Source organism: Burkholderia sp. MSMB1072 (genome assembly GCF_001524725.1).
GTDB lineage: Bacteria > Pseudomonadota > Gammaproteobacteria > Burkholderiales > Burkholderiaceae > Burkholderia.
Genome location: NZ_LOYC01000017.1, coordinates 167,865 through 281,301 on the forward strand (window position 1 = coordinate 167,865; position 113,437 = coordinate 281,301).

At 67.4% G+C, this 113,437-nt stretch carries 103 protein-coding genes and 3 tRNA genes (1 of these 106 running past the window's edge); 62 read left to right on the top strand and 44 right to left on the bottom strand.

Annotation, left to right across the window (positions count from 1 at the left end; all coding sequences use genetic code 11):
• The 12 genes from WS89_RS09355 to WS89_RS09410 all read left to right on the top strand — a co-directional run.
• On the top strand, nt 1-163 hold the final stretch of the coding sequence (locus tag WS89_RS09355; RefSeq protein WP_059790603.1) for an MFS transporter. It extends 1,073 nt beyond the left edge of the window; the window shows 163 of its 1,236 coding nt (coding positions 1,074-1,236); its start codon lies beyond the left edge, outside the window; the stop codon is at nt 161-163.
• Nucleotides 164-454: 291 nt separating this feature from the next.
• Nucleotides 455-856, top strand: a complete 402-nt coding sequence (locus WS89_RS09360; protein WP_027784729.1) for a DnaJ family domain-containing protein — start codon at nt 455-457, stop codon at nt 854-856.
• Nucleotides 853-1,446, top strand: coding sequence for a tRNA adenosine(34) deaminase TadA (gene tadA, locus WS89_RS09365; protein WP_059790605.1), 594 nt, complete (start codon nt 853-855; stop codon nt 1,444-1,446). The genes WS89_RS09360 and tadA overlap by 4 nt, the downstream gene beginning before the upstream one ends.
• A gap of 101 nt (nt 1,447-1,547) precedes the next feature.
• A complete protein-coding gene (gene ldcA, locus WS89_RS09370; protein WP_059505946.1) occupies nt 1,548-2,486 on the top strand; it encodes a muramoyltetrapeptide carboxypeptidase in 939 nt (312 codons plus the stop codon).
• A gap of 308 nt (nt 2,487-2,794) precedes the next feature.
• Complete coding sequence (locus WS89_RS09375) at nt 2,795-3,499, top strand: GntR family transcriptional regulator (protein ID WP_059790607.1); 705 nt, start codon at nt 2,795-2,797, stop codon at nt 3,497-3,499.
• Nucleotides 3,500-3,646: 147 nt separating this feature from the next.
• Nucleotides 3,647-5,131 (top strand): NCS1 family nucleobase:cation symporter-1, encoded by a 1,485-nt coding sequence (locus tag WS89_RS09380; protein ID WP_059505951.1) that lies wholly within the window; start codon nt 3,647-3,649, stop codon nt 5,129-5,131.
• 10 nt (nt 5,132-5,141) lie between these two features.
• The gene (locus WS89_RS09385; protein WP_059790609.1) at nt 5,142-5,933 is read left to right on the top strand and encodes an aspartate/glutamate racemase family protein; all 792 of its coding nucleotides are present in this window, start codon (nt 5,142-5,144) and stop codon (nt 5,931-5,933) included.
• A 161-nt stretch (nt 5,934-6,094) separates the two neighbouring features.
• Nucleotides 6,095-7,048 carry an allantoinase PuuE gene (gene puuE, locus WS89_RS09390; protein WP_034207577.1) on the top strand — a complete coding sequence of 318 codons (954 nt, stop codon included), beginning with the start codon at nt 6,095-6,097 and terminating at the stop codon, nt 7,046-7,048.
• Nucleotides 7,045-7,566 carry a 2-oxo-4-hydroxy-4-carboxy-5-ureidoimidazoline decarboxylase gene (gene uraD, locus WS89_RS09395; protein WP_059790611.1) on the top strand — a complete coding sequence of 174 codons (522 nt, stop codon included), beginning with the start codon at nt 7,045-7,047 and terminating at the stop codon, nt 7,564-7,566. The genes puuE and uraD overlap by 4 nt, the downstream gene beginning before the upstream one ends.
• A gap of 75 nt (nt 7,567-7,641) precedes the next feature.
• Nucleotides 7,642-8,655, top strand: coding sequence for an allantoicase (alc, locus tag WS89_RS09400; protein WP_059505956.1), 1,014 nt, complete (start codon nt 7,642-7,644; stop codon nt 8,653-8,655).
• Nucleotides 8,652-9,164, top strand: coding sequence for an ureidoglycolate lyase (locus WS89_RS09405; protein ID WP_059505958.1), 513 nt, complete (start codon nt 8,652-8,654; stop codon nt 9,162-9,164). The genes alc and WS89_RS09405 overlap by 4 nt, the downstream gene beginning before the upstream one ends.
• A 201-nt stretch (nt 9,165-9,365) precedes the next feature.
• A complete protein-coding gene (locus tag WS89_RS09410) occupies nt 9,366-10,730 on the top strand; it encodes a hypothetical protein (protein WP_059790613.1) in 1,365 nt (454 codons plus the stop codon).
• 100 nt (nt 10,731-10,830) lie between these two features.
• Here WS89_RS09410 and WS89_RS09415 read toward each other — a convergent pair whose 3' ends face one another.
• A complete protein-coding gene (locus WS89_RS09415; RefSeq protein ID WP_059790615.1) occupies nt 10,831-12,024 on the bottom strand; it encodes a urate hydroxylase PuuD in 1,194 nt (397 codons plus the stop codon).
• Nucleotides 12,025-12,077: 53 nt separating this feature from the next.
• Nucleotides 12,078-12,431 carry a hydroxyisourate hydrolase gene (gene uraH, locus WS89_RS09420; protein WP_027784716.1) on the bottom strand — a complete coding sequence of 118 codons (354 nt, stop codon included), beginning with the start codon at nt 12,429-12,431 and terminating at the stop codon, nt 12,078-12,080.
• 530 nt (nt 12,432-12,961) lie between these two features.
• On the opposite strand from uraH, the gene WS89_RS09425 reads away from it, so the two are divergent.
• Nucleotides 12,962-14,374 (top strand): 8-oxoguanine deaminase, encoded by a 1,413-nt coding sequence (locus WS89_RS09425; RefSeq protein WP_059790617.1) that lies wholly within the window; start codon nt 12,962-12,964, stop codon nt 14,372-14,374.
• 129 nt (nt 14,375-14,503) lie between these two features.
• Here WS89_RS09425 and WS89_RS09430 read toward each other — a convergent pair whose 3' ends face one another.
• Both WS89_RS09430 and WS89_RS09435 read right to left on the bottom strand, forming a co-directional pair.
• On the bottom strand, nt 14,504-15,433 hold the full coding sequence (locus WS89_RS09430) for a LysR substrate-binding domain-containing protein (protein WP_006762467.1): 930 nt from the start codon (nt 15,431-15,433) through the stop codon (nt 14,504-14,506).
• Nucleotides 15,434-15,650: 217 nt separating this feature from the next.
• A complete protein-coding gene (locus WS89_RS09435; RefSeq protein ID WP_059505968.1) occupies nt 15,651-15,860 on the bottom strand; it encodes a dodecin in 210 nt (69 codons plus the stop codon).
• 179 nt (nt 15,861-16,039) lie between these two features.
• Here WS89_RS09435 and WS89_RS09440 point away from each other — a divergent pair, with 179 nt between their 5' ends.
• On the top strand, nt 16,040-16,933 hold the full coding sequence (locus WS89_RS09440) for an NAD(P)-dependent oxidoreductase (protein ID WP_059790619.1): 894 nt from the start codon (nt 16,040-16,042) through the stop codon (nt 16,931-16,933).
• Between the two features lie 66 nt (nt 16,934-16,999).
• Here the strand turns inward: WS89_RS09440 and WS89_RS09445 are convergent, their stop codons facing one another.
• The 4 genes from WS89_RS09445 to WS89_RS09460 all read right to left on the bottom strand — a co-directional run bounded on the left by WS89_RS09445 (nt 17,000) and on the right by WS89_RS09460 (nt 20,391).
• Complete coding sequence (locus tag WS89_RS09445; RefSeq protein WP_006488003.1) at nt 17,000-17,446, bottom strand: hypothetical protein; 447 nt, start codon at nt 17,444-17,446, stop codon at nt 17,000-17,002.
• Nucleotides 17,447-17,777: 331 nt separating this feature from the next.
• Nucleotides 17,778-18,209, bottom strand: coding sequence for a large conductance mechanosensitive channel protein MscL (mscL, locus tag WS89_RS09450; protein WP_059505972.1), 432 nt, complete (start codon nt 18,207-18,209; stop codon nt 17,778-17,780).
• Nucleotides 18,210-18,445: 236 nt separating this feature from the next.
• Nucleotides 18,446-19,621, bottom strand: a complete 1,176-nt coding sequence (locus tag WS89_RS09455) for a tetratricopeptide repeat protein (protein WP_059790621.1) — start codon at nt 19,619-19,621, stop codon at nt 18,446-18,448.
• Between the two features lie 89 nt (nt 19,622-19,710).
• Nucleotides 19,711-20,391: a PspA/IM30 family protein gene (locus WS89_RS09460; protein ID WP_059505976.1), complete on the bottom strand. Its 681-nt coding sequence runs from the start codon at nt 20,389-20,391 to the stop codon at nt 19,711-19,713.
• Nucleotides 20,392-20,834: 443 nt separating this feature from the next.
• Here WS89_RS09460 and WS89_RS09465 point away from each other — a divergent pair, with 443 nt between their 5' ends.
• Nucleotides 20,835-23,357, top strand: a complete 2,523-nt coding sequence (locus WS89_RS09465) for a penicillin-binding protein 1A (protein ID WP_059506105.1) — start codon at nt 20,835-20,837, stop codon at nt 23,355-23,357.
• An 81-nt stretch (nt 23,358-23,438) separates the two neighbouring features.
• Here the strand turns inward: WS89_RS09465 and WS89_RS09470 are convergent, their stop codons facing one another.
• The 4 genes from WS89_RS09470 to mfd all read right to left on the bottom strand — a co-directional run bounded on the left by WS89_RS09470 (nt 23,439) and on the right by mfd (nt 29,883).
• Nucleotides 23,439-23,873 (bottom strand): DUF3574 domain-containing protein, encoded by a 435-nt coding sequence (locus tag WS89_RS09470; protein ID WP_059790623.1) that lies wholly within the window; start codon nt 23,871-23,873, stop codon nt 23,439-23,441.
• A gap of 134 nt (nt 23,874-24,007) precedes the next feature.
• Nucleotides 24,008-25,027, bottom strand: a complete 1,020-nt coding sequence (locus tag WS89_RS09475) for a threonine/serine dehydratase (protein WP_059505980.1) — start codon at nt 25,025-25,027, stop codon at nt 24,008-24,010.
• Between the two features lie 60 nt (nt 25,028-25,087).
• Nucleotides 25,088-26,308, bottom strand: coding sequence for an acetylornithine deacetylase (gene argE, locus WS89_RS09480; RefSeq protein WP_059505983.1), 1,221 nt, complete (start codon nt 26,306-26,308; stop codon nt 25,088-25,090).
• Nucleotides 26,309-26,412: 104 nt separating this feature from the next.
• Entirely contained in the window at nt 26,413-29,883 is a 3,471-nt protein-coding gene (gene mfd / locus WS89_RS09485; protein ID WP_059790626.1) for a transcription-repair coupling factor, read from the bottom strand.
• A gap of 107 nt (nt 29,884-29,990) precedes the next feature.
• Here mfd and ispD point away from each other — a divergent pair, with 107 nt between their 5' ends.
• Both ispD and ispF read left to right on the top strand, forming a co-directional pair.
• The gene (gene ispD, locus WS89_RS09490; RefSeq protein WP_059505987.1) at nt 29,991-30,701 is read left to right on the top strand and encodes a 2-C-methyl-D-erythritol 4-phosphate cytidylyltransferase; all 711 of its coding nucleotides are present in this window, start codon (nt 29,991-29,993) and stop codon (nt 30,699-30,701) included.
• Between the two features lie 29 nt (nt 30,702-30,730).
• A complete protein-coding gene (gene ispF, locus WS89_RS09495; RefSeq protein WP_059790628.1) occupies nt 30,731-31,216 on the top strand; it encodes a 2-C-methyl-D-erythritol 2,4-cyclodiphosphate synthase in 486 nt (161 codons plus the stop codon).
• 121 nt (nt 31,217-31,337) lie between these two features.
• Here ispF and WS89_RS09500 read toward each other — a convergent pair whose 3' ends face one another.
• The 4 genes from WS89_RS09500 to ompR all read right to left on the bottom strand — a co-directional run bounded on the left by WS89_RS09500 (nt 31,338) and on the right by ompR (nt 34,817).
• Complete coding sequence (locus WS89_RS09500; protein ID WP_006478562.1) at nt 31,338-31,865, bottom strand: carboxymuconolactone decarboxylase family protein; 528 nt, start codon at nt 31,863-31,865, stop codon at nt 31,338-31,340.
• A 76-nt stretch (nt 31,866-31,941) separates the two neighbouring features.
• The gene (locus WS89_RS09505; protein ID WP_006478563.1) at nt 31,942-32,490 is read right to left on the bottom strand and encodes a peroxiredoxin; all 549 of its coding nucleotides are present in this window, start codon (nt 32,488-32,490) and stop codon (nt 31,942-31,944) included.
• Between the two features lie 189 nt (nt 32,491-32,679).
• Nucleotides 32,680-34,041, bottom strand: a complete 1,362-nt coding sequence (locus tag WS89_RS09510) for an ATP-binding protein (RefSeq protein WP_059505991.1) — start codon at nt 34,039-34,041, stop codon at nt 32,680-32,682.
• A gap of 41 nt (nt 34,042-34,082) precedes the next feature.
• Entirely contained in the window at nt 34,083-34,817 is a 735-nt protein-coding gene (gene ompR, locus WS89_RS09515) for an osmolarity response regulator transcription factor OmpR (protein WP_006478565.1), read from the bottom strand.
• A gap of 258 nt (nt 34,818-35,075) precedes the next feature.
• Here ompR and WS89_RS09520 point away from each other — a divergent pair, with 258 nt between their 5' ends.
• The 3 genes from WS89_RS09520 to WS89_RS09530 all read left to right on the top strand — a co-directional run bounded on the left by WS89_RS09520 (nt 35,076) and on the right by WS89_RS09530 (nt 38,273).
• Nucleotides 35,076-35,354 carry a hypothetical protein gene (locus WS89_RS09520; protein WP_034207558.1) on the top strand — a complete coding sequence of 93 codons (279 nt, stop codon included), beginning with the start codon at nt 35,076-35,078 and terminating at the stop codon, nt 35,352-35,354.
• A 134-nt stretch (nt 35,355-35,488) separates the two neighbouring features.
• The gene (locus WS89_RS09525; protein WP_059790792.1) at nt 35,489-36,985 is read left to right on the top strand and encodes a DUF1800 domain-containing protein; all 1,497 of its coding nucleotides are present in this window, start codon (nt 35,489-35,491) and stop codon (nt 36,983-36,985) included.
• 67 nt (nt 36,986-37,052) lie between these two features.
• Nucleotides 37,053-38,273, top strand: coding sequence for a DUF1501 domain-containing protein (locus WS89_RS09530; protein ID WP_059790630.1), 1,221 nt, complete (start codon nt 37,053-37,055; stop codon nt 38,271-38,273).
• 10 nt (nt 38,274-38,283) lie between these two features.
• On the opposite strand, the gene hpnD is transcribed toward WS89_RS09530, so the two are convergent.
• A complete protein-coding gene (hpnD, locus tag WS89_RS09535) occupies nt 38,284-39,117 on the bottom strand; it encodes a presqualene diphosphate synthase HpnD (protein WP_059790633.1) in 834 nt (277 codons plus the stop codon).
• Between the two features lie 247 nt (nt 39,118-39,364).
• Between hpnD and WS89_RS09540 the strand changes: the two genes are divergently transcribed.
• A tRNA-Leu gene (locus WS89_RS09540) sits at nt 39,365-39,451 on the top strand.
• A 183-nt stretch (nt 39,452-39,634) separates the two neighbouring features.
• Nucleotides 39,635-39,928, top strand: coding sequence for a hypothetical protein (locus WS89_RS09545; RefSeq protein ID WP_059505996.1), 294 nt, complete (start codon nt 39,635-39,637; stop codon nt 39,926-39,928).
• Between the two features lie 104 nt (nt 39,929-40,032).
• Here WS89_RS09545 and WS89_RS09550 read toward each other — a convergent pair whose 3' ends face one another.
• The 5 genes from WS89_RS09550 to WS89_RS34195 all read right to left on the bottom strand — a co-directional run bounded on the left by WS89_RS09550 (nt 40,033) and on the right by WS89_RS34195 (nt 43,946).
• On the bottom strand, nt 40,033-40,263 hold the full coding sequence (locus tag WS89_RS09550) for a hypothetical protein (protein WP_059505998.1): 231 nt from the start codon (nt 40,261-40,263) through the stop codon (nt 40,033-40,035).
• Between the two features lie 112 nt (nt 40,264-40,375).
• A complete protein-coding gene (locus tag WS89_RS09555; protein ID WP_059506000.1) occupies nt 40,376-41,485 on the bottom strand; it encodes a class II histone deacetylase in 1,110 nt (369 codons plus the stop codon).
• Nucleotides 41,486-41,499: 14 nt separating this feature from the next.
• Nucleotides 41,500-42,708: an MFS transporter gene (locus WS89_RS09560; protein WP_059790635.1), complete on the bottom strand. Its 1,209-nt coding sequence runs from the start codon at nt 42,706-42,708 to the stop codon at nt 41,500-41,502.
• Between the two features lie 21 nt (nt 42,709-42,729).
• Nucleotides 42,730-43,776: a porin gene (locus WS89_RS09565; RefSeq protein ID WP_059790637.1), complete on the bottom strand. Its 1,047-nt coding sequence runs from the start codon at nt 43,774-43,776 to the stop codon at nt 42,730-42,732.
• Nucleotides 43,773-43,946 (bottom strand): hypothetical protein, encoded by a 174-nt coding sequence (locus WS89_RS34195; protein WP_179949340.1) that lies wholly within the window; start codon nt 43,944-43,946, stop codon nt 43,773-43,775. Before WS89_RS34195 ends, WS89_RS09565 begins: the two co-directional genes overlap by 4 nt.
• A gap of 132 nt (nt 43,947-44,078) precedes the next feature.
• Here WS89_RS34195 and WS89_RS09570 point away from each other — a divergent pair, with 132 nt between their 5' ends.
• Both WS89_RS09570 and WS89_RS09575 read left to right on the top strand, forming a co-directional pair.
• Entirely contained in the window at nt 44,079-45,230 is a 1,152-nt protein-coding gene (locus WS89_RS09570) for a helix-turn-helix transcriptional regulator (RefSeq protein ID WP_059790639.1), read from the top strand.
• 105 nt (nt 45,231-45,335) lie between these two features.
• On the top strand, nt 45,336-46,334 hold the full coding sequence (locus tag WS89_RS09575) for a 2-dehydropantoate 2-reductase (protein ID WP_059790641.1): 999 nt from the start codon (nt 45,336-45,338) through the stop codon (nt 46,332-46,334).
• A gap of 264 nt (nt 46,335-46,598) precedes the next feature.
• On the opposite strand, the gene WS89_RS09580 is transcribed toward WS89_RS09575, so the two are convergent.
• Together WS89_RS09580 and WS89_RS09585 are read right to left on the bottom strand one after the other, a co-directional pair.
• Nucleotides 46,599-47,048 (bottom strand): MarR family winged helix-turn-helix transcriptional regulator, encoded by a 450-nt coding sequence (locus tag WS89_RS09580; RefSeq protein ID WP_059506008.1) that lies wholly within the window; start codon nt 47,046-47,048, stop codon nt 46,599-46,601.
• Nucleotides 47,049-47,110: 62 nt separating this feature from the next.
• Nucleotides 47,111-48,256 carry a glycerate kinase gene (locus WS89_RS09585; protein ID WP_059790643.1) on the bottom strand — a complete coding sequence of 382 codons (1,146 nt, stop codon included), beginning with the start codon at nt 48,254-48,256 and terminating at the stop codon, nt 47,111-47,113.
• 391 nt (nt 48,257-48,647) lie between these two features.
• On the opposite strand from WS89_RS09585, the gene tig reads away from it, so the two are divergent.
• The 6 genes from tig to WS89_RS09615 all read left to right on the top strand — a co-directional run bounded on the left by tig (nt 48,648) and on the right by WS89_RS09615 (nt 55,228).
• Nucleotides 48,648-49,994 (top strand): trigger factor, encoded by a 1,347-nt coding sequence (gene tig, locus WS89_RS09590; protein ID WP_059790645.1) that lies wholly within the window; start codon nt 48,648-48,650, stop codon nt 49,992-49,994.
• A gap of 140 nt (nt 49,995-50,134) precedes the next feature.
• Nucleotides 50,135-50,788: an ATP-dependent Clp endopeptidase proteolytic subunit ClpP gene (clpP, locus tag WS89_RS09595; RefSeq protein ID WP_006496351.1), complete on the top strand. Its 654-nt coding sequence runs from the start codon at nt 50,135-50,137 to the stop codon at nt 50,786-50,788.
• 164 nt (nt 50,789-50,952) lie between these two features.
• A complete protein-coding gene (gene clpX / locus WS89_RS09600) occupies nt 50,953-52,224 on the top strand; it encodes an ATP-dependent Clp protease ATP-binding subunit ClpX (RefSeq protein ID WP_006489345.1) in 1,272 nt (423 codons plus the stop codon).
• A 197-nt stretch (nt 52,225-52,421) separates the two neighbouring features.
• The gene (gene lon / locus WS89_RS09605; RefSeq protein WP_050013282.1) at nt 52,422-54,845 is read left to right on the top strand and encodes an endopeptidase La; all 2,424 of its coding nucleotides are present in this window, start codon (nt 52,422-52,424) and stop codon (nt 54,843-54,845) included.
• Nucleotides 54,846-55,052: 207 nt separating this feature from the next.
• A tRNA-Val gene (locus tag WS89_RS09610) sits at nt 55,053-55,128 on the top strand.
• A 23-nt stretch (nt 55,129-55,151) separates the two neighbouring features.
• A tRNA-Asp gene (locus tag WS89_RS09615) sits at nt 55,152-55,228 on the top strand.
• 406 nt (nt 55,229-55,634) lie between these two features.
• Here WS89_RS09615 and WS89_RS09620 read toward each other — a convergent pair.
• A complete protein-coding gene (locus tag WS89_RS09620; protein WP_179949856.1) occupies nt 55,635-57,026 on the bottom strand; it encodes a DUF1254 domain-containing protein in 1,392 nt (463 codons plus the stop codon).
• 495 nt (nt 57,027-57,521) lie between these two features.
• Between WS89_RS09620 and WS89_RS09625 the strand changes: the two genes are divergently transcribed.
• Entirely contained in the window at nt 57,522-59,459 is a 1,938-nt protein-coding gene (locus WS89_RS09625; protein WP_059790648.1) for a SurA N-terminal domain-containing protein, read from the top strand.
• A 74-nt stretch (nt 59,460-59,533) separates the two neighbouring features.
• Here the strand turns inward: WS89_RS09625 and WS89_RS09630 are convergent, their stop codons facing one another.
• Complete coding sequence (locus tag WS89_RS09630) at nt 59,534-60,202, bottom strand: arylesterase (protein WP_059790650.1); 669 nt, start codon at nt 60,200-60,202, stop codon at nt 59,534-59,536.
• Here WS89_RS09630 and WS89_RS09635 point away from each other — a divergent pair.
• Nucleotides 60,201-60,914, top strand: coding sequence for an ABC transporter ATP-binding protein (locus WS89_RS09635; RefSeq protein WP_059506022.1), 714 nt, complete (start codon nt 60,201-60,203; stop codon nt 60,912-60,914). The two genes, WS89_RS09630 and WS89_RS09635, sit on opposite strands and share 2 nt — an antisense overlap.
• Nucleotides 60,915-60,974: 60 nt before the next feature.
• Here WS89_RS09635 and pgi read toward each other — a convergent pair whose 3' ends face one another.
• The 3 genes from pgi to WS89_RS09650 form a co-directional block, all read right to left on the bottom strand.
• Entirely contained in the window at nt 60,975-62,597 is a 1,623-nt protein-coding gene (gene pgi, locus WS89_RS09640) for a glucose-6-phosphate isomerase (protein WP_059790653.1), read from the bottom strand.
• A 111-nt stretch (nt 62,598-62,708) separates the two neighbouring features.
• Nucleotides 62,709-64,244, bottom strand: a complete 1,536-nt coding sequence (locus WS89_RS09645) for an NAD(P)H-hydrate dehydratase (protein WP_059790656.1) — start codon at nt 64,242-64,244, stop codon at nt 62,709-62,711.
• Between the two features lie 55 nt (nt 64,245-64,299).
• A complete protein-coding gene (locus WS89_RS09650; RefSeq protein ID WP_059506029.1) occupies nt 64,300-65,601 on the bottom strand; it encodes an FAD-dependent oxidoreductase in 1,302 nt (433 codons plus the stop codon).
• A 327-nt stretch (nt 65,602-65,928) separates the two neighbouring features.
• Here WS89_RS09650 and purL point away from each other — a divergent pair, with 327 nt between their 5' ends.
• Both purL and WS89_RS09660 read left to right on the top strand, forming a co-directional pair.
• A complete protein-coding gene (gene purL, locus WS89_RS09655) occupies nt 65,929-69,993 on the top strand; it encodes a phosphoribosylformylglycinamidine synthase (RefSeq protein ID WP_059790658.1) in 4,065 nt (1,354 codons plus the stop codon).
• 5 nt (nt 69,994-69,998) lie between these two features.
• On the top strand, nt 69,999-70,544 hold the full coding sequence (locus tag WS89_RS09660) for a GNAT family N-acetyltransferase (RefSeq protein ID WP_059790661.1): 546 nt from the start codon (nt 69,999-70,001) through the stop codon (nt 70,542-70,544).
• 172 nt (nt 70,545-70,716) lie between these two features.
• On the opposite strand, the gene WS89_RS09665 is transcribed toward WS89_RS09660, so the two are convergent.
• The 5 genes from WS89_RS09665 to WS89_RS09685 all read right to left on the bottom strand — a co-directional run bounded on the left by WS89_RS09665 (nt 70,717) and on the right by WS89_RS09685 (nt 74,535).
• Entirely contained in the window at nt 70,717-71,499 is a 783-nt protein-coding gene (locus WS89_RS09665) for a peptidylprolyl isomerase (RefSeq protein ID WP_059506034.1), read from the bottom strand.
• Nucleotides 71,500-71,517: 18 nt separating this feature from the next.
• Entirely contained in the window at nt 71,518-71,826 is a 309-nt protein-coding gene (locus WS89_RS09670) for a BolA family protein (RefSeq protein WP_034207535.1), read from the bottom strand.
• 1 nt (nt 71,827) lies between these two features.
• Nucleotides 71,828-72,358 (bottom strand): septation protein A, encoded by a 531-nt coding sequence (locus WS89_RS09675; protein WP_059790662.1) that lies wholly within the window; start codon nt 72,356-72,358, stop codon nt 71,828-71,830.
• 130 nt (nt 72,359-72,488) lie between these two features.
• Nucleotides 72,489-72,920 (bottom strand): peptide-methionine (R)-S-oxide reductase MsrB, encoded by a 432-nt coding sequence (gene msrB, locus WS89_RS09680; RefSeq protein ID WP_059790665.1) that lies wholly within the window; start codon nt 72,918-72,920, stop codon nt 72,489-72,491.
• Between the two features lie 46 nt (nt 72,921-72,966).
• On the bottom strand, nt 72,967-74,535 hold the full coding sequence (locus WS89_RS09685; protein ID WP_059790667.1) for a protein adenylyltransferase SelO: 1,569 nt from the start codon (nt 74,533-74,535) through the stop codon (nt 72,967-72,969).
• Nucleotides 74,536-74,713: 178 nt separating this feature from the next.
• Here WS89_RS09685 and WS89_RS09690 point away from each other — a divergent pair, with 178 nt between their 5' ends.
• The 5 genes from WS89_RS09690 (at nt 74,714) to WS89_RS09710 (ending at nt 82,197) form a co-directional block, all read left to right on the top strand.
• On the top strand, nt 74,714-76,357 hold the full coding sequence (locus WS89_RS09690; protein ID WP_059790669.1) for a 3-(methylthio)propionyl-CoA ligase: 1,644 nt from the start codon (nt 74,714-74,716) through the stop codon (nt 76,355-76,357).
• A 189-nt stretch (nt 76,358-76,546) separates the two neighbouring features.
• Nucleotides 76,547-78,631 (top strand): 3-hydroxyacyl-CoA dehydrogenase NAD-binding domain-containing protein, encoded by a 2,085-nt coding sequence (locus tag WS89_RS09695; RefSeq protein WP_059506044.1) that lies wholly within the window; start codon nt 76,547-76,549, stop codon nt 78,629-78,631.
• Between the two features lie 44 nt (nt 78,632-78,675).
• On the top strand, nt 78,676-79,308 hold the full coding sequence (pncA, locus tag WS89_RS09700) for a bifunctional nicotinamidase/pyrazinamidase (RefSeq protein ID WP_059790672.1): 633 nt from the start codon (nt 78,676-78,678) through the stop codon (nt 79,306-79,308).
• A 50-nt stretch (nt 79,309-79,358) separates the two neighbouring features.
• The gene (locus tag WS89_RS09705; RefSeq protein ID WP_059790673.1) at nt 79,359-80,537 is read left to right on the top strand and encodes an acetyl-CoA C-acyltransferase; all 1,179 of its coding nucleotides are present in this window, start codon (nt 79,359-79,361) and stop codon (nt 80,535-80,537) included.
• A gap of 259 nt (nt 80,538-80,796) precedes the next feature.
• The gene (locus tag WS89_RS09710) at nt 80,797-82,197 is read left to right on the top strand and encodes a sensor domain-containing diguanylate cyclase (RefSeq protein ID WP_059790675.1); all 1,401 of its coding nucleotides are present in this window, start codon (nt 80,797-80,799) and stop codon (nt 82,195-82,197) included.
• Nucleotides 82,198-82,288: 91 nt separating this feature from the next.
• Here the strand turns inward: WS89_RS09710 and WS89_RS09715 are convergent, their stop codons facing one another.
• Nucleotides 82,289-84,430, bottom strand: a complete 2,142-nt coding sequence (locus WS89_RS09715; RefSeq protein ID WP_059790677.1) for a hypothetical protein — start codon at nt 84,428-84,430, stop codon at nt 82,289-82,291.
• Between the two features lie 703 nt (nt 84,431-85,133).
• Between WS89_RS09715 and WS89_RS09720 the strand changes: the two genes are divergently transcribed.
• From WS89_RS09720 to WS89_RS09760, 9 genes are all read left to right on the top strand, one after another.
• Nucleotides 85,134-85,469, top strand: coding sequence for an ArsR/SmtB family transcription factor (locus tag WS89_RS09720; protein ID WP_059790679.1), 336 nt, complete (start codon nt 85,134-85,136; stop codon nt 85,467-85,469).
• Between the two features lie 22 nt (nt 85,470-85,491).
• Nucleotides 85,492-85,986: an arsenate reductase ArsC gene (locus WS89_RS09725; RefSeq protein WP_059790681.1), complete on the top strand. Its 495-nt coding sequence runs from the start codon at nt 85,492-85,494 to the stop codon at nt 85,984-85,986.
• 64 nt (nt 85,987-86,050) lie between these two features.
• The gene (gene arsB / locus WS89_RS09730; protein ID WP_059790683.1) at nt 86,051-87,124 is read left to right on the top strand and encodes an ACR3 family arsenite efflux transporter; all 1,074 of its coding nucleotides are present in this window, start codon (nt 86,051-86,053) and stop codon (nt 87,122-87,124) included.
• A gap of 20 nt (nt 87,125-87,144) precedes the next feature.
• The gene (arsH, locus tag WS89_RS09735) at nt 87,145-87,867 is read left to right on the top strand and encodes an arsenical resistance protein ArsH (protein WP_059790685.1); all 723 of its coding nucleotides are present in this window, start codon (nt 87,145-87,147) and stop codon (nt 87,865-87,867) included.
• 21 nt (nt 87,868-87,888) lie between these two features.
• Nucleotides 87,889-88,317 (top strand): arsenic resistance N-acetyltransferase ArsN2, encoded by a 429-nt coding sequence (arsN2, locus tag WS89_RS09740; protein WP_059790687.1) that lies wholly within the window; start codon nt 87,889-87,891, stop codon nt 88,315-88,317.
• A gap of 740 nt (nt 88,318-89,057) precedes the next feature.
• Nucleotides 89,058-89,372 (top strand): Dabb family protein, encoded by a 315-nt coding sequence (locus tag WS89_RS09745; protein ID WP_006483902.1) that lies wholly within the window; start codon nt 89,058-89,060, stop codon nt 89,370-89,372.
• Nucleotides 89,369-89,848 (top strand): PaaI family thioesterase, encoded by a 480-nt coding sequence (locus WS89_RS09750; protein ID WP_006483907.1) that lies wholly within the window; start codon nt 89,369-89,371, stop codon nt 89,846-89,848. Before WS89_RS09745 ends, WS89_RS09750 begins: the two co-directional genes overlap by 4 nt.
• Before the next feature lie 159 nt (nt 89,849-90,007).
• A complete protein-coding gene (locus WS89_RS09755; protein WP_059790794.1) occupies nt 90,008-90,967 on the top strand; it encodes an alpha/beta hydrolase in 960 nt (319 codons plus the stop codon).
• A 41-nt stretch (nt 90,968-91,008) separates the two neighbouring features.
• Nucleotides 91,009-91,455: a GNAT family N-acetyltransferase gene (locus WS89_RS09760; protein WP_059506060.1), complete on the top strand. Its 447-nt coding sequence runs from the start codon at nt 91,009-91,011 to the stop codon at nt 91,453-91,455.
• 16 nt (nt 91,456-91,471) lie between these two features.
• Here the strand turns inward: WS89_RS09760 and WS89_RS09765 are convergent, their stop codons facing one another.
• Entirely contained in the window at nt 91,472-92,314 is an 843-nt protein-coding gene (locus WS89_RS09765) for an NRDE family protein (RefSeq protein WP_059790689.1), read from the bottom strand.
• A 76-nt stretch (nt 92,315-92,390) separates the two neighbouring features.
• A complete protein-coding gene (gene ygfZ, locus WS89_RS09770) occupies nt 92,391-93,425 on the bottom strand; it encodes a CAF17-like 4Fe-4S cluster assembly/insertion protein YgfZ (protein WP_059790691.1) in 1,035 nt (344 codons plus the stop codon).
• A gap of 77 nt (nt 93,426-93,502) precedes the next feature.
• Between ygfZ and mltG the strand changes: the two genes are divergently transcribed.
• The 9 genes from mltG (at nt 93,503) to WS89_RS09815 (ending at nt 102,168) form a co-directional block, all read left to right on the top strand.
• On the top strand, nt 93,503-94,522 hold the full coding sequence (gene mltG, locus WS89_RS09775) for an endolytic transglycosylase MltG (RefSeq protein ID WP_034207506.1): 1,020 nt from the start codon (nt 93,503-93,505) through the stop codon (nt 94,520-94,522).
• A complete protein-coding gene (gene tmk, locus WS89_RS09780; RefSeq protein ID WP_034207505.1) occupies nt 94,522-95,142 on the top strand; it encodes a dTMP kinase in 621 nt (206 codons plus the stop codon). Before mltG ends, tmk begins: the two co-directional genes overlap by 1 nt.
• 19 nt (nt 95,143-95,161) lie before the next feature.
• Nucleotides 95,162-96,190, top strand: a complete 1,029-nt coding sequence (locus WS89_RS09785) for a DNA polymerase III subunit delta' (protein ID WP_059790692.1) — start codon at nt 95,162-95,164, stop codon at nt 96,188-96,190.
• A gap of 141 nt (nt 96,191-96,331) precedes the next feature.
• Nucleotides 96,332-97,111: a TatD family hydrolase gene (locus tag WS89_RS09790; protein WP_059790694.1), complete on the top strand. Its 780-nt coding sequence runs from the start codon at nt 96,332-96,334 to the stop codon at nt 97,109-97,111.
• Nucleotides 97,112-97,154: 43 nt separating this feature from the next.
• Nucleotides 97,155-97,865, top strand: coding sequence for an ankyrin repeat domain-containing protein (locus tag WS89_RS09795; RefSeq protein WP_059506074.1), 711 nt, complete (start codon nt 97,155-97,157; stop codon nt 97,863-97,865).
• A 118-nt stretch (nt 97,866-97,983) separates the two neighbouring features.
• Nucleotides 97,984-98,340, top strand: a complete 357-nt coding sequence (locus WS89_RS09800; RefSeq protein ID WP_059506076.1) for a Rap1a/Tai family immunity protein — start codon at nt 97,984-97,986, stop codon at nt 98,338-98,340.
• A gap of 89 nt (nt 98,341-98,429) precedes the next feature.
• Nucleotides 98,430-99,602: a mechanosensitive ion channel family protein gene (locus tag WS89_RS09805; protein WP_059790696.1), complete on the top strand. Its 1,173-nt coding sequence runs from the start codon at nt 98,430-98,432 to the stop codon at nt 99,600-99,602.
• Between the two features lie 43 nt (nt 99,603-99,645).
• Nucleotides 99,646-100,821: an AAA family ATPase gene (locus WS89_RS09810; protein ID WP_059506080.1), complete on the top strand. Its 1,176-nt coding sequence runs from the start codon at nt 99,646-99,648 to the stop codon at nt 100,819-100,821.
• A gap of 282 nt (nt 100,822-101,103) precedes the next feature.
• Complete coding sequence (locus WS89_RS09815) at nt 101,104-102,168, top strand: glycosyltransferase family 4 protein (RefSeq protein WP_059505029.1); 1,065 nt, start codon at nt 101,104-101,106, stop codon at nt 102,166-102,168.
• Nucleotides 102,169-102,290: 122 nt separating this feature from the next.
• Here the strand turns inward: WS89_RS09815 and WS89_RS09820 are convergent, their stop codons facing one another.
• From WS89_RS09820 to WS89_RS09830, 3 genes are all read right to left on the bottom strand, one after another.
• A complete protein-coding gene (locus WS89_RS09820) occupies nt 102,291-102,878 on the bottom strand; it encodes a BPSL1445 family SYLF domain-containing lipoprotein (RefSeq protein WP_034207498.1) in 588 nt (195 codons plus the stop codon).
• A gap of 239 nt (nt 102,879-103,117) precedes the next feature.
• Complete coding sequence (locus WS89_RS09825) at nt 103,118-103,567, bottom strand: hypothetical protein (RefSeq protein ID WP_059790699.1); 450 nt, start codon at nt 103,565-103,567, stop codon at nt 103,118-103,120.
• Between the two features lie 271 nt (nt 103,568-103,838).
• Entirely contained in the window at nt 103,839-104,129 is a 291-nt protein-coding gene (locus WS89_RS09830) for a PsiF family protein (protein WP_011549641.1), read from the bottom strand.
• Between the two features lie 271 nt (nt 104,130-104,400).
• Between WS89_RS09830 and WS89_RS09835 the strand changes: the two genes are divergently transcribed.
• On the top strand, nt 104,401-105,423 hold the full coding sequence (locus tag WS89_RS09835) for an asparaginase (protein WP_059505024.1): 1,023 nt from the start codon (nt 104,401-104,403) through the stop codon (nt 105,421-105,423).
• A gap of 103 nt (nt 105,424-105,526) precedes the next feature.
• On the opposite strand, the gene lysM is transcribed toward WS89_RS09835, so the two are convergent.
• The 4 genes from lysM to gcl form a co-directional block, all read right to left on the bottom strand.
• Nucleotides 105,527-105,997, bottom strand: a complete 471-nt coding sequence (lysM, locus tag WS89_RS09840) for a peptidoglycan-binding protein LysM (RefSeq protein ID WP_059505022.1) — start codon at nt 105,995-105,997, stop codon at nt 105,527-105,529.
• 459 nt (nt 105,998-106,456) lie between these two features.
• On the bottom strand, nt 106,457-107,350 hold the full coding sequence (locus WS89_RS09845) for a 2-hydroxy-3-oxopropionate reductase (protein ID WP_059790701.1): 894 nt from the start codon (nt 107,348-107,350) through the stop codon (nt 106,457-106,459).
• 41 nt (nt 107,351-107,391) lie between these two features.
• The gene (hyi, locus tag WS89_RS09850) at nt 107,392-108,201 is read right to left on the bottom strand and encodes a hydroxypyruvate isomerase (RefSeq protein ID WP_059790703.1); all 810 of its coding nucleotides are present in this window, start codon (nt 108,199-108,201) and stop codon (nt 107,392-107,394) included.
• Between the two features lie 44 nt (nt 108,202-108,245).
• A complete protein-coding gene (gene gcl, locus WS89_RS09855) occupies nt 108,246-110,021 on the bottom strand; it encodes a glyoxylate carboligase (protein ID WP_059790705.1) in 1,776 nt (591 codons plus the stop codon).
• Nucleotides 110,022-110,187: 166 nt separating this feature from the next.
• Here gcl and WS89_RS09860 point away from each other — a divergent pair, with 166 nt between their 5' ends.
• The 4 genes from WS89_RS09860 (at nt 110,188) to rpsF (ending at nt 113,399) form a co-directional block, all read left to right on the top strand.
• A complete protein-coding gene (locus WS89_RS09860; RefSeq protein ID WP_059790707.1) occupies nt 110,188-111,099 on the top strand; it encodes a LysR family transcriptional regulator in 912 nt (303 codons plus the stop codon).
• 168 nt (nt 111,100-111,267) lie between these two features.
• Nucleotides 111,268-111,909 carry an RNA polymerase sigma factor gene (locus WS89_RS09865; protein ID WP_059505014.1) on the top strand — a complete coding sequence of 214 codons (642 nt, stop codon included), beginning with the start codon at nt 111,268-111,270 and terminating at the stop codon, nt 111,907-111,909.
• On the top strand, nt 111,899-112,792 hold the full coding sequence (locus tag WS89_RS09870; protein ID WP_059790709.1) for an anti-sigma factor family protein: 894 nt from the start codon (nt 111,899-111,901) through the stop codon (nt 112,790-112,792). Before WS89_RS09865 ends, WS89_RS09870 begins: the two co-directional genes overlap by 11 nt.
• Nucleotides 112,793-113,024: 232 nt before the next feature.
• Nucleotides 113,025-113,399 (top strand): 30S ribosomal protein S6, encoded by a 375-nt coding sequence (gene rpsF, locus WS89_RS09875; RefSeq protein ID WP_027784636.1) that lies wholly within the window; start codon nt 113,025-113,027, stop codon nt 113,397-113,399.
• Nucleotides 113,400-113,437 lie beyond the last annotated feature (38 nt).

The window sequence follows — 113,437 nt, forward strand, 5'->3', positions numbered from 1 at the left end:
CGGGATGGCCGCGGGCCCGGTCGCGGGCGGGCTGATCGTCGACGCGCTCGGCAGCTACGGCTGGCTGTACCTCGGATCGTTCGCGATCGGGGTCGGCGCGTTCCTGATCGCGACGATGTTCCGCCCGTTCGCGAAAGCGCGGCCGGAAACGGTAGCTGCGTAATCGGGCGGCGAAGGCGGGGAGGCAGGCAGGAGGCCGGCATTTTCGTCGGGTCGGCGGGGGCCTGCGGGATCGTCGTGGATAAAAAAATGGGGTAGGCCATCGCCCCCGTCCGGAAGCGTCGGGACGGCGCTCGGCCTGCTGCGGCGCAGCACAGCGGCAAGTGACGGCGATCGGCGCGCATGCGCTGCGATTCGGCCCCTAAAAACGCGATATCGAGCATATATTCGAAGGGCCTGTCATACCGGCGTCACCCTGCTAGAATTCGGCCTGCCGCATTGTTCCGATTGACTGATGAGATTGCTTGACGCCCTGGTCGAACAACGTATTGCCGCCGCCGCCGCGCGGGGCGAGTTCGACGATTTGCCGGGTACCGGCGCGCCGCAGGCGCTGGATGACGACCTCCTCGTGCCCGAGGAGGTGCGGGTGGCCAACCGTATCCTGAAGAACGCGGGCTTCGTGCCGCCGGCTGTCGAGCAACTGCGCGCGCTGCGCAACCTGCACGACGAAGTGCAGGCGGTCAGCGACCGCGCCGCGCGCTGCCGGCTGCAGGCGAAGATCCTCGCGCTCGACATGGCGCTCGAATCGCTGCGCGGCGGCCCGATGGTGATGCCGCGCGACTACTGCCGGCGCATCGCGGAACGCCTGTGCGAGCGCGGGCTCGACGACGCGCCCGCCGAAGCGGGGACGATGTGACGTCCGACGCGCTGCACGACGCAGCCCACGCGGCACCCGCGGCCGCTGACCCCGCCGCCGATTCTTCCGTTCACGAAGCCGCGCCCGTATCGGCGCGCGACCTGCATTTCATGCGTCTGGCGCAGGCCGCCGCCGAAGAGGCGCGCGCGGCCGGCGAAGTGCCGGTCGGCGCGGTGCTCGTGCGCGGCGACGAAGTGATCGCACGCGGCTTCAACCATCCGATCGGCGGGCACGATCCGTCCGCGCATGCCGAAATGGCCGCGCTGCGCATGGCCGCGCAGCAGCTGCGCAATTACCGGATGCCCGGCTGCGAGCTGTACGTGACGCTCGAACCGTGCCTGATGTGCGCAGGCGCGATCATGCATGCGCGCATCGCGCGGGTCGTCTATGGCGCGGCCGATCCGAAGACGGGCGCGTGCGGCAGCGTGATCGACGCATTCGCGAATCCGCAGCTCAACCACCACACCGAAGTGACCGGCGGCGTGCTCGCCGACGAGTGCGGCGCCGCGCTGAAGTCGTTCTTCGCCGAGCGCCGTCGCGCGCTGCGCGAAGCGCGGCTCGCCCGCGACGCCGAATCAGGCGCGTCATAGGCGCCGCTGTCGCGCCCGTCGTTACGGGCGTGCACGGTTTTCGTGAACCGGACACGGTTCGGACCCTCTAAGCAGGTTTGACGATCCCGACACCTTTCGCCATGTCCTTCCAGCCCGCCGCGTCCTACACCATCCGCCTGCTGGCGCCGTCCGGCTATCCGCACGACCCCGACGCGATCAACCGCGCGCTCGAGCGCCTCAGCACCGCGCAGCAGCGCATCGAGAACGTCGAGGCGACGCAGCGTCGCTTCCAGCGTTTCGGCGGCACCGACGGCGAGCGGGCGGGCGATCTGAACCGCCTCGCCGATCCCGAGCGGCCGCTGCCGGACATCGCGCTCGCGGTGCGCGGCGGCTACGGCGCCGCGCGCATCCTGCACGGGCTCGACTATCGCGGGCTCGAGCGCCGGCTGCGCGACCAGCCGATCGCACTCGTCGGTCACAGCGATTTCACGGCGATCCAGCTGGCGCTGTACGCGAAGGCGCGCATCAAGACGTTCGGCGGCCCGATGCTGTCGGCCGATTTCGGCGCGGAAACGCCGAGCGACTTCACGATGCAGCATTTCTGGCAGACGCTGACGCAGCCGAGCACGACGATCGTCGCCGACGCACCGCAGGTGCAGACGGTGAACGTGACGGGCACGCTGTGGGGCGGCAACCTCGCGATCCTCACGTCGCTGGTCGGCACGCCGTACATGCCCGACATCGAGGGCGGCATCCTGTTCATCGAAGACGTCAACGAGCAGCCGTTCCGGATCGAGCGGATGATCTATCAACTGCACCTGTCCGGGCTGCTCGCGCGCCAGCAGGCGCTCGTGCTCGGCCAGTTCACCGGCGCGCGGCCGTTCGAGTACGACAACGGCTACGACATGCAGGCAATGATCGACCAGGTGCGCGCGGTGGTCGGGATTCCGGTCGTCACGGGGCTCCAGTTCGGCCATGTGCCCGATCTGTTGACGCTGCCGTTCGGCGCCCAGGCGCAACTGGTCGCGAATGCGCACGGGTTCCGGCTGACGGTGTCGGACTATCCGCATCTCGGCTGATGCCGGCGCGATCGATCGAAAGGCGGGTTTCCCCGCCTTTTTCTTTATGCAGGTGCGCAACTAACGGTCAATATTTTTCGTCGACACCCATGCGATCTTCGCTCGGTTTTGCACCATTTTTGTCAACAAAATAGCCGGCAGGGTATACGACGAGAAGAGCCTCCGTCTTGCTTTGCAGGCTTGTGGTGCATGGATCTCGTGCGCGTTGCACCGAATGGGGACACGCCGACGCACGCCGATCGTGCGAAATCTCGCAAAAGAATTGTTGACAATCTTTATGTCCATCCTAGGATGAGGACCATCACACGATGCAGATCATGAACGAGCCCGATTCCCATCCGTCCGGCGCAGCCGGTCCCGAAGCGATCGCCGAGCGCATCCGCACCGCGATCCTCGAGCATCGGCTCGCGCCCGGCGCGAAGCTGACGGAGGCGCAGCTCTGCGAAGTGTTCGGCGTGAAGCGCGGGACGATCCGCCAGGCGCTCGCGCAGCTCGCGACCGACAAACTGGTCGACCTCGAGCCGAACCGCGGCGCGTTCGTCGCGAGCCCGTCGCTGCAGGACGTGCACGAAGTGTTCGAGATGCGCCGGATCATCGAGCTGGCCGTGGTCGAGCGGCTCGCGACCGGCCCCGGCGCCAGGCGGTTGAAGGGCGTCGCGGCGCTGATCGACAAGGAACGCAAGGCGTTCGAGCGGCACGACTTCGCGGCGTGGATCCGGCTGTCGGGCGAATTCCATACGGCGCTCGCGACGCTGATGGGCAATGCGACGCTCAGCGAGTGCCTCGAAGGGCTCGTCGCACGCTCGACGCTGATGTCGGCGCTGTACGAATCGCACGGGCGCAGCCCGTGTTCGTGCGACGACCACGACGAGATCCTCGCCGCACTGGAGGCGGGCGATCCGAAGCAGGCGGTGACGCTGATGGCGCGCCACCTGCAGCATGTCGAACTGAAGATGCTGGACCGGCCCGCGCAAGGGCAGGTCGATTTGCGCGAAGTGTTCGGCGGCGCCTGAGCGGCGACGCGAACCCGGCCGCGCCACACGACGAGAGCAATGCAGGCCTGCGGTGTTTGCCGAGGGCCGCAGGTCCGACTCCGGGCGACGATCCGGAGCGATATCGATGACGGTGGAGCGGCCTTCCGGCCGCGTCAAGGAGAAGTCATGGCTCAATTCAGTGTGGCGCACGACAGCGCCTATCCGGCGGAAGAAGGCGGCGAGGGCGGCGGTCCGGCATTGCCGGACGGTTACAGCGAACGTCTGTATAACGAAGATTTGGCACCCCTAAAAAATCAGACGTGGGGCGCGTACAACATCTTCGCGTTCTGGATGTCGGACGTGCACAGCGTCGGCGGCTACGTGTTCGCGGGCAGCCTGTTCGCGCTCGGGCTGACGAGCTGGCAGGTGCTGATCGCGCTGATCGTCGGCATCGGCCTCGTGAACGGGCTGTGCAACCTGATCGCGCGGCCGAGCCAGCAGATCGGCGTGCCGTATCCGGTCGCGTGCCGCGCGACCTTCGGTGTGCTCGGCGCGAACGTGCCGGCCGTGATCCGCGGGCTGATCGCGATCGCATGGTATGGAATCCAGACTTATCTCGCGTCGAGCGCGCTCGTGATCGTCGTGCTGAAATTCTTCCCGCAATGGCTGCCGTATGCGGACGTCCATCGCTACGGCTTTCTCGGGCTGTCGGCGGTCGGCTGGGCCGGCTTCATGCTGCTGTGGGTGCTCCAGGCGTTCGTGTTCTGGAACGGGATGGAGACGATCAAGAAGTTCATCGACTTCGCGGGCCCGGCCGTCTACGTCGTGATGTTCATCCTGGCCGGCTACATGGTGTGGCGCGCGGGCTGGCGCAACATCGGCATCAACCTCGGCGGCGTCAAGTATCACGGCGCGGAAGTGATTCCGGTGATGATCACCGCCGTGTCGCTCGTCGTGTCGTACTTCTCCGGGCCGATGCTCAACTTCGGCGACTTCTCGCGCTACTGCCGCTCGTTCGGCGACGTGAAGCGCGGCAATTTCTGGGGGCTGCCCGTCAACTTCCTCGCGTTCTCGCTCGTCACGGTGATCACTACCGCCGCGACGCTGCCGGTGTTCGGCGAACTGATCACCGACCCGGTCGAGACGGTCGGCCGCATCGACCATCCGACCGCGGTGATCCTCGGCGCGCTGACGTTCACGATCGCGACGATCGGCATCAACATCGTCGCGAACTTCGTGTCTCCCGCGTTCGATTTCTCGAACGTCGCGCCGCGCCTGATCAGCTGGCGCGCGGGCGGGATGCTCGCCGCCGTCGCGTCGATCTTCATCACGCCGTGGAACCTGTTCAACAACCCGGCGGTGATCCATTACACGCTCGACGTGCTCGGCGCGTTCATCGGCCCGCTGTACGGCGTGCTGATCGCCGACTTCTACCTCGTCAAGCGCGGCCGCCTCGTGCGCGACGACCTGTACACGATGTCGGAAAGCGGCGCCTACTGGTATACGGGCGGTGTGAACCGCCGCGCGCTCGCCGCGCTGCTGCCGGCTGCGGTGATCGCGGTCGTGTGCGTGATGGTGCCGGGCTGGCAGGGCGTCGCGAATTTCTCGTGGTTCATCGGCGCGGGGCTCGGCTTCGGGTTCTACCGGCTGCTGGCAGGCGCGAAGGCGTAAGGAGCCTGCGATGAAGATCCGACTGATCAATCCGAATACGACGCAGCGGATGACCGACGCGATGGGCCGCTGCGCGCGCGAGGTCGCGGCCGCCGGCACGGAGATCGTGGCCGTGAGCCCGCCGATGGGGCCGCCGTCGATCGAAGGGTATTACGACGAGGCGCTCGCGACGCCGGGGCTGCTCGCCGAGATCGCGCAGGGCGAGCGCGACGGCTGCGACGCATACGTGATCGCGTGTTTCGGCGATCCGGGCCTGTATGCGGCGCGGGAACTCGCGCGCGGGCCGGTGATCGGCATCGCCGAGGCCGCGATGCATGCAGCAAGCGTGCTCGCGCCGGGCTTCTCGGTCGTCACGACGCTCGCGCGTACCTGCGGGATGGCGTGGCACCTCGCGGAGCGCTACGGGATGAAGCGGTTCTGCCGCAACGTGCGCGCAACCGACGTCGCGGTGCTCGAACTCGACCGGCCCGGCTCGGCCGCGCGCCGGATCATCGTCGACGAATGCCGGCGCGCGCTCGACGAGGACGGCGCTGACGCGATCGTGCTCGGCTGCGCGGGGATGGCCGAATTCGCGCACGAGATCGAGCAGCAGATCGGTGCGCCGGTGGTCGAGGGCGTCACGGCGGCCGTCAAGTGGGCCGAGGCGCTCGTCGCGTTGCGCCTCGCGACCGCGAAGCGCGGCGACTACGCGCGGCCGCTGCCGAAGCGCTACGACGGTGCGTTCGCCCGCTTCAGCCCGCCGGACGGGGATACGGCGGAACCGGTCCCGGATTTGCCGCACCCGCACATACACACCGTCTGACACGCACTATCTGCGCCGCTGTATGGGCGCGTATGAACGTTTTCGCTACACTGGGCCGTCGTCGCATCGGCTGGTGCGGCCCGCTTCCGGGCGCCGCGCCGTCGATGCGAACCCATTATTTCAGCCCGCTCACTCAGCCCGCATTCGTTGCATTTCGAACCATGTCACTCGATCCCAACTATCCTCGCGACCTGATCGGCTACGGCCGCCATCCCGTTCAGGCGAACTGGCCGGGGCGCGCCCGCGTCGCCGTGCAATTCGTGCTGAATTACGAGGAGGGCGGCGAGAACTGCGTGCTGCACGGCGATCCGGGCTCCGAGCAGTTCCTGTCCGAAATCGTCGGCGCCGCCGCGTATCCGGACCGCCACATGAGCATGGAGTCGATCTACGAATACGGGTCGCGGGCCGGCGTGTGGCGCATCCTGCGCGAATTCGAGAAGCGCGGGCTGCCGCTGACGGTATTCGGCGTCGGCATGGCGATCGAGCGTCATCCGGAGCTTGCGCGCGCATTCGTCGAGCTCGGCCATGAAATCGCGTGCCACGGCTGGCGCTGGATTCACTACCAGAGCATGACGCCGGAACTCGAAGCCGAACACATGCGCCTCGGGATGGAAGCGATCGAGCGCGTGACGGGCGAGCGCCCGCTCGGCTGGTATACCGGCCGCGACAGCCCGAACACGCACCGCCTGGTCGCCGAATACGGCGGCTTCCTGTACGACTCCGACAACTACGGCGACGACCTGCCGTTCTGGATGGACGTCGAGGTGTCGGGCGGCCGCACGTCGCCGCAACTGATCGTGCCGTACACGCTCGACACGAACGACATGCGTTTCGCGACGCCGCAGGGCTTCAACACCGGCGATCACTTCTTCCACTACCTGCGCGACGCATTCGACGTGCTGTACGCGGAGGGCGACGAGGCGCCGAAGATGCTGTCGATCGGCATGCACTGCCGGCTGCTCGGCCGGCCGGGCCGGTTCCGCGGGCTGCAGCGTTTCCTCGATCACATCGAGAAGCACGATCGCGTATGGGTGACGCGCCGTGTCGATATCGCGCGTCACTGGCGTGAACATCATCCGTATCAGCCCAATCATCGAAACGAAGGGAAAGCATGAAGGCGATGCGCTACACGTTGGAACAACTGAACACGATGGCGCCGAGCGCATTCGTCGCGGCGTTGTCGGGGATTTTCGAGCATTCGCCGTGGGTGGCCGAGGTCGCTGCGGGCGAGCGGCCGTTCGCGAGTATCGACGCGCTGCACAAGACGATGTCGGATGCGGTGGAAACCAGCGGCGAAGCGCGCCAGCTCGCGCTGATCAACGCCCACCCGGAGCTGGCCGGCAAGGCCGCCGTGCGCGGCGAACTGACGGCCGAGTCGACCCGCGAGCAAAGCGGCGCGGGCCTCGACCAGTGCACGCAGGAAGAATTCGACAAGCTGCTGACGCTGAACCGCACGTATCGCGAGAAGTTCGGCTTCCCGTTCATCCTCGCGGTGCGCGGCTATGACCGCCACGGCATCATCGCGAACTTCGAGTCGCGCGTGAATCACTCGCGCGACGAGGAGCTGCGCGCGAGCCTCGACCAGATTTACCGGATCGCGCGCTTTCGCCTCGACGACCTGATCGACGCCTGACACCGCCGCCTGACACCGCAATACGGCCTGCTGCGTCGCAGCGGCCCGATCGCCTCACTGAAACAAGGAAACATCATGGCTGTTCCGCTTCTCGATCCGAACGCACCCGATTTCACGCGGCGCTACGTGAATCTTGCCGACCCGCGTCTCGGTGCGCAGGCGCTCGAGGCCAGCGACGATTTCTTCGCGCCGAAGGACCGGATGCTGAACCCCGAGCCCGCCGTCTTCATCCCCGGCAAGTACGACGACCACGGCAAGTGGATGGACGGCTGGGAGACGCGCCGCAAGCGCACGACCGGCTACGACTGGTGCATCGTCAAGCTCGCGCGCCCCGGCGTGATCAAGGGCTTCGACATCGACACGAGCCACTTCACCGGCAACTTCCCGCCGGCGGCGTCGATCGAGGCTGCGTTCGTGGCCGACGGCGCGCCGACGCAGGCCACCGAGTGGGTCGAGATCGTCGCGTCGACCACGCTGCAAGGCAACAGCCATCACTACGTCGAAGCGAGCGACGCGCGCGCGTTCACGCACCTGCGCATAAACATCTACCCGGACGGCGGCATCGCGCGCCTGCGCGTGTACGGCCAGCCGCAGCTCGACTGGGCCGGCGCGAGCGCGACCGAGCAGTTCGACCTCGCGGCGATGGAAAACGGCGGTTACGTGGTGGCGGCGAACAACCAGCACTTCGGCGTCGCGTCGAACCTGCTGCTGCCGGGCCGCGGCGTGAACATGGGCGACGGCTGGGAAACCCGCCGTCGCCGCGAACCGGGCAACGATTGGGCGATCATCGCGCTCGCGCACCCGGGCGTGATTCGCAAGATCGAAGTCGATACCGCGTTCTTCAAGGGCAATTACCCGGATCGCTGCTCGATCCAGGCTGCCTATGTGTCGGGCGGCACGGACAGCTCGTTGATCACGCAGTCGATGTTCTGGCCGGTGCTGCTCGGCGAACAGAAGCTGCAGATGGACAAGCAGCACTACTTCGAACACGACGTCGCATCGCTCGGCCCCGTCACGCACGTGCGGCTGAACATCATTCCGGACGGCGGCGTGTCGCGCCTGCGTCTGTGGGGGACGCTCGACAAATGAAGACGCTTGCCATCGAACCGCTGACCAAGGAAGCGTTTGCGCCGTTCGGCGACGTGATCGAAACGGAAGGGGCCAAGCAGATCCCGATCAACCTCGGCACGACGATCCGCTTTCACGATCTCGCGAAAGTCGACGTGACCGATGAAGGCGGCCGCACGCTCGTCAACCTGTTCCGCGGCCAGCCGCGCACGCTGCCGTTCGAGGTGAAGATGCTCGAGCGGCATCCGCTCGGCAGTCAGGCGTTCGTGCCGCTGAACGACCAGCCGTATCTCGTCGTCGTCGCGCCCGCGGGCGAACTCGATCCCGCGAAGATCCGCGCATTCGTGACGAGCGGCTGGCAGGGCGTCAACTACGCGAAGGGCGTATGGCATCACCCGCTGATCGCGTTGGGCGGCGTGAGCGACTTCATCGTCGTCGATCGCGGCGGCGATGGGCTGAACCTGAACGAGCAGGATCTGCAGGAGTCGCTGTGGCTCACCGAGGATGCACTGGACGCGGTGACGGCCTGAGCCGACGGCGGCGTTACCCGGGAAGCCCGCGCACGATGCGCGGGCTTTTTTCATTTCGCCGCACGGTTGTCGCGCAAGGACTTTGCATATTCCATATCGTTGGTTCGTCGCGGCACAGGAGCCCGGTATCTTGACCGCTTTGTCGGCCCGGCGGGCCGATGCGTTCCGAATCACCGAACCTCCTCCCGCGAACATCCCGATATGAACGGAAGACTCCCGATCGCCGCGGCAGTGGCGGCGGCCGTGCTGGCGCTCGCCGCATGCGACGGCAGCGACGGCGACATCGTCGCCAGTACCGGCACGAGCGCGGCCCGTAGCGCGAACCCGCTGGCCACGCCCGATCAGATCGCGGCGGAGAAACTCGCGCTCGAACTGGTGGCCGCGCCCGCGGTCGTGCAGGCGAAGGCTGCGCTGAAGGCGCAATGGCTGGCCGCGGCCCAGGCGGTGGGCGGCGTGCCGGACGAGTCGCTCGCTTATCTGCAGACGGCCGTCGACGAATCGGCGATGTCGAGCGCGCTCGCGATCACGAACCGTGATCCGAACGCGCCGAAAGTGATCTCCGGACTCGCCGCGCCGCATACGTGGTTCGGCATCGACGTGCCGGGCTCGCGCACGACGTTCGACAATCCGGACACGATTTATCGCAGCTTTCCGGTCGACCCGACGGCGCGTTACGTGATTCGCGGTAACGTGCATCGCGACGGCCCGGTCGACAGCAACGTCACCTTGTGGGACAGCCGTCACGCGACGCTGTCGAACCTGACCGGCGATCAGCTGCGGGTCGGTGCGGACGGCAGCTTCACGATTACCGCGGATTCCGGCGCGGGAGACGGTACCGGCAATCACGTCGTGTTGCCGGCGGTCGCCGCATCGTTCTTCATTCGCGATACCGTCGCCGAATGGGGCGTGCAGGAATTCGACGATCTGTCGGTCGAGCGCGTGTCCGGTGCTTCGTTGACGGCGGCGCCGACCAAGGCCGAGATGATCGCCGCGCTGGCCGCGCAGGTCGGCAACGGCGGCAGCACGTTCGCCAGCTACAACGCGCTCGCGAACGCGCAGCCGGTCAATACGATTCCGGCCGTATCGCTGGGTGGCTCGGCCGGGCGGCTGTCGACGCAGGCGGCCACCTACAGCGCGTTCCGGATCGCCGACGACGAAGCGTTGGTGGTGACGGTCAGCCTTGGCGGCGCGAAATACTTCATCGCGCCCGCCTATGGCCGCTGGCTGATCACGACCGACTACGTGAATCACACGCAGTCGCTGAACAACAGCCAGGCGGTCGCGAATCCGGACGGTACGCTCACGTTCGTCGTATCGCCGAGCGATCCGGGCGTCTACAACTGGGTGGATACGGTCGGCATCCACGAAGGCTTTCTGAATCTGCGCTGGCAAGGGCTACCCGCGACGTCGGCCGGCGCGGCGCCTGCCGCGCATGCGATGCTCGTGAAGCTGGCCGACCTGCGCTCGGTACTGCCGGCGACGACTCGCTACGTCACGCCGGCGGAGCGGGCGACGCAGCTTGTCGCGCGCAAGGCGAGCTACGCGCCGCGCTATTCGGCCGGCTGACCGGTGCGGCTCGACGTCGCCGTCGAGCGGTCCCGCGGCATACAAAAAAAACAGGCCCGCCGAAGCGGGCCAGTCGTTCAGGCGCGGTCGAACCGGGGGCTTACTTCGCGGCGCCGCCCTCGAACCACGCGGCGAGCTTTATCCGCTCGTCGTCGGTCATGTGCGTGACGTTGCCGATCGGCATCGCCTTCAGGCGTACGGCCTGGTCGTAGATGCGCTGCGCGTTCTTCGACACTTCTTCCGGCGTGTCGAACATCACGCCCGCGGGCGCGCTGCCCATCAGCGTCGGCTTGGCCGAGTGGCACTCGACGCAGCGCTGCTGCAGGATCGGCATGATGTCGTGGATCGCGACCTTCGGTGCGTTGGCCGCTTGCGCTTCCGGGGCAACCGGCTTCGGCATCGTCCACACCAGCGCGCCCGACAGCAGCGCGACACCGCCGATCGGCAGATACCACAGCTGCTTGCCGCGGTGACGCATCACGAAGAACTGACGAATCAGCGCGCCGGCCAGCATGATCAGCACGAGCACGACCCAGTTGAACTTGTTCGTGTACGTCATCGCATAGTGGTTCGACAGCATCGCGAACACGACCGGCAGCGTGAAGTACGTGTTGTGCACCGAACGCTGCTTGCCGCGCTTGCCGTAGATCGGGTTCGGCTCCTCGCCCTTGAGCATCTTGTCGACCATCTTGCGCTGGCCCGGGATGATCACGAAGAACACGTTCGCCGACATGATCGTCGCGAGCATCGCGCCGACGATCAGGTAGGCGGCACGGCCCGAGAAGATGTGGCATGCGAGGTACGCGGCGATCACGACGTACACGCCGACGCAGATGCCGAGCACGCGATCGTTGGTGCCGAGGATGCGGCACAGCGAGTCGTAGACGATCCAGCCGGCGGCGAGGAAGCCGAGTGCGGAAGCCACGGCGACCACCGGGCCCATGTCGAGCACGTTCTTGTCGATCAGGTACGTGTTCGGTGCGAGCAGGTACAGCACGAAGAACAGCGTGAAGCCCGACAGCCACGTCGTGTACGACGGCCACTTCGACCAGTGCAGGTCGTCGGGCATTTCCGGCGGGGCGACCGTGTACTTCTGCATGTTGTAGAAACCGCCGCCGTGGACGTGCCAGAGCTCGCCGAACACGCCGCGCTTGCGCTGGTTCGGGTCGGTCGGCGGTTTCAGGCTGTTGTCGAGCGCGACGAAATAGAACGACTCGCCGATCCACGCAATGGCGACGATGACGTGCAGCCATCGCAGCGCGAGGTTCAGCCAGTCGGTGATGAAGCCTTCCATAAAACTCCTCCAGACTCAGATCGTTTGTCTTGATGCAGGCGCCGATTCGTCTGTCAGCTGCCGCGATAGGTGCTGTACGACCACGGCGACACGAGCAGCGGCACGTGGTAGTGCGAGCCGGTGTCGGCGATGCCGAAGCGCAGGACGACGCGGTCGACGAAGCGGGGTTCGGGCACCTTCACGCCGAGCGCCGCGAAGTAGTCGCCGGCATGGAACACGAGTTCGTATTCGCCGGCGGCGAGCGCGGCGCCTTCGAGCAGCGGTTCGTCGCAGCGGCCGTCGCTATTGGTCAGCACGGTCTTGATCGCGCGGCGCGAATCGCCGTCCAGCGCGTAGAGGTCCACCTTGATGGCGGCGCCGGGGCGACCGTGCGCCGTATCGAGTACGTGGGTAGTGAGCTTTCCCATTCGTTGTTCCTTGTGTGAATGCGAGGTTCGGCGGCGACTCGATCCATTGACCGTGCGGCGGATCGAGGCTCCACGTCACGTGGCTACATACCCGTCGGCGAGATTGAAGCGAGCGCCGTGCAGGCATTGTAAAAAGGTTCCCCGCGCAAATACGGGCGCGATATCGAAGATAATGCGCCGCGCATGAGCGGCTGTCGACGGCACGCCGGAACGGCTTCGAGCGTGGATTTCGGGCACCCGTCGGGGCACCCCTCGGGGCGCCCGGCGGGGCGTCGGGCGGCGTACCATACCGAATCCCTGAAGGGCGGTATTCCGGATCGCGTATTGTGCTCGGCGCGCGCCTGGGCGATCCTCCCGCCGTGCGCGTCGGCCCGTGGCCGGCGCGTACCCCGAAGACGGCGAGCACGCCGGGTAACCGGGCCAGGGCGTTCGAACGGACGCAGGCACCGGGCGTGCCGCGATTCAGCGTTCGAACGGCTGTGTGACCGCCTCCAGGGCAGCCCCTGGAGGCAGACCGACGCGGAGAACGCATGAATCTCGAGCAGCACGCCGGCGCACGCGCGCCGAACCCCTCTTCATCCCGCCCGACGACCCTGCTGGTCAAGCACGCCGACGTGCTCGTGACCATGGACGACACGCGCCGCGAGCTGCGCGACGCGGGGCTCTACATCGAAGACAACCGGATCGTCGCGATCGGCCCGACCGCCGAGCTGCCCGACACGGCCGACGAAGTGCTCGACCTGCGCGGCCACCTCGTGATCCCGGGGCTCGTGAATACGCACCACCACATGTACCAGAGCCTCACGCGCGCGGTGCCGGCCGCGCAGAACGCCGAACTGTTCGGCTGGCTCACGAACCTGTACCGGATCTGGGCGCACCTGACGCCCGAGATGATCGAGGTGTCGACGCTCACCGCGATGGCCGAGCTGCTGCAGTCGGGCTGCACGACGTCGAGCGACCATCTGTACATCTACCCGAACGGTAGCCGGCTCGACGACAGCATCGGCGCCGCGCAGCGGATCGGCATGCGCTTTCATGCGAGCCGCGGCGCGATGAGCGTCGGCCAGCGCGACGGCGGATTGCCGCCCGATTCGGTCGTCGAGCGCGAACCCGACATCCTGCGCGACGCGCAGCGCCTGATCGAGACCTATCACGACGAAGGCCGCTACGCGATGCTGCGCGTGGTGGTCGCGCCGTGCTCGCCGTTCTCGGTGAGCCGCGAGCTGATGCGCGATGCGGCCGTGCTCGCGCGCGAGTACGGCGTGTCGCTGCACACGCACCTCGCGGAAAACGTCAACGACATCGCGTACAGCCGCGAGAAGTTCGGGATGACGCCCGCCGAATATGCGGAAGATCTCGGCTGGGTCGGCCATGACGTGTGGCATGCGCACTGCGTGCAGCTCGACGAGGCGGGCATCGGCCTGTTCGCGCGTACCGGCACGGGCGTCGCGCACTGCCCATGTTCGAACATGCGGCTGGCGTCCGGCATCGCGCCGGTGAAGAAGATGCGGCTCGCGGGCGTGCCGGTCGGCCTCGGCGTCGACGGTTCCGCATCGAACGACGGCGCGCAGATGGTGGCGGAAGTGCGCCAGGCACTGCTGCTGCAGCGGGTCGGCTTCGGGCCCGATGCGATGACCGCGCGCGAAGCGCTCGAGATCGCGACGCTCGGCGGCGCGAAGGTGTTGAACCGCGACGACATCGGCGCACTGAAACCCGGCATGGCCGCGGACTTCGCCGCGTTCGACCTGCGTCAGCCGCTGTTCGCGGGCGCGCTGCACGATCCGGTCGCGGCGCTCGTGTTCTGTGCGCCGTCGCAGACGGCGTACACGGTGGTGAACGGCAAGGTGGTGGTGCGGGAAGGGCGGCTCGCGACGCTCGATCTGCCGCCCGTGATCGAGCGTCACAACGTGCTTGCGCAGGCGCTGGTGGAAGCGTCGCGTTGACGCGTCGGCGGGGCGGTGGCGCCGCACGCTACGCAGCGGCCGCGCGGCCGTTGCGGCCGTGACCCGCCGCGCCGCGCACCGGGCCGCCGCGTAACGGTGCGACGGGCGCGCACTGCGCGCCGTATGCGATTACGCCTCGATCAGCGTGCGGGTGGCTTCTGCGACGAGGCTGCGCAGCCACCGCACTTCGTCGGAGTAATGGCAGCGCTCGTGCCACAGCTGGTAGTACTGCATCGGCGGGAAGTCGAGCGGCGCGGGCACGACCGACAGCGGCAGGAACTTCGCGTAGTGATCGGCGAACAGCCGCGTGGTCGTGAAGATCAGGTCCGACTTCACGAGCACGTAAGGCGCGAGGTTGAAGTACGGCAGCGTGACGACCACATGACGCTTGAGCCGTTCGCGCGCGAGATGCACGTCGATCGCGCCGCGCTGGCCGACCGAGTACGGCGTCGGCGCGAGATGCGGCGCGTTCAGGTACTGGTCGAGCGTGAGCCCGCCGCGCTTCGCGAACGGGTGCGTGTTGCTCATCAGGCAGACGATTTCGTCGACGAACAGGTTCGACAGGTGCAGTTGCTCGGGCGGCTCTGGCCAGTTGCCGACGACGATGTCGAGCTTGCCGTCCTCCAGCGCGAGCTCGTAGTCGAACGCGGGGCCGAGCGAGTGGAACTCGAGCGTCGCGTTCGGCGCGGCCTGACGGAAGCGTTCGACGACCGTCGGCACGAACAGCACGTTCAGGTAATCGGGACAGCCGATCCGGTAGCAGCGGATCGACGTGGCCGGGTCGAAATTGTGCTGCTGGAACTTGATGCGCTCGATTTCACGCAGCGCGTTCTGCACGGGCTCGAGCAGGCGCAGTCCGTATTCGGTCGGCACCATGCCGGATTTGCCGCGCACCAGCAGCGGATCGCCGGTGATGTCGCGCAGGCGCCGCAGCGCGGCGCTGATCGCCGGTTGCGACTGGTTCAGTTTGACGGCCGCGCGCGTGACGCTGCGCTCCATCAACAAGGTGTGCAAGACGCGCAAGAGGTACGTGTCGATCGCCTCGCGTTGCTGACTCATGTTATCTCCGGTTTATATGGCTGGGCTGATCGAGGGGGTGGTCGGGTATATCGTTTTTAATATGAACGAAAATCAGCGTCAAGAGATGGATACCCGCGGATGCCCGCCGGCCAGGCCGCGACGACGGACCTGAACGGGGTGGAACGCGGGGCGCGCGGCGCCGCGCGGATCCGGATTGCGCGGATCCGAAGCGCGGCGTGGGGAGGCGGCGGGTGCGTCAGTCGTCGAGGCGCATGCCGACCTTCAGCGTGACCTGCCAGTGCACGACCTGGTCGCCTTCGATGTGGCCGCGCGTTTCGGTCACCTGGAACCAGTGCAGGTTGTGCAACGTCTTGCCGGCTTTCGAGATCGCGTTGCGGATCGCGTCGTCGCTCGATTGCCGCGACGAACCGGTCAGCTCGATCATCTTGTATACGTGGTCGCTCATGATGCGCTCCCTGGGACGTTCGTATGGCGGGCCGGTGCAAGGCGCGGTCCCGAAGCGGTCCCGCTACGGTTCCGCTACGGTTCCGCTACGGTTCCGCAACGGTCCCATGCGTGCCCGGCTTCTTGAGTGATAGGTATGATGGGCGGCAAGTGCAACCCATATCGGAGACGAGGAACATCGTGGAAGTCGGATTTTGCGGACCGGGATTGATGGGCGCGCCGATGATTCGGCATCTGCTGGCGGCCGGGCATCGCGTCGGCGTGTGGAATCGCTCGCGCGACAAGGCCGACGCGCTGGTGAAGGACGGCGCGCAGGTGGTCGGCACGCCGCGCGAGCTGGCCGAACGCGTCGATACGGTATTCGTGTGCGTGCTCGACGGCCGGGCGGTCGGCGACGTCGTGTTCGGCGAGCACGGGCTGCTTTCCGGGGACGCGAGCACGCGCCGCCTGCAGCGCATCGTCGATCATTCGAGCATTCCGCCGGCCGCCACGCGCGACTACGCGGCGCGTGCGGCCGCGCTCGGGGTCGGCTGGGTCGATGCGCCGGTGTCCGGCGGCGTGCCGGGCGCGCAGGCCGGCACGCTCGCGGTGATGGCCGGCGGCCGCGCGGCCGATCTCGATGCGGTGCGCCCGCTGATCGATACGTATGCGTCGCGCATCACGCACATGGGCGACGCCGGCGCGGGCCAGACGGCGAAGCTGTGCAACCAGGCGATCGTCACCGCGACGGTCACCGCGATCGCCGAGGCGGTCGGCCTGGCGCAGGCGAGCGGCATCGACGCCGCGCGTCTGGCCGAGGCGCTGGCCGGCGGCTGGGCCGATTCGGTGCTGCTTCAGACGTTCGTGCCGCGCATGACGTCGGGCGGCCATCCTCCGATCGGCGCGCTGAGTACGTTTCAGAAGGATGTCGATGCCATCGCGGACGCCGCGCGCGACACGGGTGCGGTGATGCCCGTGTCGGCCACCGTGCAGCAGGTGCTGAGGCTCGGCGCCGCGCAGGGGCTCGCCGGCGCCGATTTCGCCGCGTTCATCGACATCGTGCGTCCGAACAACGGTCGCCGGCAGGCGTCGTGAAAGGCAAGCGGGGCGCGTGAATGGCAAATGGGCCGCCCGGAGGCGGCCCATCGAATGACTGGCGGCTCAGCCGAGCGAGCGGGGTGTCGTGTCGCCCGCGTTCTGGCGGCCGAGGCCGCCACGCAGGCTGGCTTTCGTGCCTGCACCAAACTCGGGCAGGATGCGCGCACGCGCACGGCTTGCAAAGACGAGGAAGCCGAAGCCGTTCGCTTCGTACCAGTATCCGCCGTTCTCGAGGCCGTCGAGCGGCTGCTCGAGCGCGTTGGCGATCGATTCGATGCAGCGCTTGCGCAGTTCGGCGATGGCCGGATAGGGCGGCTGCGCGCCGCGTACGCTGCACAGGAGCACGTCGAGGCCGGGCAGCACGTGCGCATAGAGGACGGGCTCGTCCTGCGCGCGGGCGCGGGCAATCTTGGTGTCGAGCTGGGCAAACGGTTTCGAGTGGCGCAAGACCGCGAGGAACGACTCCTGGCCATCCTGCGGCGCACGCCGACGTTTTTTCGGGAAGGACATAAACACTCGCCTCAAAAACAATTGCAAGAAATGCGGCACTTTCATGCGACCCACTCCCGGCTATGTACGCCGCATGTCGATCCTTTATAGCACACGAAAATGCTGCATTCGTGCAGTACGACGATCAATGTCTCCCGTCGACCTGCTCGCCATGATCGACACAGCCAGCGTCTTGGCGCCCGTACTGTCGTTTAGTCTCCATCATAGACCTGCTTTTCCCGCGCGTGCATTCGCTCGTCACAAAAAAATGAGATAGGCCGCATGCGGCGGTGCATCGCGTGCGCAATAAAAAGGCCCGCACGAGGCGGGCCTGGCTGGCGCAGTGCGGCGATCAGCGCTGCTTGAGCGAATCGCGGATCTCGCGCAGCAGCACGGTGTCTTCCGGCGTCTCGGCCGGCGCGGCTTCTTCCGGCTTGCGCAGCTTGTTGATGAATTTCACCATCAGGAAAATGATGAACGCAAGGATCACGAAATTGATCGCCACGGTAATGAACGAGCCGTAGCCGAATGCGGCGACGCCCGCGGCCTGCAGGTCCTTGAACGAATCGGGATTACCCTTGAACGACGGCGGGATGGTGCCGAGCAGAACGAACTTGTTCGAGAAATCCAGGCCGCCGGTCAGCACGCCGATGACCGGCATGATGAGGTCCTTCACGACCGAGTCGACGATCTTCGAGAACGCGCCGCCGATGATCACGCCGACGGCGAGATCCATCACGTTGCCCTTGACGGCGAACTCCTTGAATTCCTTGATGATGCTCATGAGCGGCTTTCTCCTGGTTGGGGGCGAGGGAGGCGTGCCGCGACGCGCTGGATTGCTTTGCGTCGAATGAGGGTCGGTGGCACGCCGATGGCCGCATGATAGCGAACGTGCCCCATTGCCGGTAGTCCATCTTGAAATGATTGACAAATCCGCGGGTCGGCGCGGCCGGTCATGCAGCGGGGCCTAGCGTGCGTGCCGGGTGTCGACACGCGAGTCGACGCCCGGTGCGCGGGTGCTCAGGTGTTGTCGTCGGTCCAGCCGTCGTCGTTGCTGCCGAGGTCCATCCCGCCGCCGCTGCCGTCGCTCCAGTTCGAATCGTCGCCGCGGCCGAGATCGAAGCCCGGGTCGGATTCGTGCCGGCGGTGCTCGCCGTCGACGATCACGTCGCGTTCGACCACGCGATCGCGGCCGCCGGACATCGCTTCGCCGAGCAGCACGCCGGTCAGCAGCCCGCCCATTCCACCGCCGAAACCGCCGCCTTGCTGGATCACGACGGGCGGCTGCTGTTGCGGATACGGTTGCTGCGGCGGGTAGGGCTGTTGCTGATACGGCTGGCCCTGGGCGCCCGTCATACGGTCGGCTTCTTGCGCGTACACGGAACCGCTGCCGTTCGTCGGCGCCGCGGGTTGCGCGGCCGGGTCGGGGCGGCCTTCGACGCGCGCCTTCACGCTGGCGTGACGCTGTTCGAGTTCGTCGACGCGATACGGCGGCACCGGATTCTTGCCGTTCGACAGCGTTTCGACGAGCGTGCGCGCGTCGTTCTCGATCGCTTCGAGTTCGCCGGTCAGCGCCGCGGCGCCGGGCGCCGTCGACAGTTTCGCATCGAGCTTCAGCGGCCGGATGTCGTTCAGCACGTCGGTCGCGCGCTTGAGCTGCGTGCGGCGTTCGTCGTCGGCGCGGCCGTTGTCGGCCGTGCGTGCGCGCCGCAGCGTCCAGCGCAGCACCAGCGCGATCACGGCGACGATCAGCCCGAGGCCGATCCACATGCCGGTCGACGGGCCGTGCTTGTCGGCCGGTGCGACGGCGGGGGCGAGCCCCGGCTGCAGCGTGCCGGCCTGCGTGGCCGACGGCGTGTTGCCGCTCACGCGCGCGGCGTCGGCGCGAATGCGCGACTCCGTCTGCGCGAAACGCGACGCGTCGGTGAAGCGCAACTGCGGATCGAGCGATTTCGCGCGCTGCAGTTGCGCGAGCGCGTCGGATGCGCGGCCTTCGCGGTCCAGCACCTGCGCATACAGGTAGCGCGCGTGCGCGTTGTTCGGATGGGCGTCGATGACTTGCGACAGCTGCGTGTCGGCGCGTTGCCAGTCGCGCTGCGCGATCGATTGCTCGACCTGCTGCAACGACGGGACCGCAAACGCGGCGGACGACAGCAACATCAGCGACAGGCCGAGTGCGGCGAGGGATTTCTTCATGGTCGAACCGGGCGCAGGCGCCCGTCTCCTGACGATCGGTGCGCGCCGCGCACCCGTGCCGGGGCGCGGCGCGGTTGCCCGCGCGGCGGTTACTGCGCGGGCGTATCGAGCTGCTTCTTCAGCGCGGCGAGGCGATCCTCGACCGACGGGCCCTTGTTCAACGCAGCGAGCTTGTCGTCGAGCGCCTTGCCGCTCGACGTGTCGGCCGAATTGAGGCGTGCATCCGAGCGTGCGTTCTGCAGTGCGACCTTGTCCTCGAGCTTCTGGAAGTCCTCGGACAGGTTCTTGCCGCCGATACCGCCCAGCGCGCTGGCGGCCACGTCCTTCGCCTGCGCGATTTCCTGCTTGGCCTGCAGGATGTTCGAGCGCGCATTCAGGTCGTTGCGGCGCTGACGCATGTCGGCGATCTGCCCCTTCAGCTTCTCGACCGACGGCTCGAGCGTCGTCAGCTCCGCCGCGAGCGCATCGCGCTCGGCTTCCGCATTCGACTGGGCGGCGAGCGCCTCGCGGGCGAGCGCTTCGTCGCCGCTCTGCAATGCACGCTTCGCGCCGTCCTCGTACTTCTTCACCTTGTCGTCGGCCGCATCGCGCTTGCTGCGTTGGGTCGCGACCTGTGCCTCGATCTCGATCAGCGAATTCTCGGCACGGCCGATGCTGTCGTCGAGCTCCCGCACGATCTGCCGTGCATCGCGCGACGGATCCTGTACCGAATCGGCCGCATCGTTCAGCAGACCTTTGATCGTGCGCGAAATAGAGTCGAAAAGCGACATGAAATCCTCCGTGGTTGAAAGGCGCCGCGCGACCGCGGCAGTGCCCGCGGCGAGCCGGTTCGGGCCCGCGTGAGCCGGCGGATATTACACCACCGGTTCACTTAAATACGGCTTAAACGCGCGAGTTCAAGCGGCTCGCGCATCGGGACGCCAAACCTTTCGCAACTGAAAGAAAATCGCCCGCGCATGCCGCATTGCGTGTCCATCATAGGCCGAGGATGCCGACAATACGTTCCGGAAATCACGGCATTGCGGGAATTTTTACAAAAAATCGCGAAGGCCCCCGGTCGATTTCATTAAAATGCGCTGTCACGTCGCGGGAACGGATCGCCGCGCGGCGGGGTCTGTCGACGTGACAGCCGCATCTCGATGCACCCACTCTGATTCATCCGCTTGCATTTCCGCATGCGTCCGAGGGCGCGATGTACGCCCGCCATTCCGACATGCCAATTATCAAACGACCGCCATCTTCTTCCGACAGGAACGAACCCCACTACACGCTGCGCCGTTCGCCGTCCGGAGCCTATTACCCCGATGACGACGATCGCGACGACGGCCGCCGCGCGCAGCAGCGCAGCGGAGGTGGCGCAGGGCGCCGCCGCACGTTCGGTTCGCGCGTCGCGCTGTGGTTCGTCGGCCTGTTCGCGACACTGGCGGTCGTCGGCGCGCTGATCGTCGGCTACGCGCTGGTCGTGATGGCGCCGCAACTGCCGTCGCTCGATGCGCTGACCAACTACCAGCCGAAGGTGCCGCTGCGCGTGTTCACCGCCGATCACGTGCTGATCGGCGAGTTCGGCGAGGAGCGCCGCAGCCTCGTGCGCTTCCAGGACATTCCTGACGTGATGAAGAAGGCCGTGCTCGCGATCGAGGACTACCGCTTCTACGAGCACGGCGGCGTTGACTTCCTCGGCATCCTGCGCGCGGGCGTGGCCGACCTGATGCACGGCGGCGCGCGCCAGGGCGCCAGCACGATCACGATGCAGGTCGCGCGCAACTTCTTCCTGTCGAGCGAGAAGACTTATACGCGCAAGATCTACGAAATGCTGCTCGCGTACAAGATCGAAAAGGCACTGACGAAGGACCAGATTCTCGAGCTGTACATGAACCAGATCTATCTCGGTCAGCGTTCGTACGGCTTCGCGGCCGCGGCGCGCGTGTACTTCGGCAAGGACCTGAAGGACATCACGCTCGCGGAAGCGGCGATGCTCGCGGGGCTGCCGAAGGCGCCGTCCGCGTACAACCCGGTCGTCAATCCGAAGCGCGCGAAGGTGCGTCAGGAATACATCCTGAAGCGTATGCTCGACATCGGCTACATCACGCAACCGCAGTACGACGAAGCGATCAAGGAAGAGATCCACGTGCGCACGCCGGGCAACCAGTACGCGGTGCACGGCGAGTACGTCGCCGAGATGGTGCGGCAGATGATGTACGAGCAATACAAGGACGAAACCTACACGCGCGGGCTGACCGTCACGACGACGATCAACTCGGCCGACCAGGAGGCCGCGTATCAGGCCGTGCGCCGCGGCATTCTCGACTACGAGCGCCGTCACGGCTATCGCGGCCCCGAAGCGTCGATCAATCTGCCGCCGGCCGGCGACGAGCGCGACGAGGCGATCGACGACGCGCTCGCCGATCACCCGGACAACGGCGACCTGCAGTCGGCGGTCGTGCTGTCCGCCTCGCCGAACGCGGTCGAGGTGCAGTTCGTCGGCGGAGCGACCACGACGATCGGACCGGCCGGGCTGCGCTTCGTAGCGGCCGCGCTCGGGGCCCGCGCGAACAACACGCTGCGCATCAAGCCGGGCTCGGTCGTGCGCGTGCTGAAGGACGGCAAGACGGGCTGGCAGGTCGTGCAGTTGCCGCAGGTCGAAGGCGCGCTCGTCGCGATCGCGCCGCAGGACGGCGCGATCCGCTCGCTCGTCGGCGGCTTCGACTTCAACAAGAGCAAGTTCAACCACGTGACGCAGGCATGGCGGCAGCCGGGCTCGTCGTTCAAGCCGTTCATCTATTCGGCGTCGCTGGACAAGGGGCTCGGGCCGGCGACGATGATCAACGACGCGCCGCTGTACTTCCCGCCGAGCGTGCCGGGCGGCACCGCATGGGAGCCGAAGGACGACGACCAGCCCGACGGCCCGATGACGATGCGCACCGGCCTGCAGCGTTCGAAGAACCTGGTGTCGATCCGGATCCTCGCGTCGATCGGCACGCAGTATGCGCAGCAGTACGTGACGCAGCGCTTCGGCTTCGATCCGGCGAAGACGCCGCCTTACCTGCCGATGGCGCTCGGCGCGGGCCTCGTGACGCCGCTGCAGCTCGCGACCGGCTACGCGGTGTTCGCGAACGGCGGTTACAAGGTCGATCCGTACCTGATCGCCGAAGTCGACGACGCGCGCGGCCAGCCGTTGCAGAAGTCGCAGCCGGTGGTCGCGGGCGGTACGGCGCCGCGCACGATCGAAGGCCGCAACGCGTACGTGATGAACAGCCTGCTGCATTCGGTCGCGACGGCCGGCACGGGCGCGGGTACCAACGCGCTGGGCCGCAACGACCTGCAGGGCAAGACGGGTACCACGAACGACGCGAAGGACGGCTGGTTCGCCGGCTATCAGCAGTCGCTCGTCGCGGTTGCGTGGATGGGCTTCGACCAGCCGAAGAGCCTCGGTAGCCGCGAATTCGGCGCGCAGCTCGCGTTGCCGATCTGGGTGAACTACATGCGCACCGCGCTGAACGGCGTGCCCGAGCAGCAGATGCCGATGCCGGACGGCCTGACCACGATCGACGGCGAGCTGTACTACGCCGATCGCACGCCGGGTAACGGCTTCGTCGCGAACGTCGACATCAACCCGGCCGAGAACGCGATCAGCGCGAACGACGCACTCGGTTCGGCCGGCGCGGCAGGGCTCGCGCCGCCGCCCGTCACGCCGCAGGAGAAGCAGCAGATCATGGACATGTTCGAGAACAAGTAAGCGGTACGCCGTTCTTCACCCATGCGACGGGCGCCTTCGGGCGCCCGTTTTTTTACGCGGCCGGCACCGGAAGACGGTGCATCAGAACGACGCGCAGGCCGGCACGACGGTCATGCCGACCGATTGCTGGTGAAATCGCCGGACGTACGCTTGCCGGATCGCGGCGAGCCGCGTACGCGTGTCGGGCGTATCGTCGGCGATGATACGGATCACGAAGCTGTCTTCGCGCGTGACCCCGCCGGTCGAGCGGTCGCGCCACTGGCCGTGCGTGTCCCAGTAGGTGAGGCCGTCGGGGAAGCGCGACGTGACCGTGTCGGCGAGGAATGCCGCACGTTCGGCATCGGTGACGGGGCCGCGCCCGGCAATGTCGCGTCCGAACAGCAGGTCGGCCTGCAGCATGCGGCTTTCGCCCGGTTGCGTGCAGGACGCGGGTTGCGCGCGGGAGGTGGACGAGGGCGGCGCCGCGCAACCGGCGAGCAGCGCGAGCGCCGCCGCGCATGCAGCCAGCCGCCGCATCTGCCCATTTCGTGACGATCGACCTTCGCGCGCGCAAAACGCTGCATGCTCAACCACTTGCGTGCGTGTCCGGCGGGTTATCAACAGGGCTGTCAACATAATCTGGGGATAACCCTGAGTTGGCCGGCGCGCGCTCAGTGTTGCAGTTGCGCGTGCGCGAGATGCATGCCGAGCGTGGCGGGATCGGTATTCGTGCCCGACAGCAGCACGCCGACGCGCTTGCCCTGCAGCGTTTCGCGCAGCGGGCCGAGCAGCGCGGCGAGGGCGGCCGCGCAGGCCGGCTCGACCGACAGTTTCAGGTGCGAGAACAGGAACAGCATCGCGGCTCGCAGCGCGTCGTCGGATACGGTGACGATGCGCTCGAGGTGGCGCCGGCACAACTGGTAGCTGTATTCCTCGGTATGCGGCGCCATCAGCGAATCGGCGATCGTCTGCATCGCGCTCATCTTGATCGTGTGATTGGCCGCGAAGCTGCGGCTCATCGCATCGGCGCCTTCCGGCTCGACGCCGTACACGTGCACGCGCGGATTCGCGAGCCGCAGCGCGGTCGCCGTGCCGGCCGCGAGACCGCCGCCGCCGATCGGCACGATCACCGCGTCGAGGTCCGGCGTTTGCGTCGCCCATTCGTAGCCGAGCGTCGCGGTGCCGAGGATCGTGTGATAGCCGTTGAACGGATGAATGAAGAAGCGCCCTTCCTCGGCCTCGATGCGCCGCACGAGATCGAACGCCTGCGACGCGCTGCCCGCCAGCACGACTTCCGCGCGGTACTGCTTGCATTGCGCGATGCGCGTCGGGCTCGCGGTATGGAACATCACGACCTTCGCGCTGCTGCCGAGCCGCATCGCCGCATATGCGACGGCCGCTGCATGATTGCCGGCCGACACGCAGGTGACGCCGGCGTTCTTGCGGCCTTCGTCGAGCGCGAGCAGGTGCGTGAACGCGCCGCGCGCCTTGAAGCTGCCGCTCGCCTGCAGCAGTTCGAACTTGAAGTTGACGTGCGTGCCTTCGAGGGAAGGCAGGTCGGCGCGTTCGAACACGGGCGTGCGCGCGACCCAGGGCGACAACGCGAAATGCTGCGCGGCGATTTCGTCGAGCGTCGGAATCGGCTCGCCGTCGATCGTCGTATGGGCGGTGCCTTGCTGTTCAGTCGACATGACGTGGCGGGTGGCGGAGTGGACCGGCCCGCACACGCGGGCCGGCGTGGCGGGAGGCAGTCAGTGCGCGTCGACCGACATGCTGCGGATGAACTTGCGCAGGAACTGCTCGCAGCCGGCGAGCTGCGCGAGCTCGACATATTCGTTCGGCTTGTGCGCCTGCTCGATGTTGCCGGGGCCGCACACGACGCTCGGGATGCCCGCGCGTTCGAACAGGCCGGCCTCGGTGCCGTACGCGACCTTGCGCTTGTCCTGGTCGGCCGTCAGCGCGCGCACGAGCTGCGTGATCGCGGCCTGTTCGGTCGCGTCGAGGCCGGGCGCCGCGGCGATCTTCGAGAACTCGATCGCGGCGTTCGGATGTTCGCGAAGCATCTGCGGCAACAGCGTTTCCTGCGCATACGTTTCGATGCGCGTGAAGATCTGCTCGGGATCGAGCGTCGGCAGGTTGCGGAATTCGAAGTCGAAGCGGCACTCGGCCGGCACCGTGTTGATCGCGTTGCCGCCCTGGATCGTGCTCGTCTGCGCGGTGGTGAACGGCACGTCGTACAGTTCGTCGAACGGGCCTTCGGCGCGAAAGCGCTCGGCGATGTCGCGGATGTGGCAGATGAGGCGCGCCGCATACTCGATCGCGTTGAGCCCCTTCGGCGTCAGCGACGAATGCGCCGCATGGCCGCGCACGCAGCAGCGGTATGCGTTGATGCCCTTGTGCGCGATGATCGGCCGCATGCTGGTCGGCTCGCCGACGATGCAGCCGGACGGCTGCACGCCACGCTTCACCAGATCGGCGATCATCAGCGGCGCGCCCGCACAGCCGATTTCCTCGTCGTAGGACAGCGCGAAATGGATCGGCTTCGCGAGCTTCGTCGCCTGCATCTCGGGCAGCAGCGCGAGCGCCGCGCCGATGAAGCCCTTCATGTCGCAGGTGCCGCGGCCGTACAGGCGGCCATCGCGGATTTCCGGCGCGAACGGGTTGCTGTCCCATTGCTGGCCGTCGACCGGCACGACGTCGGTGTGGCCCGACAGCACGATGCCGCCGTTGGTCGAGCCGTCGTGCGCGGGCACGGTGGCAAACAGGTTCGCCCAGCCTTCGCGCGGATCGTGCGTGATCGTCGACGCGATGCCCTTCGCGGCGAGCGCGTCGCGTACCGTTTCGATCAGGCCGAGGTTCGGCACGCGACTCGTCGTGTCCATCGACACGAGCTGCTTGACCCAGGGCAGGCTGACGAGCGATGCGTCGCCTTCGGTTGCGGCGGACGGTGCCGTCGCGTCGAGAGTGGACATGGCAAAACTCCGTCTGATGAATGGGAAATCATACTCAAAAACGCGCCGGCCCGCCTTCGTCGGGCGCGATGCGGTGCAGCAACGTCGCGCCCGTCGGGATCGCGTCAACGGGCCGCGACGGCCGCCCCCTGTTTCGGGCCGAGCGCGCGCAGCGTTTCCTTGATCGTCGACACGCGGATCGCGAGGTCGGGCGAGCGCGTCTCGATGCGCAGCTTGTCCTGGCCCGCGAGCTTGATGTGGCGATGCTTCTGCACCATCTCGATGATCCGCATCGGATCGATCGGCGGATTCGGCTCGAACTGCAGCCCGATCGCGGCCTCGCTCGCGTCGATCTTCACGATGCCGAGCGGCTTCGCGGCGATCCGCAGCCGGTGCGTCTCGACGAGCGCGTGCGCCTGCGGCGGCAGCTTGCCGAAGCGGTCGATCAGTTCCTCCTGGATGCCGTCGATCGCGTCGCCGTGCTCGCAGTTCGCGAGCCGCTTGTACAGCGACAGCCGCTCCTGTACGTCCGCGCAGTAGTCGGCCGGCAGGATCGCGGGCGCGTGCAGGTTGATTTCGGTCGTCGCGGCGAGCGGGGCGGTGAGGTCGGGTTCCTTGCCGTTCTTCAGCGCCTTCACCGCGTCGTTCAGCATGTCCGTATAGAGCTGGAAGCCGATCTCGTGGATTTCGCCCGACTGCTTGTCGCCGAGCACTTCGCCGGTGCCGCGGATTTCGAGGTCGTGCATCGCGAGATAGAAGCCCGAGCCCAGTTCCTCCATCTGCTGGATCGCTTCCAGCCGGCGCTGCGCCTGCTTGGTCAGCGCCTGCGGATCGTGGACCAGCAGGTACGCATACGCCTGATGGTGCGAACGGCCGACGCGGCCGCGCAGCTGGTGAAGCTGCGCGAGGCCGAACTTGTCCGCGCGGTGCATGATGATCGTGTTCGCGCTCGGCACGTCGATGCCGGTCTCGATGATGGTCGTGCACAGCAGCACGTTCGCGCGCTGCGCGACGAAGTCGCGCATCACGCGTTCGAGTTCGCGTTCGTGCATCTGGCCGTGCGCGATCACGATGCGCGCCTCGGGCACGAGCGCCTCGAGCATCGCCTTGCGGTTCTCGATCGTCTCGACTTCGTTGTGCAGGAAGTACACCTGGCCGCCGCGCTTCAGCTCGCGCAGCATCGCTTCGCGGATCACGCTTTCTTCCTCGCGACGCACGAAGGTCTTGATCGCGAGCCGCTTCTGCGGCGCGGTCGCGATCACCGAGAAATCGCGCAGCCCTTCGAGCGCCATCCCGAGCGTGCGCGGAATCGGCGTCGCGGTGAGCGTCAGCACGTCGACTTCCGCGCGCAGCGCCTTCAGCGCTTCCTTCTGGCGCACGCCGAAGCGGTGTTCCTCGTCGATGATCACGAGGCCGAGGCGCTTGAACTGCACGTCCGACGACAGCAGCTTGTGCGTGCCGATCACGATGTCCACGCTGCCTTCGTTGATCTGCGCGATCGCCGCGTTCACTTCCTTCGCGGTCTTGAAGCGCGACAGCTCGACGATCCGCACCGGCCAGTCCGCGAAGCGGTCGGCGAAGGTCTGCATGTGCTGCTCGGCGAGCAGCGTGGTCGGCGACAGCAGCGCGACCTGCTTGCCGCCCAGCACCGCGATGAACGCCGCACGCAGCGCGACCTCGGTCTTGCCGAAGCCGACGTCGCCGCACACGAGGCGATCCATCGGCTTGCCGCTCGTCATGTCGCCGATCACGGCCGCGATCGCCGCGGCCTGGTCGGGGGTTTCCTCGAAGCCGAAGCTTTCCGCGAATTTCACGTAGTCGCGCGGATCGAGCGAGAACGCGTGGCCTTCGCGGGCCGCGCGGCGCGCGTACAGGTTCAGCAGCTCGGCGGCCGTATCGCGGATCTGCTGCGCGGCCTTGCGTTTCGCGCGCTCCCACTGGCCGGAGCCGAGCGCGTGCAGCGGCGCGCTGTCGGGATCGGCGCCGCTGTAGCGCGAGATCACGTGCAGTTGCGCGACGGGCACGTAGAGCTTGCTGTCGCCCGAGTATTCGAGATGCAGGAATTCGGTCTCGCCTTCGCCGAGATCCATCGACACGAGGCCCATGTAGCGGCCGATGCCGTGCTGCGCGTGGACGACCGGGTCGCCGACCTTCAGTTCCGACAGGTCCCGCACCATCGCGTCGACGTTGCTCGCCTGTTCCTGCCGGCGGCGGCCCGCGCGGCGGCCGAGCGCGCCGTACAGCTCGGTTTCGGTGACGATCGCATAGCCTTCGGCGGGCACCGCGAAGCCGGTCGCGAGCGGCGCGACGCCGAGCGCGAAGCGTTCGTCGCTCGCGAGCCAGCCCGCGAAGTGGTCGTTCGACGCGGGGCGCAGGTGGTGCTCCGCGAGCAGTTGCAGGATCGTTTCGCGGCGGCCGGCCGATTCGACCGTCAGCAGCACGCGCTTGCCCGACGATTCGACGAACGTGCGCAGCGATGCGAGCGGATCGTCGGCATGGCGGTCGACGGTGAGTTCGGGCAGCGCGGTCGCCCAGCCGCCGGCCGGCTGCGCGGGCAGCACGATGCGCGCGAACGGCTTCGCGAACGCGAAGAAATCCTCGTCGGACAGGAACAGCCGCTGCGGCTCGAGGATCGGCCGCTCGCGATCGTGCGCGAGGAACGCGTGACGCTGCTTCGTATCGGCCGTGAAGCGGCGGATCGATGCGTCGAGATCGCCGGCGAACACGAGATGCGCGTCCTGCGGCAGGTAGTGGAACAGCGTGGCCGTCTCGTCGAAGAAGAGTGGCAGGTAATACTCGATGCCGGCCGACGGCACGCCGTTGCCGATGTCCTTGTAGATCGGCGCGCGGCTCGGGTCGCCTTCGAAGGTTTCGCGCCAGCGGCTGCGGAAGGCCGTGCGCGCGGCTTCGTCGAACGGGAACTCGCGGCCGGGCAGCAGGCGCACGTCGCGCACCGGGTAGAGGCTGCGCTGCGTGTCGGGATCGAACGCGCGGATCGAATCGACCTGGTCGTCGAACAGGTCGATCCGGTACGGCAGCGGCGAGCCCATCGGGAACAGGTCGATCAGCGAGCCGCGCACGCAGTATTCGCCGGGGCGCACGACCTGGCTCACGTGCTCGTAGCCGGCCAGCGTGAGCTGCGCCTTCAGCTTCGCCTCGTCGAGTCGCTCGCCCTGCGCGAACGCGAAGGTGTACGCGGCCATGAACGACGCCGGCGGCATCCGGTACAGCGCGGTCGTGGCGGGCACGAGCAGGATGTCGCAGCGGCCCTCGCCGAGGTCGTGCAGCGTCGCGAGCCGCTCGGACACGAGGTCCTGGTGCGGCGAGAAGGTGTCGTACGGCAGCGTTTCCCAGTCGGGCAGCAGGCGCACGCGCGCATCGGGCGAGAAGTAGGGGATTTCCTGCGACAGCCGCTGCGCGTCGACCGCGTTCGCGCAGATCACCGCGAGCAGCGGCACGTCCGGACGGTTGTCGGCGAGATAACGGGCGATGGCGAGCGCGTCGGCGGAGCCGTGCGCGCCGTCGAAGGCGAAACGCTGGCCGGGCTTGACGCGGGCAACGGGTGAAGCGGACGGGGTGGAAGCGTTATCTGGCATAGGGACGACAGGGGTGGCGTGCACGGGCGCATCGCGGTGCGCCGGTCGAGACGAAAGACCTATTATAAAATCCGCTTCTCGATTTCATCTTTCCGGCGTTTGCCTTCGTGACTCCCCGACTTTTCGCCCTGATTCCCTGTGCCGGCACGGGCAGCCGTTCCGGCTCGGCCGTGCCGAAGCAATATCGCACGCTGGCCGGCCGCGCGCTGCTGCACTACACGCTCGCCGCGTTCGACGCGTGCAGCGAGTTCGCGCAGACGCTCGTCGTGCTCGCGCCCGACGATTCCCATTTCGACGCACGCCGCTTCGCGGGCCTGCGCTTCGCGGTGCGCCGCTGCGGCGGCGGCTCGCGGCAGGCGTCGGTGCTCAACGGGCTGCTGGAGCTGGCCGAATTCGGCGCGACCGACCACGATTGGGTGCTCGTGCACGACGCCGCGCGCCCGGGCATCACACCGGCGCTGATCCGCACGCTCGTCGCGACGCTGAAGGACGACCCGGTCGGCGGCATCGTCGCGCTGCCGGTGGCGGACACGCTCAAGCGCGTGCCGGCCGGCGGCGACGCGATCGCGCGCACGGAGTCGCGCGACGCGCTGTGGCAGGCGCAGACCCCGCAGATGTTCCGCATCGGCATGCTGCGCGACGCGATCCTGCAGGCGCAGCGCGAAGGGCACGACCTGACCGACGAAGCGAGCGCGATCGAATGGGCCGGCCACACGCCGCGCGTCGTGCAGGGCAGCCTGCGCAACTTCAAGGTCACGTACCCGGAAGATTTCGCGCTCGCGGAAGCGATTCTCGCGCGCGCCGCGAACGCTTCCTGACTTTCCCCTCATCTCAAACCGGATTACGCATGGATTTCAGAATCGGACAAGGCTACGACGTGCACCAGCTCGTCGAAGGGCGCCCCCTCATCATCGGCGGCGTGACGATTCCGTACGCGCGCGGCCTGCTCGGCCACTCGGACGCGGACGTGCTGCTGCACGCGATCACCGACGCGCTGTTCGGCGCGGCCGCTCTCGGCGACATCGGCCGCCATTTCTCCGACACGGATGCGGCGTTCAAGGGCGCGGACAGCCGCGTGCTGCTGCGCGAGTGCGTCGCCCGCGTGAACGCGGCTGGCTTCGCGATTCAGAACGTCGACAGCACCGTGATCGCGCAGGCGCCGAAGCTCGCGCCGCATATCGACGGGATGCGCGCGAACATCGCGGCCGATCTCGGGCTGCCGCTCGAGCGCGTGAACGTGAAGGCGAAGACCAACGAGAAGCTCGGCTATCTCGGCCGCGGCGAGGGTATCGAGGCGCAGGCCGCCGCGCTGCTGGTGAAGCGGAGCGGCTGACGTCCGGCGTGGCGTGCGGTTCGCGCCGCACGCCACACCGCCGAAATGAAAAATGCCACGCGAATGCATGGCATTTTCGTTGGCAGCCGGCACGGCTCTCGCGGCCGCGCGACCGGATCGCTTATTCGCCTTCGGCGGCGATCACCTGCGCGGCGGCGTTGATCACCGACGCGATGCGGCCGACGTCGCGCAGCTGCGTGACGGTCATCCCTTGCTCGTTCTTCAGCAGCGCATAGTGCGACTTCACGCAGAAGTGGCACTTGCCGACGATCGACGCGGCGAGCGCGTACATCTCGAACTTGCGCTTGTCGACGCCACCGTGCGTTGCATACGCACCCATCCGCAATTCGGCGCGCTGCGTCTTCAGGTCGGCGTCGTCGGCCATCTCGACATACGGATACCAGGTGTTGTTCATCCCCATCAGCGCGGCCGCCGTCAGCACGGCGTTCGTCTCCTCGGGCGACAGCACGCCGGCTTCGCGAATCGTCTTGACGAGCACCGTGCTCTTCGCCGCGATGGCCGCCGCCAGCGCCACGCCGACCGCGTCGGTGCCTTCGAGCGACGAGCGCGAGATCGTGCCGTCGAGGTTCAGGCGAATGTCCTTCGCGTAGTCGGGAATACGTGCCTTAATCGAGTCGATGAATTCCATTGATATCTCCTATGGGTTGGCCGTTAAAAAAGCCCGCAGGCAGGACGTGCGCCGCGGGCTTCGTGCATCGATGCGCTTACAGCGTTGCGCCGCCGACTGCACGGTTGCACGGGCACAGTTCGTCCGTTTGCAGGCCGTCCAGAATGCGCAGGACTTCTTCCGGGCTGCGGCCGACGTTCAGGTTGTTCACCGAAACGTGCTGGATCGTGTTGTCCGGATCGACGATGAACGTCGCACGCAGGGCCACGCCGGCTTCCTTGTCGCGCACGCCGAGCTGGTCGATCAGTTCGCCCTTGACGTCGCCGAACGAGTAGTGGTTCAGCTTGTCGAGGTCCTTGTGCTCACGGCGCCATGCGAGCTTGACGAATTCGTTGTCCGAGCTGCCGCCGAGCAGGACGGCGTCGCGCTCTTCGAACTGCTTCGTGAGCTTCGCGAACTCGACGATTTCCGTCGGGCACACGAACGTAAAATCCTTCGGATAGAAGTAGATGATCTTCCACTTGCCCGGGAACGACGCTTCGGTGACGGTCTCGAACGCCGACTGGCCGTTTTCCTCGTGATTGTTGAAGCCCGGCTTCGCGGCTACGACGGTGAAAGCTTCGAGTTTATCGCCCACGGTTTTCATGCGGATACTCCTGTGTGAGTTGGGAAGAAGACTGAGTCAAGCTACCTCGGTGCTGCAACGATGATGTGACAGCATGAAAGGGACTATAACACTATTGATGTTTCGCTTCAATAGATTTTGACTAACGCCCTTCATAGCTTTTGTCAACCGGATCGATAGTGTGACGCGCAAGATGCGTGCGCGAACGTGTCATGCGGTCGCACGCGCCTTGCCGGCGCCGGGGAATTCGAGCGTGACTTCGAGGCCGGCGTCCGGGTGGCGGTTGCGCAGGCGCAGCGCGCCGCGGTAGCGGCCGACGAGCCGCAGCACGATCGCCATGCCGAGGCCGGTGCCGTCCGCCTTGGTGCGCGCGGTGTCGACGCGATAGAACGGCCGCATCACGAGCGGCAACTGATCCTCGGGAATGCCGGGGCCTTCGTCGCTCACCGACAGCTCGACGCGCGCATGCGACACGCGCGTCTCGAGCGTGATCCGCGAGATGCCGTCCTGCTTGCTCTGGCCGTACTTGCGCGCGTTCTCGACGAGGTTGCCGATCACGCGCCGCATGTCGGTCTCGTCGGCTTCGATGATCGCGCTCGGCGCGAGCCGCGTGCGGATTTCGACGCCGTCCTCGCCCGACACGCGCGCGGCGACGTCCTGCGCGACCGACGATAGATCGACGGGCTCGGGCTTGCGCTGCGACGGGCGCGCGTAGTCGATGAAGGCCGCGATGATGCGGTCCATCTGTTCGATGTCGTCGACCATCGCGTCCTTGGTCGCCTGGTCGGACGGGCTCATCTCGGTTTCGAGCCGCAGCCGCGCAAGCGGCGTGCGCAGGTCGTGCGAGATGCCCGCGAGCATCAGCGCGCGATCGGCCTCGAGCTGTTCGAGGTCGCGCACCATCTGGTTGAAGCTGCGGTTGGTCTCGGCCGCGACGCCCATCCCGCGCTCGGGCAGCGGCTCGGGCGCCTGGCCCGAACCGACCTGGCGCGCGGCGAGCGCGAGCCGCGAGAACGGCCGGTTCACGAGGCTGGTGATGAACGCGGAGCCGAACAGCGACAGCGCGAGCGCGAACAGCCCCCAGCCGGCCCACTGCAGGCCCGTGACGTTGTCGAGCTGGTCGCGATCGAGTGCGACCCAATAATCGTCGTCGTCGATCTTGAAGCTGATCCACACGCCAGGAATGTCGTTGACCGACTGCGCGATCACGGTATCGTCGCCGAGGCGGCTGCGGATGTCATGTTCGATCAGGCGGTTCAGCGATTCGTCGGGCTGCAGCTTGAACTTGTCGGTTTTTTCGCGCGGGTACACGCGCACGCCCTCGTTGCTCTCGAGATCCTGCAGCAGCGCGCGCCGCAAGTCGGGATCGGAATAGAGCAGGGCGGTGCGCGTGAGCTTCACGACCGCGACGAGCTGGAGCGCGACGCGTTGCGCACGCGGCTCGCGCTCGATCACGCGAAAGCTCTGGAACCACGCGGCGAGACTGACCGAGATCAGCAGCGCGATCAGCAGGAAGGTGCGCCAGAACAGCCCGCCGAACGCGAGCTGCAGAAGGCGCCGGTCGATACGCATGGGACGGGCCGTGGGCGGGGCGAAACCGGGAAGGAAAAAGCTCAGGCAGCGCCGTCCGGGATGAACACGTAGCCGAGGCCCCAGACGGTCTGGATGAAGCGCGGGCTGCCCGGATCCGGTTCGATCAGCTTGCGCAGGCGCGAGATCTGCACGTCGAGGCTGCGGTCGAACACTTCATATTCGCGGCCGCGTGCGAGCTCCATCAGCTTTTCACGCGACAGCGGCTGGCGCGGATGACGCGCGAACACTTTCAGCACCGAGAATTCGCCGGTGGTCAGCGGAATTTCCTGGCCGGACTTGGTCAGCGTGCGCGTGGCGAGATTCAGCGAGAATTCGCCGAACTCGAATACCTCGGTGGTTTCCGACGGTGCGCCCGGCAGTTCGGCCGGCGCCTGGCGGCGCAGCACCGCATGAATGCGCGCGACCAGTTCGCGCGGATTGAACGGCTTCGGCAGGTAATCGTCGGCGCCCATCTCGAGGCCGACGATGCGATCGACGTCCTCGCCCTTCGCGGTGAGCATGATGATCGGCGTGCGGTCGTTGCTGCCGCGCAACCGGCGGCAGATCGACAGGCCGTCTTCGCCGGGCAGCATCAGGTCGAGCACGAGCAGGTCGAAACGCTCGCGGACCCAGAGCTTGTTCATCGCGGTTGCGTTTTCCGCGACGTAGACGTTGAAACCCTGTTCGCCGAGATAGCGGCGCAGCAGATCGCGCAGGCGAGGGTCGTCGTCGACGACGAGAATCTTGGAGGGGTTTTTCGTTTCCATGATCGGCATCTTATCGCGAATGGGAATTGGCGCACGGCCGCGTATTTTCGTGCGTTACAGTCGGTTACAAAATTTACCCGTAGTGTCGCGCCGAGTAAAGGCACGCTATAGAGATTCCTTTACTCGAAGCCGAAATTCGGTAGATACTCCCCTGCACTCCATCTTTCATCTTTGTACACCCGAATTCCGCAGGGTTTTTCAAGTACCAGAGGTAGCCGGTTGCCGCGTGACGAAGGGAACAAATCGACCAAAGAAGCGAGGACGGTCATGCGATCTGCCCGGATTGCACTGATGCTGACGATCGCGCTTGCCGGTCCGTATGCGTCGAACCTCGCGTATGCGCAGCGCCCCGAGCAGGGCGCATCGTCGCGCAAGCTGCCGCGCGGCAAAGCGCCGCAGCCCGATCGCGCCGCCGATATGACGGCTCGTTCCGCCGTGCCTCCCGATCTCGAACAGCGCCGTCGCGACGGGCACATGACGCCCGAAGAGCGGCACCTGTTGCGCCAGCACATCGAAGACGCCGTGCGCGAGTTGTACAAGCGCTGATGCGTGCCGTCGTTCGCCTTGCGCGGAAATCCCCGCGCGGAAAGAATTCGTAGCATTTTTTCCGTCAACTTTCGGCTGCCGAATGCCGTTGTACGGGCATCCGCACCGCCGGTGCGTTCCGGGAGTCCATGACGATGAAAGCGAACGCTGCCGCACCGGCGTCGTCGCCTGCCATGCAGTCGCCGCTCGATGCCGACGACGCGGTGTTTTTTCTCGGCCGCACCGGTTTTTCTCCCGCTCCCGCCGAAGTCGCGCGCATCGTCGGCATGACGCGCGCGCAGGTCGTGGCCGATACGCTCGGCAATGCACGACGCGAACCCGTCACGACGTGGCCCGACTGGCTCGCCGAGCCGCCGCCGACACGCGCGCAGCGCCAGGCGCTGACGCCCGACATGCGGCGCGACGAGCAGCGCGAGCGCAATCGCCGCTACGATGCGTTGCGTGCGGCCTGGGTCAACGAGATGGTCGCGACGCCGTCGCCGCTCACCGAACGCATGACGCTGTTCTGGCACGGGCATTTCACGTCCGGGCAGGACAAGGTGCCTTACCCGCAGACGATGGCCGCACAGAACGCGCTGTTTCGCCGCGAGGCGCTCGGCAACTTCGGCTCGCTGCTGCACGCGGTCGCGAAGGATCCGGCGATGCTGCAGTATCTCGACGGCGCGAGCAATCGCAAGGGCCGTCCGAACGAGAATTTCGCGCGCGAGGTGATGGAGCTGTTCACGCTCGGCGAAGGGCATTACACGCAATACGACGTGACCGAGGCCGCGCGCGCGATGACGGGCTGGACGGTCGATCCCGACACGCTGCGCTTCGCGGTGCGGCCCGAATGGCACGATGCCGGCGACAAGACGATCCTCGGCGAAACCGGGCCGTTCGACGGCGACGGCTTTCTCGACATCCTGCTGAAGCGGCCGGACACCGCGCGCTTCATCGCCGGCAAGCTGTGGCGCGAGTTCGTGTCCGATACGCCGGAGCCGCGCGCGCTCGACGCGGTGGCCGAGCGGTTTCGCGCGAGCGGCTACGACATTCGCGCGGCGCTCGCCGCGCTGTGGTCGACCGACGCGTTCTGGGATCCGCGCAACCGCGGCGTGCTGGTCAAGTCGCCGGCGGAATTCGTGGTCGGCTCGGTGCGGCTGTTCGACGTGGCGTACGGCGATCCGCAGATGCTCGCGAACGCCGTGCGCACGCTCGGACAGAACCTGTTCTATCCGCCGAACGTGAAGGGCTGGCCAGGCGGCGCGCTGTGGATCAACAGCACGACGCTGCTGTCGCGCAAGCAGTTCGTCGAGCAGTTGTTCCGCGCGACCGAGACGGCCGGCATGCGGCCGCCGGCCCGTGCGATCGCGCCGTCGCCGAGCGCGCACGCGATGCCGGTGGCCGACGCGGCGTCCGCCGCCGGCCCGCGCGGCATGCCCGCCAAGCCCGCGCGCGGCGGCTTGCGTTTCGACCTCGAGCGCTGGCTCGCGCAGTATCGTGCGCGGCCTCAGGCGATCGCGGGATTGTCCACCGAGTTGCAATTGCAGCACGCGGTGCTGCAACTCTCGCCGGTCGCGGCGATCGACACGGATTCGACCGGCAGCGCGTATCTCGAGGCGCTGCTGATGGATCCGGCCTATCAACTGAAATGATGCGAACGACGATGAAGCGGGCGGCGGCCGCGGCCAAGGCGGCGGGCGGCGAACCAAAGGATGTGCGATGAACCGACGTGATTTTCTGACGCTGACGGGCGCCGCGGCGGCGGCCGGCGTGTCGATGTGGCAGGCGAGCGCGGTGGCGGCTGCCGCGCCGCAGGCCGGCCGAAAGCCTGCGGCCGGGTATGCGAACGTGCTGATCCTCGTCGAGCTCAAGGGCGGCAACGACGGCCTCAACACGGTGGTGCCGTACGCGGACCCGCTGTACTACTCGTTCCGGCGCGGCATCGGCATCAAGCGCGAGCAGGTGCTGCAGCTCGACGCGCAGACGGGGCTGCATCCGTCGCTCGCGCCGCTGATGCCGCTGTGGCGCGACGGGCAGGTCGCGGTCGTGCAGGGTGTCGGCTATCCGCAGCCGAACCTGTCGCATTTCCGCTCGATCGAGATCTGGGACACCGCGTCGCGCTCGGATCAGTACCTGCACGAAGGCTGGCTCACGCGCACGTTCGCGCAGGCGCCCGTGCCGCCCGGTTTCGCGGCGGACGGCGTCGTGCTCGGCAGCGCCGAGATGGGGCCGTTGTCGAACGGCGCGCGCGCGATCGCGCTCGTCAATCCCGCGCAGTTCATCCGTGCGGCCCGGCTTGCCGAGCCGTCGTCGCTGCGCGAGCAGAACCCGGCGCTCGCGCACATCATCGACGTCGAGAACGATATCGTGACGGCGGCCGACCGGCTGCGCCCGCGCGGCGGGATGCGCGAATTCAGGACGGCCTTTCCGGCCGGTGCGTTCGGCACGTCGGTGAAGACCGCGATGCAGGTGCTGGCCGCGTGCGAAGCGTCGGGGCCCGGCGCGCAGGACGGTGTCGCGGTGCTGCGCCTGACGCTCAACGGCTTCGACACGCACCAGAACCAGCCGGGGCAGCACGCCGCGCTGCTCAAGCAGTTCGCGGACGGGATGAGCGCGATGCGCGCGGCGCTGATCGAACTCGGGCGCTGGAACGAGACGCTCGTGATGACGTATGCGGAATTCGGCCGGCGCGTGCGCGAGAACCAGAGCAACGGCACCGATCACGGCACGGCCGCACCGCATTTCGTGATGGGCGGTCGCGTGGCGGGTGGGTTGTACGGTGCACCGCCCGCGCTCGGGCGGCTCGACGGCAACGGCAACCTGCCGGTCGCGGTCGATTTCCGCCAGCTTTACGCGACCGTGCTCGCGTCCTGGTGGGGGCTCGATGCAACGCGCGTGCTGCAGCAGCGTTTCGACACGCTGCCGCTGCTGAGGGCGTGAGGCGCGCCGCTCAACGGCGGCGCGCGGCGCGCCACGCGATCCACAGCTTGCGGATCGGCGTCAGCGCGATGCGCTGATGCAGCACCTGGTAGCCGTCGCGCGCGATTTCGTCGAGCAGCGCGCCGGCCAGCGCGATCTGCGCGCGCAGCGTGCGCTGCGCGCGGCGTTCGGCGGCGGGAATCGCCGCATCGGCAGCCGCGAGCGCTTCGCGCGCGCGGGTCGTCTGGAATTGCAGCAATTCGGTGAACGCAGGGCTGTAGCGGCGGTTCAGCAGATCGGCCGCGGTCACGTTGTAGCGCTGCAGTTCGTCGATCGGCAGATAGATGCGGCCGTGGCGTGCGTCGTTGCCGAGCTCCTGCACGAATTGCGCGAGCATCAGCGCGCGGCCGACGTCCGCGGCCCATGGCTGCGGGTCAGCCGGGTGCGTCGAGCTGGCGCGCGCCACCAGCGACGCGAAGGTGCCGCCGACCTGCGCGATATAGCGCTGCAGGTTCGCGAAATCGAGGTAGCGCGCCTGTTCGAGATCCATCCCGTAACCGTTGACGAGCGTGCGCAGCGCATCGGCCTCGGCGGCGATCGCCGGGTGATGCTGCGCGAGCGCCTTCGTGACGGGGTGCGACGGTTGCCCGTCGGCCAGCGCCGCGAGTTCCTTGTGCCACCACGCGAGCTTCGTGTGTCCGACGGTCGGATCGCTGGTTTCCTTGACGGTTTCCTCGAGTTCGCGGCGCAGCGCGAACAGCGCGGTCAGGCGCGGCTGCGTGGCGAGCGGCGCCTGACGCAGCGCGTAGTAGACGCTGGAGCCTGCGGGGGCGGCCTTTTGCTGACAGTAGTCGTCGAAGTTCACGGGCTCAATCGGATGGGGCGGGTTCGGGGGACGCGCGGCGGCGCGCTGCCGAAACGTCGAGCGCGGCATTCTAGCACCGCGGCGCGACAGGTGCCGGCGGGGCGAGACAACGCCGCACGGATCGGGTAGAATCTCGCGCTCGCCTGATCGGGCGTGCCGGTTTTCGGGCCGGCTGAAGTGTCCCGAGCGGTCCCGGGCGCGTGGAGCATGCATCTTGCGTCCCGGCGCGGTCAGGCGACGGAAATGCGCGTGAGTGGCGAAATTGGTAGACGCACCAGGTTTAGGTCCTGACGCCCGCAAGGGTGTGCCGGTTCGAGTCCGGCCTCACGCACCAGAAGTCGAACGTGCCCCCGGCAGGGGCCGTTCGCGAAAAAGCGCTGCCGGTCGACTGACCGCAGCGCTTTTTTATTGACGCCGATTTCGCCGCCCGGCATCGGACCTCGCTCGAAAAACCGGTCGCGTGTAATATCGTGCGCACTTTTCGCACAAGAAGTACAACGCACCGAGGGGCCCGCCGATGAAACACACCGTCCGTATCCCGATTTCCGTTCTGGCATTGATGCTGGCCGCGCCGGCCTTCGCCAACACGCCTGCCGACAATATCGCGTGGAGTGCCAGGCCCGTGAAGACGGTTGCATCGTCGTCCGCATGCTCCGCGTATTCGGGGCGTGTGATGTCGAGCGGCGAGCCGTTGTCGACGGAGGGGGTGTTGAAAGCGCTCGGCACGTCCCTGGCCGCCGCCGCGCTGGGCGCCGTCGCCGGCGGATATCAGGGCGCAGCCCCCAATCCGTGTCCGCGTCCCGGCCTGTGACTCGCTGGCAAGCGGATCGCGGAGCGCACCGCTTCAGTTGAAACGCGCACGATACGAGGCGCCGCGCGTCGCGTGACCGCGGCGCTTCGTCGTTTCCGGCGCGCCTATTCCCAGAAGCTGCGGATCGCGACGGCCACGATCACCGGCACCGAGAACACCAGCGGAATCGCGAAATACTGCGCTTCGCGATCGACGATCCAGCTATAGATCACCCACGCCGCGCCGATCGCGAACGTGATGAGGCCGACCGTCACGGCGGCGATGTTCAGGGCCAGCTTCGATGGCTGGCGGCGCGTTTTGGTGGTGTCGTTGTTATCGCGCGGGGACGATTTCATCGGAAGAGTGCGGCCTCCGGGCCGGAACAGGGGTAAAGCCACAGGAAACCCCATCCGTACCGATCGCGCAAGGGCCGGCGCATGCCGGCCCGGTATCGTTCGTCGGCGCGCGTTACAACCCGAACGACACGGCCAGTTCGTCGAGCAGTTCGCGCTGGAACGCGACGAACCGCTCGCCCGGCTGCTGCGCGATCGCCAGGTCGAGCATCGGATCGGCGACCTCGGTGCGCACGCCGGCCAGTTCCTCGACGATCGCCAGCCCGCAGAACGGGACGTACGCCTCCGAATAGCCGCCTTCGTGAACGATCACGAGCCGCCCGCCGCAATAGCGTTGCGCGGCGTCTTTCACCGCGCGGGTCATGAACCGGTAACTGTCGGTATGCAACTGCATGCGCGCGAGCGGATCGACCGCGCTCGCATCGAGGCCGCTCGCGATGACGATCAGCTCGGGGCGGAAACGCGCCAGCGCCGGCAGCACGATTCGCTCGAATGCATACCGGTAGGCATCGTCGCCGCTGCCCGCGAGCAGCGGCACGTTCAGGTTCGCGCCGACGCCCGCGCCTTCGCCGCGATCGCCCGCGCCGCTATAGCCGGGCGGGAAGCAGCGGTCCTGGTGCAGCGAGATCGTCAGCGTATCCGGATCGTCGTAGTAGATCGACTGTGTGCCGTTGCCGTGATGCACGTCCCAGTCGATCACCGCGACGCGCTCGATGCCGTGCTTCGCACGGGCAGCCTCGATCGCGATCGGGATGTTCGCGAGCATGCAGAAGCCCATCGGACGGTCGCGCAGGCAATGATGGCCGGGCGGCCGCGACAGCGAGAACGCATTCGCCGCGTGCTCGCCGACGACCGCATCGACTGCCGCGATCGCGAGACCGGCCGACAGCGCGGCGATCTCGTAGCTGCCCTTGCCGAATGGCGCGAGATCGCCGAGGTCGCCGCCGTTCGCGTCGCTCAGCGCGCGGAATGCGTCGAGATAGTGTGCCGGATGAATGCGCAGCAGGTCGACGGTGGTCGCGGGCTCGGCGCCGCGCAGGTCGAGCTGCGCGGCCAGGCCCGACGCCTGCACGAGCGACAGGAAGCGGCGCTTCGAATCGGGCGATTCCGCGTAGCCCGCGCTCGACGGTGGCTGGACCCAGCCGCCGACCGGAAAGAACAGCGCGTGCGTGCCGCCCGTATGCCAGAAAGTGCGTTCGTCGGTGAAGAAGGCAGTGCGATTCATGGATGCGTGACCTGTCACGGTTGGGAGGAAGCGGAGGGGCGCGCGCGGCGATCGATGTGGCGCAGCGCGGTGAACGACACGATCGCGACGGCCGTCGCGGCCGCGAACAGCGCGCGCATCGTGCCGCCGGCGTCGAGCATCAGGCCGGCCAGCAGCGGGCCGGCGGCGAGCCCCGCGCCGATCACGAAATTGAGTGTCGCGACGAGGCGGCCCGACGTGTCGATCTGCGCGACCGTCGCGAGAATGAACGGCAGCACGAAGGTCCACGCGAACTTGAACGCGAAGATCGCCGCGCCGTAGCCGCCGGTGTCACGCATCGCAGCGAGCGCGACGAGCGACGCCGCGAGCAGCGCATAGCCGGTCGCCAGCATCGCGCGCCGCGCGAGCCGGCCGCCCGCGCACGACGCGAGCGCCGCGCCGGCGATCCCCATCACGCTCGCGATCGCGAGCACGTTGCCGGTCGACTGCGGATCGAGCCCGGCCTCGGCCGCCGCACGGCTCGCGAACGTCCACACGCTGCCGATCGCGAGATAGAACGTCAGCACCGCGCCGATGGCGAGTACGACGAAGCGTCGCGGCGTCGGCGGCGCGTCGCCGCGCGCCGCGTACGCGGACGTCGCCCGTGCGCCGAGCGACGTCGGAAAGCCGCGCGACAGCGGCGCCGCTAGCAGCGCGAGCACGGCGAGCGCGACGTACAGCGCGCGTAGCCCGAACGCGGCGAATACGTGCGGCAGCACGAACAGGCCGATCGCGCCCGCGATTAACTGGCCAACGACCCACAGGCCGTACACGCGGTCGCTGTTCGTGCTCGTCGCCGCGCTCGTCATGCAGAGCACCATCAGCGAGCCGCCGCCGAGGGCGGTGACGGCGCGCAGCGCGAGCAGCGCAGCAAACCCCGGCATCCACAGCGCAGTCAGCAGGTTGCCCGCGCCGAACAGCGCGATGGCGAACGCCGCGACGCGACGCGCGTCGACACGTCCGAGCCACAGGTACGACGGCACGGTCGCGAGGCTGAACGCGCCGAGTTCGACGAAGAAGTAGGTGCCGATCTGCGACGCGGACAAGCCGAGCTGCGTGGCGAGCTGACCGGCGACGGCGGGCGCCACGAGCAGCAACAGCGGCGTGATGGCCGCGAACACGACGAGCGCGACGAGCGTCGAGCGCGCGAACGTCGACGCATGGCCGTCGCGCGAGAGGGCGACATCCGGGGGCAGGGTCTTCATGACAGGATCTCGTTGGGGGAATCAGAACAGGTGGTACATACCGACCATCGCGCCGAACTGCGACGCGCCGGCAAGCGGCGTCGGGTCGTATTCGTAGACGGTCTGCGAGCTCTGGCCGCTGTTGCGCGCATAGCCGAGGTTCACGTATGCGACGGTGCGTTTGGACAGCGCGTACGTAGTGCTCGCGATGAACAACGTCGGGTGGCCGATCGCCGGCGTGCGCGCATCGGTGTGGTAGACGCCCGCGTTCAGGCCGATCCCGTTCGACGTCAGGTAGCGCGCACCGCCCCAGACGATCGTGCGGGCCGCGTCGAGGTCGCCGGTCAGGCGTTCGACGCCCGCATACACGGTGAGCGGCAGCGTGGCGAACGCATAACGTGCGGTGAGCGTGCCGAGTTCGCGACGCCGCGCGGACGCGTCGGCCGCCGCCGATACGTCGCCGTGCGCCTGATGCAGCACCGCGCTTACCGACAGGCCGTTGCTCGCATACTGGCCGCCGAGCTCGAGCACGCGTCCGGCGCGCGTATTGCCCGCGACGCCGGAGGTCGCGGCGAGGGCTTCGACGTCGAAGCCGGCGAACGTCGGCGACTGGTATTTGACCGAGTGGTCGATGAAGTTCGCGTTCATCGGCACGAGCACACCCTGGCCGCTGTACGACCCGTACCAGAGCGGGTCGTAGAACAGTGTCTTGTCGAACAGCACGCTGAACTGGCGGCCGAGCGTGACGGTGCCGACCGGTCCGGCGATGCCCGCGTATGCCCCGCGGAAGAACGCGTAGTCGGGCGCGGTCGGGGTGCCGTCGTTGACGTTGAAGCCCTGTTCGAGCTTGAACAGCGCCCGCCAGCCGCCGCCGAGATCCTCGTGGCCCTTGATCCCGAACTGCGAAGGCAGGATGCCGTAGTTCTGCAACTGCACGGCCGAACGGTGCCCGTCGGCGTGCGTCAGATATTGCACGCCGACGTCGAGCGCGCCGTACAGCGTGAGGGCGGACTGCGCGTGCGCGGCGCCGCTGCATGCGGCAAGCGCCGCGGCGGCCGTGGCCGTGCGGATGAAGCGGGGTGTCGTCACGTGGGGTTCTCCATGCCTTCCTGCATCGGTTCGTCGTTGGTGTGGTCGCGACGCAGTGTCCGCAGCGGGAAAACCGTCGAACAGTCGTCCAGATGAACGGTGCGGAAAACCCGCGGTGCGCGGCGCGAACGCCGCGCGATGCCGTCGCGCGCCGTGCTGCGCAGCAGCAACGTGCGGTGTACCGTTCAAATGGATGGGATTGGCGAGCGTTTCGGCGCCGTGGCCCGCCAAAAAAGTCGCTCGCTATAATCGGCCGGTATCGTTGCGCACATCGGCGGCCCGACCGGACAGGAGAGCGGAAGGTGAGGATCACGACGGATATCGGGCAGGACCTCGACGCGCTGCGCGACGTGCCGGCCGCCATCGCGCTCGACGAATTCGCGTGGCCGCCGCTGCCGTCCCGGCGCGCCGATTTCGATGGCGTCACGCGTGGCGACGCAGCGCAGCGCGAACTCGGCCTGATGCTGCTCGACCTGTACGCGGTGGCCGCGCAGTCCGCCATCGGCGAATTCGAATACCGGTTCTTTTCACTGCTGCAGGCGCTCGTTCCGTTCGATGCCGCGTGGACGGGCGTCGCGACCCATGTGCCGACCGGCCCGGTGATGCACAACAGCTTTTTGTACCGGTTGCCGCACGCGTTCTTCATCGACTGGAAGCGCGTGCGCGATTGCGACCCGCTCGCGCGCCGCACGCTGCACGGCGCGCACGGCCGCGCGGTGCGGCTGTCGGTCGTCGAGCCGGGGCTCGATGCGCGGTTTCGCGACTGGTGCGTGAAGTACGGGCTCGCGCAACTGATGTTCGTATGTACGCTCGATCGCCGCTTCGGCCTGACGACGTTCGTGTCGATCTACCGGCAGGGCCTGAACCGGCCGTTCAGCGACGACGAAGCACATCGTTTCGAGGAGGTCATTCCGCATCTCGCGGCCGCATTGACGATCAACCGTGCCGCGCAGCTCACGCGCGAACGCGAGCGCGCCGACACGGTCGTGCCGGCGGCGCGTGCGCTGTGCGACAACTTCGGTGTGCTGCACCATGCCGATCACGATTTCGACGACGTGCTGCGCACCGAATGGCCGGCCTGGGCCGGTGCGCGCGTACCGGAGCCGCTTGTCGCGCATCTGCGGCGCCAGCCGGGCCGGCCGTTCGTCGGCGACGCGCTGCGCATCCAGTGCGTGCCCGTCGCGGGGCTGTTCCAGATCGAGGCGCGGCCGCGCTCGCTGCTCGACCGGCTGAGCCCGCGCGAGCTCGCGGCGATCCGTTATTACGGCGCCGGGCGTTCGCACAAGGAAGTCGCGCAGCAGATGGCGATCTCGCCGACGACCGTGCGCCACTACCTGCGCTGCGCGTACCGCAAGCTCGGCATGCACGACAAGAGCCAGATCGCCGGCGTGCTCGGCGCGACCAGCGGCGCGATCGACGACGAAGCGGTGGAGGCGGGCGGCATACCGCGCTGAGGTGCACGAACGCGTGCCGCCCGATGCACGGTATGCCGCGCAAATGGTTGTGCCCGCAACCATTGCGCGTTATGCTCGTCAGCTCCCGGGAGACGGAATTCCATCATGAACGACACGAATTCAGGGTCGGTGCGCGCGGCGGTGGTCGGGGTCGGCGCGATCGGCGGATTGCTCGCGGCCGCGTTGTCGAGAGCCGGCATGACCGTGAGCGCGTACGCACGCGGCGCGACGCTCGATGCGCTGAATGCCCACGGCGTGCGCGTGATCGACGAGGCGGGCGCAATCGCGTCGGTGCCGGTGCGCGCAAGCGACGATGCGGCCGCGCTCGGTGTGCAGGACTACGTGGTGATCGCGCTGAAGGCACAGGCGCTGCCGGCGCTGGCCGCGCGTATTGCGCCGCTGGTCGGATCGGATACGGTGATCGTCGCGGCGATGAACGGGCTGCCGTGGTGGTTCACGCACGGGCTCGAAGGGGCGATCGACGGCGTGCCGCTCGATGCGGTCGATCCGGCCGGCGCGGTATCGGCCGCGTTGCCGCCCGCGCAGGCGATCGGCTGCGTCGTGCATCTGTCGTCGAGTACCGACGCGCCGGGCGTCGTGCGGCGCGGGCGCGGCAACCGGCTGATCGTCGGCACGCCCGATCCGCGGCTCGACAGGGCTACGGCGCGGTTCGCCGCGGCGCTCGCGGCCGGCGGTTTCGACGTCGAGACGACGCCCGCGATCCGGACCGAGATCTGGACGAAGCTGTGGGGCAACATGAACATGAACCCGCTGAGCGCGTTGACCGGGTCGACGGCCGAGCAGTTGCTCGACGATCCGTTCACGCAGGATCTCGCGCTGCGGATGATGGAGGAAGCGGCTGCGATCGGCGCGAAGCTCGGCTTGTCCGCCGGGATGAGCGGCCCCGAGCGGATCGCGGTCACGCGCAAGCTCGGCGCGTTCAAGACGTCGATGCTGCAGGATTTCGAGGCGGGGCGCTCGCTCGAGATCGGGCCGATCCTCGGCGTGTTTCCGGAACTCGGCCGCAAGCTTGGCGTGCCGACGCCGTACTGCGACGCGGTCCTCGGATTGTTGCGTCAGCGCGCGATGAACAGCGGGTTGTAGTGCGCACGAGGCCGCCGGGCTCGCGGCCGTCGGCGACGCCGGCAACGCGACCGCGCGCGCTTCGCGCGATGCCGTCGCGGTGCAAGACGGGCCGCCCGGACGGTGCGCCCGGACAAGCCGCCCGGATCGTGCATGACGCAACGCGGACGGCCCGTCCGATTCGTCTGATTAATGCCGCCTGCTGCGCTTCGCGAACCGGCGACGGCGGGGCCGACACGCCTTGGGGCGATTCACTTCATCGCGCTTGACTTCGAAGCCGGTTACTCAGTCGTCGCGCTCGACTGCGTGCGCAACGATCTTGTCGAGCAGCCGCTCGAACGTCTGACGTTCGCTGTCGGACAGGCACGCGAGCAGGCCGTCGTTCCACTTGCGCACGATCGGCATGATCTTGCGATGCAGCGCTCGGCCGTCGGTGGTCAGCGCGATCAGCACGATCCGACCGTCTTCCTCGCTCGCGCTGCGCTCGAGCAGCCCCTGCCGCAGCAGCGCTTCGGCCGCGCGGCTTGCCTGGCTCTTGTCGAGATTGGTGTGGCGCGCGAGATCCATGATCGAGAACGGGCCGAACGCGCCGACGGCGGCGATCACGCGCGCCTCGGGTAGCGAGATGTCGAGCTTGTGCCGGTACACCTCGCCGATCCCGCGGTCGGAGCGCTTCGTGAGCGCATGGAGGCGATAGGTCAGAAACTGATCGAGCCCGGCTTGGCGGCCTTTCATGTCGAATCCTGAAGAAAAAGGGCGGGCCCGATTGTTCCTGTATCGCGCGCTCGGGTCAACGGTCAGTGTGCACCGTACTTCAGGCGTGTCAACTGTTCCGCTTCGTTCGCGAGCAGGTCGGCCGCGTCGCGGATCGCGACGTCGAGCGTGATCGGCCCGGGAGCCGGCGAAAAGCAGCCGGAGAAATACTCGGACAGGCGCGGCAGCGCGGCCGGGTCGACCGCGCCCGACAGCAGCGATGCGCTCACGCCGGCTGCCTGCGCGTGCCGGCACGCGATGAACGGCGCCTTGCCGTGCAGCGTCTGCACGTCGGAGCGGCCTTCGCCGGTGATCAGCCAGTCGGCCCCGGCCAGGGCGGCGTCGAGCCCGACCTGGCGGGCCACCACTTCGGCGCCGGCCTCGAAGCGTGCACCGAGCATGTGCAGCGCGAAACCGAGGCCGCCCGCGGCGCCCGCGCCCGGCAGGTCGCGGCCGCGGCGGTCGAGTGCGGCTTCGAGCAGGTCGGCGAAGTGGGCGAGGGCCGTATCGAGGGTCGCGACCTGCGCCGCCGTCACGCCCTTTTGCGGACCGAACACGGCGGTGGCGCCATGCGCGCCCGTCAGCGGATTGTCGACGTCGGACATGCCGACGAATTCCGTTTCCTTCAGGCGCGGATCGAGCCCCGACGCGTCGATGCGCGCGATGTCGGCCAACCGCGACGGCACGGGCTCGACCGGCTGGCCGCCCGCGTCGAAGCACTGCAGGCCGAGGCCCGCGAGCAGCCCGGCGCCGGCGTCGTTGGTGCTGCTGCCGCCGAGCGCGACGAAGAAGCGGCGCACGCCGTCGTCGAGCAGTGCGCGGATCGCCTCGCCCATCCCGCGCGTGCTGCGCGCGTCGACCGGCACGCTCATGCCGACCGGGTCGGTAATCCCGACGATCTCGGCCGTCTCGACGATCGCGGTGCGCGCATCGATCACGCCCACCGCCGCGTCGCGCGCCGCCAGCGACGCGCCGGCCACCTGCAGCGTGCGCCGCGTGCCGCCGCCCGCCAGCATCGCGTCGAGCGTGCCTTCGCCGCCGTCGGCCATCGGGCAGCAGCGCACGACCGCGTCGGGCCGGGCGCGGCGAATGCCGGTGGCGATCGCGTTCGCGACCTGCTCGGCGGAAAGCGAGCCTTTGAACGAATCGGGCGCGATGACGACGACAGGCGCGGACGGGTGTTGCGGCATGGTGTCTCCGGAAGGCGTGTTTGGTATGAGGAATGAACGGGTGGGCCGCGAAGGTGGCTCACACGCTATCGGAGCTTACAGGATGGTGGGCCCGGGGTGGATACGCCGTTCGGCATAGCGACGATCCGCGTGCATGGTCGTGCAGCGGGCCGTCGATGGGGCGGGACGCACACGTGTCGCGCCGATCTGGCGGTATGAGGAAAATTGTTTGCTAGAATAGTCGATTCTTCCGGCCAAAGCCGTGCTCCGAGCCGCTTGCGCTAGCCATTCGGCGCGTGCAGGGATGGCGTGGCGCTCCGGCGCGGCGGGTGCATGCGATGCACCCCACGCCGCAGGCAGGCACGGCAAGGAAAACCCGATTCGCTCGAATAATTTTAGGACGATTGAAGCCATGGCTAACGTTGTTGAGAACCTCGGCAAGCTTGAACGCCGCGTGACGATTTCCCTGCCGAAAGACACCGTGCAGAAGGAAATCGACGCCCGTATCCAGAAACTCGCGAAGACCGTGCGCATGCCGGGTTTCCGCCCGGGCAAGGTGCCGGTGAAGATGGTCGCGCAACAATACTCGGGCCAGGTCGAGGCGGAAGTGCTGAGCGACAAGATCGGCCAGGAATTCTTCACGATCAGCCGCGCGGAAAACCTGCGTGTGGCCGGCCAGCCGAGCTTCGAGCCGAAGCAGGAGCAGGCTGAAGACGCGTACGCGTTCGACGCGACGTTCGAGGTCTACCCGGAAGTGAAGATCGGCGATCTGGCGACGGCTGAAGTCGAGCGCTCGACGACGTCGATCGGCGACGCCGAAATCGACCGCACGCTGGACATCCTGCGCAAGCAACGCGTGCACTACCACGCACGCGGCGAAGCCGGCGAGCATGGCGACGGCGGCGCGGACACCGCGGCGAAGAACGGCGACCGCGTGACGGTCGACTTCGTCGGCAAGATCGACGACGTCGCGTTCCAGGGCGGCACGGCCGAAGATTTCCCGTTCGTGCTCGGCGAAGGCCGCATGCTGCCGGAATTCGAAACGGCAGCGCTGGGCCTGAAGGTCGGCGAACAGCGTACGTTCGACCTCAAGTTCCCGGATGACTACCACGGCAAGGACGTCGCCGGCAAAACGGCGCAGTTCACGGTCACGATGAAGAAGATCGAGTGGCCGCACCTTCCGGAAATCGACGCCGAATTCGCGAAGTCGCTCGGCATCGAAGACGGCGACCTCACGAAGATGCGCGCCGAGATCAAGGAAAACCTCGAGCGCGAAGCGAAGCGCCGCACGCAGTCGATCGTCAAGAACCAGGTGATGGACGCGCTGCTGAAGATTTCGGAGCTGGACGTGCCGAAGGCGCTGATCGAGCAGGATCAGCAACGTCTCGTCGAAATGGCTCGCCAGGATCTGGCGCAGCGCGGCGTGCCGAACGCGAAGGACGCGCCGATTCCGGCCGAGATGTTCGCCGAGCAGGCCGAGCGTCGCGTGAAGCTGGGCCTCGTGCTGGCAGAACTCGTGAAGGCGAACGGCCTCGAAGCGAAGCCGGAACAGATCCGCGCGGAAGTCGACGAGTTCGCGAAGAGCTACGAAGACCCGAAGGAAGTGGTCCGCTGGTATTATTCCAACCAGCAGCGCCTCGCCGAGATGGAAGCGTTCGTCGTTGAAAGCAACGTCGTCGACTTCGTGCTGGGCAAGGCAAAGGTGACGGACAAGGAAGTGAGCTTCGAGGCACTCGCGAGCGCATCGGCGCAAGCGTAAGTGTCGCTCTAGCGGCGTGCCGGCTGTCGGAGCGACGGCCCGCACGCCGTTTTTACGTCAAGCGCACGGTTGCCATTAATATGGCGATTGAGCGGGCGGCTTCCTTCCGTTCAATTTTCCATTCGAACAAGGTTCATTGAATGATCACTCGCGCTGAATTGCTGGACATGCTTGCTTCGAACGCGCCGCAGGGTTTCGAGGCGCAAGCGCTGGGGCTGGTGCCGATCGTCGTCGAAACGAGCGGCCGCGGCGAGCGTTCGTACGATATCTATTCGCGTCTCCTGAAGGAGCGCCTGGTGTTCATGGTCGGCGAAGTGAACGACCAGACCGCCAACCTCGTGGTTGCGCAATTGCTGTTCCTCGAGAGCGAGAATCCCGACAAGGACATCAGCCTCTACATCAACAGCCCGGGCGGCTCGGTGTCGGCCGGGATGGCGATCTACGACACGATGCAGTTCATCAAGCCGGACGTGTCGACCCTGTGCATGGGCCTCGCGGCCAGCATGGGTGCGTTCCTGCTCGCGTCGGGTGCGAAGGGCAAGCGCTTCGCGCTGCCGAATTCGCGCGTGATGATTCACCAGCCGCTGGGCGGCGCGCGCGGCCAGGCGTCCGACATCGAGATCCAGGCGCGCGAAATCCTCTACCTGAAGGAGCGGTTGAACAACCTGCTCGCGCAGCACACGGGCCAGGACGTCGAGCGCATCGCGCGCGACACCGACCGTGATAACTTCATGTCGAGCGAGGACGCGAAGGCGTACGGGCTGATCGATCAGGTGCTGTTGAAGCGCCCGTGAGCTTAAACGGGGTGCCGCCCCGATTCGTGCGGCGCCCCCGCAATGTCCCGAGTGCCCTGAGCATCTGCGGCAAGCGCATCCAGCCGGCTCCGGTCGCGCCCTAGGCGCGGCGTCCGGAGCAATCGGCGTATCATGTCATTTACCTGTCCGGAGGCTCTACATTCATGGCGGACAAAAAAGGTTCGAACAGCGAGAAGCTGTTGTATTGCTCGTTTTGCGGGAAAAGCCAGCATGAGGTGAAAAAACTCATCGCGGGCCCGTCGGTGTTCATCTGCGATGAATGTATCGATCTCTGCAACGAAATCATTCGCGACGAGGCGGCTGCCGCCGGCGTCGAGGCCAGCCTGTCCCGGTCGGATCTGCCGAGCCCGCAGGAAATTCGCGACATCCTCGATCAGTACGTGATCGGCCAGGAGCGCGCGAAGAAGATCCTCGCGGTGGCCGTGTACAACCACTACAAGCGCCTGAAGCATCTCGACAAGAAGGACGACGTCGAGCTGTCGAAGAGCAACATCCTGCTGATCGGCCCGACGGGCTCCGGCAAGACGCTGCTCGCACAGACGCTCGCGCGGTTGCTCAACGTGCCGTTCGTGATCGCCGACGCGACGACGCTGACCGAAGCCGGCTACGTCGGCGAGGACGTCGAGAACATCATCCAGAAGCTGTTGCAGAACTGCAACTACGAGGTCGACAAGGCCCAGCGCGGGATCGTCTACATCGACGAAATCGACAAGATCAGCCGCAAGTCGGACAACCCGTCGATCACGCGCGACGTGTCGGGCGAGGGCGTCCAGCAGGCGCTCTTGAAGCTCGTCGAGGGCACGATGGCGTCGGTGCCGCCGCAGGGCGGCCGCAAGCACCCGAACCAGGACTTCATCCAGGTCGACACGACCAACATCCTGTTCATCTGCGGCGGCGCGTTCGACGGTCTGGAAAAGGTGATCACCGATCGTACCGAAAAAACCGGCATCGGCTTCGGCGCGACGGTCAAGAGCAAGCAGGAGCGCGACGCGGGCGAAGTGCTGCGCGAAACGGAACCGGAAGACCTGATCAAATTCGGTCTGATCCCCGAATTGATCGGCCGCCTGCCGGTGGTTGCGACGCTCGGCAAGCTCGACGAAGCCGCGCTGATGAAGATCCTGGTCGAGCCGAAGAATGCGCTCGTCAAGCAGTATCACAAGCTGTTCGCAATGGAGCGCGTCGAGCTGGAAATCCGGCCGGGCGCGTTGCAGGCGGTCGCCCGCAAGGCGATCCGCCGCAAGACCGGCGCGCGCGGTTTGCGTTCGATCATCGAACAGGCGTTGCTCGACGTGATGTACGAGCTGCCGACGATGAAAGGGGTCAGCAAGGTCATCATCGACGAGAACGTCATCGATGGGGACGGCAAGCCCTTGCTGATCTACGAGGACACGCCGAAGGTGGCGGGTTCGAACTGACCGGCTTGCCGACGATGTTCAGCGAAAAAGGCCGTTCATGAGTCCGTGGGCGGCTTTTTTTCGTTTATCTTGTGGGTAACTCTGACTCGACACGCGGTGGTTACTTTCTTACCGAATATTTCCCGCACTTGAAGGCTTGCAATTCGTTGTGGCGGCCTCAATTACCGAACAATTGATTCCACTCATGGGGAAATGAAATGTCAGGCACCCAACTTCTCCCGCCGGAACGCATCACGCTCCCGCTGCTGCCGCTGCGGGACGTCGTCGTTTTCCCGCACATGGTCATTCCGCTCTTCGTGGGCCGGCCGAAATCGATCAAGGCCCTCGAAGCAGCGATGGAAGGCGGCAAGCACATCATGCTCGTCGCCCAGAAAACCGCGGCCAAGGACGAACCGACCGAAAAGGACATGTACGAGGTCGGTTGTATCGCCAACATCCTGCAGATGCTGAAGCTGCCGGACGGCACCGTGAAGGTGCTCGTCGAGGGCCTGCAGCGTGCGAAGGCGTTGTCCATCGAAGAACAGGAGACGCAGTTCTCCTGCGAAGTGATGCCGCTCGAGCCCGACCACGCCGACAGCGCCGAGACGGAAGCGCTGCGTCGCGCGATCGTGTCGCAGTTCGACCAGTACGTGAAGCTGAACAAGAAGATCCCGCCGGAGATTCTCACGTCGCTGTCGGGCATCGACGAAGCGGGCCGCCTCGCCGACATGATCGCCGAGCGCCTGCCGCTGAAGCTCGACCAGAAGCAGCACATTCTCGAAATGTTCCCGGTCATCGAGCGTCTCGAGCACCTGCTCGCGCAACTCGAAGCCGAGATCGACATCCTGCAGGTCGAAAAGCGCATCCGCGGGCGCGTGAAGCGCCAGATGGAAAAGAGCCAGCGCGAGTACTACCTGAACGAACAGGTCAAGGCGATCCAGAAGGAACTGGGCGAAGGCGAGGAGGGCGCGGATCTCGAGGAACTCGAGAAGCGCATCAACGCCGCGCGCATGCCGAAGGAAGCCAAGAAGAAGGCCGATGCCGAGCTGAAGAAGCTGAAGCTGATGTCGCCGATGTCGGCGGAAGCCACCGTCGTGCGCAACTACATCGACACGCTGATCGGCCTGCCGTGGCGCAAGAAGAGCAAGGTCAACAACGACCTGTCGAACGCCGAGCAGGTGCTCGACGAGGATCACTTCGGCCTCGAGAAGGTCAAGGAACGGATCCTCGAGTATCTCGCGGTGCAACAGCGCGTGGACAAGGTCAAGGCGCCGATCCTGTGCCTCGTCGGGCCTCCGGGCGTCGGCAAGACCTCGCTCGGCCAGTCGATCGCCCGTGCGACGAACCGCAAGTTCGTCCGGATGGCGCTCGGCGGCGTGCGTGACGAAGCCGAGATCCGCGGCCACCGCCGCACGTACATCGGTTCGATGCCGGGCAAGATCCTGCAAAGCCTCGCGAAGGTCGGCGTGCGCAATCCGCTCTTCCTGCTCGACGAAGTCGACAAGATGGGCATGGATTTCCGCGGCGATCCGTCGTCGGCGCTGCTCGAAGTGCTCGATCCGGAACAGAACCACACGTTCGCCGACCACTACATCGAGGTCGACTTCGACCTGTCGGACGTGATGTTCGTCGCGACGTCGAACTCGCTGAACATCCCGCCGCCGCTGCTCGACCGGATGGAAGTGATCCGTCTGTCGGGCTACACGGAAGACGAGAAGGTCAGCATTGCCCAGCGTTACCTGCTGCCGAAGCAGAAGAAGAACAACGGGCTGAAGGAAGGCGAGATCGAGGTCACCGAGCAGGCGATCCGCGACATCATCCGCTACTACACGCGCGAAGCCGGTGTGCGTTCGCTCGAGCGGGAAGTGTCGAAGATCTGCCGCAAGGTCGTGAAGATGCTGCTGCTGAAGAAGGCATCGGGCGCGATCAAGGTCGATGGCGAGAACCTCGATACGTTCCTCGGCGTGCGCAAGTACGACTTCGGCCTCGCGGCGAAGGAAAACCAGGTCGGTCAGGTGACGGGCCTCGCGTGGACGGAAGTCGGCGGCGACTTGCTGACGATCGAAGCCGCGGTGATGCCGGGCAAGGGCAACGTGATCCGTACGGGTTCGCTCGGCGACGTGATGAAGGAGTCGGTCGAGGCCGCACGTTCGGTCGTGCGCTCGCGTTCGCGTCGTCTCGGTATCAAGGACGAAGCGTTCGAGAAGCAGGACATCCATATCCACGTGCCGGAAGGCGCGACGCCGAAGGACGGTCCGTCCGCCGGCGGTGCGATGACGACCGCGCTGGTGTCGGTGCTGACGGGTATTCCCGTGCGGGCCGACGTCGCGATGACGGGCGAAATCACGTTGCGTGGCGAAGTGCTGCCGATCGGCGGGCTGAAGGAGAAACTGCTGGCGGCTCACCGCGGCGGTATCAAGCTCGTGCTGATTCCGGAAGAGAACGTGAAGGATCTCGCGGACATTCCGGACAACGTGAAGAACGCGATCGAGATCGTGCCGGTCCGCTGGATCGACAAGGTGCTGGAACTCGCGCTCGAGCGTTCGCCGACTCCGCTGCCGCCGGAAGAAGAAGCGAAGGCAGCGGCGCCGGTCGGCGAGGCGGCGAAGGACGCCGGCTCGACGGAAGTCGTCAAGCACTGAGGCTCCGAGCACCGTCGTTGCTGACGGTTGTTCACGAAACCCGCGGCGGTGTCCGCGGGTTTTTTTATATGGATCGGAATCGTGCGAACGCGTGCGTTAAAAAAATTCACGCGCAGGCTTGGCAAAATGATCGAGGATGAATTAAACTTGCGGGCTCGCTGATTGTTGATGCGCAAACGCAGATCGCAGTCGGAACGAATCGGAAACGGGTGCTTAGCTCAGCTGGTAGAGCGGCGCCCTTACAAGGCGTAGGTCGGGGGTTCGAACCCCTCAGCACCCACCAGTTTCACGATTCAGCCAGACCAAGGAGCGGTAGTTCAGTCGGTTAGAATACCGGCCTGTCACGCCGGGGGTCGCGGGTTCGAGTCCCGTCCGCTCCGCCAAACAAATGAAACAGCCCGCCTTGTGCGGGCTTTTTCATTTGGTATTCCCGTTGCGCCCGCTGGTGCGCGCTACTGTGGAGCGGAGGAAGCCGCCCGTGCGCTTCCGACGGTGCTCGAAAGGATGCGCGTGCAAGCGCATCCGCGGCCTGCAGGATGTACGCGAGTCCCGTCCGTTGCGCCAGAAAATGAAGAAGCCCGCCTGGCGCGGGCTTTTTCATTTGTGCCTTCCGGTGCTGCCCGCGTAGATGCAACGATCGCGCAGGGAAGGAAACCGCCTGCGCGGTTTTCCGGCGGGACGCGAAGCGATGCGCACGCACGTGCGGCCTGCGGACACGCGTCCCGTCCGTTCCGCCGGAATTTCACGCCGCGGGGGCACAGGTTGTTTCCGGCGTGCGCAAACGGCACCTCATTGAACGCGTATCACCGGTGGCAGTTTGTAGGTTCCGCTCAGGAGCGGCGTATCGGGCAAGTACGTGCGCAGCGTCAGGTTGAACGCGCCGGCAGGAGCGGGCAACCAATTGCTGGCCGGTACGCCGGCGGGTCGCGCGTGGCTGATGGTGAGCACGAGCGAGCCGTCGCTGGCGAACTGAAAGTTCGAGGCCGGATAGGACAGCGCGTAGACTTGATCGGGATTCGAATAGAAGAATGCCTGCGCCTGGTTCGTGCCGCCGTACAGCGTCAATGACCAGAACGCGCGTGCCGGCGGAAGCTGCCCGGCGGGAAACGTCATCTGATAGACGCCGTTGCCGTCGTAGTTCGCACCCGGCGTGTTCGCCGCTTCCGTGCTGGTGTAATAGATCGCTTCACTGCCGGGCAGCGCGCCGAGGCCGTTCAGCGCAACGTTCGCCCGCAACGTATAGTGGGTTCCATAGTTTCCGACATCCGCCGGACCGCCTGTCCAGCCATTTACGCCGGTACTCGTCTGGGTCGACGCTTGCTGCGCTCTGCTGCCGGTCGTCAGGCTCGCCAGCGCCTGCGTTGCGCCGGCGCTGATCGACGCGATGTCGGCAGACGACGGGTCGAAGGTCTGCGCCGGGCCGATGCCGATCGCGTCGAGCGTCGCCAGCACGGCAGTGTCCTGCGGCGTGGGCGGGCTCTTTTTCAACAGCTGGTTCACGTACTGGAAATACGATGGCCAGTTGGTATAACCAGGCGGCTTTTGCTTGTCCACGCTGTCCCACGTCGTGCCGCCGGTTCCAGCGGGTTGCGACGCCACCAATTGGTTCTGAACCGCCCACGCGGCCGGATAATCGCTCGCGTCGCTCACGTAAGTCCGTGCCAGGGCCCAGACCGCGTTGGTCGACGAGCGGAGCACGATGACCCCTGCGGGCGCTTCTCCCTGCCAGTTCGGCCCCACGACCCAAAAGACCTTCGCAACGCCGTTGTCGGCGCTCGTGCCTCGAATCGCGAAGTTGTTCGTATAGGCGTCCATCAACGCGAGGGAGAAGTAACGGCTACCGCTCGAGGGCGTATCGATTTGAACGGGGCCCGCGTCCAGTTGCAGCATGGCGATGGAATACAGCGTGTCGTGATTGGGCTTCGTCACCGCGGTGGATGACGCATCGGAGAGCCGGCGACTGTGAAGAAACGTATTCGGCGCAAGGCCCTGAGCGATGTAGCTCTGTCGCGTGGCGTAGAACTGGTACAGCGGAATCGTGAATATCGTCGCGCCGTTTGCCGCGTTCTCCGTAGCGACGGGTGAAACGTTCGAGCGATCGACGCTATCGCCGTTGCAGCCCGCCAGAAGGCCGAGCGAGACGGCCAATGCGACGATGCGCGCCTGGTGAAGAAAACTCATCGAATGGATCGGTTTGGTTGAATGGTCGAATAGGCCGTGCCCCTTCGTCGCTCGGCGGACGAGCATGGCACGGGTTGCATGGCGCGATTAGCGTATACGGCTTGGCATGCGCGACGAACGAACGATTTTCGATATGCAAAGTCCGATGACGCGTCGGCGAGGCGTCGATCGATCGGCGTCGTGCGGTATGCCGTCGGCGGGCTCGGGCTTGGCTGTCACGATCCCGATGGTGATCCGGTCGCGGGAGCGCGGCTGGTCCCGGTCTTTTTTCTGCCCGTCACGTTCCACTCGGCCGCTGGCCACGGATGCGCTCGCGGGGCATCGTGCTTCGACGGCCGTCGGTGCGGCAAGCCGGCTTCGCGAACGAATCGCCGTGAGTGGGGGAGTGCGCGCGGCCGTGGTCGGAGTGCCGACCACGCGGGCGAGGGCCGCTTTTCGCCCGTCCCACCCCGTATGTTGTAATATCGGACGTTTTGTCCAATTTTCCCGTCACGCATGCTCGATTTCTTCCGTAATCACCAGCGCCTGATGATGGCGCTCCTGCTCCTGATCGTCTTGCCGGGGCTGGGTTTCGTCGGAATCCAAGGCTTCCGCGGCTTCTTCGACGACAGTGCGAACGTCGCAGCAGTCAACGGGCACAAGATCACGCGGGTCGAATTCGACGGCGCGTTCCGCCAGCAGATCGATCAGGCGCGCCAAGCGCTCGGCGGGCAGTTCGACATCAAGATGTTCGACACGCCCGAGCATCGCAAGCAGGTGCTCGACGGCCTGATCCAGCAACGCGTGCTGGCCGACGAGACGCAACGCCTGCACCTGACTGCATCCGACAACGCCGTGCGCGACGCGCTGATGAGCGACCCGATGATCGCGGCGCTGAAGAAGCCCGACGGTTCGATCGACGTCGAACGCTATGCGCAACTGCTGTCGTTCCAGGGGATGACGCCCGAGCAGTACCAGGAGCGCGTGCGTTACAGCCTCTCGCTGCAACAGATTCCGGCGAGCATCGTGTCGAGCGCGTTCACGCCGAAGAGCCTCGCGCAACACCTGTCCGAACTCGCCGCGCAGCAGCGTGAAGTGCAGGCGCTCGTGCTGAAGACGAGCGATTTCGCGGCGAAGGTTCAGCCGACCGACGCACAGCTCACCGCGTACTACGACGCGCACAAGCAGAGCTTCGCGACGCCGGAAACCGCGACGATCCAGTACCTCGTCTATTCGCCGGCCGCAGCGGCCGCAAGCGCGCAGCCGACCGATGCGGACATCAAGAAGTTCTACGACGACAACCCGACGCACTTCCGGACCGAAGCGCAGGTGCGCGTGAGCCACATCTTCATCGCCGCGCCGGGCAGCGCCAGCGCGGCCGACAAGGCGGCGGCAAAAGCGAAGGCCGAGCAACTGCTCGCCGACGTGAAGGCACATCCGGATCAATTCGCGCAGATCGCGCAGAAGAACTCGCAGGACGCGCCGTCGGCAGCGAAGGGCGGCGATCTCGGCTTCATCACGCGCGGCTCGACCGCGGGCGGCAAGGCGTTCGACGATGCCGCGTTCTCGCTCAAGCAGGGCGACGTGAGCGGGATCGTGCAGTCGGATCTCGGTTTCCACATCCTGAAGGCGACCGAAGTGAAGCCGGCCGTCGTCAAGCCGTTCGCGGAAGTGAAGGACCAGATCGCGGCCGACCTGAAGCAGCAGTACGCATCGAAGGCGTTCTCGGACAACGCGGAAGGCTTCACGTCAACCGTCTACGAAAAGGCGAAGACGCTGCAGCCGGCCGCGGACAAGTACAAGCTGACGATTCAGACGGCCACCGTCACGCCGACGCCGAATCCGCAACTGCCGCCGACGAGCCCGTTGAACAATCCGAAGTTCCTGGCCGCCGTGTTCGCGAACGACGCCGTGAAGAACCAGAACAACACGCAGGCGATCGACGTCGGCAACAACACGCTGATCTCGGCGCGCGTGACCGACTACAAGCCGGCGGCCGTGCCCGCGCTCGACGCGATCAAGGACGCCGTGCGCCAGAAGGTCATCGCCGAGCAGGCGGCGGAACTCGCGAAGAAGGACGGTGCGGCGAAGCTGGCCGAACTGCAGAAGTCGAAGTCGACCGACGGGTTCGCGGCCGCGCAGAAGGTGTCGCGCACGCAATCGCAGGGCCTGACGCCGGCTGCGCTGAGCGCCGTCTACAAGGTCGATGCGAAGACGCTGCCGGCTTACGTCGGTGTCGACCTCGGCGCGGACGGCTACGCGATCTACCGTGTGAACGCGGTGATCCCCGGTTCGGCGGTCGATCCGCAGCAACTGGCGGCCGCTCAGCAGCAGATGGCGCAGGTCGACGCGCAGAGCGAAGGCGAAGCGTATCTCGCGGCGCTGCGCGATCGCTCGAAGGTGAAACTGTACGGCAGCACGACGGCCAGCCAGCAGCAGGACGGCGACAACTGAGCATCGTTTCGCCCGCAACCATCAAGAAGCCCCGCTCGAAGCGGGGCTTTTTGTTTTCCGGCGCGCGACTGCGGTCAGCCGTGCGGCTTGCCGAGCAACGGCTTCAGCGTCGGCCACACGTTGTCGAGCAGAATGCGCTGGGCCTGCTGCGCGGGATGCATCTGGTCGGCCTGGAACATGTCGGGCTTGTCCTCGATGCCGGCCAGCAGGAACGGCACGAGCGGCACGCCGAGATCTTTCGACAGCCGCGTATAGACCGCGTGGAACTTCTGCGTGTAGTCGGGGCCGTAATTGGGCGGCACGTACATGCCGACCAGCACGACTTTCGCCTGGGCGCGCCGCGCGCTCGCGATGATGCCGCGCAGGTTCTGCTCGGTCGTCGCGAGCGGCACGCCGCGCAGCGCATCGTTCGAACCGAGCTCGACGACGACGATCGACGGCTTGAGCCGCTGCAGTACCGCGGGCAGCCGGGCACGGCCGCCGCTCGTGGTGTCGCCGCTGACGCTGGCGTTCGCGACGCTATAATCGATTCGCTCGGTCGAAAGCCGTTGCCGCAGCAGTGACACCCAGCCGGTGTCGCGCGGCAATCCGTATTCGGCCGACAGGCTGTCGCCGAGCACGACGATCACGGGCGGGCTCGATGCCGGCGCCGTCGCGGCGCGTGCGGGCGCGGTGACGGCCAGCAGGATGCCCAGCAGCGCGGCGGCCGCCGCGCGTCTTTTCCAGCGAAATGTCGTGTCCATGTTCAAGATTACCGATCCGATCATCGAAGTCCATGACGTGTGCAAGCGGGTTGCCGATGCAACGGGCGAGCTGACGATCCTCGACGGCATCACGCTCGCCGTGCAGCCGGGCAGCAGTCTCGCGATCGTCGGCGCGTCGGGTTCGGGCAAATCGACGCTGCTCGGCCTGCTTGCGGGATTGGACAGCGCGACGAGCGGCACGGTTCGCCTGCTCGGTCGCGCGCTCGATCAACTCGACGAGGACGAACGCGCGGCGCTGCGCAACGGCGCGGTCGGATTCGTATTCCAGTCGTTCCAGTTGATGCCGCACCTGACGGCGCTCGAGAACGTGATGCTGCCGCTCGAACTGCAGGGCGGCATCAGCGCGCGCGACGCGGCCGACCGCGCCCGGGCGCTGCTCGTGCAGGTCGGTCTCGGCGAGCGTACTGCGCATTATCCGAAGCTGCTGTCGGGCGGCGAACAGCAGCGCGTCGCACTCGCCCGCGCGTTCGTCACGCGCCCGGCGATCCTGTTCGCCGACGAGCCGACCGGCAGCCTCGACGCCGCAACGGGCCACGCGGTCATCGACCTGATGTTCGAACTGAACCGCACGCATGGCGCGACGCTCGTGCTCGTCACGCACGATGCCGAACTCGCGCGCCGCTGTGCAACGACAGTCACGATCGACGCGGGGCGCATCGTCGTGCCGCACGCGGCTTCGCGCAACGCGTGAATGTTTGTGCCGGCCGCGCAGCGTGGATCGCGCGGCCGGCACGGGCATGACGCCGTCGCGTCAGCGCTTGAGCGCCGCGCGGGCGCGCGCGATCAGCGCCGTGGTCGACGAGTCGTGCTTCGCCGGATCGACCGATTCGGCCGACAGGTCGGCTTCGACGACCTTGCCGAGAATCTTGCCGAGCTCGACGCCCCACTGGTCGAACGGATTGATGTCCCACACCGTCGCCTGCACCAGCACCTTGTGCTCGTAAAGCGCGATCAGCGCGCCGAGCGTGCGCGGCGTCAGCGCATCGACGAGCAGCGTCGTGGTCGGGCGGTTGCCGGGGAACGTCAGGTGCGGTGCGAGCGCTTCCTTGCCGGGCCCGGCGACCTTGCGCGCTTCTTCGAGCGTGCGGCCGAGCATCAACGCCTCGCTCTGCGCGAAGCAGTTCGCGAGCAGCTTCGGATGGTGGCTTGCAAGCGGATGCTCGGGCGTCAGCACCGCGATGAAGTCGATCGGCACGATCGTCGGCCCCTGGTGCAGCATCTGGAAGAACGCATGCTGGCCGTTGGTGCCCGGCTCGCCCCACGTGACGGCCGACGTCGGGTAGTCGACGAAGGCGCCGTCCAGGCGCGCGGATTTGCCGTTGCTCTCCATTTCGAGCTGCTGCAGGTACGACGGCAGGTAGTGCAGCGCTTCCGAATACGGCGCGACGAGGTAGCTCTGCGAGCCGAAGAAATTCCGGTACCAGATGCCGATCAGGCCGAGCAGCACCGGCAGGTTGCGCTCGAGCGGCGCTTCGCGGAAGTGGCGATCCATGTCGTTCGCGCCGGCCAGCAGCTCGTCGAACTGTTCGGGGCCCACCGCGATCATGATCGACAGGCCGACCGCCGACCACAGCGAATAGCGGCCGCCGACCCAATCCCACATTTCGAACACGTTGTCGGCGGCGATACCGAACTTCACGACTTCGGCCGGGTTCGCCGACACACCGACGAAGTGCTTCGCGAGCGCCTCCTCGGGGCAGCCGCGTGCGACGAACCAGTCGCGCAGCGAGCGCGCGTTCGTCATCGTCTCGAGCGTCGTGAAGGTCTTCGACACGACGATCGCGAGCGTTTCCTCGGGATCGACCTGTTCGAGCACGCGTGCGAGATCGGCGCCGTCGACGTTCGACACGAAGTGGGTCGAGATGTCGGGCGTGGCGACGTGGTGCAGTGCGTGCACGACCATCTTCGGCCCGAGATCGGAGCCGCCGATGCCGATGTTGATCACGTGGCGGATGCGCTTGCCCGTATAGCCCGTCCACGTGCCGCCGCGCACGGCGCGCGCGAACGTCGCCATCTTCGCGCGCTCGGCGCTCACCTGCGCGTGGAACGGCGCCTGCGGGTCGGTCGCGCGCAGTGCCGTGTGCAGCGCGGCACGGCCTTCGGTCGGGTTGACGATCTCGCCCGCGAACATCGCGTCGCGGCGCGCTTCGACGCCCGCGTCGCGTGCGAGCTGCACGAGCAGGCGCAGCGTTTCGTCGTCGATGCGGTTCTTCGAGAAATCGGCCGCGAGACCGCCGCCCGGAATCGTGAAGCGTTCGGCGCGGGTCGGTGCGCGGTCGTTTTCCGGCGCGAACCAGTCGCGCAGCCGCGCGTGGCGGATCCGTTCGAAGTGGGATTGAAGGGCAGTCCAGGCGGGGAGCGATTTCAGCGTCATGGCGGTTCGAGTGAAGCGTGAATCGGGAGGAATGCCGCGCCGGCTCATCGTGATCGGAAAGCCGGCGGACGAGAAGGCCCGCCGTGCGGCGGGGCAGTCAGTATAGCGGCGTTACGTGTCGGCGCGCGGCGACGGATAAAAAAGGCGATTGATCAGCGTGCGCACCATCGGCGCGAGCTCGCCCGCGGTCAGCCCGGCCGGGCCGGTGCCGTGCGCGGTCAGCGTATCGGCCGCGAGGCCGTGCAGATAGACGCCGGCCAGCGCGGCTTCGTACGGCGCGACCCGCTGCGCGAGCAGCGCGCCGATCAGGCCGCCGAGTACGTCGCCGGTGCCGCCGGTGGCGAGCGCCGCGTTGCCGGTCGGGTTGATCGTCACCCGCCCGTCGGGCGCGGCAATCACCGTGCCCGCGCCTTTCAGCACGACGATGCCCGCGTAACGGGCGGCGAGCGCCTGCGCGGCCGCGACGCGATCGCGCTGCACGGCTGCCGTGTCGCCGCCGAGCAGTCGCGCGGCTTCGAGCGGATGCGGCGTCAGCACGCATGGCGTGCCGCGCGTGGCGACGGCGGTCGCGAGGTCCGCGTGCGTCGCGACGAGGTTCAGCGCGTCGGCATCGAGCAGCGTCGGGATGTCTCGTGCGAGCACGTCGCGCACGAGCGTCGCCGCGGCCTCGCGCGTGCCTAGCCCGCAACCGGCCGCGATGGCGGTCATCGCGCCGAGGTCCAGGGTGTCGGCCGGATGCAGCATCAGTTCCGGAAACGGCGGATCGTACGGCGGCGCGCCCGCGCCCAGAAAGCCGACGTGCACCTTGCCGGCGCCCGCGAACAGCGCGGCGCGAGCGGCGAGGATCGGGGCGCCGCACATGCCCGTGTCGCCGCCGAGCACCGCGAGGCTGCCGTACGTGCCCTTGTGGGACGAGAAGGCGCGCGCGGGCAGCGCCGCGGCGAATCGCGCGGGCGCGTTCAGCACGATGGCCGGCGCGGCGGGCGGCGCGACGTCGAGCGACGCGACGTGGATCTCGCCGGCGAGATCGCGGCCGTCGCCCATGTAGAGGCCGGGCTTCGCGCCGATGAAGGTGAGCGTATGGGTGGCCGCGACGGCGACGCCCGCGCCGACGATCCGGCCCGTGTCGCCGTCGAGCCCGCTCGGCACGTCGAGCGCGAGCACGCGGCCGCCGCCGCGCGCATGAGCGGCGATGCGTGCGGCCTGCTCGGCGAACGCGCCGTCGAGCGCGCGGCCGAGACCGACGCCGAACAGCCCGTCGACGACCCACGCGTAGCCTTCCAGCGACGCGGGCGGGGTGGTAGACAACGGCACACCCGCCGTGCGTGCGAGACCGAGTGCCCATTGCGCGTCATCCGGCTTGACCGGCACCGGCATCCACGCATGCGTCGCGACGCCGAGCTGCTGGAGCTGCGCGGCGGCCACCAGCGCGTCGCCGCCATTGTTGCCGGGGCCGACCGCGAACCAGACGGGGCGATCGTCGCCGGCGACGCGCTCGGACAGCCAGCGCGCGGCGGCGGCGCCCGCGCGGCCCATCAACGTGTGCGGCGGCAGCGCGGCGGTTGCATCGGCTTCGGCCGCGCGCAGGTCGGCGACGCGCAGCAGCGCGATCGGATCGGAATCGGGAAGGGGGCGGGTAACGGTCATCGCGGGATCGTGGCGGCTGGCAAGGATGCCGCCACGGGTCGGCCCGCGGCGGCGGTCAGGTCGTGAAGCGGCCGGCGCTCAGCGCGGCGAGCGTGTCGGCGGGCCAGTGCTGGACGTTGCCGCCCAGATAGTCGGCCACCACTTTAGCAGACCCGCACGCGAGCCCCCAGCCGGCCGGGCCATGGCCGAAATTGACGAACACGCGCGGATGCGGGGTCGGACCCACGACGGGCAGGCCGTCCGGCGACAGCAGTTGCATGCCTTGCCACGACAGCGCGGCCGAGATCTTCGCGGCGCCCGGCACCCAGTCGTGGACGGCCTGGCCGAGCAGCGCGAGCGCGGCTTCGGACAGCGGCTCGGCGAGCGGTTTCGCGGTGTCGGTCAGGCTCTGCAGTACGGCGGCTCCGCCGACGCGCAGCCGCTGGTGGGTGCGCGTGATCGAGATCCGCTTGATCGAATCGACGACGCTCAGATGCGGTGCGTGTTCTTCGTACGCAACCGGCGCGGTGAGCGTATGGACGCGCACCGGGTGCAGCGGCAGGCGCCAGCCGAGCCGTTCGAGCAGCGCGAGGCTGCCTGCGCCGGCGGCGACCACGATCGCGTCGGCGGACATCACGTCGACCTCGCGCGCCGTCGCCGCGCTCCGGTGGCCCGGCGGCACGAGCTCGACCGCCGCGCGGCCGTTGTCGACGCGGATCGCGGCGACGTCCGCGCCGAAGCGGAACTGCACGCCGTGCTCGTCGAGCGTCTGCTTGACCAGTTTCGCGAACAGCGGGCAGTTGCCGGTGCGCTCGGTTTCGAGCAGCACGCCGCCGGCAAAGCCGGGCTCGGCCGGCACCGACGGTTCGAGCGCCGCGCATTCGTCGGCGGTGAGCGTGCGGTACGGCTGGTCGAGCGTGCGCAGCAGGTCGAGCGCCGGTTGCAGCGCGTCCCAGTCGCGCGGATCGCGCACGACGTGCAGGATGCCGGGCTTCTGCTCGAATTCGAGCTCGAGGCGCGCCTCGATATCGGCGAGCGCGTCGCGCGACACGTCGATCAGCGGGCGCAGCCGCGCGTACTGCGCGGCGAACGCGTCGGGCTCGCGCAGCGTGCCGAGCTGCTTGACGAACTGGCGCACGCCGCCGTTGAAGCCCGGCTTGTAGACCACGCCGCTGTCGCGCGACTGGCGCTGGCGCATGAAAGTCGGGCCGAACCAGACGTCGAGCGGGCTCGGCAGCAGCGCGCCGCCGTCGCCGTAGGTTGCACCTTGCGCGACGGTCGCGTGGCGTTCGACCACGCACACGCGATGGCCGGCCGCGCGCAACTGGTAGGCGGTGGCGACGCCGCTGATTCCGCCGCCGATGACGATGACATCCATTGGATTGCTTCGATGACGGGCGGCGCGCACGCCGCCCGGTGAGAATTCGCTGAGGGCCGGGCCCGGTGAACCCGGAATGATAGCGCCAAAAGCGCGCGAGCCGGCGCCGGCCGAGCATGGGCCGCGCGGTCGCGCCACGGCGGCCGGCGTGCAGGCACGCGCAGGCCCGGTCCAGCCCGCAGCCCGCGCGCCACGCGCCCGGGCACCGGTGCGGTGCATGCGGACGACCGATCGGCGGTCTTGGCAGGCCGACTTCCGGGTATAATTACGGCCTTCCTTTCGCCCCACGTCGCCACCTCGCGCGACTCATCGACGTCAGTCCAGCCCATGGCTCACTTCTCGTGTTTTCCCGGCGCTTCGGCCCTCTCCGATTTCCGTCAAACCCGTCTGCTCGACACGCTCAGGCAAATCGACGCCAACATCGTCGCGGTGCGCGGCCAGTTCCTGCACTTCGTCAATGCGGCCGAGCCGTTGTCGGCCGACGACAGCGCGCGCATCGATGCGCTGATGCACTACGGCGAGCCGTTCCAGCCGGCGGGCGAGAAGGGCGCGACCGAGACCTTCGTCGTGCTGCCGCGCTTCGGCACGGTCTCGCCGTGGGCGAGCAAGGCGACCGACATCGCGCAACACTGCGGCCTCACGCACGTGCGCCGCATCGAGCGCGGCGTCGAATTCACGGTCACGCTGAAGTCGGGCCTCCTCGGCGGCAAGAAGGCACTGTCGGACGACGCACGCGCGGCCGTCGCGGCTGCGCTGCATGACCGGATGACCGAAAGCGTGGTCGCGGCGCGCGACGACGCGAAGCACCTGTTCGACGAGCTGCCGGCCAAGCCGCTCGCGAGCGTCGACGTGCTGGGCGCCGGCCGCGGCGCGCTGGAACGCGCGAACGTCGAGCTGGGCCTCGCGCTCGCCGACGACGAGATCGACTACCTGGTCGACGCGTTCCGCAAGCTCGAACGCAACCCGACCGACGTCGAGCTGATGATGTTCGCGCAGGCGAACAGCGAGCACTGCCGCCACAAGATCTTCAACGCGCAGTGGACGATCGACGGCGAAGCGCAGGACATGTCGCTGTTCGCGATGATCCGCAACACCGAGAAGCTGAGCCCGCAAGGCACGATCGTCGCGTATTCGGACAACTCGTCGATCATGGTCGGCGCAGAAGCCGAGCGCTGGTTCCCCCGCAAGGCGGGCGCGGCCGGCGAGCCGGGCGAGCGTTACGGCCGCCACACCGAGCTCACGCACACGCTGATGAAGGTCGAGACGCACAACCACCCGACGGCGATCTCGCCGTTCCCGGGTGCGGCGACCGGCGCGGGCGGCGAGATTCGCGACGAAGGCGCGACGGGCCGCGGCGCGCGTCCGAAGGCCGGCCTCACGGGCTTCACCGTGTCGAACCTCGACCTGCCCGGCGCCCGCCAGTCGTGGGAAAACGCACGCGACGCGGCGCAGCCGGTGGCCGAGCGCAACCCGAACGAGCAGCACGGCCCGTACGGTCGCCCGGACCGCATCGCGTCGCCGCTGCAGATCATGATCGACGGCCCGCTCGGCGGCGCCGCGTTCAACAACGAATTCGGCCGCCCGAACCTCGGCGGCTACTTCCGCGTGTACGAGCAGAACGTCGGCGGCACGGTGCACGGCTATCACAAGCCGATCATGATCGCGGGCGGCCTCGGCAACATCGCGGATCAGCACACGCACAAGCACGACGTGCCTGCGGGCTCGCTGCTGATCCAGATCGGCGGCCCCGGCATGCGCATCGGCATGGGCGGCGGCGCGGCCAGCTCGATGGCGACCGGCGCGAACACGGCCGAGCTCGACTTCGACTCGGTGCAGCGCGGTAACCCGGAAATCGAGCGGCGCGCGCAGGAAGTGATCAACGGCTGCTGGCAGCTCGGCGCGGAAAACCCGATCCTGAGCATCCACGACGTCGGCGCGGGCGGCCTGTCGAACGCGTTCCCCGAGATCGTCGACGGCGCGGGCAAGGGCGCGCGTTTCGAATTGCGCAAGGTCGCGCTCGAGGAGTCGGGCCTGTCGCCGCGCGAAATCTGGTCGAACGAGGCGCAGGAGCGCTACGTGCTGGCGATCGCGCCGGCCGACCTGCCGCGCTTCGAGGCGATCTGCGCGCGCGAGCGCTGTCCGTTCGCGGTGGTCGGCGTCGCGACCGACGAACGCCAGCTGAAGCTCGTCGACGACGAAGCGACGGGCGCCGACCAATACCCGGTCGACATGCCGATGGAAGTGCTGCTCGGCAAGCCGCCACGCATGCACCGCGACGTCGCGCGCGTGCGCACGGAGCGTGCGCCGGTCGACGTGACGGGCGTCGCGCTGTCGGGAGTCGCGCTCGACGTGCTGAAGCATCCGACGGTCGGCAGCAAGTCGTTCCTGATCACGATCGGCGACCGTTCGGTCGGCGGTACGTCGGTGCGCGACCAGATGGTCGGCCCGTGGCAAGTGCCGGTGGCCGACTGCGCGATCACCGCGCTCGACTATGCGGGCTTCAAGGGCGAGGCGATGACGATGGCCGAGCGTACGCCGCTCGCGGTGATCGACGCGCCGGCATCGGGCCGCATGGCCGTCGGCGAAGCGATCACCAACATCGCGAGCGCACCGATCGTGTCGCTCGACAAGCTGAAGCTGTCGGCGAACTGGATGGCCGCGTGCGGCACGGCCGGCGAGGACGCCGCGCTGTTCGACACGGTCAAGGCGATCGGCATGGAGCTGTGCCCGGCGCTCGGGATCGGCATCCCGGTCGGCAAGGATTCGCTGTCGATGAAGACGAAGTGGGACGAACAGGGCGTCGCGAAGGAAGTGGTGTCGCCGGTGTCGCTGATCATCTCGGCGTTCGCGCCGGTCGAGGACGTGCGCCGCCATCTCACGCCGCAACTGCGCCGCGTGGCGGACGCGGGCGACAGCGTGCTGATCGCGATCGATCTCGGCCGCGGCAAGAACCGGATGGGCGGCAGCATCTTCGCGCAGGTCACGCAGCAGGTCGGCAATGCGACGCCGGACGTCGACGACGCGGAAGACCTGAAGCGCTTCTTCAACGCGATCCAGGCGCTCAATGCACAGGACAAGCTGCTCGCGTACCACGACCGCTCGGACGGCGGCCTGTGGGCGACCGTGTGCGAAATGGCGTTCGCGGGCCATGCGGGCGTGTCGCTGAACGTCGACATGCTGACGCTCGACCCGAACCACGAATCCGACTACGGCGATGCGAAGGACTGGGCGAAGCAGACGAGCGGCCTTCGCGACGACCGCACGCTGCGCGCGCTGTTCTCCGAAGAGCTCGGCGCGGTCGTGCAGGTGCGTGCGTCCGATCGCGACGCGGTGCTGGGTGCGCTGCGCGAGTTCGGCCTGTCGACGTGTTCGCACGTGATCGGCTCGGTCAACGATCGCGACGTGATCGAGGTGTACCGCGATGCGAAGAAGATCTTCGACGCGCCGCGTACCGAACTCCATCGCGCATGGAGCGAAGTGAGCTGGCGCATCGCGCGCCTGCGCGACAACCCGGCCTGCGCGGATGCCGAATACGACGCGCTGCTCGACGCGGCCGATCCGGGCCTCTCGCCGGTGCTGACGTTCGATCCGGCCGACGACGTCGCCGCGCCGTTCATCGCGACCGGCGCACGGCCGCGCGTCGCGATCCTGCGCGAACAGGGCGTGAACTCGCATCTGGAAACCGCGTATGCGTTCGACCGCGCAGGCTTCGACGCGCACGACGTGCACATGAGCGATCTGCTCGCGGGCCGTGCGACGCTGGCCGATTTCGCGGGCGCGGTCGCGTGCGGCGGCTTCTCGTACGGCGACGTGCTGGGCGCGGGCGAAGGCTGGGCGAAGACGATCCGTTTCAACGCGAACCTCGCCGACATGTTCTCGGCCTTCTTCGCGCGTCCCGACACGTTCGCACTCGGTATCTGCAACGGCTGTCAGATGCTGTCGAGCCTTGCGTCGATGATCCCCGGCGCGCAAGCGTGGCCGAAGTTCACGCGCAACAAGTCCGAGCAGTTCGAGGCGCGCTTCTCGTTCGTCGAAGTGGAGAAGTCGCCGTCGATCTTCTTCGCGGGGATGGAAGGCTCGCGCATTCCTGTGGCGGTCGCGCACGGCGAAGGCTATGCGGACTTCTCGCAGCAGGGCGACATCGATCGCGTCGCGGTCGCGATGCGTTACGTCGACCACCGCGGCGAAGCGACCGAGCGCTATCCGTTCAACCCGAACGGGTCGCCCGCCGGCATCACGTCGGTCACGACGGCCGACGGCCGCTTCTCGGTGCTGATGCCGCACATGGAGCGCGTGCATCGCACGGTCACGATGAGCTGGCACCCGGAAGGCTGGGGTGAAGCGAGCCCGTGGATGCGTGTGTTCCGCAACGCGCGCCGCTGGATCGGCTGATCCGGATGATGTTCGACCCGAACGCGCCGGTCGAGGTTGTCACGCTGCGCGACGAACGTGCGGGCGAGGCCGATGCGATCGGCCGCGTGATCCGTGCGGCCTTCGCGGGCGAGCCGCAGGGCGGAGCGTTCGAGCAGCGCATCGTCGAGACGCTGCGCGCAGCCGATGCGCTGAGCGTCTCGCTCGTCGCGGAGCGCGACGGGCGTATCGTCGGGCACGTCGCGTTTTCGCCCGTCGCGATCGGCGGCGAGCCGGCCGGCAGCCAGCAGTGGTATGGACTTGCGCCGCTCGCGGTGCGGCCCGATTGCCAGCGCAAAAGCATCGGCGCGGGGCTCGTGCGCACGGGGCTCGACGCGTTGCGGCGGCTCGGCGCGCGCGGCTGCGTGGTGCTCGGCGAGCCGACGTATTACGCGCGCTTCGGGTTCGAACCGCATGGTGACATCGTATTTCCGGGCGTGCCGCCCGAGTATTTCCTCGCGCTGCCGTTCGACGCATCGGCTCCGCTGCCGTCGGGCGAAGCGCGTTATCGCGACGTGTTTTATCCCGCGTAGCGAACGCGGCGGGGCAGGGCGATGCCCGGCACGGGAAAGCCGCTCTTCGGAGCGGCTTTTTATTGCGCGTCGGCCAGGCGTCGCCGCGTCTCGACACCCATGTTCGTGCGTGCCAAAAGAAAAAGCCGCTCCGAGGAGCGGCTTTTCGATGCGTGGATGACGCGCGCCGGCGTTACTGGATCTTCGCCTGCTGGCGCAGACCTTCCTCGAACGCCTGCAGCTTCTGCTGCACGAGCTGCTGCGCGATCTGCGCCTTCACCTGGTCGAACGGCGGCGGTGCGATGTCGCGGACATCGTCGACGCGGATGATGTGCCAGCCGAACTGCGTCTTCACCGGCGTATCGGTCATCTGGCCTTTCTGCAGCTTCTGCGCGGCCGCCGCGAATTCCGGCACGTACGCCTTCGGGTCGGACCAGTCGAGATCGCCGCCGTTCTTGCCCGAACCCGGATCCTTCGAGTATTGCTTCGCGAGATCCTCGAACTTCGCGCCGCCCTTGATCTTCGCGATCAGGTCCTTCGCCTGCTGCTCGTTGTCGACGAGGATGTGGTGCAGGTGGTACTCGCGGTTGCCGCCCACGCCCTTGACGAGTTCGTCGTAGCGCGCCTTCACTTCGGCGTCGGTCGGCTGGTTCTTCTTCAGGAAGCTCTCGATCATCGAGCGCAGCACGACGGTCTGCTGCGCGACGGCGACTTGCGCCTTCACGTCCGGACGATTCGGGATGCCTTCGCGAATCGCTTCCTGCATCAGGATTTCGCGGTTCACGAGTTCCTGGCGCACGGCCTGCTGCAGTTGCGGGCCGTCGGTCTGGCCTTGCTGGACGAGCTGCGCGACCATCGCGTCGGCGCGCGACTTCGGAATCGGCGTGCCGTTCACGACGGCGATGTTCTGGGCAAATGCCGGTGCCGCTGCAAAAGCAGCCGCCGCGACCCACAGGCGGGGGGATTTCAGGATCATCGGGAATTCCTAATGAGACTAGATTGAAGATTCGTTGAATTCTTCGGGCGTATAAGCCACGATCGCGAGCGCGTGAATGCCGCGCTGCATCGCATCAGCGAGCGCATCATACACCAGCCGGTGCCGCGCGACGCGCGGCTTGCCCGCGAACGCGGACGATACGATCGTGACCGTGAAATGACCGCCGGCGGCCGCGCCCGCGTGGCCTGCGTGCTGCGCGCTGTCGTCGCGCACGGTGAGCGACAGCGGCGCGAGCGACGCGGTGAGGCGCGCTTCGATCAGCGCGATGCGTTCGTCGGGGGAAGCGTGGAGAAAGGCGTCGCTCATGTCACTCGTCCTTCAGGTACTTCGTGAGCCACAGGCTCTGCAGGATGATGAATACGACCATCGCGCCCGTCGTACCGAACAGCTTGAAATTCACCCATTGCGATTCGGTGAAGTTGTGCACCACGTACAGGTTTGCGATGCCGAGCACCGCGAAGAACAGCGCCCACGCGAGATTCAATTTGTCCCACACGGGGGACGGCAGCGTGAGCTGCTTGCCCATCATCTTCTCGATCAGGTTCTTGCTGAACGCATAACGCGCGGCGAGCAACCCGATCGCAAACAGCCAGTACAGCACGGTCGGTTTCCATTGAATGAATTTCTCGTCATGCAGGACGAGCGTGGCGCCACCGAACACGACGATCACGCCGAGGCTGACCCACAGCATCGTGTCGACCTTCCGGTGCCGGAAGGCGACCCATGCGACCTGGGCCAGCGTCGCGACGATCGCGACGGCGGTGGCGGTAAAGATGCCCCAGACCTTGAAGGCGACAAAAAACAGGATGATCGGAAACAGATCGAACAGGAATTTCATGGCGCTCGCAGCTGCGTGACGGGCCGCCGGCGCGGCCTGTCATCGTTGTAGGGACCCGCCAGGCATCGCCGTCGCGGATCGGGGCGGTCCGGCCCGCGGCTGGCCGCCCGGCAGATCCGCCCGGCGCCGCTCATTCGTTTTCGGGTCGGGACTCGAAGTTTAACGCAGCCGAATTGATGCAGTACCGCAAACCGGTCTGGTCGCGCGGGCCATCCTCGAACACGTGGCCCAGATGCGCGCCGCAATGGTTGCAGCGCACCTCGACGCGCACCATCCCGTGCGAGTAGTCGATCTTCTCGTCGATCACCTCGCTGTTGAGCGGCTTGAAGTAGCTGGGCCAGCCGCAGCCCGAGTGGAACTTGGCGCCGGATTCGAACAGCGGCGTGCTGCAGACGACGCACTTGTAGATGCCGGCATCCTCGGTGTCGGTGTATTCGCCGGTGAACGCGCGCTCGGTCGCCGCGTGCTGCGTGACCTCGTACTGCATCGGCGTGAGCCGGCGGCGCAGTTCGGCGTCGTCCTTCTGGTACGGGTAGGTCTTGTCGTCGGAATCGTGTGACATGTGAGGGTTCTCCTGATCGGTCGGTCGGGTCGGACGCGTCGTGCGGTCACGACGAGCAGCTCACTTCGAGCGACCCGGCCCAGTCGGGCGGCAATGCCGCATACGCTTCATGTTCCGGTTGTTCGTCGAACGGGCGGCGCAGGATCCGCGCGAGCCGTTCGACTTCCGAAAAATCCTTTTCCTTCGCGCGCCGGATCGCGACTTCGGCGAGATGGTTGCGAAGCACGTATTTGGGGTTCGCGCGGTTCATTGCAACCGCGCGAGCCGCGTCGTCGCGCGTTTCCTCGGACAGCCGCGCGCGGTAGAGGTTCGCCCAGGCGTCGAACGCTTCGCGATCGATGAACAGGTCGCGCACGGGCGCGTCGCGGCTCGCGTCGTGCTTCGAGACCTGCGCGAGCCGGCGGAACGTCAACGTGAAATCCGCGCGGCTCGCATGCATCGTCTCGAGCAGCTTGTTCGCGAGATCGGCGTCGTGCTCGCGCTCGAGCTCGAGGCCGAGCTTCGCGCGCATCGCGCGCTCGAGTGCGGGACCGAAGCGCTCCGGAAACGTCGCGAGCACGGCCTGTGCATCGTCCACCGCGCGCTCGGCGCGCGCATCGTCGTCGGCGATGCCGTGCTGCAGCCCGATCAGCGGCAGCAGCGCCTGCGCGAGGCAGTAGCAGTTCCAGTGCGCGATGCGCGGCTGCATCCGGTACGCATAGCGGCCGCCGGTATCGGAATGGTTGCAGATGTGGTTCGCGTCGAACGCGTCGACGAAGCCGAACGGACCGTAATCGATGGTCACGCCGAGGATCGACATGTTGTCGGTGTTCATCACGCCGTGGCAGAAGCCGACGGCCTGCCACTGCGCGACGAGATCGGCCGTGCGCAGCGTCGCGGCTTCGAGCAGCGCGAGGTACGGATCGTCCGCGTCGCGGCAGGCCGGATAGAAGCGGTCGATCACGTGATCGGCAAGCTGGCGCAGCAGATCGGGGCGATCGTTCGAGAAGAAGTGCTCGAAGTGGCCGAAGCGCACGAAACTCTCCGACACGCGCGTGACGACGGCCGCCGTCTCGATCTCCTCGCGCACCACCGGCTGGTCGGAACCGATCACCGTCAGCGCGCGCGTGGTCGGGATGCCGAGGTGGTGCATCGCTTCCGAGCACAGGAATTCGCGAATCGACGAGCGCAGCACCGCCCGGCCGTCGCCCATCCGCGAGTACGGCGTGCGGCCGCCGCCCTTGAGCTGCAGTTCGTAGCGCCGGCCGTCGGTGCCGGGCAATTCGCCGATCGTCAGCGCGCGGCCGTCGCCGAGCTGGCCGGCCCACACGCCGAACTGATGGCCGGAATAGACCGACGCGTACGGCATCGCGTGCGCGGGCCAGTCGCGCGTCGGATTGCCGGCGAACAGCTCGGCGAAGCCGGGCTGCGCGGCGATCGCGGGCGGCAGGTCGAGCAGTTGCGCGACTTCGTCGGAAAAGCCGACGACGTACGGTGCGGCAAGCGGCGCGGCCGGCAGCCGCGTATGAAACGCGTCGCCGAGCGTGACGAATGCATGTTCGGCGGGCGCGCCGAGCGTCGCGGCGAGGTCGGGCAGGATGTCAGCCGCATCGGCTGCGCTTCGGGAAAACGACATGTTGAGCGCCTCTGGGTAAGTCGATATTGTAAGGCGGCGCCGCGCCGCCCGCATGGCGGCCCGCGCATCGCGCGCCACGCCCGTCCGGGGCCGCCGACGGGCGCGCAGCGGGACTGCTTCCGGACGGAAACGGCCCGCAGGACGGTCACCGATTCGCATCCTCGGGGAGAACAAGACGATGAGTAAGCCGTTGCTGGGCCAGATGATGGATGTGCCGCTGCTGGTGTCGTCGCTGATTTCGCATGCGGCGCGGCACGCCGGCGACACGGAGATCGTGTCGAAGCGCGTGGAAGGCGACCTGCACCGCTACACGTACCGCGATTGCGAACGCCGCGCGAAGCAGCTGGCGCAGGCGCTCGTGCGGCTCGGCGTCGAAACCGGCGACCGCGTCGGCACGCTGGCGTGGAACGGCTACCGGCATCTGGAGGCGTATTACGGGATCGGCGGGATGGGCGCCGTGTGCCACACGATCAACCCGCGCCTGTTTCCCGAACAGATCGCGTACATCGTCAATCACGCGGAAGACCGCTACGTCCTGTTCGACATCAATTTCGCGCCGCTCGTCGACGCGATCGCGCCGCAATGCCCGCACGTGAAGGGCTGGATCGCGATGACGGACGCCGCGCATCTGCCGTCCGGCGCCACGCCGTTCCTCTGCTACGAAACGCTCGTCGAAGCGGAGGACGGCCGCTACGACTGGCCGCGTCTCGACGAGCAGCAGGCGTCGGGGCTCTGCTACACGTCCGGCACGACCGGCAATCCGAAGGGCGTGCTGTATTCGAATCGCTCGACCGTGCTGCATGCGTACGGCGCCGCGCTGCCCGACGCGATGAACCTGTCCGCGATGGACGCCGTGCTGCCCGTCGTGCCGATGTTCCACGTCAACGCATGGGGATTGCCGTACGCGGTGCCGCTAACGGGCGGCAAGCTGGTGCTGCCCGGCAAGGATCTCGACGGGAAGTCGCTGTACGAGCTGATGGAGGCCGAGCGCGTGACGTTTTCCGCGGGCGTGCCGACCGTGTGGCTCGGCCTGCTGAACTACATGCGCGAAGCCGGCGTGCGTTTCTCGACGCTGAACCGCACGGTGATCGGCGGCTCCGCGTGCCCGCCCGCGATGCTGCGCACGTTCGAGGACGAATACGGCGTGCGCGTGATCCATGCGTGGGGGATGACCGAGCTGTCGCCGCTCGGCACGCTCGCGAAGCTCAACTGGGCGCAGTCGCAGCGGCCGCTCGACGCGCAGCGCCGCTTGCTCGAGAAGCAGGGACGCGTGATCTGCGGCGTCGACATGCGCATCGTCGGCGAGGACGGTCGCGAGCTGCCGTGGGACGGCGTCGCGTTCGGCGAGCTGCAGGTGCGTGGGCCGTGGGTAATCGACCGCTACTTTCGCGGCGACGCGTCGCCGCTGTCGGACGGCTGGTTTCCGACCGGCGACGTCGCGACGATCGACCCCGACGGCTTCCTGCAGATCACCGACCGCAGCAAGGACGTGATCAAGTCGGGCGGCGAGTGGATCAGCTCGATCGACATCGAGAACGTCGCGATCGCGCACCCGGGGGTGGCCGAAGCCGCCTGCATCGCCTGCGCGCACCCGAAATGGACCGAGCGGCCGCTGCTCGTCGTGGTGCCGCGCGAAGGCGCGAACCTGAGCCGCGACACGCTGCTCGCGTTCTACGAGGGCAAGGTCGCGAAATGGTGGATTCCCGACGACGTCGTGTTCGTCGAATCGCTGCCGCACACCGCGACCGGCAAGCTGCAGAAGCTGAAGCTGCGCGAGACGTTCCGCGATTACGTGTTGCCGACGGCGGTGTGCGAGCCGTAAGCCCGACGCCCGGGCCGTTCCCTGCCTGCGAACCGGTCGCCCGATCCGTCCCCGGATCGGGAACGAAATTCAAATTGAACGACCGTGCTTTTTCGTTGTATGCTGCCTGCGTTCATCCGGACATGCGGCCGTTCGACCGCGCACAATGAAGCGCAGCCAATCCGGCGCGCGATGCATGGAGGCAGGCAGATGGCAGTGGACTATTCGACTCGCGACGGCGTGGCCGTCGTCACGCTCAACAACCCGCCCGTCAACGGGCTCGGCCTGTCGACCCGCCAGGGCGTCATGGACGCGCTCGATCGCGCCGCGCAGGATCCGTCGGTCACGGCCATCGTGCTGACCGGCGCGGGCCGCGCGTTTTCGGGCGGTGCCGACATCACCGAATTCAATACGCCGAAGGCCCTGCAGGAGCCGACGCTGCACACCGTGATCCGTGCGGTGGAGGCGAGCGCGAAGCCGGTCGTCGCGGCGCTGCACAGCGTCGTGATGGGCGGCGGCCTGGAACTCGCGCTCGGCGCGCATTACCGCGTCGCGGCGCCCGGCGCGCAGGTCGCGCTGCCCGAAGTGAAGCTCGGGCTGCTGCCGGGCGCGGGCGGCACGCAACGCCTGCCGCGCGCGGTCGGGCTCGAAACCGCGCTGAACATGATCGTCTCGGGCGCGCCGGTGCCGTCGGAGCAACTCGCGAAGAGCGGGCTGTTCGACGAAATGGCCGACGGCGACCTGCTCGACGCGGCCGTCGCGTTCGCACGCAAGGTCGGCGCGCAGAAGGGGCCGCATCCGCGCGTGCGCGATCGCAAGATCGTCCACGAGAACGCGGCGGGCTTCATCCAGTTCGCACGCAATTCCGCGCGTGCCGCCGCACCGAATTTCCCCGCGCCGCACAAGTGCATCGACGCGATCGAGGCCGGCGTGCTGAACGGTTTCGACAAGGGCAGCATCGCCGAGCGCGAAGGTTTCGTCGCGCTGATGATGACGCCGGAAAGCCGCGCGCTGCGCCATGCGTTCTTCGGCGAGCGCGCGGCGAGCAAGATTCCCGACGTGCCGGCCGATACGCCGCTGCGCGAGATCCGCCGGGTCGGCGTGATCGGCGCCGGCACGATGGGCGGCGGGATCGCGATGAACTTCGTCAACGCCGGGCTGCCCGTCACGCTGCTCGAAACGAAGCAGGAGGCGCTCGAGCGCGGCCTCGCGACGATCCGCAAGAATTACGACGCGCAGGTGAAGAAGGGCAAGCTCACGCAGGAGAAGCTCGACGCGCGCATGGCGCTGATCGCGCCGACGCTGTCTTACGACGACCTGAAGGACGCCGACCTGATCGTCGAGGCCGTGTTCGAGGAACTCGGCGTGAAGGAGCAGGTGTTCCGCAAGCTGGACGAAGTCGCGAAGCCGGGCGCGATCCTCGCGTCGAACACGTCGACGCTCGACGTCGACAAGATCGCGGCGTTCACGAAGCGTCCGCAGGACGTGGTCGGCATGCACTTCTTCAGCCCGGCGAACGTGATGAAGCTGCTCGAGGTCGTGCGCGGCGCGCAGACCGCGAAGGACGTGCTCGCGACCGTGATGGCGGTCGCGAAGAAGATCCGCAAGACGGCGGTCGTGTCGGGCGTGTGCGACGGCTTCATCGGCAACCGGATGATCGAGCAGTACATCCGCCAGGCGCTGTTCATGCTCGAGGAAGGCGCGCTGCCCGCGCAGGTCGATCGCGCGATCGAGAAGTTCGGGTTCGCGATGGGGCCGTTCCGGATGAGCGACCTCGCCGGCAACGACATCGGCTGGGCGATCCGCAAGCGGCGCTACGTCGAGCAGCCCGAGCTGCAGTATTCGAAGATCGCCGACCGCCTGTGCGAACAGGGCCGCTTCGGCCAGAAGACGGGCGCCGGCTGGTACGACTACGTGCCGGGCGATCGCAAGGCGAAGCCGTCGTCGCTCGTCGACGAGATGGTCGTCGCGTATTCGAAGGAGCGCGGCGTCGAGCGGCGCAAGATCGGCGACGACGAGATCGTCGAGCGGCTGGTGTTCGCGCTCGTCAACGAAGGCGCGAAGATTCTCGAGGAGAAGATCGCGTCGAAGGCGTCCGACATCGACATGGTCTACCTGACCGGCTATGGCTTCCCGCTGTGGCGCGGCGGCCCGATGCTGTACGCGGACACGGTCGGCCTCTACAACGTCGAGCGCGCGATTCGCCGCTATGCGGCGGCGCCGAACGGCGACGCCTGGCGGCTCGCGCCGTCGATCGCGGAACTGGCGAAGGCCGGCCGCGGGTTCAACGGCTGACGCCGCCGCATCGCGGCGCGGCCGATCCTGTCTGGAGACACGCAATGAAACGCACCGACGACGTCCTGCTCGTGATCGACGTGCAATACGACTTCATGCCGGGCGGCGCGCTTGCGGTGCCCGACGGCGATACGGTCGTGCCCGTGATCAACGCGCTCGCGCAACGCTTCGACCAGGTCGTGCTCACGCAGGACTGGCACCCGCGCGAGCACGTGTCGTTCGCGGCGAACCATCCGGGCCGCGAGCCGTTTTCGACGCTCGCGCTGCCGTACGGCGAGCAGGTGCTGTGGCCCGTGCACTGCGTGCAGGGCACCGACGGCGCGGCGCTGCATCGCGACCTCGACATCCCGCACGCGCGGCTGGTGATCCGCAAGGGCGGCGACGCACAGGTCGACAGCTATTCCGCGTTCGTCGAAGCCGACCGCACGACGCGCACGGGGCTCGCGGGCTACCTGCGCGAACTCGGCGCGAAGCGCGTGTGGTGCTGCGGGCTCGCGACCGACTATTGCGTCGCGTGGTCGGCGCTCGATGCGCGCGCGGCCGGTTTCGAAGCCGCGGTGATCAACGATGCGTGCCGTGCGATCGACCTGAACGGGTCGCTCGCGCACGCATGGCAACAGATGCAGGCAGCGGGCGTCGTACATGCGACGTCCGCGGGCGCGCGCCCGGCGGCGTAGCGCATTCCCCATCCGATTCAGGACATGAAGCAGGACCGAAGGAGACTCGCATGACCGAAGCCGTAATCGTATCGACCGCACGCACGCCGCTGGCGAAATCCTGGCGCGGTGCCTTCAACATGACGCACGGCGCGACGCTCGGCGGCCACGTGGTCGCGGCCGCGCTCGAACGCGCGAAGCTCGACCCGGCGCGCGTCGAGGACGTGATCATGGGCTGCGCGAACCCCGAAGGCGCGACGGGCGCGAACATCGCGCGGCAGATCGCGCTGCGCGCCGGCTTGCCGGTGAGCGTGCCGGGGATGACGGTGAACCGCTTCTGTTCGTCGGGGTTGCAGACCATCGCGCTGGCCGCGCAGCGGATCATCGCGGGCGAAGGTGAAATCTATGTGGCCGGCGGCGTCGAATCGATCTCGTGCGTGCAGAACGAGATGAACCGGCACATGATCCAGGAAGGCTGGCTCGTCGAGCACAAGCCTGAGATCTACTGGAACATGCTGCAGACCGCCGAGAACGTCGCGAAGCGCTACGGCATCTCGAAGGAGCGGCAGGACGCGTACGGCGTGCAGTCGCAACTGCGTGCCGCGGCCGCGCAGGAAGCCGGGCGTTTCCGCGACGAGATCGTGCCGATCACCGTGCTCGCGGGCATCGCCGACAAGGCGACGGGCCGCCTGTTCACGCAGGAAGTGACTGTGTCGGCCGACGAAGGCATCCGCCCCGACACGACGCTCGAAGGCGTGTCGAAGATCCGTTCGGCCGTGCCGGGCGGCGTGATCACCGCAGGCAATGCGAGCCAGTTCTCGGACGGCGCGTCGGCCTGCGTCGTGATGAGCGCCGCCGCCGCGCAGCGCGACGGGCTGCGGCCGCTGGGCGCGTTCCGCGGCTTCGCGGTGGCAGGCTGCGAACCGGACGAAATGGGCATTGGCCCGGTGTTCGCGGTGCCCAAGCTGCTGAAGCAGGCCGGGCTGACAGTCGACGACATCGGCCTGTGGGAGCTGAACGAGGCGTTCGCGGTGCAGGTGCTGTACTGCCGCGACACGCTCGGGATTCCCGAGGATCGCCTGAACGTGAACGGCGGCGCGATCGCGGTCGGCCATCCGTACGGCGTGTCGGGCGCGCGCCTGACCGGCCATGCGCTGATCGAAGGCAAGCGGCGCGGCGTGAAGTACGTGGTCGTCACGATGTGCATCGGCGGCGGGCAGGGCGCGGCCGGGCTGTTCGAAATCCTCTGATCTTTGAATAGCGACCGCGGCGACGCTTCGGCGTCGCCGCACGCCGCCGCAGCGAATCGGCGCGGCCGACGCGCCATTCGCGACGGCGGGGAAGCAAACGGCATGCACCCGGCAATGCCGTTTCCCCTGACTTGTCAAACGAATTGCCCCACCTATACTTGCTCTGACATTTGCCTTTCGGCACGATGGGCCGGATCGTGCGTCGCGCGATCCGCGCCGCGAAGATTCGAATCAACGCAGCAGACCGACCGGGGACCGAATGAGTACGACCTATGCAGCCGGGGAACCGCCGCGCGTCGTCAGCGCGGCCGCGAGGCTCTACGCGAAATGCCTGCTGGTCGGATTCGCGTTGCTGCCTGCCTATCTGATTGCCTATCTGTGGTTCTTCAGCGACCGGAGCGTCGTGTTCGAGAGCCACGCCTTCCACGAAATCGCGATCGCGGCGGCGACGATCGAAGGTGCGTTCGTCACCTACGTGACGTGGGTGTGCTACCGGTCGTCGGGCGAGCCGCTGCTGCGCTGGCTGACGCTCGGCTTTCTCGGCTTCGCGATGATCTATGCGTTGCACGGTGCATTCACCGGGATGGCGCACCACAACATCTGGCTGTTCCTGCTGTACGGGCCCGCGTCGCGTTTCGTGATGTCGGCGCTGCTGCTCACGGGCCTGCTGTCGTATTCGCGTCCGCCCGACAGGATCGACAAGCGCACGAGCGTGCGGACGTGGCTGCCGTGGATCGTGTTCTTCGTGATCGTCAACGTGGCGGTCGCGTACATCGCGTATTCGCCGGTCGCGGGCGCGCTTGGCACGCGGCTGTCGATGGAAGGCGGCGCGCTGGTGCTCTCGCTGCTGAACGTGTGCGTGCTGCTCGCGCGGCGGATCCGCTCGCCGCTGATGGTGATCTACGGCGTGTCGATCATGGCGTTCGCGCTGTCGTCGCTCGCGTTCATTCTCGGCAAGCCGTGGAATCACATGTGGTGGCTCGCGCATGCGATCTTCGCGGGCGGATTCTTCCTGCTCAGCTACGGCGTCGTGCAGGCGCTGCAGACGACGCGCTCGTTCTCGGCGATCTATAGCCAGGAAGATCTGATGAGCCGGCTGTCGGAATCGATGGCGCGCACCGAAAGCGCGCTGCAGGAGCTGCGGCGCACGAACCAGAAGCTCGAGTACATGGCCGCGACCGACCCGATGACGGGCGCGTCGAACCGCCGCCAGTTCATCGCGCAGGTCGAGCGCGAGATCGTGCGGGCCGAGCGCGACGGCACGCCGTTCTGCCTGCTCGCGCTCGATCTCGACAATTTCAAGAACATCAACGATGCATACGGGCACCAGATCGGCGACGAGGTGCTGCGCGGCGTCGTGCGCCAGTGCCTCGAGGCGATCCGGCCGGCGGGCGCGCTTGCGCGGGTCGGCGGCGAGGAGTTCATGGCGCTGTTGCCGGAGATGCCGCTCGAAGGCGCGCGGATGACGGCCGAGCGCATGCGTTCGTCGATCGCGAGTGCGCCGTTCGGGCTCGACTTCAAGCGCGTGCAGGTGACGGTTAGCGTCGGCGTCGCGCAATACGGGATCGACGGCGGCACGGTCGATGCGCTGCTGCGGGTGGTCGACGAGCGGCTGTACCAGGCGAAGCGGGAAGGGCGCAATCGCGTGGTGTCGCGATGATCCGCATTTCGCCGACGCCCCGGCGGCGGGAGCGCCACCGGGGCTTTTTCAGGCCGGTGCCGGTGCCGGCCGGCACACCCGCAGCGACGCGCTAGCGCGACGCCACCGCCGTCGCCTGCTTCGGCTGTCCGTCCTGTATCGGCTGCGACGCCTGCCACCAGTACTTGCCCGCGCGCTGCTGCGGATCGCGGATCGCGAGATACGTCGTACTCCAGAGCTGCGCCGCGTTGGCTTCGGTCGCGTCGGCGCTGCGCGTGCCGAATGCGTCGGTCTGGTACTTGCCGTTCACGTAGGACCAAGTCCACATTTCCGACGTGCGCATGTCGCGCCCGTTCGAGATCACCTGCCAGATCGTCTGCCGCGCCTGCGTGAGCAGCGTGCGCGTCGCGGCCGACAGGTCCTGGCGCGCGAGCTGGCGATCGAGCCCGGCCACCCACATCGCCTGCTGCCACGACCAGATCACCGTGCCGTGATACGCGGAGCTCGTGAACTTCGGCCACAGCGACGGGTTCGCATACGCGGGGTTCGCGATCAGCATCCCGACATCGGTCACGAGCCCGGTCGGGAACGGCCGCGTGACGTCGGCGACGATCCGCTGAAGCTGGTCGTCGGGTGGCGTGCCGAACAGCAGCGCGAAGCCGCCGTCGGAATTCATCACCGGAATCGGGTTGCCCTGCTGGTCGAGCGACAGCGCGTAGAAGGCCAGCGGTGCGGCAGGCGCGACGCCGGCCGGCACGCCGGCGGATGGCGCATAGGCCGACACGTCGGTGGCCGCCTGCGCGGCCGGCACGCTGACCAGGAACAGCGGCGGCGCCTGCGTTTCCCAGGTAGCCGCTTCGTTCGCCGTGTTGGCGAGCGTTGCGCGCTGCCCGGCATCGAGGTACGGATCGAGCAGGCCGCGGGCGAGGAACGCGTTCGCCGCGCGCAGCGCGGCCGGCACGAGCACCGCGTTCACGTCGTACGGGTACACGCCGCCGCCGAGGCCGTCGGTGCTGTCGCGCCAGTTGCCGACGATTTCGCCTGGCCGCAGATGGATCAGGTTTGCGACCGACGGCTGCTGCGCGAACGGCTGCGCGGTCGTCGCGACGTGCAGCAGATTGACCACGAGGCGGCTGCCGTTGGTCTGCCCGTCGCTGCCGCGCTGCGCCAGGTACGCGGCCGCGCGCGCCTGGCCGCGCGTATCGTCGATCAGCCACGCGGCCGCGATCGGCGCGAGCAGGTAGTCGCTGTCGATCATCTTGTAGTCGTAGGTCGGTGTCGCATCGTTCGGCCGCCCGTTCTTCTGGTTGTCGATCAGCGCGAACTCGCCGATGCCTTCCTCGTGCGCGACCTTGCCGTCGGCCGACAGGCGGCCCAACACCGACGACAGCCCGGCCTCGATCGCCGCCGGTTCGAGCACGGGCATCAGCATGCGCACCGAGATCAGCGTGTCGCGGCCGAAGTACGTGTCGTACTGCCACGAGCCGGCCAGCAGCTTGTCGTTGAAGCTGAGGAATTCGAGCACGTTCTGGCTGACCGGATCGGGATTCACGGACGGGGCGAACAGGTCGGCGTGCGTGATCGGCGACAGCGGCGTCTCGCCCGACAGCGCGTCGATGTGCAGCTTCAGCGTGTGCGAGCCCGTCGGCGCGCTCAGCACGAGCTTGCCGCCCGCTGCCGGCGCGATGCTGCCGCCGTCGCGCAGCGTGATGCGCAGCGCATAGCCGGGCGCGCCGTCGATCCGGTCGCGTTGCCATTGCGCGGTGCCGCCCTGAACCGTCGGCGCGGTGAGGATCTGTTGCGGAATCGTGGCGCCGCCGTTGAAGTCGCGCAGGAAGCGCACGTTACTCAACACGCCCTGGCGGATCGTCAGCGTACCGGTGTCGACCGACACGTCGGCGCCGATGCCGTAGAGCGGGCGGCCGTGTGCGTCCGGGGCCGACAACGCGGACGGCGGCGTGTCGAGGCTCCAGTTCACCGGCTGCGCGGTGTCGTCGAACCACAGCCCGGTGCCGCTGTTGCCGGCGGGGAAGACCACGAGCAGGCGCGGTTTCGTCGACGAGCGCACGAGCAGGTGCGCGGCGACCTTGTCCTGCCGGTAGAACGCATTGATCTGGCCGCCGGTATCCATGCGGAACGACAACGCGGCGGTGTTCGACGGCGGGCTGTTCGATTTGACGTCGTCGTCGTTGCAGGCCGACAGCAGACCGGCACAGACGAGCCCGAGACACAGCGACTTCGCAAGGCGATGCATGTTGATGTCCCTCCTGATGACTGGCGATTTTTATCTGGATGTTCTAATCGACGGATCTCGGGTCCGCTTGATCCCGGTTTGTATTCATTCTGGCGAATGACGGGAGTTAATCGGGATGTTGCGATTCTTCGAAAAGAAAATGGGTTGGCAAATAGCCGAATGGCCGATAAATGCCGCAAGCTGGAAACGACAGGGGCGACGCGTCGATGCTCCGCGACAAAGGCAATGCACAAGCCCTTCGCGCGGGTGAGTGGCGAATCCGGGGCGGCGAAGAAGATGATACGTAAGCCGTCGTAGGCGATTCTAAATTTACGGGAAAGTCGAAGTCAATAATGTTTTGGTTTTCGAATATTGAATTGAAAAGCTGGCCGCAATTATTACCCGTCTCGCCGGTAAAATGTGCGATTTAACGGATGCGGATAATTTACTCCGGATATCCGGTGACGAAACTGATCGGTAATACCGTATCGCGCCGGCGATTGATGCCGGGCAGGAAAGGAATCGCCATGTTCGTATCGCCTTTTTGGGCAAGGAGCCGGCTCGCACCGGGGCGATGAGCACGAGGCCGCGCAATTCGCGTTCCTGCCGTTCGACCGGAATCGTGCGTTCGCTCATCGGAACCGGCAGGTCGGGCAGGCATGGTGGCTACCGTGGTTCACGCGAATCGCTACGCAAAGTTCCATATTTCGACTATTATAGAAATATGGAAGCAAATCAGATCATCGCTGCACTTGCAGCGCTCGCGCATGAGTCCCGGCTCGCCGTGTTCCGCGCGCTCGTCCAGGCTGGGCCGGAAGGCATGTCCGCCGGGCAGATCGCCACGTTGCTGGACGTGCCGCCGTCGTCGCTGTCCTTCCATTTGAAGGAGCTGGCGTATGCGCAACTCGTGACGAGCCGACAAGAAGGCCGCTTCGTGTTCTATTGCGGAAATTTCGCGACGATGAACGGCTTGCTGGCCTACCTCACCGAGAACTGCTGCGGCGGGAATCCATGTTCGCCGGTGTCGGCGTGCCCGACGCCCGATCGCTGCCAATCCTGACGCGCATGCGCGTGCATCGCCCATGACCACGAACGTACTGATTCTCTGCACCCACAACTCCGCCCGCAGCGTGCTGGCGGAGGGCATGCTCAATTTCTGGGCCGCGACGCTCGGCAAGGACGTCCGGGCGTACAGCGCCGGCAGCGCGCCGAGCGGTCGCGTCAACCCGTTCGCGCTGGAGGCGTTGAGGAACGCCGGCGTCGACGTCGACGGATACCGCAGCAAAAGCTGGGACGAATTCGCCGGCGACGGCGCGCCCGAGATGCGTGTCGTCATCACGGTGTGCGATAGTGCGGCAGCCGAAACGTGTCCGTACTGGCCCGGCAGCCCCATCAAAGTCCATTGGGGTTACGCCGATCCGTCGAATGCGGCCGGCGGTGACGGAGGCAGGCGACTTGCGTTCGACCTGACGCGTCAAGCGATCGGCTATCGCATGCTGCAGTTGCTGGCGTTGCCGCTCGAGCGCATGAGCAATGCCGAGCTTCAACGCGCGTTGACCGATATCGCGCGACATTGATCGCCCGTACGACGGCCCGCCGGCGTGAGCGGCGGGCGACGCCTTCGAGACCGAATACCGTGCAATGACCGCGTACAACACCGCCCCGCCGCGCAAGGCCGCTACCAAGCCGGCCATCAATTTCTTCGAACGCTACCTCACGCTCTGGGTTGCGCTGTGTATCGTCGCGGGTATCGCGCTCGGCCGGGCGCTGCCCGGTTTGTTCCGGCAGATCGGCCGGATCGAATACGCGCAGGTCAATCTGCCCGTCGGGTTGCTGATCTGGGTGATGATCGTTCCGATGCTCGTCAAGGTCGATTTCGCCGCGTTGCACGAGGTACGTCGACACGTGAAAGGCATCGGCGTCACGCTGGTCGTGAACTGGCTCGTCAAGCCGTTCTCGATGGCATGCCTGGGCTGGCTGTTCATTCGCCATCTGTTCGCACCGATGTTGCCGACGGACCAGCTCGATAGCTACATCGCCGGCTTGATTCTGCTGGCCGCGGCGCCGTGTACGGCGATGGTGTTCGTGTGGAGTCGACTCACGGGGGGCGACCCGCTGTTCACGTTGTCGCAGGTCGCGCTGAACGACAGCATCATGGTGATCGCGTTCGCACCGATGGTCGGGCTGCTGCTCGGCATGTCGGCGATCACCGTACCGTGGGCGACGCTGCTCACATCGGTCGTGCTGTACATCGTCATTCCGGTCATCTTCGCGCAGCTGTGGCGCAAGCACCTGCTCGCCAAGGGCGTGGCTGCATTCGATGTCGCGATGGCGAGGATTGCTCCCTGGTCGATCGCTGCGCTTCTCGCGACGCTCGTCCTCCTGTTCGCCTTTCAAGGCGAGGCGATTCTGGCGCAGCCGCTCGTGATCGCGCTGTTGGCGGTACCGATCCTGATTCAGGTGTTCTTCAATTCCGCGCTGGCCTACTGGCTCAATCGCACGGTCGGCGAGAAGCACAGCGTTGCATGTCCGTCGGCGCTCATCGGTGCATCCAACTTCTTCGAGCTGGCCGTCGCCGCGGCGATCAGCCTGTTCGGATTTCACTCGGGCGCCGCGCTGGCGACCGTCGTCGGCGTGCTGGTCGAGGTGCCGGCGATGTTGCTGGTCGTGCGTGTCGTCAACCGGTCGAAGGGCTGGTATGAGCATCGGGCCTGAGTACATCGGAGAATCCGCAGATGACCGACGATATGAACGATCTACCGCAACTCGACACCGCGCTGTTCCGCGTGCCGGATGCCGCCCAATTGCGGCCGGCTGCGGCGTCGACGCATCCTGCCCGGATTCTGCTGCTCTATGGCTCGCTCCGCGAGCGCTCGTTCAGCCGCCTGCTGGTCGAGGAAGCGGCACGCTTGCTCACGGCGATGGGCGCCGAGGCCCGCGTGTTCAATCCGAGCGGACTGCCTCTGCCGGACGACGCGCCCGACAGTCATCCGAAGGTCGTCGAGCTGCGCGAACTCGTGATGTGGTCGGAAGGGATGGTGTGGTGCTCGCCGGAACGGCACGGCGCGATGACGGGCATCATGAAGTCGCAGGTCGACTGGATTCCGCTGTCGGTCGGCGCCGTGCGACCGACGCAGGGCAAGACGCTCGCGGTAATGCAGGTCAGCGGCGGGTCGCAGTCGTTCAACGCGGTGAACCAGATGCGTGTGCTCGGACGCTGGATGCGCATGCTGACCATCCCGAACCAGTCGTCGGTGGCGAAGGCTTTCATGGAATTCGACGAAGCGGGGCGGATGAAGCCATCCGCTTATTTCGATCGTGTCGTGGACGTGATGGAAGAATTGGTGAAGTTTACGTTGCTGACGAGAGATATCGGCCCTTACCTGGTCGATCGGTACAGCGAGCGGAAGGAGAGCGCCGAAGCGCTTTCACGGCGTGTGAATCAGCGAAGCATCTAGCGTCCGAGGGAAGGAGCAAAGATGGAGATCCGTTGCGCCACGGTCGACGACTTGCCGTCGATTGAAGCATTGCTGCGCCAGAGCGGCCTGCCGGTCGCCGGGGTCGCAGGTCATGTGCAACGTTTCGTCGTTGCGATCGGGCATTCGACGGTATGCGGATGCGGCGGTGTCGAGTATTACGGTGACGCCGCGCTTCTGCGTTCCGTTGCGGTTGCCGCCAACATGCGCGGTTCCGGCGTCGGACGGGTCATCGTGTCGCGGCTGGTGGACGCATGCCGTTCCCTCGACGTTCGGTCGTTGGTGCTGCTCACAACGACCGCAGAGGACTATTTTGCCCGTCTGGGTTTCGTGTGCGTTGCACGAGGGGACGTGCCGTCTTCGGTGCTCGCGTCACCCCAGTTCCAGGGCGTGTGTCCGGGATCGGCCGTTTCAATGCTGCGGGTTCTTTGAGCGTTACGGCGATCGTTGCGTACGCAACTGCATCGTCGCGACGCTCGAAGGCCGCCAAATCGCCGCCGGCGTGTGCTTCTTGCTTCGCTCCGTCCACGTGTATCGCGGCGATCCTGCCGTATGTGACGTACGGCCGATCGGCCCCGCGTGGTATCGGATCGATCCGGAATCGGGTCGAATTGAAGCGCATTTCCTCCTCCAGGCGTTGTCATTGTCGAGATCGCCATTGACCCATCTGATCCGAACGTCGAGCCATCACCTCGGTGGCTTGCTGATGTTGCCCGCATGCTCGTCCCTGTACGAGAGGGGCGCTATCGGTATTGTCGTTTGCGGGTTATCGGCCGGTTCCGAATGGCGCGAGAAGGACGCGGGGTCCATATCGACCAGCCGTCTTGAAGACCAGCGGCGGGCATTTCCCGATCGCGAATAAACTCTCCTTTCCGTCAATTATGTATCGGTGGCGCCGGAGTTTGGTGCCGGATGGGCGAACCCCGAGATACGGCGCCATCGGTGCCGGTAAGTTTGGTAGGCTGTCGCCTGGGCTTGCTCGTCCGATCTCGACGTCGGCAAGTGGCACGATGAGATGCGGGTGCCGCCCTTGAAGATTGCAGGCGATACCCGTTTTTCTCGGCCGAACGCGATTTCGAGCGAATGCGAGCGAACGGTGAAAGGGCGGAAGGCGCCCAACCGGCATCAGTTTCAGGCAAATCGCCGAACCAACACGAACAGGAGCGAACGAAGTGATCAGACATATCGTCATGTGGAAGTTGAAGGAATCGGCGGAAGGCGCGACGCGTGCGCAGAACGCGCTGAAGCTGAAGGAGAAGCTCGAAGGCTGCCGCGACCTCGTGCCGGGCACCCTGCAGATCGACGTCGGCGTAGCGACGCCGGGCCTCGACGCGACCGCCGATATCGTGCTCGTCTCCGATTTTGCCGACAAGGCCGCGCTCGACGCGTACCAGGTGCATCCGGTTCACCAGGAAGTGAAGAAATTCGTCGTCGCGGTGGCCGAATCGCGCGAGTGCGTCGACTACATCGTCGACAACGCACGATGAGCGACGCGGCAACCCCGACGGAAGGCCCGTCGATCGAAAGCCCGTTCGTCGATCTGCTCGGCGTGCAGCTCGTGTCCGCGAAGGATGGCGCGAGCGAGATCGTGCTGCCGCTCGAGGAGCGCCACATGAACACGTGGAGCATCGCGCACGGCGGCGTGACGATGACGCTCGCCGATATCGCGCTCGCGATGGCGGCGCGCAGCCTGACCGACGACGGCGTCGGCGTCGTCACGGTCGAGATGAAGGTGAACTTCATGCAGCCGGGCCGCGGCGAATTGCGCGCTTACGGGCGCGTGATGCACCGTTCGACGACGATGGCCTACTGCGAAGGCGAAGTGCGCGACAGCGACGGCAATTTCGTCGCGAAGGCTCTCGGTACGTTCAAGTACATGCGGCGGCTCGCGGTCGGCCGCGACATCAAGCGGCAACGTTCGCGCACCGCGCCGGACGCCCAGCCCGGCCCGAGCGACGCGTAAGCATCCATCACGCACGGCCCTGTCTCTTCGATGACGCAGGGCCGTCTCGTTTTGGCGCACGGGCGGGCCGGCGCACCGCGCGCCGCGCTCGCCGGGCGCGCGCGTGGCATCATGTCACGCTTGTCCGTTCACGGCGCCACGCGGGCGCCGTCCACACCGATGCCGCTGAATCCCAAGATCGCCCAGGTGCTCGACATGATCGAGCGCGCGAAACGTCCGTCGTATCACCACCAGACGCCGCAGCAGGCGCGCGCCGCGTACGAGAAGAGCGCGCCGATCCTCGACGTCGCGCCGGCGCCGATGCATTCGGTGGAAGCATGCGTCGTGCCGACGCGGGACGGCCGCACGATCGGTGCGCGGCTGTATCTGCCGGTCGAGCCGAGCCTCGCGGAGCCGCTGCCCGCGCTCGTGTACTACCACGGCGGCGGCTTCACGGTCGGCAGCGTCGACACGCACGATGCGCTGTGCCGGATGTTCGCGCACGATGCGCAATGCGCGGTGCTGTCGGTCGGCTACCGGCTCGCGCCCGAACACCGGTTTCCGACCGCGGTGAACGACGCGGACGACGCATTGCAGTGGCTGCATCGCGAGGCCGCCGCGTTCGGCATCGACGCCGCGCGGCTGGCCGTCGGCGGCGACAGTGCGGGCGGGACGCTCGCGACGGTCTGCGCGGTGCTCGCGCGCGACGCGGGCATTCGTCTTGCGCTGCAACTCCTGATCTATCCGGGCGTGACGGGTTACCAGGACACCGAATCGCATGCACGGCTCGCGAACGGCTACCTGCTGACGCAGGACACGATCCAGTGGTTCTTCACGCAATACGTGCGCGATCGGGCGGACCGCGACGACTGGCGTTTCGCGCCGCTCGACGGCACGCGCGATGCGCCGTCGTTCGCGGGTGTCGCGCCGGCATGGATCGCGACGGCTGAATTCGATCCGTTGAGCGACGAGGGCGCCGCGTACGCGGACAAGTTGCGCGCGGCCGGCAACGCGGTCACGCTGGTCCGCTATCCGGGGATGATCCACGAATTCTTCAAGATGGGCGGCTACGTGCCGGAGGTGCGGGCCGCGCATGCCGATGCGGTCGCGGCGCTGAAGGCTGCATTCGACGAAGTTTGACGGCGAGCGCGCGACGGCGTGCAGGCCGCGGGAGAGCTGCGATGACGAACGGCGCGGGCGTGGTGGAAACGGGCGACTGGACGGTGCTGGGCGGCGACGCTGCGCGAATCCGAGACGCGGTGTTCGTGCGGGAGCAGCAGATTCCGCCGGAATGGGAACTCGACGACGACGATCCGTTGTCGCTGCATGCGGTCGCGTACCGGACCGATGCGGCGACCGGGCTGCGCCGGGCGATCGCGACGGGGCGGTTGCTGCCGTCCGGCACGATCGGCCGCGTCGCGGTGCTGGCCGACATGCGCGGGCAGGGTGTCGGATCGGCCGTGCTGAATGCGCTGCTGGACGCCGCACGGCGCCGCGGCGAAGCCGTCGTGCGGCTGTACGCCCAGGATTCGGCGGTGTCGTTCTATCTGCGGCACGGTTTCGCGACGGTCGGCGAGCCGTTCGTCGAAGCCGGCGTGCCGCACGTCGAGATGGCGCGCGCGCCGTAGCGCGCAACGCGTGCGTTCAGCGCCGCGTCGTGTCGATATCGAACGTGAACGCGCGCTCGAACGCGCCCGGGCGGACGGTCCGGTGCGAGCCGTCGTCGTCGCTGCGCTCCTTGACCTCGACCGTCAGCCGCACGCCTTCCTTCATCGTGACGCGCAGCGCCGTGGTGCCGCGCGTGCCGTATTCGGGCGTTTCGATGAACGCGGCCGACAGCGCGCGCTCGCGCTCGATCGGAATGCCCGTGTGCGGCAGTGCGTCGTCGGCGGCGACGTGCGGGTCGCGCATCAGCGCGATCAGCTCGTCGAGCGACGGGGTCGGGTTGTCGGTGAGCAGCGTGCCGAGCTCCGCGCGCTTGCGCACCACTTTCGGCCAGGGCGTGTCGAGCCGCGCATTCGACAGCGCATGCACGCCCGGCGCGATCGCGACGGGCGCGGCGACACGGCTTTCGCCCTCGGGCGCGCGGTTGCAGAACCATGCGAGTTCGCGCCGGCGCCAGTCGCCGACCAGCAGGTTGAAGCCGTTGTACACGGCCGCATGTTCGGCAAGTTGCTCGAGATAGTCGAGCGGGGCGACCGACGAGCCGCCGAGAAAGTCGGATACCAGCTTGCCGCGGGTCGGCGCGCCCGCGCGAATGTCGAACGGCGCACGGTAGTTGGTCAGCGCGGCGAAGCGGCCGTCGCGCGATACGCCGAGCCACGTGCCGCCCGCTTCGAGATCGCGACCGGCCAGTACGCCCGGCACGTCCTCCCACCACGAGAGCGGCGCGCTGGTCCGGCGAAAGAATTCGTCGCGATTGGCGGCGAGGGTAAAGACGGGACCGGCGGCGGCATCGGGCTGCCAGTCGAAGGCAATCAGGCACATCGGGCGAATCTCTCGCAGGAAACGTCGTGCGCCGGCTGCGACTCGCGAGCCGGCCCGCGAACGGGTTGTCAGTGCATCACGCTTCGGTCGGCCACGCGTACGGCAGCGCATCGAACGCGAGCGCCGGGCCGCCGGCCGAACCGAGGTGCACCGTGCCGCTGTCGAGTGCGGCGAGCTTGATCTCGACCAGCGCGTCGACGCCGCCCGCCGGCGCGGCCGCCGCATTGACGATCATCCCGCACGGCTGGCCCGGGTCGTCGCTGTGGAACAGCTCGACGCCGGCATGCACGGTATCGGTCTCGCCGGCGACGTGCGCGAGCGCGGTGCGGCGCTTGATCGTGCCGCGGTACTGGCTGCGCGCCACCACTTCCTGGCCCGGGTAGCACCCTTTCCTGAAGTTAACGGCACCGATCACGTCGAAGTTGACCATCTGCGGGACGAACTGCTCGACAGCCGGCTGCGTGATGCGCGGCTCGCCCGCGCGAACGTCGAGCCAGTCCCACACGGCGGGCGACACGACGGGCAGCGTGCCGGCCAGCGCGGCGACGCGCGCATCGACTTCGGCGCGCGGGCCGATCCACAGATAGCGCTTGCGGCCGGCCGCATCGGGCACGCGGATCAGCGCGCCGGCCGGGCCGTCGACCTTCACGTGCACGCCGTCGGGCAGCGCATCGAAGATGCCCGACAGCGCGGCGCGCACGTCGCCGACGAAGCCGGCCACCGCGAGCGTGTCGCTCGCGTCCGTCAGCTTCGCCTTCGCACGCAGCACGAACATCGACAGCCGCTTCTGCACGGCCGGTTGCACGTCCTTCGACACGAGCAGGCGCACGCCGTGGCCGGCCCGCCACGCGAGGAACGACGCGAGCAGGCGGCCCTTCGGCGAGCAGTACCCGGACAGCCGCGCGCTGCCGGCATCGAGATGCTCGATGTCGTTGGTGAGCTGGCTGTGCAGGAACGTCGCGGCGTCGTCGCCGGCCACGTCGATCACGCCGAACTGCGGCAGCGGCATGCAGGCGCCCGGCGCGTCGAAATCGGCGGCGGACGGGCGGGGGAAAACGGGGAGCGAGGCAGATGCGGCCTGGGCAGCCGGTGAAGCGAACGGTGTGCTCATGGAATGAGGGAACAGTCAACCCTGACTTTGACGGAGGCGAGCAAGTATTATATGGGTCTTACCTGAGTCACGTTTCCATGTCCCTACTGAAGAAATGCGCCGCGACGATCGTGGCGCTGGCCGTCGTTGTGGCCGCTGCCGGCGCGGGCGGCGGGTATTACTGGGCGACCCGGCCGCTGTCGCTGGGTTCGGCATCGCTCGACGTCACGATCAAGCCGCGCAGCAGCGTGAAGAGCGTCGCGTCACAGCTCAAGCGCGGCGGCGTGCCGGTCGAGCCGCTCGCCTTCGTCGCGATGACGCGCGTGCTCGGGCTGTCGAGCCGGCTCAAATCGGGCAACTACGAATTCAAGACCGGCATCACGCCGTACGACGTGCTGCAGAAGATCGCGCGCGGCGACGTGAACGAGTACGTCGCGACGGTCATCGAGGGCTGGACCTTCAAGCGGATGCGCGCGGAGCTCGACGCGAACCCCGATCTGGCGCATTCGACGGCCGGCATGAGCGACGCCGAGCTGTTGCGCGCGATCGGCGCATCGGACAGCGCGGTGCAGCGCGGCAGCGGCGAGGGGCTGTTCTTTCCCGATACCTACCTGTTCGACAAGGGCACGAGCGACCTGAACATCTACCGGCGCGCATACCGCCTGATGCAGACGCGCGTCGACGAGGCATGGGCCGCGCGCACGCCGGGGCTGCCGTACAAGACGCCTTACGAAATGCTGACGATCGCGTCGATCGTCGAGAAGGAAACCGGCCATGCGGCCGACCGCGCGTTCGTCGCGGCCGTGTTCGCGAACCGGCTGCGCATCGGCATGCCGCTGCAGACCGATCCGTCGGTGATCTACGGGCTCGGCGACGCGTACGACGGCCGTCTGCGCAAGCGCGACCTGCAGGCCGACACTCCTTACAATACCTACACCCGACGCGGGCTGCCGCCCACGCCGATCGCGTTGCCGGGTGTCGCCGCGCTGCAGGCGGCGATCAATCCGGCCCCGACGAGCGCGCTCTATTTCGTCGCTAAGGGCGACGGCACGAGCGTGTTCTCGGACACGCTCGGCGACCACAACAAGGCCGTGGACAAGTACATACGAGGTCAATAATGGCGAGCGGTAAATTCATCACGTTCGAAGGCATCGACGGGGCGGGGAAGACCACCCACCTGTCATGGTTCTGCGAACGCCTCCAGGACCGGCTGGCCGCGGCCGGCCGGCAGGTCGTCGTCACCCGCGAGCCGGGCGGCACGCAGCTCGGCGAGAAACTGCGCGAGATCCTGCTGAACCAGCCGATGGATCTCGAGACGGAAGCGCTGCTGATGTTCGCCGCGCGTCGCGAGCACCTCGCGCTCGTGATCGAGCCGGCGCTCGCGCGCGGCGACTGGGTCGTGTCGGATCGCTTCACCGACGCGACCTTTGCGTACCAGGGCGGCGGCCGCGGGCTGCCGCGCGACAAGCTCGAGACGCTCGAGCGCTGGGTGCAGGGCGGTTTCCAGCCCGACCTCACGGTGCTGTTCGACGTCGCGCCGCAGGTCGCGAGCGAGCGTCGCGGCGCCGCGCGCATGCCGGACAAGTTCGAAAGCGAGTCCGACGCGTTCTTTACCCGCACACGCGCCGAATACCTGCGGCGCGCGGAAGAGGCGCCGCATCGCTTCGCGGTCGTCGACGCGACGCGATCGATTCCCGAGATCCGCCAGCAGCTCGAACGCGTGCTCGCCGCGCTGTAACCCGCAAGGAACGCCCCCCATGATCTATCCGTGGCAAACCGACGACTGGAACCGCCTGCAGCAACTGCGCGCGCAATGGCCGCATGCGCTGCTGCTGCACGGTCAGGCCGGGATCGGCAAGCTGCAGTTCGCGCAGCATCTCGCACAGGGTTTCCTGTGCGAATCGCCGCAGCCGAACGGCGAGCCGTGCGGCGCCTGCGCGGCCTGCAATTGGTTCTCGCAGGGCAACCATCCGGACTACCGGATCGTGCTGCCCGAGGCGCTGGCGGGCGAGGCGCCGGGTGCGGCGGACGACGCGAAGCCGGCCGACGCGGACGAAGGCGGCAAGAAGACGCGGGCGCCGAGCAAGGAAATCAAGATCGAGCAGGTGCGCGCGCTGCTCGACTTCTGCGGGGTGGGTTCGCACCGCGGCGGCGCACGCGTCGTCGTGCTGTATCCGGCCGAAGCGCTCAATGTCGCCGCGTCGAACGCGCTGCTGAAAACGCTGGAGGAACCGCCGCCCGGCGTCGTGTTCCTGCTCGTGTCGGCGCGCATCGACCGCTTGTTGCCGACGATCATCAGCCGCTGCCGCCAGTGGCCGATGACCGTGCCGGCGCCGGAGGCCGCCGCCGCGTGGCTCGCGGCGCAGGGTGTCGACCACGCCAGCGCGCTGCTCGCCGAAGCCGGCGGCGCGCCGCTCGCCGCGCTGGCGCTCGCGAGCGACGAGAACCGTCCGCTGCGCGACTACACGCTCGGGCAACTGGCCGCCGGTGCGGCCTGCGATCCGTTCGCGTGCGGCGAGACGCTGCAGAAGCTGCCGGTGCCGCTGGTGCTCGGCTGGCTGCAGCGCTGGCTGTACGATCTGCTCGCCCAGCGGATGGCCGGTGCGCCGCGCTACTTCCCGATGCATGCGGCGGCCCTGGCGCGCTGCGCGGAAGCGGTCGACGCGAACGCATTCGCGCGCTTCATGAAAGCCGTGACGCGGCAGCGGACGGTCGAGAACCATCCGCTCAACGCACGGCTCGTATTCGAGGAATTGTTTCTCGGATATCGGGAAATATTTGCTTGATCCGGCATTGTTTCCGATGGGTTGCGAAACGATGAACGGATCACGCGCGGGCGCGAGCATGGCCGGCCGGTCCGCCCACGTCGCCCGGTGCCGCATGCCGGCGGGCGCATGAGCGCTCGTCTCACGTATTCAGGAAACACGATGTTCGTCGACTCTCACTGCCACATCAATTTCAAGGGCCTGGCCGATCGTCTGCCGGCCGTTCTCGAGAACATGCGCGAGCACGACGTCACGCACGCACTGTGCGTGTCGGTCGATTTCGAGACGCTGCCCGACGTGCTCGCGATCGCCGAAGCGCACGACAACGTGTACGCATCGGTCGGCGTGCATCCCGATCACGAGGATGCGCGCGAGCCGACGCTCGCGGAGTTCGTCGAGCTGGCCGCGCACCCGAAGGTCGTCGCGATCGGCGAGACCGGCCTCGACTACTACCGCCTCGAAGGCCGCTCGATCGCCGACATGGAATGGCAGCGCGAACGCTTTCGCACGCACATCCGCGCGGCGACCGCGACGATGAAGCCGCTGATCGTCCACACGCGCGCGTCGTCGGAAGACACGCTGCGAATCATGGCCGAGGAACGCGCGGACGTGCCGGGCGGCGTGATGCACTGCTTCACCGAGCCGTGGCCGGTCGCCGAGCAGGCGCTCGCGCAGAACTTCCATATCTCGCTGTCGGGTATCGTCACGTTCAAGAGCGCGACCGACGTGCAGGACGTCGCGCGGCGCGTGCCGCTCGACCGGCTGCTGATCGAGACCGACTCGCCGTACCTCGCGCCGGTGCCGTATCGCGGCAAGCCGAATGAACCTGCGTACGTCAGCCATGTCGGACGCTTTATCGCATCCGAACGCGGGATCGCCGTCGAGGTGCTCGCCGATGCGACGACGCAGAACTTTTTCCGGCTGTTCAAGATCGCCCGCTAACGACGGGCGCGCAGCCGACAACCCAGGGAAGGAGCCCACAACAATGACGAAGCCGACCAACCACCTGCCCAAACGCGCACTCGTTGCGGCCGCATTCGTCGCGAGCGGGCTGTTCGCCGCCGCCGGCGCGCATGCCGAGTCGCTCGACGCGATCGTCAAGGCCGTCAAGTTCGACGACATCGCCGATATCGGCAAGCAGCTCAAGAGCGGCAAGCTCGATCCGAACACGCTCGCGCCGAACGGCGACCCGATCCTCGTGATCGCCGCACGCGAGAAATCCGACAAGGTCGCCGCGGCGATCGCCACGACGCCCAACGTCGATCTCGAGAAGGAAGACAAGGCCGGCGAAAACGCGCTGATGCTCGCGTCGCTGAACGGCGACCTCGACCTCGTCAAGCTGCTGATCGACAAGGGCGCGGAAGTCAGCAAGAAGGGCTGGGCGCCGCTGCACTACGCGGCGACCAACGGCCACGACGCGGTCGTCAAGGTGCTGCTCGACCACGACGCGTACATCGACACCGCATCGCCGAACGGCACGACGCCGCTGATGATGGCCGCGCGCGGCAACCATGCGTCGACGGTCACGCTGCTGCTCGACCAGGGCGCCGATCCGCAGGTGAAGAACCAGCTCGGCATCACCGCGCTCGAGTTCGCGAAGCACTACAACGCGCCGGACGCGATCGAGATCCTGAGCAAGCGGACGACGCGTATCGGTGCGGCGACGCCGGCAGATGCTCAAAAGAGTGCAAAATAACGGTTTTTGGTGCGGCGGCGCCTGTCCGCCCGGCCGCCTTCCGGCCGGAACAGGGCATCCGGCGCCGCACCGGCCAACGCAGCAGGCGGTCCCCCGCCGCATTGACATAAGGAACACCATGTTGCGCGCAATGTTTTGTGCCGCGGCGTTTGCCGTGCCGTTGTCGGCGGCGGCTTTCACGGGCGCGGATCTCGACCGGCTGTGCGCGAAGACGGACGTCAAGTCGCGGGCGTCGTGCGCGGCCTATATCGAAGGCGCCGCCGACGGCGTCTACAACACGATCGATGCGATCGGCGGCACCACGGGGCCGCGCGTCGGTCAGTACTTCTGCCTGCCGCCCGACATCCGGGCGCAACAGATGACGGACGCGGTGCGCAAGTACATCGCGGAAAATCCGAAGCTGGCCGACTACAACGCGAGCACTGCGGTGTCGCTCGGTCTCGGCAAGGCGTTTCCCTGCAGGAGCGGCAGCTGATCTGACGCCGTGTCCGGGCGCGTGCGTGGCCCGGACGTCGCCGACGCATCCAGGACGAAGCCTGTGCGCTTCATCACTCGAGGGCGCCGATGATTTCAATCGAGGAACTGCAGCGCATCGCCGATGCGCCGTTGCATTCGTGGCTCGGCACGCTGGGCGTGTCGGTCATCGTCATACTGGTCGTCACGGTCATGCACCGCCTCGGCGCACGCATCGTCAAGCGCGTCGCGCAGCCGTATCCGCTGATGAGCGCGATCCTGCGCTACATCGACAAGCCGTCGCTCGTCGTGCTGGCGCTGCTGGCGCTCGAATTCCTGTGGCTCCAGGCGGACGACGGCATGTCGTTCGTGCGCGGCATGCGCACCGCGGCCGCCGTCGGCTCCATCGTGTCGCTCACGTGGCTGCTGGTGCGGCTCGCGGCCGGCGTCGGCGACGCGATCATCCAGGCCCATCCGATCGATACGGCCGACAACCTCCAGGCGCGGCGCGTCCATACGCAGGCCAAGGTGCTCGTGCGGACCGTGATGGTGCTGATCGTGATCATCGGCACCGGCGCCGCGCTGATGACGTTCCCGAACGTGCGCCAGATCGGCGCGAGCCTGCTGGCGTCGGCCGGTGTGGCAGGGCTGGTCGCCGGTATCGCCGCGCGGCCGGTGCTCGGCAACCTGATTGCCGGGTTGCAGATCGCGCTCACGCAGCCGATCCGGCTCGACGACGTGGTCGTGATCCAGGGCGAGTGGGGGCGCATCGAGGAAATCACCGGCTCGTTCGTGTCGGTGCGGCTGTGGGACCAGCGGCGTCTCGTCGTGCCGCTGCAGTGGATCATCGAGAACCCGTTCACGAACTGGACGCGCAGTAGCGCGGAGATCATCGGTACCGTTTACCTGTCGGTCGATTACCGCACGCCGCTCGCGCCGCTGCGCGAGGAACTCGCGCGGCTCGTCCACGCCGCGCCGGAATGGGACGGCCGCGTGCAGGTGCTGCAGGTGACCGACGCGACGGAGCGCACGATGCAACTGCGTGCGCTCGTCAGCGCGGCCGACTCGTCGTCGTGCTGGGATCTGCGCTGCCGCGTGCGCGAAGGGCTGATCGCCTATCTGCAGAACCGCTATCCGCAATGCCTGCCGCGCAGCCGGATGGAGCTGTATCCGCACGAATCCGCGCCCGATGCGCCGAATCCCGAACGGCCGCACGCGCGCTCGCCTGCCGCCAGCACGGCGGCCAACACCGCGGCCGACCCGCAGGCCGTCGACGGCCGCTGAACGCGGCCCGGCGCCGGCCTGCCATGCCCCATCGCCCATTCCCATGACCGCGCTGAAGACGCTCGCCATCGCCAATTACCGCTCGCTGCGCGAGCTCATCGTGCCGCTCGCGGCGCTCAACGTCGTCACGGGGCCGAACGGCAGCGGCAAGTCGAGCGTGTACCGCGCGCTGAGGCTGCTCGCCGACACCGCGCAGGGCCGCGTGATCCCGTCGCTCGCGCGCGAGGGCGGCTTGCCGTCGACGTTGTGGGCCGGGCCCGAGCGCTTCTCGCGCGCGATGCTGGCCGGCGAGGTGCCGGTGACGGGCACCGTGCGCAACGGGCCGGTGAGCCTGAAGCTCGGCTTTGCGTGCGACGATTTCGGCTATTCGATCGATCTCGGCCTGCCGCTGCCGAGCAGCTCGCAGTTCGCGCTCGATCCGGTGATCAAGCGCGAATGCATCTGGGGCGGCGCGTTGCCGCGCCCGTCCACGCTGCTGGTCGACCGGCAGGGCGCGCAGATTCGCGTGCGTACCGCGTCGGGCGACTGGCGGACGATTCCGCAACCGGTCGCGAGCTTCGATAGCATGATGACCGAGTTCGCCGATCCGACCGGCGCGCCCGAGATGATCGCGGTGCGCGAGCGGATCCGCTCGTGGCGCTTCTACGACCATTTCCGGACCGATGCGCGGGCACCGGCGCGCCAGTCGCACATCGGCACCCATACGCCGGTGCTCGCGGACGACGGGGCCGACCTGGCCGCCGCGCTGCAGACGATCCGCGAAATCGGCGATGCGGCGGCGCTCGACGCGGCGATCGACGACGCGTTTCCCGGCGCGTCGGTCGAGATCGACAATCCGGGCGGCCGCGGCCGTTTCGACGTGCTGATGCGCCAGCCGGGGCTGCTGCGGCCGCTGGCGGCGGCCGAGTTGTCCGACGGCACGCTGCGCTACCTGCTGCTCGCGGCCGCGCTGCTGACGCCGCGGCCGCCGGCGCTGATGGTGCTGAACGAACCCGAGACGAGCCTGCATCCCGATCTGCTGCCGGCGCTCGGCCGGCTGATCGCGCAGGCCGCGCGGCATTCGCAGGTGCTGGTCGTGTCGCACGCGGCGCGGCTCATCGCGACGCTCGAGCGCGAGGCCGGCTGCGAATCGCTGGTGCTCGACAAGCAGCTCGGCGCGACCGCGCTCGTCGATGCCGACTCGCGCGACCTGCCGGCGTGGAAGTGGCCGTCGCGCTGACGGCCTGATGGCGTGCGTTGGGTCGCGATCGGCGCGCGAAGGCATCGGATCGGCCCCGAACGGGCTCGATGCGAGGCGGCCGGGCCCGCTCTGCGGAATGTATCCGGTCTGTAACAACCCCCAAAAAATGAAAGACCGGCGGTTCCGCTCATCGGGATCGCGAATAATAATGGGATATCCGGCTGGTGCCACGCCGGCCGGCGCGGCATGGAGGCGGGACGCGCGCGCAAGCGCGGCCCCGCCGGCCGTACCGCAACGGACAGGACACAGGAGACGTGGACCATGAGAATTGCCCAGATCGCCCCGCTGACCGAATCCGTGCCGCCGAAGCTGTACGGCGGCACGGAGCGCGTCGTGTCCTACATCACCGAGGCGCTCGTCGAGCTCGGCCACGATGTGACGCTGTTCGCGAGCGGCGATTCGACGACGCGGGCGAAGCTCGAGCCCGTGTGGCCGCGCGCGCTGCGACTCGATTCGTCGATCCGCGACCGGGTTGCGCCGCACATGCTGCTGATGGAGACGGTCGCGCGCCGCGCGAAGGATTTCGACGTGCTCCATTTCCACATGGACTACTACTCGTTCTCGGTCTTCAACCGACAGGACACGCCTTACGTGACGACGCTGCACGGCCGCCTCGACCTGCCCGAGCAGCAACCGGTGTTCGACACGTTCAACACGGCCCCGGTGATCTCGATTTCCAATTCGCAGCGCCAGCCGTTGCCGCAGGCGAAATGGCTGACGACCGTCTATCACGGGTTGCCCGAGACGCTGTACATGCCGCAGCCCGTCGAGCCGCGCTATCTCGCATTCCTCGGCCGCATCTCGCCGGAAAAACGCGTCGACACCGCGATCCGCATTGCCGGCCAGTGCGGGTTGCCGATCCGGATCGCCGCGAAGATCGACGCGGCCGACCAGGAATACTTCGACCGCGAGATCAAGCCGCTCTTCGCGTTGCCGCACGTCGAATACGTCGGCGAGATCGCCGATCACGAGAAGGCTGAATTCCTGTCGGGCGCGCATGCGCTGCTGTTTCCGATCGACTGGCCGGAACCGTTCGGCCTGGTGATGATCGAGGCGATGTCGTGCGGCACGCCGGTGATCGCGTTCAACCGCGGCGCGGTGCCCGAAGTGGTGGACGAGGGCGTGTCGGGTTTCATCGTCGAGGATGAAATCAGCGCGGTGGCCGCCGTGAACCGGCTGCACCTGCTGCCGCGTGCGCGCGTGCGGCAGCGCTTCGAGGAGCGCTTCACGTCGCGCCGGATGGCGCAGCAGTACGTGGACGTGTACCAGTCGGTGATCCGCGCGCAGAAGCGCTCGCGCTTCAAGGTGATCGATTCGACGACCTGAGCGGCCCGATCGACCGGCCGCGTTGGCGCAGCGCGCCGGCGGATAAAAAAACGGCGATGCCCGCAAGGACATCGCCGTTTGTGCATGACCCGCGCGAGGCCCGCGCGGGCAGGGCGTCAACATCAGATCTTGAGCTTCGTGACCTTCGTGCCGTTGATCGATACGTCGCCCATCAGGCCGGCGTTGGTCAGCACGACGACCTGGACCGGTGCGGTGGCCGTGTTGGAATCGACCGCGCCGTTCGCACCCATCTTCACGAGTGCGACCGAGGCGCCGGCGCCGGCGGCCCAGCCGTCCGAGTTGCGGAATTCGTCGAGCGCCTGCTGCGTCATGAACAGGAACACGATCGCCTTCGACTGCGCGCCGGCCTGCAGGCCGACCGACAGCGACGACGTGTTGTAGTAGCCGACCGTGCTGCCGCCGACGCGCAGCGCGCCGTTGCCGGACTGGCCACCGACGATGAAGCCGGCCTGGAGCACTTCGGGGAAGACCAGCACGCCGCGCGATTTCGCGACGAGTTCGCGCGAACCCTTGACCGTGGAGTACATGCGCGACAGCGTGGCGTCGACGCTCGCGTCGATCGACTGGCGTTTGGACGCGTTGGTCGCGGCGTTGTCCGGCTTGTCCGGGGTGGTGGTGCAACCGGTGAGCGCGAGGCTACCGACGATGAGCGCAGCGGCGGCTTTCAGCACAAGATTCCGTTTTTGCATCGTTGTTCTCCATCGGATGAAGTTCGGAGTGAGTCTCGCTCAAGGAGCGGATCACGTCGGCAGTTATATCACAGCGGATTACGGCCTCTTTTCGTTGCCGCGTGAAAAAGCGTCAAATCGCGTGGGGGTGTCGCGGCGCGCCAACGGACGATGCGGCGCCGACGCGCGAGGGGCGGGTCGGCATGCGGGGCGCGCGACGATCGGGCGGGAGGGCGCGGCGTTTGCAGCGCGCGCCCGCGTCAGTGTGTGACGGGCGGAACGGGCGGCTCGATCGGCGGGCGGCGAAGCGCGCGGCGGATCAGCGCGATCACGATGCCGCACGCGAACAGGAACGCGGCCGGGACGACCCAGTAGCCGACGAACGCATGCCACAGATAGCCTGCGAGCGTATTGCGGCGTACCACGTATTCGTCGCGAGCCGCCTGCTGGCGCGGCGCGTTGGCGGCGAGCACGTCGGCCGGGCAGCCGGCCGCGCGCGCTTCGTCAGGCTCCCCGTGACACTTCGCGGCGGCGCCGGCGGCCTGCTGCGCGTCGGTGAGCTGCCACGTGGTCAGCGCGAGCTGCAGGTCCGCCTTGTTGTAGGCCATTTCCTCGCGGATCTCGCGTACGGCGACGATCGCGACGGGCACCGCCCAGAACACGATCACGATCAGCCAACGGCGGAACCAGCGGTGTTGTCTCCATGCCATCCAAGCCTCCGTTTGACGCGCGTGCGCGTCCGTCTCGAGGGCGGCCCGATGGCGCTTCTTGGTCTTGGGTGGGCCGCGTTGCAGCCATCATAGAAGAAAACGCGGCGAAATGCCGCACCGCGTGGCGGCGCGGGGCCGGCCGCCGGAAAAACGGGGCGGGAAAGACGGGGCGGGAAAGACGGGAGTGCGGGCGTCGATGCGCGTGCAACGAAAATGAAAATGCCGCGCCCGCCGAAGCGGGGCGCGGCATTCGAGGCGGGAGCGCCGGGACTCAGGCGGCCGGCTGGTTGCTCAGGCAGCTCTTCATGAACGCCTTGCGATCGTCACCCTTCTTGCCGGTGGCCTGCGTATTGCACGCCTTCATCTTTTCCTGCTGCGTCATCGCCTTCGCGGGCTTCGCCGACAGGCAGTCCTTCATGAACGCCTTGCGTTCGTCGCCCGTCTTGCCGGCTGCCTGGGTGTTACAGGCCTTCATCTTGTCCTGCTGGCTGTTCGCCGCGAACGCGGGGGAAGCCAGCATGCCGCCGAGAAGCACTGCGGCTACGAGCGATTGGATTTTCATTTCGACACTCCCATGGGGTGAATTGCGTGTGATCGACGCCGTCACGAAGCACGACGCGATGAGGACAGGGCCACATCGCACCGCGCGCTCCGATTATGGCAAATCAAGGTGAAAACACCAAAACGGCACTTCCTATAACGTTGCGGACGCCATGGCCGTTGACGCCGCGCGCGGCCCGGAGATCGGGACAAACCATGATGCGCGCCGGCTATCGCCGGCCGCCGCGCCGGAACCTGCCGGCTCGCGGCCGGGAGCCATTACAATCGCGGCCATGAATACACCGAACATCGCATCCCCTTCGTTCGCGGCGCCGCTGCCGCGCATCGCCGTACTCGCCACGGGCGGCACGATCGCCGGCGCCGCGCCCGACGCCGCCAGCACGGCCGGCTACCAGGCCGGCGCGCTCGGCGTCAATTTCCTGGTCGACGCCGTGCCGGCACTCGCGTCGGTCGCACGCATCGACGCGGAACAGGTCGCCAGCATCGACAGCAAGGATCTCGCGCTGCCGCTGTGGAACACGCTCGCCGCGCGGATCGACGCGCTGATGGCCGACCCGGCCGTCGACGGCATCGTGATCACCCACGGCACCGATACGCTCGAGGAAACCGCGTATGCACTGCATCTGGTCGTGCGGGGCGACAAGCCGGTCGTGCTGACGGCCGCGATGCGGCCGGCCACCGCGCTGTCGTCCGACGGCCCGCTGAACCTGCTGAACGCGGTGACGGTGGCCGCGCATCCGGCCGCGCGCGGGCAGGGCGTGCTGGTCGCGTTCAACAACCGGATCCACGGCGCGCGCGATGTCGTGAAGACGAGCACCTATGCGGTCGACGCGTTCCAGTCGCCGGAACTCGGCGCGCTCGGCTGGGTGCAGGACGGCCGCGTCGAATTCGCGCGCCGCGTCACGCGCACGCGCGACACGCAACTGGCGATCGCCGCGACCTGGCCGCCGGTCGAAGTCGTCGCGAGCTATGCGGGCGTGACGCGCACGGCCGTGGACGCGCTCGTCGCGGCCGGCGTGCGCGGACTCGTCGTCGCGGGCACCGGCAACGGGTCGATCCATGCGGTGCTGCAGGCGGCGCTCGCCGATGCGGCGAACGCGGGCGTGGCGGTGGTCCGTGCGTCGCGCGTCGGTTCGGGTCACGTGATGCGCAACGGCGCCGCGAGCGACGATGCGCTCGGTTTCGTGAGCGCGGGCTCGCTGCACCCGTTCAAGGCGCGCGTGCTGCTGATGCTCGCGCTGGCGAACGGCATTCGGGATCGAGACGCACTGCAGCACGCGTTCGATACGCTGTGACGGATGGCCGCCGCTCGGGCGGCGTGCGGCGCGCATAAAAAATGGCAGGCCGGTGGCCTGCCATTTTTGCGTCGGTACTGCGAGAACGATCAGGATTGCACGATCAGGACTGCGGCGGAATCACGAGCTTCTGGCCCGGGTAGATCCGGTCGGGGCTCGACAGCATCGGCTTGTTCGCCTCGAAGATCACCGGGTACTTGTTCGCGTCGCCATACACTTCCTTCGCGATCGCCGACAGCGTGTCGCCCGGCTTCACGTCGTGGTACTGGACTTCCGGATCGTCCGGCTGCAGGCCATCGTCGTTGACGCCCGCGACGCCTTGCACGTTGCCGGCCGCGACCTTGACCTTCGCCTTCGTGTCGAGATCGGGCACGCTGCCCGACAGCGACACGGTGCGCGACGCGCCGTCGAACGCGACGGTCAGATTCGACGTGTCGAGACCTTGCGTGTTGATGTAGTTCTTGATTGCGTCGGCCGCGGTCTGGTTCGCGGCATTCGGATCTTCCGCCGCTTGCGCGTCGGCATGACCCAGCAGTTTTTCACCCGCCTCTTTGATAAACGAAAGAAGACCCATCGCTGCACTCCTTAGGTGGTTGAAAAGAAAACGCGCCATGAAGTGGCGAAAAAAACACCGCGCTGGATGCGGCCACCTGGGCGGGCGCAAGCGCGGCGGTTTTCTCGAAAGGCGTGGCGAAAGTGTAGGCGTTCAACGCGACGATTGCATGAAAAATCGCACGCTCGAACGTAAAGAAATGTAATACGCGAAATCCGACAGGCGGACACCCGACGACGACGTCTGACCGACCAAGGCTTCCCCGGCGCCGCCGGGTGCCGCTGCGGACCCCACCACGCCGCTCTCAGCCCAGAGCGGCGTTTTTCGCCCCGTCCCGCATGCCGTTGGCGATGCAGGGCGGGGCGCCCCAACGTGATGCGCGCGTGCGTCGCGCATCGAGGCGACCGGCCGCGGCCGAGTCGCGTGTATGCGTCGCGCGCCTGCGCCATCGCAGCGAAAGCGCGCATTGCGGCAGCCGCGTTACGCGGCCGGCGTCTGGCCGATCTCGAAGTTCGACATGATCTCGAGCGCGCGCACGAGGGCCGAGTGATCCCATGCCTTGCCGCCGTGCGATGCGCACACGCTGAACAGCTGCTGCGCGCTCGCGGTGTGCGGCAGCGCGAGGCCGAGCTTGCGTGCGCCGTCGAGCGCGAGGTTCAGGTCCTTCTGGTGCAGCTCGATGCGGAAGCCCGGATCGAACGTGCGCTTGGTCATCCGCGCACCGTGCACTTCGAGGATGCGCGACGCGGCGAAGCCGCCCATCAGCGCCTGACGCACGCGCTCCGGGTCGGCGCCCGAACGTGCGGCGAACAGCAGCGCTTCGCCGACCGCCTCGATGTTCAGTGCGACGATGATCTGATTCGCGACCTTGCAGGTCTGGCCGGCACCGTTGTCGCCGACGAGCGTGATGTTCTTGCCCATCTTCTCGAACAGCGGCTTCGCGCGCTCGAATGCCTTCTCCGGGCCGCCGACCATGATCGTCAGCGTCGCTTCGCGTGCGCCGACCTCGCCGCCGGACACCGGCGCGTCGAGGTAGTCGCAGCCGAGCACGTTGATCTGCTTCGCGAATGCCTGCGTGTCGAGCGGCGAAATCGAGCTCATGTCGATCACGAGCTTGCCGGCCGTCAGGCCCTTCGCGACGCCGTCGTCGGCGAACAGCACGTTGCGCACGTCGGGCGTGTCCGGCACCATCGAGATGATGATGTCGGCGTGCTGCGCGACTTCGGTCGAGTTCGCGACGACCTTCGCGCTGCCGCGCAGGTCGTCGGGAATCGGGAACGCACCGTTCACGACGAGCTGATGATCGCCCTTGAGCAGGTTGCGCGCCATGTGCGCGCCCATGATGCCGAGGCCGATGAAACCGATGGTTGCCATGTGAAAGTCTCCTATAGGGCTGAAAACGGGAAGGGCGCGACTCAGGCGGCGCGACGCGCCGAGGCCGGTGCACAGCCGGCCACGCTTTGCAGCCAGCCGAGGCCTTCCGTCGTGGTGGTACGGGGCTTGTATTCGCAGCCGACGTAGCCGGCATAGCCGAGCCGGTCGAGCAGCGCGAACAGGAACGCGTAGTTGATCTCGCCGGTGCCCGGCTCGTTGCGGCCCGGGTTGTCCGCGAGCTGGACGTGGCCGATCGACGCGAGGTTGCGTTCGATCGTCGCGGCCAGTTCGCCTTCCATGCGTTGCATGTGATAGATGTCGTACTGCAGGAACAGGTTGTCCGAGCCGACCGCGCGGATCACGTCGAGCCCTTCGGACGAGCGGTTCAGCGCGAAGCCCGGGATGTCGAAGCTGTTGCACGGTTCGACGAGCAGGCGGATGCCTTCGCGCTTCAGCGCGTCGGCGGCGAAGCGCAGGTTGTCGACGATCGTCACGAACGTCTTGTCGCGCGCGGTGCTCGCCGACGGGATGCCGACGAGGCAGTTCAGCTGCGGCACCTTCAGCGCCTTCGCGTACTCGATCGCACGGCCGACGCCTTCCTGGAATTCGCTCACGCGATCGGGCAGGCACGCAATGCCGCGCTCGCCCTGATCCCAGTTGCCGGCGGGCAGGTTGTGCAGCACGAGGCGCAGGCGGTGCGTATCGAGCCGCTCGGCGAGTTCCTCTTTCGCGTACGGATACGGGAACAGGAACTCGACGGCGTCGAAGCCCGCGTCCGCGGCCGCCTTGAAGCGGTCGAGGAACGGCACTTCGTTGAACAGCATGGTCAGGTTTGCAGCAAACTTCGGCATGAGCTAAGCCTCTTCGGTCGGTCAGTCCAAAATATCGTGCGGGTTCAGTCGAGCATCGAGATCGCGGTCGGTGCGTGCTCGGCCTTTTCGGCGAGCTCCTCGAATTCGTTGATCGCGTCGATTTCGGTGCCCATCGAGATGTTCGTCACGCGCTCGAGGATCACTTCGACGACCACCGGCACGCTGAACTCTTCCGCGAGCGTTTGCGCCTGGCGCAGCGCCGGCTCGATTTCTTCCGGCTTGAACACGCGCAGCGCCTTGCAGCCGAGGCCTTCCGCGACGGCCACGTGGTCGACGCCATACCCGTTCAGTTCCGGCGCGTTCACGTTGTCGAACGCGAGCTGCACGCAGTAGTCCATGTCGAACGCGCGCTGCGCCTGGCGGATCAGCCCGAGGTACGAGTTGTTCACGACGACGTGCACGTACGGCAGCTTGAATTGCGCGCCGGCCGCCAGCTCCTCGATCATGAACTGGAAGTCGTAGTCGCCGGACAGCGCGACGATCGGGCGGCTCGGGTCGGCCGCACGCACGCCGAGCGCGGCGGGGATCGTCCAGCCGAGCGGGCCGGCCTGGCCGCAGTTGATCCAGTTGCGCGCCTTGAACACGTGCAGGAACTGCGCGGCGGCGATCTGCGACAGGCCGATCGTGCTGACGTAGCAGGTATCGCGGCCGAACACCTTGTTCATCTCTTCGTACACGCGCTGCGGCTTGACCGGCACGTTGTCGAAGTGCGTCTTGCGCTGCAGCGTGCGCTTGCGTTCCTGGCATTCCGCGACCCACGCGCTGCGATCCTTCAGCTTGCCGGCGGTCTTCCATTCCCGTGCCACCGCGACGAACAGCTCGAGCGCCGCCTTCGCGTCCGACACGATGCCGAGGTCGGGGCCGAACACGCGGCCGATTTGCGTCGGTTCGATGTCGACGTGCACGAACTTGCGGCCCTTCGTGTAGACCTCGATGCTGCCCGTGTGACGGTTCGCCCAGCGGTTGCCGATGCCGAGCACGAAGTCGGACGCGAGCATCGTCGCGTTGCCGTAGCGGTGCGACGTCTGCAGGCCGACCATGCCGGCCATCAGCGGGTGGTCGTCGGCAATCGCGCCCCACGACATCAGCGTCGGGATCACCGGCACGCCGACCGTTTCGGCGAACTGCACGAGCAGGTCTTCGGCCGCCGCGTTGAGCACGCCGCCGCCCGACACGATCAGCGGCTTGTCCGCGTCGTTCAGCATTGCGAGCGCCTTCTCGATCTGCGCGCGGGTGGCCGCGGGCTTGTAGACCGGCAGCGGTTCGTACGTGTCGATGTCGAATTCGATTTCGGCGAGCTGCACGTCGATCGGCAGGTCGACCAGCACCGGGCCCGGACGGCCCGAGCGCATCAGGTGGAACGCCTGCTGGAACACGCGCGGCACGAGCGCCGGTTCGCGCACGGTCACGGCCCACTTGGTGACCGGCTTGGCGATCGATTCGATGTCGACGGCCTGGAAATCTTCCTTGTAGAGGCGCGCGCGCGGCGCCTGGCCCGTGATCGCGAGGATCGGAATCGAGTCGGCCGACGCGGAGTAGAGGCCGGTGATCATGTCGGTGCCGGCGGGGCCCGACGTGCCGATGCACACGCCGATGTTGCCCGGCGCGGCTCGCGTGAAACCTTCGGCCATGTGCGACGCGCCTTCGACGTGACGGGCGAGCACGTGGCTGATGCCGCCCGACTTGCGCATGGCCGAGTAGAACGGGTTGATCGCGGCGCCCGGCACGCCGAACGCGGTCTGGATGCCTTCCTTCTCGAGTACGAGTACGGCTGCGTCGACGGCTCTCATCTTGGCCATGAATGTCTCCTTGAATGTGGCGGATCTTGCGAATCGGTCTGTTGGGAACACTTTAGGGATGCAGGAAAGGTTTGATAAGATCAGCCGAAGTCGCTTATTTCGAAACTAAAAGTATGGAATGACCGCCGGACGGGGCTTCCCGCCGGAGTCGGAACGGAGACGGAAGATGGACCGCTTCAAGCAGATCGAGACGTTCGTGCGGGTGGCCGATGCCGGCAGCCTCGCGGCGGCGGCGCTCGAGGAGGGCGTGTCGCCGGTGGTGCTCGGGCGGCGCATCGACGCGCTGGAGAAGCGCCTCGGCGTGAAGCTGATGTACCGCTCGACGCGGCGGCTAGTCGTCAGCGAGGAGGGGGCCGCGTTCCTCGAGCGCTGCCGCGGGCTGCTCAGCGAATGGGATCAGGCCGAGAACGAACTGGCCGCCGGGCGGCGCGCGGTGAGCGGCCACCTGATCGTGTCGGCGCCGGCCGCGTTCGGCCGCAAGCACGTCGCACCGCACGCGCCCGGCTTTCTGGCCGACAAGCCGGAGATGCAGCTGTCGTTCAACCTGACCGACCGCGTCGTCGATCTCGTGCGCGAGGGCTATGACCTGTCGATCCGGATCGGCGGCGCGGTCGATCCGAACTTCGTCGCGGTGAAGCTCGCGTCGAACCGGCGCGTGGTGTGCGGCACGCCCGGGTATTTCCGCAAGCACGGCCGGCCGAAGTCGCTCGACGACCTGCTGAAGCACAACTGTCTCGCGTTCAACCTGCAGGGCGGCCAGAACCGCGGCTGGTATTTCCAGCGCCACGGCAAGATCGCGACGATGCGCGTGACCGGCAATCTCGACTGCAACGACGGCGAGCTGCTGCACCGCTGGGTGGCCGAAGGGCTCGGGCTCGGCTGGCGCTCGACGTGGGAAATCGCCGCGCAGCTCGAAACGGGCGAACTCGAGACCGTGCTCGACGAATATGCGCTGCCCGACTACGACATCCTCGCGGTCTACCCGCAGCAACGCTACGTGCCGGCGCGCGTGCGCTATTTCATCGACTACCTGCGCGCCGCGTACGCGCGCCCCGGCTACTGGAGCACCACGCCGTGACGGGGCAGCCCGTGCGGCCGTCCGGCGATTTTTTACGCTTCGTGTGCACGGTGCGGGAATAAACTCGACGCAGCGGCGGTAAGGTCATCGAGCGCGCACGTTGCCGGTCTGTCCGGGCGCCGTGCGCGGAACGGGCGCGGCGTCGGCCGCCGGGACCAGGGAGGCCATGTGGGGCAAGCCGGACAGGCGGTCGATGAACGAGCGGCGGACGATGCGATCGCGCGCGGCGAGCGGTTTCGCGCGCTCGTGCTCCCGCATCTCGACGCCGCGTACAACCTCGCGCGCTGGCTGAGCGGCAGCGCCGGCGATGCGGACGACGTCGTCCAGGACGCGTGCATGCGCGCGCTGCGCTTCGTCGATTCGTGTCGCGGCGACAACGCGCGGCCGTGGCTGCTGACGATCGTGCGCCACACCTGGTACACGGAGTGGCGGCGGCGCACGCATGCGCACGAGGTCGCGCTGCCCGACACGCTCGACGACGCCGACGTGCCCGACGACTGGCAGCCGGCCACGGAGGATCCGCTGGCGCACCTGCTGCGCGGCGAGAACGTGCGGCTCGTGAATGCGGCGCTCGCGCAGCTGCCGCCCGAATACCGCGAGGTGCTCGTGCTGCGCGAGATGGAGGACCTGAGCTACCGCGAGATCGCGGCGATCGCGGACGTGCCGGTCGGCACGGTGATGTCGCGGCTCGCGCGCGGCCGGCGCAAGCTCGCCGCGTTGCTGGGCGGCGCGTCTGCGCCGGCGACCGAAGGCCGGCCGGGCCGTGCGCCGGCAGGCGGAACCGCATCGGAGGCTATCGATGGACTGTAACGAAGCGCGAGCGTTGCTGGACGCGGACGTCGACCGCGAGCTGTCGGCGCCCGATGCGTTGCGGGTCCAGCAGCATGTCGACGGGTGCGATGCGTGCCGCCGCGAACGTGCGCGGATCGTCGCGCTGGTGCAGGCCGTACGGCAGGCCGATTATCACCGCGCGCCGGACGCGCTGCGGGCGAGCATCCTCGCGAGCCTGCCGGCGGCGGCCGACGCGCATGCCCACGAGCCGTCGCGGGCCGAGCCGCGGCCTGAGCCCCGGTCGCCGCCGCGGCGGCCGCGCGGGCGCGACCGGTTCTCGTGGCTGCCCGGGCGCGGTGGCGCGGCACGACCGGTATCGACCGGTGCCGGGCCCCGCGTGGCCGCGTTGCCGGGCCTCGGCTGGGGCGTCGCGTTGCTGGTGGCGCTCGCGGCGGCGGGCGCAATGGCATGGTCCGCCCGCCATGCCGATACCGACCGAACGGTCGACGAGCTCGTCGCGAGCCACGTGCGGGCCGACCTGTCGGCGCGCGACATCGACGTGATCTCGACCGACCGGCACACGGTCAAGCCGTGGTTCAACGGCCGGCTCGACTATGCGCCGCCGGTCGAGGATCTTGCGGCGAGCGGCTTCGCGCTGGTCGGCGGCCGGCTCGACTACGTCGGGCGTCGCCGCGTCGCGGTGCTCGTCTATCGCCACCGGCAGCACGTGGTCGACGTCTACGTGCAGCCGGCCGGGGAGCGGCCGGCTGCCCCGTATGCGACGGTGTCGCAGGGCTATGCGCTCGACCGCTGGAGCGCGGCCGGGATGACGTGGTGGGCCGTGACCGACGCCGAGCCGTCGGCGCTCGCGGCGTTCCGGACGGCGCTCGACGCGCGACTTGCCGGCACGCACGGCGAATGACCGCGCCGGCGGCGGGGCCGGCGCATGGCTGTTCCGACCCCGGCGCGATAACGCGCGAACCGATGGCATTTGCGCCGGCATACCTGTTCAAGTCTTTGAAAACACGGCCGAATCCGTTTGCCAATCGTCGATTGGCCTTGCATGCGCCCCGTAACCGGGTTAGAATCTTCGGCTTCTCACTTGCCACACCGGTTCAGACGCCCGGGTGGCTTTAATCCACAAGGAGTGTGTAATGCGTCATTACGAAATCGTATTCATCGTGCACCCCGATCAAAGCGAGCAAGTGCCCGCGATGATCGAGCGTTACAAGACCACGATCACGTCGCACGGCGGCCAGATCCACCGCGTCGAAGACTGGGGCCGTCGCCAACTGGCCTACATGATCGAGAAACTCGCGAAGGCTCACTACGTCTGCATGAACATCGAGTGCGACCAGACGACGCTCGACGAACTCGAACACGCGTTCAAGTTCAACGACGCCGTGCTGCGCCACCTCATCGTCAAGATGAAGAAGGCCGAAACCGGCCCGTCGCCGATGATGAAGGAAGTTCAGCGCGAAGAAGCCAAGAAGGCGGCTGCAGCTCAGCCGGCCGAAGCGCAGGCTTAAGTTCGTCACGCATTAAGCCATCAAGGAGCGCGCCACTC

Excerpts from the sequence above, each read along its gene's own strand:
- WS89_RS09360 (WP_027784729.1), top strand. The coding sequence starts at position 455 with ATGAGATTGCTTGACGCCCTGGTCGAACAACGTATTGCCGCCGCCGCC.
- ldcA (WP_059505946.1), top strand. The coding sequence starts at position 1,548 with ATGTCCTTCCAGCCCGCCGCGTCCTACACCATCCGCCTGCTGGCGCCG.
- WS89_RS09375 (WP_059790607.1), top strand. The coding sequence starts at position 2,795 with ATGCAGATCATGAACGAGCCCGATTCCCATCCGTCCGGCGCAGCCGGT.
- WS89_RS09380 (WP_059505951.1), top strand. The coding sequence starts at position 3,647 with ATGGCTCAATTCAGTGTGGCGCACGACAGCGCCTATCCGGCGGAAGAA.
- WS89_RS09385 (WP_059790609.1), top strand. The coding sequence starts at position 5,142 with ATGAAGATCCGACTGATCAATCCGAATACGACGCAGCGGATGACCGAC.
- puuE (WP_034207577.1), top strand. The coding sequence starts at position 6,095 with ATGTCACTCGATCCCAACTATCCTCGCGACCTGATCGGCTACGGCCGC.
- uraD (WP_059790611.1), top strand. The coding sequence starts at position 7,045 with ATGAAGGCGATGCGCTACACGTTGGAACAACTGAACACGATGGCGCCG.
- alc (WP_059505956.1), top strand. The coding sequence starts at position 7,642 with ATGGCTGTTCCGCTTCTCGATCCGAACGCACCCGATTTCACGCGGCGC.
- WS89_RS09405 (WP_059505958.1), top strand. The coding sequence starts at position 8,652 with ATGAAGACGCTTGCCATCGAACCGCTGACCAAGGAAGCGTTTGCGCCG.
- WS89_RS09410 (WP_059790613.1), top strand. The coding sequence starts at position 9,366 with ATGAACGGAAGACTCCCGATCGCCGCGGCAGTGGCGGCGGCCGTGCTG.
- WS89_RS09415 (WP_059790615.1), bottom strand. The coding sequence starts at position 12,024 with ATGGAAGGCTTCATCACCGACTGGCTGAACCTCGCGCTGCGATGGCTG.
- uraH (WP_027784716.1), bottom strand. The coding sequence starts at position 12,431 with ATGGGAAAGCTCACTACCCACGTACTCGATACGGCGCACGGTCGCCCC.
- WS89_RS09425 (WP_059790617.1), top strand. The coding sequence starts at position 12,962 with ATGAATCTCGAGCAGCACGCCGGCGCACGCGCGCCGAACCCCTCTTCA.
- WS89_RS09430 (WP_006762467.1), bottom strand. The coding sequence starts at position 15,433 with ATGAGTCAGCAACGCGAGGCGATCGACACGTACCTCTTGCGCGTCTTG.
- WS89_RS09435 (WP_059505968.1), bottom strand. The coding sequence starts at position 15,860 with ATGAGCGACCACGTATACAAGATGATCGAGCTGACCGGTTCGTCGCGG.
- WS89_RS09445 (WP_006488003.1), bottom strand. The coding sequence starts at position 17,446 with ATGTCCTTCCCGAAAAAACGTCGGCGTGCGCCGCAGGATGGCCAGGAG.
- mscL (WP_059505972.1), bottom strand. The coding sequence starts at position 18,209 with ATGAGCATCATCAAGGAATTCAAGGAGTTCGCCGTCAAGGGCAACGTG.
- WS89_RS09455 (WP_059790621.1), bottom strand. The coding sequence starts at position 19,621 with ATGAAGAAATCCCTCGCCGCACTCGGCCTGTCGCTGATGTTGCTGTCG.
- WS89_RS09460 (WP_059505976.1), bottom strand. The coding sequence starts at position 20,391 with ATGTCGCTTTTCGACTCTATTTCGCGCACGATCAAAGGTCTGCTGAAC.
- WS89_RS09465 (WP_059506105.1), top strand. The coding sequence starts at position 20,835 with ATGCCAATTATCAAACGACCGCCATCTTCTTCCGACAGGAACGAACCC.
- WS89_RS09470 (WP_059790623.1), bottom strand. The coding sequence starts at position 23,873 with ATGCGGCGGCTGGCTGCATGCGCGGCGGCGCTCGCGCTGCTCGCCGGT.
- WS89_RS09475 (WP_059505980.1), bottom strand. The coding sequence starts at position 25,027 with ATGTCGACTGAACAGCAAGGCACCGCCCATACGACGATCGACGGCGAG.
- argE (WP_059505983.1), bottom strand. The coding sequence starts at position 26,308 with ATGTCCACTCTCGACGCGACGGCACCGTCCGCCGCAACCGAAGGCGAC.
- mfd (WP_059790626.1), bottom strand. The coding sequence starts at position 29,883 with ATGCCAGATAACGCTTCCACCCCGTCCGCTTCACCCGTTGCCCGCGTC.
- ispF (WP_059790628.1), top strand. The coding sequence starts at position 30,731 with ATGGATTTCAGAATCGGACAAGGCTACGACGTGCACCAGCTCGTCGAA.
- WS89_RS09500 (WP_006478562.1), bottom strand. The coding sequence starts at position 31,865 with ATGGAATTCATCGACTCGATTAAGGCACGTATTCCCGACTACGCGAAG.
- WS89_RS09505 (WP_006478563.1), bottom strand. The coding sequence starts at position 32,490 with ATGAAAACCGTGGGCGATAAACTCGAAGCTTTCACCGTCGTAGCCGCG.
- WS89_RS09510 (WP_059505991.1), bottom strand. The coding sequence starts at position 34,041 with ATGCGTATCGACCGGCGCCTTCTGCAGCTCGCGTTCGGCGGGCTGTTC.
- ompR (WP_006478565.1), bottom strand. The coding sequence starts at position 34,817 with ATGCCGATCATGGAAACGAAAAACCCCTCCAAGATTCTCGTCGTCGAC.
- WS89_RS09520 (WP_034207558.1), top strand. The coding sequence starts at position 35,076 with ATGCGATCTGCCCGGATTGCACTGATGCTGACGATCGCGCTTGCCGGT.
- WS89_RS09525 (WP_059790792.1), top strand. The coding sequence starts at position 35,489 with ATGAAAGCGAACGCTGCCGCACCGGCGTCGTCGCCTGCCATGCAGTCG.
- WS89_RS09530 (WP_059790630.1), top strand. The coding sequence starts at position 37,053 with ATGAACCGACGTGATTTTCTGACGCTGACGGGCGCCGCGGCGGCGGCC.
- WS89_RS09545 (WP_059505996.1), top strand. The coding sequence starts at position 39,635 with ATGAAACACACCGTCCGTATCCCGATTTCCGTTCTGGCATTGATGCTG.
- WS89_RS09550 (WP_059505998.1), bottom strand. The coding sequence starts at position 40,263 with ATGAAATCGTCCCCGCGCGATAACAACGACACCACCAAAACGCGCCGC.
- WS89_RS09555 (WP_059506000.1), bottom strand. The coding sequence starts at position 41,485 with ATGAATCGCACTGCCTTCTTCACCGACGAACGCACTTTCTGGCATACG.
- WS89_RS09560 (WP_059790635.1), bottom strand. The coding sequence starts at position 42,708 with ATGAAGACCCTGCCCCCGGATGTCGCCCTCTCGCGCGACGGCCATGCG.
- WS89_RS09575 (WP_059790641.1), top strand. The coding sequence starts at position 45,336 with ATGAACGACACGAATTCAGGGTCGGTGCGCGCGGCGGTGGTCGGGGTC.
- WS89_RS09580 (WP_059506008.1), bottom strand. The coding sequence starts at position 47,048 with ATGAAAGGCCGCCAAGCCGGGCTCGATCAGTTTCTGACCTATCGCCTC.
- WS89_RS09585 (WP_059790643.1), bottom strand. The coding sequence starts at position 48,256 with ATGCCGCAACACCCGTCCGCGCCTGTCGTCGTCATCGCGCCCGATTCG.
- tig (WP_059790645.1), top strand. The coding sequence starts at position 48,648 with ATGGCTAACGTTGTTGAGAACCTCGGCAAGCTTGAACGCCGCGTGACG.
- clpP (WP_006496351.1), top strand. The coding sequence starts at position 50,135 with ATGATCACTCGCGCTGAATTGCTGGACATGCTTGCTTCGAACGCGCCG.
- clpX (WP_006489345.1), top strand. The coding sequence starts at position 50,953 with ATGGCGGACAAAAAAGGTTCGAACAGCGAGAAGCTGTTGTATTGCTCG.
- lon (WP_050013282.1), top strand. The coding sequence starts at position 52,422 with ATGTCAGGCACCCAACTTCTCCCGCCGGAACGCATCACGCTCCCGCTG.
- WS89_RS09620 (WP_179949856.1), bottom strand. The coding sequence starts at position 57,026 with ATGAGTTTTCTTCACCAGGCGCGCATCGTCGCATTGGCCGTCTCGCTC.
- WS89_RS09625 (WP_059790648.1), top strand. The coding sequence starts at position 57,522 with ATGCTCGATTTCTTCCGTAATCACCAGCGCCTGATGATGGCGCTCCTG.
- WS89_RS09635 (WP_059506022.1), top strand. The coding sequence starts at position 60,201 with ATGTTCAAGATTACCGATCCGATCATCGAAGTCCATGACGTGTGCAAG.
- WS89_RS09630 (WP_059790650.1), bottom strand. The coding sequence starts at position 60,202 with ATGGACACGACATTTCGCTGGAAAAGACGCGCGGCGGCCGCCGCGCTG.
- pgi (WP_059790653.1), bottom strand. The coding sequence starts at position 62,597 with ATGACGCTGAAATCGCTCCCCGCCTGGACTGCCCTTCAATCCCACTTC.
- WS89_RS09645 (WP_059790656.1), bottom strand. The coding sequence starts at position 64,244 with ATGACCGTTACCCGCCCCCTTCCCGATTCCGATCCGATCGCGCTGCTG.
- WS89_RS09650 (WP_059506029.1), bottom strand. The coding sequence starts at position 65,601 with ATGGATGTCATCGTCATCGGCGGCGGAATCAGCGGCGTCGCCACCGCC.
- purL (WP_059790658.1), top strand. The coding sequence starts at position 65,929 with ATGGCTCACTTCTCGTGTTTTCCCGGCGCTTCGGCCCTCTCCGATTTC.
- WS89_RS09660 (WP_059790661.1), top strand. The coding sequence starts at position 69,999 with ATGATGTTCGACCCGAACGCGCCGGTCGAGGTTGTCACGCTGCGCGAC.
- WS89_RS09665 (WP_059506034.1), bottom strand. The coding sequence starts at position 71,499 with ATGATCCTGAAATCCCCCCGCCTGTGGGTCGCGGCGGCTGCTTTTGCA.
- WS89_RS09670 (WP_034207535.1), bottom strand. The coding sequence starts at position 71,826 with ATGAGCGACGCCTTTCTCCACGCTTCCCCCGACGAACGCATCGCGCTG.
- WS89_RS09675 (WP_059790662.1), bottom strand. The coding sequence starts at position 72,358 with ATGAAATTCCTGTTCGATCTGTTTCCGATCATCCTGTTTTTTGTCGCC.
- msrB (WP_059790665.1), bottom strand. The coding sequence starts at position 72,920 with ATGTCACACGATTCCGACGACAAGACCTACCCGTACCAGAAGGACGAC.
- WS89_RS09685 (WP_059790667.1), bottom strand. The coding sequence starts at position 74,535 with ATGTCGTTTTCCCGAAGCGCAGCCGATGCGGCTGACATCCTGCCCGAC.
- WS89_RS09690 (WP_059790669.1), top strand. The coding sequence starts at position 74,714 with ATGAGTAAGCCGTTGCTGGGCCAGATGATGGATGTGCCGCTGCTGGTG.
- WS89_RS09695 (WP_059506044.1), top strand. The coding sequence starts at position 76,547 with ATGGCAGTGGACTATTCGACTCGCGACGGCGTGGCCGTCGTCACGCTC.
- pncA (WP_059790672.1), top strand. The coding sequence starts at position 78,676 with ATGAAACGCACCGACGACGTCCTGCTCGTGATCGACGTGCAATACGAC.
- WS89_RS09705 (WP_059790673.1), top strand. The coding sequence starts at position 79,359 with ATGACCGAAGCCGTAATCGTATCGACCGCACGCACGCCGCTGGCGAAA.
- WS89_RS09710 (WP_059790675.1), top strand. The coding sequence starts at position 80,797 with ATGAGTACGACCTATGCAGCCGGGGAACCGCCGCGCGTCGTCAGCGCG.
- WS89_RS09715 (WP_059790677.1), bottom strand. The coding sequence starts at position 84,430 with ATGCATCGCCTTGCGAAGTCGCTGTGTCTCGGGCTCGTCTGTGCCGGT.
- WS89_RS09720 (WP_059790679.1), top strand. The coding sequence starts at position 85,134 with ATGGAAGCAAATCAGATCATCGCTGCACTTGCAGCGCTCGCGCATGAG.
- WS89_RS09725 (WP_059790681.1), top strand. The coding sequence starts at position 85,492 with ATGACCACGAACGTACTGATTCTCTGCACCCACAACTCCGCCCGCAGC.
- arsB (WP_059790683.1), top strand. The coding sequence starts at position 86,051 with ATGACCGCGTACAACACCGCCCCGCCGCGCAAGGCCGCTACCAAGCCG.
- arsH (WP_059790685.1), top strand. The coding sequence starts at position 87,145 with ATGACCGACGATATGAACGATCTACCGCAACTCGACACCGCGCTGTTC.
- arsN2 (WP_059790687.1), top strand. The coding sequence starts at position 87,889 with ATGGAGATCCGTTGCGCCACGGTCGACGACTTGCCGTCGATTGAAGCA.
- WS89_RS09750 (WP_006483907.1), top strand. The coding sequence starts at position 89,369 with ATGAGCGACGCGGCAACCCCGACGGAAGGCCCGTCGATCGAAAGCCCG.
- WS89_RS09755 (WP_059790794.1), top strand. The coding sequence starts at position 90,008 with ATGCCGCTGAATCCCAAGATCGCCCAGGTGCTCGACATGATCGAGCGC.
- WS89_RS09760 (WP_059506060.1), top strand. The coding sequence starts at position 91,009 with ATGACGAACGGCGCGGGCGTGGTGGAAACGGGCGACTGGACGGTGCTG.
- WS89_RS09765 (WP_059790689.1), bottom strand. The coding sequence starts at position 92,314 with ATGTGCCTGATTGCCTTCGACTGGCAGCCCGATGCCGCCGCCGGTCCC.
- ygfZ (WP_059790691.1), bottom strand. The coding sequence starts at position 93,425 with ATGAGCACACCGTTCGCTTCACCGGCTGCCCAGGCCGCATCTGCCTCG.
- mltG (WP_034207506.1), top strand. The coding sequence starts at position 93,503 with ATGTCCCTACTGAAGAAATGCGCCGCGACGATCGTGGCGCTGGCCGTC.
- tmk (WP_034207505.1), top strand. The coding sequence starts at position 94,522 with ATGGCGAGCGGTAAATTCATCACGTTCGAAGGCATCGACGGGGCGGGG.
- WS89_RS09785 (WP_059790692.1), top strand. The coding sequence starts at position 95,162 with ATGATCTATCCGTGGCAAACCGACGACTGGAACCGCCTGCAGCAACTG.
- WS89_RS09790 (WP_059790694.1), top strand. The coding sequence starts at position 96,332 with ATGTTCGTCGACTCTCACTGCCACATCAATTTCAAGGGCCTGGCCGAT.
- WS89_RS09795 (WP_059506074.1), top strand. The coding sequence starts at position 97,155 with ATGACGAAGCCGACCAACCACCTGCCCAAACGCGCACTCGTTGCGGCC.
- WS89_RS09800 (WP_059506076.1), top strand. The coding sequence starts at position 97,984 with ATGTTGCGCGCAATGTTTTGTGCCGCGGCGTTTGCCGTGCCGTTGTCG.
- WS89_RS09805 (WP_059790696.1), top strand. The coding sequence starts at position 98,430 with ATGATTTCAATCGAGGAACTGCAGCGCATCGCCGATGCGCCGTTGCAT.
- WS89_RS09810 (WP_059506080.1), top strand. The coding sequence starts at position 99,646 with ATGACCGCGCTGAAGACGCTCGCCATCGCCAATTACCGCTCGCTGCGC.
- WS89_RS09815 (WP_059505029.1), top strand. The coding sequence starts at position 101,104 with ATGAGAATTGCCCAGATCGCCCCGCTGACCGAATCCGTGCCGCCGAAG.
- WS89_RS09820 (WP_034207498.1), bottom strand. The coding sequence starts at position 102,878 with ATGCAAAAACGGAATCTTGTGCTGAAAGCCGCCGCTGCGCTCATCGTC.
- WS89_RS09825 (WP_059790699.1), bottom strand. The coding sequence starts at position 103,567 with ATGGCATGGAGACAACACCGCTGGTTCCGCCGTTGGCTGATCGTGATC.
- WS89_RS09830 (WP_011549641.1), bottom strand. The coding sequence starts at position 104,129 with ATGAAAATCCAATCGCTCGTAGCCGCAGTGCTTCTCGGCGGCATGCTG.
- WS89_RS09835 (WP_059505024.1), top strand. The coding sequence starts at position 104,401 with ATGAATACACCGAACATCGCATCCCCTTCGTTCGCGGCGCCGCTGCCG.
- lysM (WP_059505022.1), bottom strand. The coding sequence starts at position 105,997 with ATGGGTCTTCTTTCGTTTATCAAAGAGGCGGGTGAAAAACTGCTGGGT.
- WS89_RS09845 (WP_059790701.1), bottom strand. The coding sequence starts at position 107,350 with ATGGCAACCATCGGTTTCATCGGCCTCGGCATCATGGGCGCGCACATG.
- hyi (WP_059790703.1), bottom strand. The coding sequence starts at position 108,201 with ATGCCGAAGTTTGCTGCAAACCTGACCATGCTGTTCAACGAAGTGCCG.
- gcl (WP_059790705.1), bottom strand. The coding sequence starts at position 110,021 with ATGGCCAAGATGAGAGCCGTCGACGCAGCCGTACTCGTACTCGAGAAG.
- WS89_RS09860 (WP_059790707.1), top strand. The coding sequence starts at position 110,188 with ATGGACCGCTTCAAGCAGATCGAGACGTTCGTGCGGGTGGCCGATGCC.
- WS89_RS09870 (WP_059790709.1), top strand. The coding sequence starts at position 111,899 with ATGGACTGTAACGAAGCGCGAGCGTTGCTGGACGCGGACGTCGACCGC.
- rpsF (WP_027784636.1), top strand. The coding sequence starts at position 113,025 with ATGCGTCATTACGAAATCGTATTCATCGTGCACCCCGATCAAAGCGAG.